The sequence below is a fragment of the Pedococcus bigeumensis genome, assembly GCF_039531795.1.
Classification (GTDB): Bacteria; Actinomycetota; Actinomycetes; order Actinomycetales; family Dermatophilaceae; genus Pedococcus; species Pedococcus bigeumensis.
The window spans coordinates 1-113,756 of sequence record NZ_BAAAQS010000005.1; the positions used below are offsets into that span (position 1 = coordinate 1).

Annotated in this window: 103 protein-coding genes and 1 riboswitch (1 of these 104 running past the window's edge); of the genes, 31 read left to right on the plus strand and 72 right to left on the minus strand. The window is 71.7% G+C overall.

Going from position 1 to position 113,756, the window contains the following annotated elements; translation table 11 throughout:
- Positions 1 to 228 precede the first annotated feature (228 nt).
- On the minus strand, positions 229 to 1,974 hold the full coding sequence (gene leuA / locus ABD262_RS15715) for a 2-isopropylmalate synthase (protein WP_344138307.1): 1,746 nt from the start codon (positions 1,972 to 1,974) through the stop codon (positions 229 to 231).
- A 222-nt stretch (positions 1,975 to 2,196) separates the two neighbouring features.
- Here leuA and ABD262_RS15720 point away from each other — a divergent pair, with 222 nt between their 5' ends.
- Positions 2,197 to 3,018: a hypothetical protein gene (locus ABD262_RS15720; protein ID WP_344138309.1), complete on the plus strand. Its 822-nt coding sequence runs from the start codon at positions 2,197 to 2,199 to the stop codon at positions 3,016 to 3,018.
- A gap of 21 nt (positions 3,019 to 3,039) precedes the next feature.
- Here the strand turns inward: ABD262_RS15720 and ABD262_RS15725 are convergent, their stop codons facing one another.
- The 4 genes from ABD262_RS15725 to ABD262_RS15740 form a co-directional block, all read right to left on the minus strand.
- Positions 3,040 to 4,059, minus strand: coding sequence for a 1-aminocyclopropane-1-carboxylate deaminase (locus tag ABD262_RS15725; protein WP_344138311.1), 1,020 nt, complete (start codon positions 4,057 to 4,059; stop codon positions 3,040 to 3,042).
- 146 nt (positions 4,060 to 4,205) lie between these two features.
- Positions 4,206 to 4,592 (minus strand): hypothetical protein, encoded by a 387-nt coding sequence (locus ABD262_RS15730; RefSeq protein ID WP_344138313.1) that lies wholly within the window; start codon positions 4,590 to 4,592, stop codon positions 4,206 to 4,208.
- A gap of 161 nt (positions 4,593 to 4,753) precedes the next feature.
- Positions 4,754 to 6,079 carry an MFS transporter gene (locus tag ABD262_RS15735; RefSeq protein ID WP_344138315.1) on the minus strand — a complete coding sequence of 442 codons (1,326 nt, stop codon included), beginning with the start codon at positions 6,077 to 6,079 and terminating at the stop codon, positions 4,754 to 4,756.
- Complete coding sequence (locus ABD262_RS15740; protein ID WP_344138317.1) at positions 6,076 to 6,687, minus strand: ArsR/SmtB family transcription factor; 612 nt, start codon at positions 6,685 to 6,687, stop codon at positions 6,076 to 6,078. Before ABD262_RS15740 ends, ABD262_RS15735 begins: the two co-directional genes overlap by 4 nt.
- A gap of 135 nt (positions 6,688 to 6,822) precedes the next feature.
- Between ABD262_RS15740 and ABD262_RS15745 the strand changes: the two genes are divergently transcribed.
- Positions 6,823 to 7,719, plus strand: a complete 897-nt coding sequence (locus ABD262_RS15745; RefSeq protein ID WP_344138319.1) for a GNAT family N-acetyltransferase — start codon at positions 6,823 to 6,825, stop codon at positions 7,717 to 7,719.
- Between the two features lie 68 nt (positions 7,720 to 7,787).
- The gene (locus ABD262_RS15750; protein ID WP_344138321.1) at positions 7,788 to 9,746 is read left to right on the plus strand and encodes an acyl-CoA dehydrogenase family protein; all 1,959 of its coding nucleotides are present in this window, start codon (positions 7,788 to 7,790) and stop codon (positions 9,744 to 9,746) included.
- A gap of 89 nt (positions 9,747 to 9,835) precedes the next feature.
- Here the strand turns inward: ABD262_RS15750 and ABD262_RS15755 are convergent, their stop codons facing one another.
- The 7 genes from ABD262_RS15755 to ABD262_RS15785 form a co-directional block, all read right to left on the minus strand.
- Positions 9,836 to 10,870: an aspartate-semialdehyde dehydrogenase gene (locus tag ABD262_RS15755; RefSeq protein ID WP_344138323.1), complete on the minus strand. Its 1,035-nt coding sequence runs from the start codon at positions 10,868 to 10,870 to the stop codon at positions 9,836 to 9,838.
- Between the two features lie 44 nt (positions 10,871 to 10,914).
- Entirely contained in the window at positions 10,915 to 12,654 is a 1,740-nt protein-coding gene (locus ABD262_RS15760; RefSeq protein WP_425564916.1) for a BCCT family transporter, read from the minus strand.
- A gap of 318 nt (positions 12,655 to 12,972) precedes the next feature.
- Positions 12,973 to 13,911, minus strand: coding sequence for a GTPase Era (gene era, locus ABD262_RS15765; RefSeq protein WP_344138325.1), 939 nt, complete (start codon positions 13,909 to 13,911; stop codon positions 12,973 to 12,975).
- On the minus strand, positions 13,908 to 15,242 hold the full coding sequence (locus ABD262_RS15770; protein ID WP_344138327.1) for a hemolysin family protein: 1,335 nt from the start codon (positions 15,240 to 15,242) through the stop codon (positions 13,908 to 13,910). Before ABD262_RS15770 ends, era begins: the two co-directional genes overlap by 4 nt.
- Before the next feature lie 10 nt (positions 15,243 to 15,252).
- Positions 15,253 to 15,720 carry an rRNA maturation RNase YbeY gene (gene ybeY / locus ABD262_RS15775; RefSeq protein WP_344138329.1) on the minus strand — a complete coding sequence of 156 codons (468 nt, stop codon included), beginning with the start codon at positions 15,718 to 15,720 and terminating at the stop codon, positions 15,253 to 15,255.
- Complete coding sequence (locus ABD262_RS15780; protein WP_344138331.1) at positions 15,698 to 16,786, minus strand: PhoH family protein; 1,089 nt, start codon at positions 16,784 to 16,786, stop codon at positions 15,698 to 15,700. Before ABD262_RS15780 ends, ybeY begins: the two co-directional genes overlap by 23 nt.
- A gap of 24 nt (positions 16,787 to 16,810) precedes the next feature.
- A complete protein-coding gene (locus ABD262_RS15785) occupies positions 16,811 to 17,302 on the minus strand; it encodes a histidine triad nucleotide-binding protein (protein WP_344138333.1) in 492 nt (163 codons plus the stop codon).
- A 71-nt stretch (positions 17,303 to 17,373) separates the two neighbouring features.
- Here ABD262_RS15785 and ABD262_RS15790 point away from each other — a divergent pair, with 71 nt between their 5' ends.
- Positions 17,374 to 17,925 (plus strand): SigE family RNA polymerase sigma factor, encoded by a 552-nt coding sequence (locus tag ABD262_RS15790; RefSeq protein ID WP_344138335.1) that lies wholly within the window; start codon positions 17,374 to 17,376, stop codon positions 17,923 to 17,925.
- A complete protein-coding gene (locus ABD262_RS15795) occupies positions 17,922 to 19,040 on the plus strand; it encodes a Gmad2 immunoglobulin-like domain-containing protein (RefSeq protein WP_344138337.1) in 1,119 nt (372 codons plus the stop codon). The genes ABD262_RS15790 and ABD262_RS15795 overlap by 4 nt, the downstream gene beginning before the upstream one ends.
- Before the next feature lie 7 nt (positions 19,041 to 19,047).
- Here ABD262_RS15795 and ABD262_RS15800 read toward each other — a convergent pair whose 3' ends face one another.
- From ABD262_RS15800 to hrcA, 3 genes are all read right to left on the minus strand, one after another.
- Positions 19,048 to 19,791, minus strand: coding sequence for a 16S rRNA (uracil(1498)-N(3))-methyltransferase (locus ABD262_RS15800; protein ID WP_344138339.1), 744 nt, complete (start codon positions 19,789 to 19,791; stop codon positions 19,048 to 19,050).
- A 12-nt stretch (positions 19,792 to 19,803) separates the two neighbouring features.
- Positions 19,804 to 20,928: a molecular chaperone DnaJ gene (gene dnaJ, locus ABD262_RS15805; RefSeq protein ID WP_344138341.1), complete on the minus strand. Its 1,125-nt coding sequence runs from the start codon at positions 20,926 to 20,928 to the stop codon at positions 19,804 to 19,806.
- A gap of 70 nt (positions 20,929 to 20,998) precedes the next feature.
- On the minus strand, positions 20,999 to 22,030 hold the full coding sequence (gene hrcA / locus ABD262_RS15810; protein WP_344138343.1) for a heat-inducible transcriptional repressor HrcA: 1,032 nt from the start codon (positions 22,028 to 22,030) through the stop codon (positions 20,999 to 21,001).
- A gap of 166 nt (positions 22,031 to 22,196) precedes the next feature.
- Between hrcA and ABD262_RS15815 the strand changes: the two genes are divergently transcribed.
- A complete protein-coding gene (locus tag ABD262_RS15815) occupies positions 22,197 to 23,072 on the plus strand; it encodes a DUF3097 domain-containing protein (RefSeq protein WP_344138345.1) in 876 nt (291 codons plus the stop codon).
- A gap of 141 nt (positions 23,073 to 23,213) precedes the next feature.
- Complete coding sequence (locus tag ABD262_RS15820) at positions 23,214 to 23,624, plus strand: DUF4870 domain-containing protein (RefSeq protein WP_344138347.1); 411 nt, start codon at positions 23,214 to 23,216, stop codon at positions 23,622 to 23,624.
- A gap of 12 nt (positions 23,625 to 23,636) precedes the next feature.
- Here ABD262_RS15820 and hemW read toward each other — a convergent pair whose 3' ends face one another.
- A complete protein-coding gene (gene hemW / locus ABD262_RS15825) occupies positions 23,637 to 24,863 on the minus strand; it encodes a radical SAM family heme chaperone HemW (RefSeq protein ID WP_344138349.1) in 1,227 nt (408 codons plus the stop codon).
- A gap of 292 nt (positions 24,864 to 25,155) precedes the next feature.
- Between hemW and ABD262_RS15830 the strand changes: the two genes are divergently transcribed.
- Positions 25,156 to 25,947: a tyrosine-protein phosphatase gene (locus tag ABD262_RS15830; protein WP_344138351.1), complete on the plus strand. Its 792-nt coding sequence runs from the start codon at positions 25,156 to 25,158 to the stop codon at positions 25,945 to 25,947.
- 44 nt (positions 25,948 to 25,991) lie between these two features.
- Here ABD262_RS15830 and ABD262_RS15835 read toward each other — a convergent pair whose 3' ends face one another.
- From ABD262_RS15835 to ABD262_RS15845, 3 genes are all read right to left on the minus strand, one after another.
- Positions 25,992 to 26,462 carry a hotdog fold domain-containing protein gene (locus tag ABD262_RS15835; RefSeq protein WP_344138353.1) on the minus strand — a complete coding sequence of 157 codons (471 nt, stop codon included), beginning with the start codon at positions 26,460 to 26,462 and terminating at the stop codon, positions 25,992 to 25,994.
- 43 nt (positions 26,463 to 26,505) lie between these two features.
- The gene (gene lepA / locus ABD262_RS15840) at positions 26,506 to 28,341 is read right to left on the minus strand and encodes a translation elongation factor 4 (protein WP_344139985.1); all 1,836 of its coding nucleotides are present in this window, start codon (positions 28,339 to 28,341) and stop codon (positions 26,506 to 26,508) included.
- Positions 28,342 to 28,674: 333 nt separating this feature from the next.
- Positions 28,675 to 29,916 (minus strand): MFS transporter, encoded by a 1,242-nt coding sequence (locus ABD262_RS15845; RefSeq protein WP_344138355.1) that lies wholly within the window; start codon positions 29,914 to 29,916, stop codon positions 28,675 to 28,677.
- A gap of 89 nt (positions 29,917 to 30,005) precedes the next feature.
- On the opposite strand from ABD262_RS15845, the gene ABD262_RS15850 reads away from it, so the two are divergent.
- The 5 genes from ABD262_RS15850 to ABD262_RS15870 all read left to right on the plus strand — a co-directional run bounded on the left by ABD262_RS15850 (position 30,006) and on the right by ABD262_RS15870 (position 33,526).
- Entirely contained in the window at positions 30,006 to 30,899 is an 894-nt protein-coding gene (locus ABD262_RS15850; RefSeq protein WP_344138357.1) for a M48 family metallopeptidase, read from the plus strand.
- The gene (locus tag ABD262_RS15855; RefSeq protein WP_344138359.1) at positions 30,896 to 31,879 is read left to right on the plus strand and encodes a phosphotransferase family protein; all 984 of its coding nucleotides are present in this window, start codon (positions 30,896 to 30,898) and stop codon (positions 31,877 to 31,879) included. Before ABD262_RS15850 ends, ABD262_RS15855 begins: the two co-directional genes overlap by 4 nt.
- Before the next feature lie 48 nt (positions 31,880 to 31,927).
- Positions 31,928 to 32,398, plus strand: coding sequence for a type II toxin-antitoxin system PemK/MazF family toxin (locus ABD262_RS15860; RefSeq protein WP_344138361.1), 471 nt, complete (start codon positions 31,928 to 31,930; stop codon positions 32,396 to 32,398).
- Positions 32,399 to 32,483: 85 nt separating this feature from the next.
- The gene (locus tag ABD262_RS15865; protein ID WP_344138363.1) at positions 32,484 to 32,888 is read left to right on the plus strand and encodes a VOC family protein; all 405 of its coding nucleotides are present in this window, start codon (positions 32,484 to 32,486) and stop codon (positions 32,886 to 32,888) included.
- Between the two features lie 113 nt (positions 32,889 to 33,001).
- Complete coding sequence (locus ABD262_RS15870) at positions 33,002 to 33,526, plus strand: type II toxin-antitoxin system PemK/MazF family toxin (RefSeq protein WP_344138365.1); 525 nt, start codon at positions 33,002 to 33,004, stop codon at positions 33,524 to 33,526.
- A 3-nt stretch (positions 33,527 to 33,529) separates the two neighbouring features.
- Here the strand turns inward: ABD262_RS15870 and ABD262_RS15875 are convergent, their stop codons facing one another.
- The 7 genes from ABD262_RS15875 to ABD262_RS15905 all read right to left on the minus strand — a co-directional run bounded on the left by ABD262_RS15875 (position 33,530) and on the right by ABD262_RS15905 (position 41,043).
- Complete coding sequence (locus ABD262_RS15875) at positions 33,530 to 34,885, minus strand: erythromycin esterase family protein (protein ID WP_344138367.1); 1,356 nt, start codon at positions 34,883 to 34,885, stop codon at positions 33,530 to 33,532.
- Positions 34,882 to 36,219 carry a phosphoribosyltransferase family protein gene (locus ABD262_RS15880; protein ID WP_344138369.1) on the minus strand — a complete coding sequence of 446 codons (1,338 nt, stop codon included), beginning with the start codon at positions 36,217 to 36,219 and terminating at the stop codon, positions 34,882 to 34,884. Before ABD262_RS15880 ends, ABD262_RS15875 begins: the two co-directional genes overlap by 4 nt.
- 176 nt (positions 36,220 to 36,395) lie before the next feature.
- A complete protein-coding gene (rpsT, locus tag ABD262_RS15885; RefSeq protein WP_344138371.1) occupies positions 36,396 to 36,656 on the minus strand; it encodes a 30S ribosomal protein S20 in 261 nt (86 codons plus the stop codon).
- Positions 36,657 to 36,854: 198 nt separating this feature from the next.
- Complete coding sequence (gene holA, locus ABD262_RS15890; protein WP_344138373.1) at positions 36,855 to 37,829, minus strand: DNA polymerase III subunit delta; 975 nt, start codon at positions 37,827 to 37,829, stop codon at positions 36,855 to 36,857.
- A 40-nt stretch (positions 37,830 to 37,869) separates the two neighbouring features.
- Positions 37,870 to 38,346 (minus strand): XdhC family protein, encoded by a 477-nt coding sequence (locus tag ABD262_RS15895; protein WP_344138375.1) that lies wholly within the window; start codon positions 38,344 to 38,346, stop codon positions 37,870 to 37,872.
- Positions 38,347 to 38,406: 60 nt separating this feature from the next.
- On the minus strand, positions 38,407 to 40,665 hold the full coding sequence (locus tag ABD262_RS15900; protein ID WP_344138377.1) for an ATP-dependent DNA helicase: 2,259 nt from the start codon (positions 40,663 to 40,665) through the stop codon (positions 38,407 to 38,409).
- Between the two features lie 117 nt (positions 40,666 to 40,782).
- Positions 40,783 to 41,043, minus strand: coding sequence for a hypothetical protein (locus ABD262_RS15905; RefSeq protein WP_344138379.1), 261 nt, complete (start codon positions 41,041 to 41,043; stop codon positions 40,783 to 40,785).
- 157 nt (positions 41,044 to 41,200) lie between these two features.
- Between ABD262_RS15905 and ABD262_RS15910 the strand changes: the two genes are divergently transcribed.
- Complete coding sequence (locus tag ABD262_RS15910; RefSeq protein ID WP_344138381.1) at positions 41,201 to 44,071, plus strand: helix-turn-helix transcriptional regulator; 2,871 nt, start codon at positions 41,201 to 41,203, stop codon at positions 44,069 to 44,071.
- A gap of 4 nt (positions 44,072 to 44,075) precedes the next feature.
- Here the strand turns inward: ABD262_RS15910 and ABD262_RS15915 are convergent, their stop codons facing one another.
- Positions 44,076 to 45,134 (minus strand): GNAT family N-acetyltransferase, encoded by a 1,059-nt coding sequence (locus ABD262_RS15915; protein WP_344138383.1) that lies wholly within the window; start codon positions 45,132 to 45,134, stop codon positions 44,076 to 44,078.
- Positions 45,135 to 45,207: 73 nt separating this feature from the next.
- On the opposite strand from ABD262_RS15915, the gene ABD262_RS15920 reads away from it, so the two are divergent.
- Positions 45,208 to 47,754, plus strand: a complete 2,547-nt coding sequence (locus ABD262_RS15920) for a DEAD/DEAH box helicase (RefSeq protein WP_344138385.1) — start codon at positions 45,208 to 45,210, stop codon at positions 47,752 to 47,754.
- 79 nt (positions 47,755 to 47,833) lie between these two features.
- Positions 47,834 to 48,565 carry a class I SAM-dependent methyltransferase gene (locus tag ABD262_RS15925; protein ID WP_344138387.1) on the plus strand — a complete coding sequence of 244 codons (732 nt, stop codon included), beginning with the start codon at positions 47,834 to 47,836 and terminating at the stop codon, positions 48,563 to 48,565.
- Here ABD262_RS15925 and ABD262_RS15930 read toward each other — a convergent pair.
- From ABD262_RS15930 to hflX, 3 genes are read right to left on the minus strand one after another with little or no spacing between them, the layout of a single operon-like run.
- On the minus strand, positions 48,547 to 49,401 hold the full coding sequence (locus ABD262_RS15930) for an SDR family oxidoreductase (RefSeq protein WP_344138389.1): 855 nt from the start codon (positions 49,399 to 49,401) through the stop codon (positions 48,547 to 48,549). The genes ABD262_RS15925 and ABD262_RS15930 overlap by 19 nt on opposite strands.
- Positions 49,398 to 49,919, minus strand: a complete 522-nt coding sequence (locus ABD262_RS15935) for a GNAT family N-acetyltransferase (protein ID WP_344138391.1) — start codon at positions 49,917 to 49,919, stop codon at positions 49,398 to 49,400. The genes ABD262_RS15930 and ABD262_RS15935 overlap by 4 nt, the downstream gene beginning before the upstream one ends.
- A gap of 14 nt (positions 49,920 to 49,933) precedes the next feature.
- The gene (gene hflX, locus ABD262_RS15940; RefSeq protein WP_344138393.1) at positions 49,934 to 51,385 is read right to left on the minus strand and encodes a GTPase HflX; all 1,452 of its coding nucleotides are present in this window, start codon (positions 51,383 to 51,385) and stop codon (positions 49,934 to 49,936) included.
- A gap of 73 nt (positions 51,386 to 51,458) precedes the next feature.
- Between hflX and ABD262_RS15945 the strand changes: the two genes are divergently transcribed.
- Positions 51,459 to 52,121 (plus strand): class I SAM-dependent methyltransferase, encoded by a 663-nt coding sequence (locus ABD262_RS15945; RefSeq protein ID WP_344138395.1) that lies wholly within the window; start codon positions 51,459 to 51,461, stop codon positions 52,119 to 52,121.
- Here ABD262_RS15945 and dapF read toward each other — a convergent pair.
- The 13 genes from dapF to ABD262_RS16010 all read right to left on the minus strand — a co-directional run bounded on the left by dapF (position 52,118) and on the right by ABD262_RS16010 (position 63,375).
- On the minus strand, positions 52,118 to 52,981 hold the full coding sequence (dapF, locus tag ABD262_RS15950) for a diaminopimelate epimerase (RefSeq protein ID WP_344138397.1): 864 nt from the start codon (positions 52,979 to 52,981) through the stop codon (positions 52,118 to 52,120). The two genes, ABD262_RS15945 and dapF, sit on opposite strands and share 4 nt — an antisense overlap.
- A complete protein-coding gene (gene miaA, locus ABD262_RS15955; protein ID WP_344138399.1) occupies positions 52,974 to 53,906 on the minus strand; it encodes a tRNA (adenosine(37)-N6)-dimethylallyltransferase MiaA in 933 nt (310 codons plus the stop codon). The genes dapF and miaA overlap by 8 nt, the downstream gene beginning before the upstream one ends.
- 18 nt (positions 53,907 to 53,924) lie before the next feature.
- Positions 53,925 to 54,527, minus strand: coding sequence for a peptide deformylase (gene def / locus ABD262_RS15960; protein WP_344138400.1), 603 nt, complete (start codon positions 54,525 to 54,527; stop codon positions 53,925 to 53,927).
- 18 nt (positions 54,528 to 54,545) lie between these two features.
- Positions 54,546 to 56,078: a tRNA (N6-isopentenyl adenosine(37)-C2)-methylthiotransferase MiaB gene (gene miaB / locus ABD262_RS15965; protein WP_344138402.1), complete on the minus strand. Its 1,533-nt coding sequence runs from the start codon at positions 56,076 to 56,078 to the stop codon at positions 54,546 to 54,548.
- Between the two features lie 81 nt (positions 56,079 to 56,159).
- The gene (locus ABD262_RS15970) at positions 56,160 to 56,942 is read right to left on the minus strand and encodes a YoaK family protein (RefSeq protein WP_344138404.1); all 783 of its coding nucleotides are present in this window, start codon (positions 56,940 to 56,942) and stop codon (positions 56,160 to 56,162) included.
- Between the two features lie 28 nt (positions 56,943 to 56,970).
- Positions 56,971 to 57,618 (minus strand): regulatory protein RecX, encoded by a 648-nt coding sequence (locus ABD262_RS15975; RefSeq protein ID WP_344138406.1) that lies wholly within the window; start codon positions 57,616 to 57,618, stop codon positions 56,971 to 56,973.
- A 32-nt stretch (positions 57,619 to 57,650) separates the two neighbouring features.
- On the minus strand, positions 57,651 to 58,715 hold the full coding sequence (gene recA / locus ABD262_RS15980) for a recombinase RecA (RefSeq protein WP_344138408.1): 1,065 nt from the start codon (positions 58,713 to 58,715) through the stop codon (positions 57,651 to 57,653).
- A gap of 229 nt (positions 58,716 to 58,944) precedes the next feature.
- The gene (locus ABD262_RS15985) at positions 58,945 to 59,412 is read right to left on the minus strand and encodes a GNAT family N-acetyltransferase (RefSeq protein ID WP_344138410.1); all 468 of its coding nucleotides are present in this window, start codon (positions 59,410 to 59,412) and stop codon (positions 58,945 to 58,947) included.
- Entirely contained in the window at positions 59,409 to 60,248 is an 840-nt protein-coding gene (locus ABD262_RS15990) for an ABC transporter permease (protein WP_344138412.1), read from the minus strand. Before ABD262_RS15990 ends, ABD262_RS15985 begins: the two co-directional genes overlap by 4 nt.
- Positions 60,245 to 61,087, minus strand: coding sequence for an ABC transporter permease (locus ABD262_RS15995; RefSeq protein ID WP_344138414.1), 843 nt, complete (start codon positions 61,085 to 61,087; stop codon positions 60,245 to 60,247). Before ABD262_RS15995 ends, ABD262_RS15990 begins: the two co-directional genes overlap by 4 nt.
- Positions 61,087 to 62,061, minus strand: coding sequence for an ABC transporter ATP-binding protein (locus ABD262_RS16000; protein WP_344139988.1), 975 nt, complete (start codon positions 62,059 to 62,061; stop codon positions 61,087 to 61,089). The genes ABD262_RS15995 and ABD262_RS16000 overlap by 1 nt, the downstream gene beginning before the upstream one ends.
- Before the next feature lie 70 nt (positions 62,062 to 62,131).
- On the minus strand, positions 62,132 to 63,157 hold the full coding sequence (locus tag ABD262_RS16005) for a nitronate monooxygenase (RefSeq protein WP_344138416.1): 1,026 nt from the start codon (positions 63,155 to 63,157) through the stop codon (positions 62,132 to 62,134).
- Positions 63,154 to 63,375 (minus strand): DUF3046 domain-containing protein, encoded by a 222-nt coding sequence (locus tag ABD262_RS16010; RefSeq protein WP_056923549.1) that lies wholly within the window; start codon positions 63,373 to 63,375, stop codon positions 63,154 to 63,156. The genes ABD262_RS16005 and ABD262_RS16010 overlap by 4 nt, the downstream gene beginning before the upstream one ends.
- A 71-nt stretch (positions 63,376 to 63,446) precedes the next feature.
- Here ABD262_RS16010 and ABD262_RS16015 point away from each other — a divergent pair, with 71 nt between their 5' ends.
- The gene (locus ABD262_RS16015) at positions 63,447 to 68,180 is read left to right on the plus strand and encodes an ATP-dependent helicase (protein WP_344138419.1); all 4,734 of its coding nucleotides are present in this window, start codon (positions 63,447 to 63,449) and stop codon (positions 68,178 to 68,180) included.
- A gap of 21 nt (positions 68,181 to 68,201) precedes the next feature.
- Positions 68,202 to 69,068, plus strand: a complete 867-nt coding sequence (locus ABD262_RS16020; RefSeq protein ID WP_344138422.1) for an Fpg/Nei family DNA glycosylase — start codon at positions 68,202 to 68,204, stop codon at positions 69,066 to 69,068.
- On the opposite strand, the gene ABD262_RS16025 is transcribed toward ABD262_RS16020, so the two are convergent.
- From ABD262_RS16025 to rimO, 5 genes are all read right to left on the minus strand, one after another.
- Complete coding sequence (locus tag ABD262_RS16025) at positions 69,053 to 69,673, minus strand: GrpB family protein (RefSeq protein WP_344139991.1); 621 nt, start codon at positions 69,671 to 69,673, stop codon at positions 69,053 to 69,055. The two genes, ABD262_RS16020 and ABD262_RS16025, sit on opposite strands and share 16 nt — an antisense overlap.
- Positions 69,615 to 69,914 carry a helix-turn-helix domain-containing protein gene (locus tag ABD262_RS16030; protein ID WP_056923552.1) on the minus strand — a complete coding sequence of 100 codons (300 nt, stop codon included), beginning with the start codon at positions 69,912 to 69,914 and terminating at the stop codon, positions 69,615 to 69,617. The genes ABD262_RS16025 and ABD262_RS16030 overlap by 59 nt, the downstream gene beginning before the upstream one ends.
- 136 nt (positions 69,915 to 70,050) lie before the next feature.
- Positions 70,051 to 70,584, minus strand: coding sequence for a CinA family protein (locus ABD262_RS16035; protein WP_344138425.1), 534 nt, complete (start codon positions 70,582 to 70,584; stop codon positions 70,051 to 70,053).
- Positions 70,581 to 71,246 (minus strand): CDP-alcohol phosphatidyltransferase family protein, encoded by a 666-nt coding sequence (locus tag ABD262_RS16040; protein WP_344138426.1) that lies wholly within the window; start codon positions 71,244 to 71,246, stop codon positions 70,581 to 70,583. The genes ABD262_RS16035 and ABD262_RS16040 overlap by 4 nt, the downstream gene beginning before the upstream one ends.
- Positions 71,240 to 72,784: a 30S ribosomal protein S12 methylthiotransferase RimO gene (gene rimO / locus ABD262_RS16045; protein WP_344138428.1), complete on the minus strand. Its 1,545-nt coding sequence runs from the start codon at positions 72,782 to 72,784 to the stop codon at positions 71,240 to 71,242. Before rimO ends, ABD262_RS16040 begins: the two co-directional genes overlap by 7 nt.
- Positions 72,785 to 72,816: 32 nt before the next feature.
- Between rimO and ABD262_RS16050 the strand changes: the two genes are divergently transcribed.
- Complete coding sequence (locus ABD262_RS16050) at positions 72,817 to 74,007, plus strand: dipeptidase (protein WP_344138430.1); 1,191 nt, start codon at positions 72,817 to 72,819, stop codon at positions 74,005 to 74,007.
- A gap of 21 nt (positions 74,008 to 74,028) precedes the next feature.
- Here ABD262_RS16050 and ABD262_RS16055 read toward each other — a convergent pair whose 3' ends face one another.
- From ABD262_RS16055 to ABD262_RS16065, 3 genes are all read right to left on the minus strand, one after another.
- Positions 74,029 to 74,691, minus strand: coding sequence for an ion channel (locus ABD262_RS16055; RefSeq protein ID WP_344138432.1), 663 nt, complete (start codon positions 74,689 to 74,691; stop codon positions 74,029 to 74,031).
- Between the two features lie 46 nt (positions 74,692 to 74,737).
- Positions 74,738 to 76,027 (minus strand): multidrug effflux MFS transporter, encoded by a 1,290-nt coding sequence (locus tag ABD262_RS16060; RefSeq protein WP_344138434.1) that lies wholly within the window; start codon positions 76,025 to 76,027, stop codon positions 74,738 to 74,740.
- Positions 76,028 to 76,129: 102 nt separating this feature from the next.
- Entirely contained in the window at positions 76,130 to 78,871 is a 2,742-nt protein-coding gene (locus ABD262_RS16065) for an FtsK/SpoIIIE family DNA translocase (protein WP_344138436.1), read from the minus strand.
- Between the two features lie 381 nt (positions 78,872 to 79,252).
- Positions 79,253 to 79,365: riboswitch (SAM riboswitch) on the plus strand.
- A gap of 42 nt (positions 79,366 to 79,407) precedes the next feature.
- On the opposite strand from ABD262_RS16065, the gene ABD262_RS16070 reads away from it, so the two are divergent.
- Entirely contained in the window at positions 79,408 to 80,820 is a 1,413-nt protein-coding gene (locus tag ABD262_RS16070; RefSeq protein ID WP_344138438.1) for an aminotransferase class V-fold PLP-dependent enzyme, read from the plus strand.
- Between the two features lie 148 nt (positions 80,821 to 80,968).
- Positions 80,969 to 81,970, plus strand: coding sequence for a type IV toxin-antitoxin system AbiEi family antitoxin domain-containing protein (locus ABD262_RS16075; RefSeq protein WP_344138440.1), 1,002 nt, complete (start codon positions 80,969 to 80,971; stop codon positions 81,968 to 81,970).
- A gap of 153 nt (positions 81,971 to 82,123) precedes the next feature.
- On the opposite strand, the gene ABD262_RS16080 is transcribed toward ABD262_RS16075, so the two are convergent.
- Both ABD262_RS16080 and dapA read right to left on the minus strand, forming a co-directional pair.
- Positions 82,124 to 83,809: a ribonuclease J gene (locus tag ABD262_RS16080; protein WP_344138442.1), complete on the minus strand. Its 1,686-nt coding sequence runs from the start codon at positions 83,807 to 83,809 to the stop codon at positions 82,124 to 82,126.
- Positions 83,806 to 84,696, minus strand: a complete 891-nt coding sequence (dapA, locus tag ABD262_RS16085; RefSeq protein ID WP_344138444.1) for a 4-hydroxy-tetrahydrodipicolinate synthase — start codon at positions 84,694 to 84,696, stop codon at positions 83,806 to 83,808. The genes ABD262_RS16080 and dapA overlap by 4 nt, the downstream gene beginning before the upstream one ends.
- A 140-nt stretch (positions 84,697 to 84,836) precedes the next feature.
- Between dapA and ABD262_RS16090 the strand changes: the two genes are divergently transcribed.
- From ABD262_RS16090 to ABD262_RS16110, 5 genes are all read left to right on the plus strand, one after another.
- Positions 84,837 to 85,628 carry a thymidylate synthase gene (locus ABD262_RS16090; protein WP_344138446.1) on the plus strand — a complete coding sequence of 264 codons (792 nt, stop codon included), beginning with the start codon at positions 84,837 to 84,839 and terminating at the stop codon, positions 85,626 to 85,628.
- A 38-nt stretch (positions 85,629 to 85,666) separates the two neighbouring features.
- Positions 85,667 to 86,134 (plus strand): dihydrofolate reductase, encoded by a 468-nt coding sequence (locus tag ABD262_RS16095; RefSeq protein ID WP_344138448.1) that lies wholly within the window; start codon positions 85,667 to 85,669, stop codon positions 86,132 to 86,134.
- Between the two features lie 94 nt (positions 86,135 to 86,228).
- The gene (locus tag ABD262_RS16100) at positions 86,229 to 86,813 is read left to right on the plus strand and encodes a GNAT family N-acetyltransferase (protein ID WP_344138450.1); all 585 of its coding nucleotides are present in this window, start codon (positions 86,229 to 86,231) and stop codon (positions 86,811 to 86,813) included.
- Positions 86,810 to 87,568, plus strand: coding sequence for an AzlC family ABC transporter permease (locus ABD262_RS16105; protein ID WP_344138452.1), 759 nt, complete (start codon positions 86,810 to 86,812; stop codon positions 87,566 to 87,568). Before ABD262_RS16100 ends, ABD262_RS16105 begins: the two co-directional genes overlap by 4 nt.
- A complete protein-coding gene (locus tag ABD262_RS16110) occupies positions 87,565 to 87,879 on the plus strand; it encodes an AzlD domain-containing protein (protein ID WP_344138454.1) in 315 nt (104 codons plus the stop codon). The genes ABD262_RS16105 and ABD262_RS16110 overlap by 4 nt, the downstream gene beginning before the upstream one ends.
- 88 nt (positions 87,880 to 87,967) lie before the next feature.
- Here the strand turns inward: ABD262_RS16110 and ABD262_RS16115 are convergent, their stop codons facing one another.
- The 7 genes from ABD262_RS16115 to rpsO all read right to left on the minus strand — a co-directional run bounded on the left by ABD262_RS16115 (position 87,968) and on the right by rpsO (position 96,524).
- Positions 87,968 to 88,336, minus strand: a complete 369-nt coding sequence (locus tag ABD262_RS16115) for a VOC family protein (RefSeq protein WP_344138456.1) — start codon at positions 88,334 to 88,336, stop codon at positions 87,968 to 87,970.
- Between the two features lie 40 nt (positions 88,337 to 88,376).
- Positions 88,377 to 88,727 (minus strand): hypothetical protein, encoded by a 351-nt coding sequence (locus tag ABD262_RS16120; protein ID WP_344138458.1) that lies wholly within the window; start codon positions 88,725 to 88,727, stop codon positions 88,377 to 88,379.
- Positions 88,728 to 89,495, minus strand: coding sequence for a 4-hydroxy-tetrahydrodipicolinate reductase (gene dapB, locus ABD262_RS16125; protein WP_425564888.1), 768 nt, complete (start codon positions 89,493 to 89,495; stop codon positions 88,728 to 88,730). It abuts the gene before it with no gap.
- An 82-nt stretch (positions 89,496 to 89,577) separates the two neighbouring features.
- Positions 89,578 to 92,136 (minus strand): ExeM/NucH family extracellular endonuclease, encoded by a 2,559-nt coding sequence (locus ABD262_RS16130; protein ID WP_344138460.1) that lies wholly within the window; start codon positions 92,134 to 92,136, stop codon positions 89,578 to 89,580.
- Between the two features lie 186 nt (positions 92,137 to 92,322).
- On the minus strand, positions 92,323 to 93,549 hold the full coding sequence (locus ABD262_RS16135) for an NAD(P)/FAD-dependent oxidoreductase (RefSeq protein ID WP_344138462.1): 1,227 nt from the start codon (positions 93,547 to 93,549) through the stop codon (positions 92,323 to 92,325).
- Positions 93,550 to 93,650: 101 nt separating this feature from the next.
- Positions 93,651 to 96,077, minus strand: coding sequence for a polyribonucleotide nucleotidyltransferase (locus tag ABD262_RS16140; RefSeq protein WP_344138464.1), 2,427 nt, complete (start codon positions 96,075 to 96,077; stop codon positions 93,651 to 93,653).
- 177 nt (positions 96,078 to 96,254) lie between these two features.
- Positions 96,255 to 96,524, minus strand: a complete 270-nt coding sequence (gene rpsO / locus ABD262_RS16145; protein WP_056923573.1) for a 30S ribosomal protein S15 — start codon at positions 96,522 to 96,524, stop codon at positions 96,255 to 96,257.
- 154 nt (positions 96,525 to 96,678) lie between these two features.
- Here rpsO and ABD262_RS16150 point away from each other — a divergent pair, with 154 nt between their 5' ends.
- Positions 96,679 to 98,139, plus strand: a complete 1,461-nt coding sequence (locus tag ABD262_RS16150; protein ID WP_344138467.1) for a M16 family metallopeptidase — start codon at positions 96,679 to 96,681, stop codon at positions 98,137 to 98,139.
- 123 nt (positions 98,140 to 98,262) lie between these two features.
- On the opposite strand, the gene ABD262_RS16155 is transcribed toward ABD262_RS16150, so the two are convergent.
- From ABD262_RS16155 to ABD262_RS16190, 8 genes are all read right to left on the minus strand, one after another.
- Positions 98,263 to 99,429, minus strand: a complete 1,167-nt coding sequence (locus ABD262_RS16155; RefSeq protein ID WP_344138469.1) for an acyltransferase family protein — start codon at positions 99,427 to 99,429, stop codon at positions 98,263 to 98,265.
- Complete coding sequence (locus ABD262_RS16160) at positions 99,405 to 99,974, minus strand: GNAT family N-acetyltransferase (protein ID WP_344138471.1); 570 nt, start codon at positions 99,972 to 99,974, stop codon at positions 99,405 to 99,407. Before ABD262_RS16160 ends, ABD262_RS16155 begins: the two co-directional genes overlap by 25 nt.
- Positions 99,975 to 100,037: 63 nt before the next feature.
- Positions 100,038 to 101,432: a dihydrolipoyl dehydrogenase gene (gene lpdA / locus ABD262_RS16165; protein ID WP_344138473.1), complete on the minus strand. Its 1,395-nt coding sequence runs from the start codon at positions 101,430 to 101,432 to the stop codon at positions 100,038 to 100,040.
- Between the two features lie 48 nt (positions 101,433 to 101,480).
- Positions 101,481 to 103,559: a penicillin-binding protein 2 gene (gene mrdA, locus ABD262_RS16170; protein ID WP_344138475.1), complete on the minus strand. Its 2,079-nt coding sequence runs from the start codon at positions 103,557 to 103,559 to the stop codon at positions 101,481 to 101,483.
- On the minus strand, positions 103,556 to 104,047 hold the full coding sequence (locus ABD262_RS16175; protein WP_344138477.1) for a rod shape-determining protein MreD: 492 nt from the start codon (positions 104,045 to 104,047) through the stop codon (positions 103,556 to 103,558). Before ABD262_RS16175 ends, mrdA begins: the two co-directional genes overlap by 4 nt.
- A gap of 4 nt (positions 104,048 to 104,051) precedes the next feature.
- Positions 104,052 to 104,870, minus strand: coding sequence for a rod shape-determining protein MreC (mreC, locus tag ABD262_RS16180; protein WP_344138479.1), 819 nt, complete (start codon positions 104,868 to 104,870; stop codon positions 104,052 to 104,054).
- 16 nt (positions 104,871 to 104,886) lie between these two features.
- Entirely contained in the window at positions 104,887 to 105,900 is a 1,014-nt protein-coding gene (gene mreB / locus ABD262_RS16185) for a rod shape-determining protein (protein WP_344139997.1), read from the minus strand.
- A 194-nt stretch (positions 105,901 to 106,094) separates the two neighbouring features.
- A complete protein-coding gene (locus ABD262_RS16190) occupies positions 106,095 to 107,354 on the minus strand; it encodes an MFS transporter (RefSeq protein WP_344138481.1) in 1,260 nt (419 codons plus the stop codon).
- A gap of 68 nt (positions 107,355 to 107,422) precedes the next feature.
- Between ABD262_RS16190 and ABD262_RS16195 the strand changes: the two genes are divergently transcribed.
- Positions 107,423 to 107,944 carry a MarR family winged helix-turn-helix transcriptional regulator gene (locus ABD262_RS16195; protein WP_344138483.1) on the plus strand — a complete coding sequence of 174 codons (522 nt, stop codon included), beginning with the start codon at positions 107,423 to 107,425 and terminating at the stop codon, positions 107,942 to 107,944.
- 33 nt (positions 107,945 to 107,977) lie between these two features.
- On the opposite strand, the gene ndk is transcribed toward ABD262_RS16195, so the two are convergent.
- Complete coding sequence (gene ndk, locus ABD262_RS16200) at positions 107,978 to 108,406, minus strand: nucleoside-diphosphate kinase (RefSeq protein ID WP_344138485.1); 429 nt, start codon at positions 108,404 to 108,406, stop codon at positions 107,978 to 107,980.
- Positions 108,407 to 108,448: 42 nt separating this feature from the next.
- On the opposite strand from ndk, the gene ABD262_RS16205 reads away from it, so the two are divergent.
- On the plus strand, positions 108,449 to 109,165 hold the full coding sequence (locus tag ABD262_RS16205; protein WP_344138487.1) for a DUF998 domain-containing protein: 717 nt from the start codon (positions 108,449 to 108,451) through the stop codon (positions 109,163 to 109,165).
- Here ABD262_RS16205 and ABD262_RS16210 read toward each other — a convergent pair.
- Positions 109,047 to 109,463, minus strand: coding sequence for a DUF4233 domain-containing protein (locus ABD262_RS16210; protein WP_344138489.1), 417 nt, complete (start codon positions 109,461 to 109,463; stop codon positions 109,047 to 109,049). The two genes, ABD262_RS16205 and ABD262_RS16210, sit on opposite strands and share 119 nt — an antisense overlap.
- A 191-nt stretch (positions 109,464 to 109,654) precedes the next feature.
- Here ABD262_RS16210 and ABD262_RS16215 point away from each other — a divergent pair, with 191 nt between their 5' ends.
- Positions 109,655 to 109,786: a hypothetical protein gene (locus ABD262_RS16215; RefSeq protein ID WP_255358323.1), complete on the plus strand. Its 132-nt coding sequence runs from the start codon at positions 109,655 to 109,657 to the stop codon at positions 109,784 to 109,786.
- 79 nt (positions 109,787 to 109,865) lie between these two features.
- On the opposite strand, the gene ABD262_RS16220 is transcribed toward ABD262_RS16215, so the two are convergent.
- Both ABD262_RS16220 and ileS read right to left on the minus strand, forming a co-directional pair.
- Positions 109,866 to 111,251 carry a bifunctional folylpolyglutamate synthase/dihydrofolate synthase gene (locus ABD262_RS16220; protein WP_344138492.1) on the minus strand — a complete coding sequence of 462 codons (1,386 nt, stop codon included), beginning with the start codon at positions 111,249 to 111,251 and terminating at the stop codon, positions 109,866 to 109,868.
- A gap of 89 nt (positions 111,252 to 111,340) precedes the next feature.
- A protein-coding gene (gene ileS / locus ABD262_RS16225; protein WP_344138494.1) for an isoleucine--tRNA ligase crosses the window boundary here: on the minus strand, positions 111,341 to 113,756 show its 3' portion. 932 nt of this gene lie beyond the right edge of the window; 2,416 of the gene's 3,348 nt are visible here — the last part of the coding sequence; its start codon lies beyond the right edge, outside the window — the gene reads right to left on this strand; the stop codon is at positions 111,341 to 111,343.

The following is a 113,756-nucleotide window of genomic DNA, read 5'->3' on the forward strand; positions in this document are numbered from 1 at the left end:
ACCTCGACCAGGCAGTTCCGTTGTGCGGGTTCCACCACCGGCGCATCCACCACCCGGGGTTCCACCACCGGATCACCCGGGAGGCCGGCGGACGCAAACGCGTCACCATCCAACGACGGACATAGACGCGCGGTGCTGCCAGATCGAGATCGACCCGCACACCAAGATCGCCCGACACACCAAGGCGAGGTGTTGCCGCGTGGTCGAGCCAACGCGGCACACCTCGGCTCACTCGGCCGGTGCCATCCGCTCCGCGCGGTTGACGGCGGACAGGACGGCCGTGAGGGACGCCTTGACGATCGAGGAGTGCAGCCCGACGCCCCACAGGACGCGGTCGCCCACGGCGCACTCGACGTAGGCCGCAGCCTTCGCGTCGCCGCCGGCGGACAGGGCGTGCTCGGCGTAGTCGAGGACCCGGACGTCCACCCCGAGGGTGGACATGGCGTCGATGAACGCCGCGATGGGTCCGTTGCCCGTGCCCTCGATGGTGACCTCGACGCCGCGGTCGAGCATCGTCGCGCTGATCCGGTCGACGCCGCCCTGCTCGCTGAGGAGCGAGTGGCTGATCGGCGTGAACCGGCCCCACGTGTTGACCGCACCGTCGACCGCCGGCAGGTACTCGTCCTGGAAGATCGACCACAGCTCGGCGGCGCTGACCTCGCCGCCCTCGCTGTCGGTCTTGGCCTGGACGACGCCGCTGAACTCGATCTGGAGCCGGCGCGGCAGGTCGAGCTGGTGCTCCGCCTTGAGCAGGTAGGCGACACCGCCCTTGCCGGACTGGCTGTTCACGCGCACCACGGCCTCGTAGGACCGGCCCACGTCGTGCGGGTCGATCGGGAGGTAGGGCACGCCCCAGACGAGCTGGTTGATGGACTTGCCGGTGGCGGCCACCTGCCGCTCCATGTCCTCGAAGCCCTTCTTGATCGCGTCCTGGTGCGAGCCGGAGAACGCGGTGAAGACGAGGTCGCCGCCCCACGGGTGGCGCTCCCCCACCGGGAGCTGGTTGCAGTGCTCGACCGTGCGCCGGATCTCGTCGAGGTCGGAGAAGTCGATCTGCGGGTCGATGCCCTGGCTGAAGAGGTTCATGCCGAGCGTGACCAGGTCGACGTTGCCGGTGCGCTCGCCGTTGCCGAACAGGCAGCCCTCGATGCGGTCGGCGCCGGCCAGGTAGCCCAGCTCCGCCGCCGCCACCCCGGTCCCCCGGTCGTTGTGCGGGTGCAGGCTCACGACGATCGACTCGCGCCGCTCGAGGTGCCTGACCATCCACTCGATCGAGTCGGCGTAGACGTTCGGGGTCGCCATCTCGACCGTGGCCGGCAGGTTGATGATCATCTTGTGGTCGGGGGTCGGGTCGATGACGTCGGCCACCTCGTTGCAGATCCGCACCGCGAACTCGAGCTCGGTGCCGGTGTACGACTCCGGGCTGTACTCGTAGTAGACGGTCGTGTCGGGGATGGTCTCCTCGAGCTTGCGGCACAGGCGGGCGGCCTGCAGGGCGATGTCGACGATGCCGTCCTGGTCGAGCCCGAAGACCACCCGGCGCTGCAGGATCGAGGTGGAGTTGTAGAAGTGCACGATGGCCTGCTTGGCGCCGCGGATCGAGTCGAAGGTGCGCTCGACGAGGTGGTCGCGACACTGGGTCAGCACCTGGATCGTGACGTCGTCGGGGATCATGTCGTCCTCGATGAGCATGCGCACGAAGTCGAAGTCGGTCTGGCTCGCCGACGGGAAGCCGACCTCGATCTCCTTGTAGCCCATCCGCACGAGGAGCTCGAACATCCGCTTCTTGCGGTCCGGGCTCATCGGGTCGATCAGCGCCTGGTTGCCGTCGCGGAGGTCGACGGCGCACCAGCGCGGCGCCTTGTCGATGACCCGGGTGGGCCAGGTGCGGTCGGGCAGTGCGAAGGGGATCTGGTCCTGGAAGGGGACGTACTTCTCGACCGGCATGCCCGACGGCTGCTGGGGGTGGATCATGTTCTCTCGCCTCACGATTCGCTGCAGTTGGCCGTACTCAGGGTCTCAGCCGGCAACGCGAACTCCGCGACGAGGGGCGGCTGATCGGTCAGGCCCCGCCGCGGCGGCGAAGGAGGAGGCGCAGTGAACGCACGAGTCGAGGGTATGCCGCGTGACCGGCATACGTCCAACGTCCCAACCCGGTCGCCCACCATCCGGACGGCGGGCAGGTAGGTTGCCGCCATGATGATCCGACCGGACACGCTCGCGGCCATCAAGGCGGGCGACGTCGACCTCGCCTTCCGCCGCTGGGACCGTCCACGGGTCGTCGTCGGCACCCGGCTGCGCACGAGGGTCGGGCTGCTGGAGGTGACGTCCGTCGACCAGGTGGCCCCCTCGCGCATCACCGCCGAGGAGGCCCGGCGAGCGGGCGCGAAGTCCGTCGCGGAGCTGCGCCGGATGCTGGAGGCCAAGGCCGACCGCCCGGTCTGGCGAGTGGGCCTGCGCCACGCTGGCGCCGACCCGAGGGAGGAGCTGCGCGCCACGGTCCCGGACGCCGACGAGGTGTCGACGATCCGCGAGCGCCTGGACCGGCTCGACCGCGCGTCGGCCATCGGGCCCTGGACGAGGGTGACCCTGGCGATCATCGACCGCTCTCCCACGGTGCGTGCCCCGGAGCTCGCCGCCGAGCTGGGCCGCGACACCCCCAGCTTCAAGCGCGACGTCCGCAAGCTCAAGGAGCTCGGGCTCACCGAGTCGCTCGACATCGGCTACCGGCTGTCCCCTCGCGGGGCCGCGGTCGTCGACGCCGAGTCGGGCGCTCCCCGGCAGGACCGCCCCCCGGCCCCCGCTGGCACGCCGCTGCCCCGCATCGGCGCCCCTGCGACACGAGCGTTGCGGGCCGAGGGGATCTGGACGCTCGAGCAGGTGCGGGACCGCAGCGAGGAAAGCCTGGCAGCCCTGCACGGGGTGGGTCCGATCGCCCTGCGCTTCCTGCGCGACGCCCTCACCGGGTGCGGGTGGGACTTCGCCACCCCGGGTCGTCTGCCCGGGGCGGGCCCCTGAGCGCGTCCCGGGCACCCGGCCTCAGTCGAAGATCCCCGAGTAGGCGTTGAGGGCGGGTTGGCCGCCGAGGTGGGCGTAGAGGACCGTCGAGTCCTTGGCGATCTCGCCGGAGGTCACCAGGTCGACGAGACCGGCCATCGACTTCCCCTCGTAGACGGGGTCGATGATCATGCCCTCGAGCCGGCCGCTCAGCCGGATCGCCTCGACGGTGGAGTCGCCGGGGATGCCGTAGAGGTCGCCGGCCCAGCCCTCCAGCACGGTGACCTCGTCGTCGCGCAGGGGTCGACCGAGCCCGATGAGGTCGGCCGTGTGCTGGGCGATCCGCCGGACCTGGTCGCGCGTCTTGTCGATGGTGGCCGAGGCGTCGATGCCGAGGACCCGTCGCGGGCGACCACCGGCGTCCTCGAGCGCCGCGAACCCGGCGACCATGCCGGCGTGCGTCGACCCGGTCACGGTGCACACCACGATCGTGTCGAAGAAGACGCCCAGCTCCTCCTCCTGCGCGGCGACCTCGTAGGCCCAGTTCGCGAACCCCAGCCCTCCCAGGCGGTGCTCTGAGGCGCCGGCCGGGATCCCGTAGGGCTTGCCGCCGGACTCCTCGACCTCACGCAGGGCGTCCTCCCAGGAGGAGCGGATGCCGATGTCGAAGCCGTGCGGGTCGAGCCGCGCATCTGCCCCCATGATGCGCGACAGCAGGATGTTGCCGACCCTGTCGTTGACCGGGTCGTCCCAGTCGACCCACTTCTCCTGCACCAGGCGGCACCTGAGGCCGAGGTGGGCGGCGACGGCTGCCACCTGCCGGGTGTGGTTGGACTGGTACCCGCCGATCGACACCAGGGTGTCGGCGCCCTGCGCGAGCACATCCGGGACGATGTACTCGAGCTTGCGGGTCTTGTTGCCACCAAAGGCCAGACCGCTGTTGCAGTCCTCGCGCTTGGCCCAGACCCGCGCGCCACCGAGGTGCTCGGTGAGCCGTCTCAGGCGGTGCACCGGGCTGGGGCCGAACGTGAGCGGGTAGCGCTCGAAGTCGTGGATCGACATGGGGACTCCTTGGCGTGCGTGCGAGGTGACGTGGCCGGCCGGCTGAAGCGGGGTCACCAGCGTCTCCCACCCGGCCACGGCGGGCGAGCCGATGTCCAGCCGCCGAGCCGTCGAGCCGTCGACGGCACCCGCCACCCGCACGTCGCTCAGCGCGCGCGGTCGCGCCTGAGCGCCAGCCGCACCACGGCGCTGACCATGCCGATGACCGAGCCGAACATCCCGATGCCGAGCACCCACCTGACCACGAGCGCCCAGTCGACACCGTCACCGTCGAAGGCGAAGGGAAACACCTGCCAGATCCGCACGAGCGCCGCGAGCCCGACCGCGTTCTGGGCGAGGTCGGTCAGCGCCCGGACCCGCGGGGCGTCCACCGCCGCCGCGCACAGCAGGCCGGACAGCAGGGCCACCACGAGGGTGGCGTTGACCAGCCCGAGGACGAGGGAGGTGTCGGCGGTGAGGAAGGGCACCGACTCCCACCCCGGTCGCACGTTGACCAGGAAGAGCAGCACGGCGTTGACCACGGACCCGATCACGAAGCCGGCACGTCGCGCGGCAGCGGACTGGCGGTCCGCACGCCGTCTGACCGGCCTCGCCAGCTGGGGGCCGGGACTCGGCGACCTCACCATCTGCGCACCTCCTCAACCATTCGCCCTGCCTCCTCCAGACAAGCGGCACGGGTGGAGCGCCGACAGGGTCAAAGGTCCGCTGCGGTGGGCTGGGTCGGCTCGTCAGGACCGAGCGCGCGCCGCCCGGGGTCGAGCTCCTCGATGGAGGCCGTCGTGAAGACCGGGGACCACAGGAGGAACAGCACCGACAGCGAGCCACCGATCGCGGCGACCACCATGGTCGGGGCCAGCCCGATCCACTCCCCGACCAGCCCGCCGAGCACCGCCCCGAGCGGACGGATGCCGTAGTTGACCGTCGAGAACGCCCCCGTCACACGACTTCGCACGCCGTCCGGCGTCACCGCGGTCATCAGGGCGTTGAGCGGGATGTCGAGGCACATGACGCCCAGCGCGGAGATGAACTCCACCAGGGCCAGCACCCCGGCCCTCGACCAGGTCGGACCGCCCGCCAGGGGCAGCAGCGCGAAGGGAGCCGAGAACACCACCGCGCCGACCGCGATGGTGCGACCGAGGCCGATGCGACGTGCCAGCGGGCCAGCCAGCACCGTGCCCAGCAGACCACCGGTCGCACCGATGCCGAGGGCGAGACCGATGACCCCGGCCGACAGGTCCAGCTCGCGGCTGGCGAAGAGGATGAGGAGCGCGCCGGCCATCAGGTTGAACAGGTTGATGGTCGTGGCGCACGCGAGCGAGGCCCGCAGGTAGCGGTCCCTCAGGACCAGGCCCATGCCGTCGCGCGCCCGCCGGAGCAGACCGGCCTCGTTCGAGGTGTCGATCGGCAGCTCGGGCACCCGCACCCGGGCGATGAGCAGCGCCGACACGGCGAAGGTGACCGCATCGACCAGCATGGCGACCGGGGCCGTCACCGCCTGGATCAGTCCACCGGCCACCGCCGGACCCGCCACGAACGAGGCCGACCGGGTGCCGCTGAGCAGGCTGTTGGCCTCGACGAACTGGTCGCGCCGGACCAGCGCGACGAAGAAGCTGGGGTACGACGTCTGGTAGAGCACCTGACCGGCTCCCGCGAGCAGCGCCACCACGAAGAGCTGACCCATCGTGATCGCCCCGAGGAGGTGGGCGACGGGCAGGGACAGCAGCACCACGCACCGCAGCAGGTCGGCCACGATGAGCAGCCGGCGCTTGCGCACCTGGTGGTCGACCCACGTGCCCACGAACAGCGACAACAGGTTCGGGGCCCACACCGCGGCCGTCAGCAGGCCCACCGTGGGGGCGCTGGCGTGCAGGGCGGTGACCGCGATCAGCGGCAGTGCCAGCTCGGTGATCCGGTCGCCGAACTGCGACACCCCCTGTCCCACCCAGTACGTGGCGAACCGTCGGTCCCGCCACAGGGGCGCCTTGGCCGGTGCAACGGCAGACGCCGCTGCCTCGCTCATGCCGGCACCTCTGCCTCGGGCAGCAGGTAGCGCAGCATCCGCACGTTGCGCGCGTCGGGCACGCTCTCGCGGTGCGCCTTGCGCAGGACGTAGGGGGCCAACACCTGCTCGATCGCCGCCTCGACCTCGGCGAGCTCGTCGGCGGTGACGACGAAGGTGGTGTTGGACAGGCCCGCGGACCGACGCCACTCGTCTTCGAGCAGCGGCTCGACGTCCCTCACCCAGCGGCCCGGCAGACCCTCGGCCTGCTCGAACATGACGCGGGACAGCAGCGTGCCGGCGTCGCGGCCGGCGTCGTCGGAGGTCGGGGTGAAGCGGAACCCGCGCCCGACCGCCTCCCACCACCGTTGCCGCCGGTCCGACTCGACCTCGGCGTCCCGCACCAACCCGTGCTCGGCCAGGTGACGCAGGTGCCAGCTCGTCACCGACGGCGTGGCGCCGACGTGGGGGGCGAGCGCGGTGGCCGTGCTGGGGCCATCGACCTGCAGACGGCTGAGGATCGCCAGCCGGACGGGGTGGGCCAGCGCCCGCATCCCCCGGGGGGTGAGCTCGACGTCGCCGTACGGGTTGCCACCGCGCTGCTCGTTGTCACCGCGCTGCTCGGACACGACCGCTCCAGACTGTGCTGACCATGGTGAGGCACCCACCGGTGAATATTGTGAGAGGACTCACTCACAATATTCACCCAGTGTCAGCCCGAAAACCGCGTGCGTCCACGCGCCGCCACGGGCACGCTTTCGCCCATGGATCTTCCCGCCGGGCTCGAGGCCCGTCCCCTGTCCCCGCCCGACGCGCAGGCCGTGTTCGAGATCGTCGCGGCCGCGGAGACCCACGACGTGGGCGAGGCCGCCATCGAGGTCGAGGACGTCGAAGGCGACTGGGCCCGCGGCAGCTTCGACCTGGCGACCGAGAGCATCGGCGTCTGGGACGGCGGCCGGCTGGTGGCCTCCGGCGAGGTCTTCAAGGGCCGGCGCGCCGACGCCTCGGTGCACCCCGACTACCGAGGACGCGGCATCGGCACCTGGCTCGCGGACTGGCTCGAGGACTGCGCCCGCCGGCGTGGCTCGAAGCTCGTCGGGCAGACCGTGCCGGGCGACACCGGCCCCGAGGCGTTCTTCCGGGCGCGGGGCTACCGCCCGGGGTGGACCTCGTGGGTGCTGCAGGTCCCGGCCGACCGGCCGATCGAGCCACAGCCGCTGCCCGAGGGCTACACGCTGCGCGAGTTCGCCGGTGCCGCCGACGGCCGGGTCGCCTTCCAGCTGATCGAGGACGCCTTCAACGAGTGGCCGGACCGCGACCCCTCGACCTTCGAGGACTGGGCACCCCGGGGTCCGCTGCGGCCCGGGTTCGAGCCGTGGCAGATCCGGTTCGTCGTCGACCCGCAGGGCACCGAGGTCGGGGTCTGCTACACGATCCTCGCCGGCACCACCGGCTACGTCGACGCCATCGCGGTGCGCAACGACCAGCGCGGGCTGGGACTGGCCAGGGCACTGCTGGTCGACGCCTTCGAGCGCGCGAAGGCCCACGGCGCCACGGTGAGCGAGCTCTCCACCGACTCCCGCACCGGCGCCCTCGGGCTCTACGAGCACGTCGGCATGCAGGTCACGCAGACCTGGCGGCACTGGATGACCGACCTCTGAGGCCTGCGGCCCCGAGCCGGTGGTCGCCCCGGCTACTCGGGCGTAGCGTGAGGTCAGGAGGCGGTGCCATGAGCAGTGACGTCGAGCAGGACCGACCGACCGTCGACGCGACCGAACGCGAGTCGCGAGCCGTCGCCGAGGCAGCCCGCGAGGCCGACTGGAGTCGTCCGAGCTTCGCCAAGGGGCTCTACCTGGGGCACTTCGACCTCGACCTCGTGCACCCACACCCCCGGGCCACGCCCGAGGACCAGGCCCGTGGGGAGGAGTTCCTCGTGCGGTTGCGCGAGGTGTGCGAGGGCATCGACGGCGCCCAGATCGAGCGGGACGCGCTGATCCCCGACGACGTGCTGGCGCGGCTCGCGGACATCGGTGCCTTCGGGATGAAGATCCCCCGCGAGTACGGCGGGCTCGGCCTCACGATGTCCGCCTACGGCCAGGCCCTGATGCTGGTGGGCTCGGCCCACCCGAGCCTCGGCGCCCTCCTGTCGGCACACCAGTCGATCGGCGTGCCCGAGCCGGTGAAGCTCGTCGGCACCGCGCAGCAGAAGCAGGCCTTCCTCCCCCGCTGCGCCGCCGGCGCGATCTCGGCGTTCCTCCTGACCGAGCCCGACGTCGGCTCGGACCCGGCCCGGATGGGCAGCACCGCGACCCCCACCGAGGACGGCACGGCATACCTGCTCGACGGGGTGAAGCTGTGGACCACCAACGGCGTGGTCGCCGAGCTGCTGGTGGTGATGGCCCGCGTGCCCGCGCACGACGGGCACGGTGACCACCCACAGAAGGGCGGGATCACCGCGTTCGTCGTGGAGGGCACGGCAGAGGGCATCACCGTCGAGCGACGCAACTCCTTCATGGGGCTGAAGGGGATCGAGAACGGCCTGACGCGGTTCCACCAGGTGCGGGTGCCGGCCGAGAACCGCCTCGGCAACGAGGGCGACGGGCTCAAGATCGCGCTGACCACCCTGAACGCCGGCCGGCTGTCCATCCCGGCCATGTGCGCCGCCGCCGGCAAGTGGGCCCTGAAGATCTCGCGCGAGTGGTCGGCCGAGCGCGTGCAGTGGGGTCGCCCGGTCGGCGAGCACGGCGCCGTGGCCGAGAAGCTCGCCTTCATCGCGGCGACGACCTACGGCCTGGAGTCGGTGCTCGAGCTGTCGGCCCAGCTCGCCGACGCCGGGAGCAAGGACATCCGGATCGAGGCGGCGCTGGCCAAGCTCTGGTCGTCGGAGATGGCGTGGCAGATCGCCGACGAGCTGGTCCAGGTGCGGGGCGGGCGCGGCTACGAGACGGCGGCGTCGCTCCGGGCGCGCGGCGAGCGCGCCGTCCCGGCCGAGCAGATGCTGCGCGACCTGCGGATCAACCGGATCTTCGAGGGCTCGACCGAGATCATGCACCTGCTGATCGCCCGCGAGGCGGTCGACGCCCACCTCAAGGCAGCGGGCGCCCTGGCGGAGAAGGACGCCTCGCTCGAGGACAAGGCGCGCGCCGCGGCCGGCGCCAGCGGCTTCTACGCCAAGTGGCTCCCCCAGCTCGTCGTCGGCAAGGGTGCCGCCCCGACCTCGTATGCCGAGTTCGGCGCCTTGGCCCCCCACCTGCGGTTCGTGGAGCGGTCCAGTCGCAAGCTCGCGCGGCAGACCTTCTACGGCATGTCGCGCTGGCAGGCGCGGATGGAGTACCGGCAGGCGTTCCTGGGGCGGGTCGTCGACATCGGCGCCGAGCTGTTCGCCATCGCCGCGGCCTGCAGCCGCGCCGAGATGCTCCGCACCGACGACGAGGCGCGCGGCCGCTCCGCCTACCAGCTCGCCGACGTGTTCTGCCGACAGAGCCGGCTGCGCGTGGAGCGGCTGTTCACCGACCTCTGGTCCAACAGCGACGATGCGGACCTGCGGCTCGCCAAGGGTGTGCTGGCCGGCGAGTACACCTGGCTGGAGGAAGGGGTCCTCGACCAGAGCGAGGGCACCGGGCCGTGGATCGCCCCGTGGTCCCCCGGCGCCAGCGAGTCCGAGTCGGTCTGGCGCGCGGTCCGCTGAGCCCGGCGGCTGGCCGGTCTTCGGGCAGCTCGCCGGTCTTCGGAGGATCCACCCGGTCCTGACCCGGTCGATCCTCCGAACAACGGTGCCTAGCGGCGCTTCAGCAGCTCCTCGGCGATCTGGACCGCGTTGAGCGCCGCACCCTTGCGCAGGTTGTCGCCCACCACGAAGAGCACCAGGCCCTTGCCCGCGGGGGCGGACTGGTCGACCCGCACCCGACCGACGTAGACCTCGTCGCGACCGGCGGCGTCGAGCGGGTTGGGCACCTCGGCCACCACGACCCCCGGCGCCTTGGCCAGCAGCTCGAGGGCGCGCTCCGGCGTGATGTCGTCGGCGAACTCGGCGTGGATGGCCAGCGAGTGACCCGTGAAGACCGGCACGCGGACGCAGGTGCCCGACACGAGCAGGTCGGGGATGTGCAGGATCTTGCGCGACTCGTTGCGGAGCTTCTGCTCCTCGTCGGTCTCGAGCGAGCCGTCGTCGACGATGGACCCCGCGAGCGGGATGACGTTGAAGCCCACCGGCACGGCGTAGACGGTGGGGGCCGGGATCTCGACCGCCCGCCCGTCGAGCGCGAGCTCGGCAGGCTCGCCCGCGGCATACCCACCGCGCAGCTGGCCGTCGAGCTCCTGGACGCCCTTGCCGCCTGAGCCGGACACCGCCTGGTAGGACGCGACCGTGAGGCGCACCAGCCCGGCCTCGTCGTGCAGCGGCTTCAGGACCGGCATCGCGGCCATGGTCGTGCAGTTGGGGTTGGCAACGATGCCCTTGGGGATGGTGTCGAGGTCGTCGGCGTTGACCTCGCTGACGACGAGCGGCACGTCGGGGTCCTTGCGCCACGCCGACGAGTTGTCCACGACGACCGCACCGGCGGCCGCGACCTTGGGAGCCAGCTCCTTCGACGCCGCTCCCCCGTTGGAGAACAGCGCGATGTCGAGGCCGGCGAAGTCAGCCGTGGCCGAGTCCTCGACGGTGACCTCGCCACCGGCCCACGGCAGCGTCGTGCCGGCGGACCGCGCCGACGCGAAGTAGCGGATCTCGTCGACCGGGAAGCCCCGCTCGGCGAGGAGTGCGCGCATGACCGAGCCGACCTGCCCGGTGGCCCCGAAGACACCAATTCTCATGGGACCAAGGATAGGTCGGCCCGGACGTGCGCCGGCTCAGCGGCTCACGATGTGGCGGAACCTGCGCGCTCAGGGGCAGGATCAGCGGGGGTCGCACCCACCAGTTCGCCCACGCCCTCGCCGGGAGCGGACTCCTCGAAGGTCAGCGTGAAGTCGTCGCCGTGCTCGGTCACACCCGCGACGACGGCCTGCTCGACGGCTGCCACGGCGTAGGCGCCACGGACGATCATCGGGTCGTTGCTGAGGTCCTTGACCAGCGCGATCGCGAGCCCGACCATCACGACGAGGAACGGCAGCGCCGCCACGATGGTGATGTTCTGCAGCCCTGACAGCGCGTCCTCACCGCCCACGAGGAGCATCACCGCGGCGACGGCACCCGTGGCCGCGCCCCAGAAGACGACGGTCTTGCGGCTCGGGGCGAGGGTCCCGCGCTCGGAGAGGGTGCCCATGACGATCGACGCGGCGTCGGCACCGGACACGAAGAAGATCGCGACCAGCAGCATCACCACGACAGAGGTGACGGTCGACAGCGGCATATGCGAGAGCATCGCGAAGAGGGTGCCCTCGGAGGACCCTGCGCCGGCGACGTCGGTGCCGGTGCGCTGCAGCTGGATGCCGGCCCCACCGAAGATGGCGAACCACACGAGGGACACGACGCTCGGCACCAGCAGCACCCCGGTGACGAACTGGCGGATGGTGCGACCACGGGAGATGCGGGCGATGAACATGCCGACGAACGGCGTCCAGCTGACCCACCAGGCCCAGTAGAAGATCGTCCAGCCGGACAGCCACTCCTTCATGGCGTCGCCACCTGCGGCGTCCGTGCGGGCCGACATCATCGCGAGGTCCTGGAAGTAGGAGCCCACGGCGGTCGGGACGAGGTTGAGGATGAACACGGTCGGGCCGACGACGAAGACGAAGACCGCCAGCGCGAGGGCCAGCACCATGTTGATGTTCGACAGCCACTGGATGCCCTTGGCGACCCCGGAGACGGCCGAGAGGATGAAGCAGACCGTCAGCACGGCGATGATCGCGACGAGCAGCATGTTGCCCGCCTTGCCGACGCCGGCGACGATCTCGAACCCGGAGCCGATCTGCAGCGCGCCGAGGCCGAGCGAGGCGGCCGACCCGAACAGGGTGGCGAAGATGGCGAGCATGTCGATGACGCGTCCGGCCGGCCCGGCGGCGCGCCGCTCACCGAGCAGCGGCGCGAAGGCCGAGCTGATGAGCAGGGAGCGGCCCTTGCGGAAGACGCCGTAGGCGATGGCCAGCCCGACGACCGCGTAGATCGCCCACGGGTGCAGGGTCCAGTGGAACAAGGTGGTGGCCATGGCGTTCTGGACGGCCTCCGGGTTGCCTGCCGCGCCGGTGCCGGGCGGCGGCGTCACGAAGTGCGAGAGCGGCTCGGAGACGCCGTAGAACATCAGGCCGATCCCCATGCCGGCCGAGAACATCATGGCGATCCAGGAGACCGTGTTGAACTCCGGCTGCTCGTCGTCACGGCCCAGCGGGATGCGTCCGTACTTGCCGGCCGCGAGCCAGATGACGAAGAACACGCAGCCCGACGCCACCAGGGAGAAGAGCCACCCCATGTTGTGCACCACCCAGCCGAGGCCGGCGCCCGACGCCGAGCTGAGGGTGTCGGTGCTGAGGAAGCCCCAGAGCACGAAGGCCACCGCGATGGCAGCGGTGACACCGAAGACGATGGTGTCGACCTTCTGCGGTTCGTCGGCCCGGTGTTCGACCACGACGGGGTCGAGCGCAGGGTGCTGGTTGTCGGGCAGGTGCTGGAGGGCGTCGTGCTCGCCCGAGGCCTCGGCGGGTGCCGTGGGGCCGGTGTTCGTCAGTGTGCTCACAGGGTGTGGTTGGCGCGTGCGGGCGCCGCTCCTTCGTTCTCGTCAGTTGCGTATCACGTCAGTGCAGGTCAAAACCGTTGCAGCTCAATACCTATACGGCCGACCGCCAACCCTGTCGAGAACGCGCCATGATCTCAAGTCGCGACGGAGCAGGTCGCGAACGAAGTCGCCAAATCCGTTGTCCCGCAACGGATCAAGGTATGCCGTGAGCCTCGCCACACAGGGCCGAGCCCAGCCGTCGAAGGGTCAGAATCCCAAGCGCTGGAGCTGCTTGGGGTCGCGTTGCCAGTCCTTCGCGATCTTCACGTGCAGGTCGAGGTAGACCTTCTGGCCGAGCAGCTTCTCGATGCCGATGCGGGCGTTCGTGCCGACCTCGCGGAGCCTCGACCCGCCGCGTCCGATGATGATCGCCTTCTGGGAGGAGCGCTCCACGAAGACGTTGACGCGGATGTCGAGCAGTGGCTTGTCCTCGGGACGATCGGGGCGCTGCACCATCTCCTCCACCACCACCGCGAGTGAGTGGGGCAGCTCGTCGCGCACCCCTTCGAGGGCTGCTTCGCGCACCAGCTCGGCGATCATGACGACATCGGGCTCGTCGGTCAGCTGTCCCTCGGGGTAGAGCGGCCCGGGTGACTTCGGGAGGTAGGTCGCCAGGACCTTGGCGACGTCCTGCACCTGGCGGCCGTCGACCGCCGAGCAGGGCACGATCGCGTCCCAGTTGCCGAGCTGGTCGATGGCGATCAGGTGCTCGGCCAGCCGTTGGCGGTCGACGGTGTCGATCTTGGTCGCGATCGCGACGACGGGTCGACGGCGGTCCTGCTGGATCTCCTTGAGCTCCCGCGCGATGAACCCGTCACCGGGACCGATCCGCTGGTCCGCCGGCAGGCAGAACCCGATGACGTCGACCTCGAGCAGCGTCTCGCGCACGACGTCGTTGAGCCGCTCACCGAGCAGGGTCCGTGGCTTGTGCAGCCCGGGAGTGTCGACGAGCACCAGCTGGGAGGTCGGCGTCGTGACGATGCCCCGGATGGTGTGCCGCGTGGTCTGCGGCTTCGAGGAGGTGATCGCGACCTTGTGCCCCACGAGGGCGTTGGTCAGCGTGGACTTCCCGGCGTTGGGCCGACCGACCAGGCAGGCGAAGCCGGCGACGTAGCCGTCGGACGGACCCGAACCACTCGTAGTCATGACACTCCCTCGCGCTCGGGCTCCACCGTAGTGCGCTCGAGGCCCTCGTCGGACACCGCGGGGCCGCCATCCGGGTGTGCTGCGGCGACGCGCTCGACGATGACGCTGGCGATGCGGTGGCGCCGCCCCGCCATCCGCTCGGCGGTCAGCGAGAGCCCCGCGACCTCGCACCTGGACCCGACGATGGGCACCCGGCCGATCGACTTGCCGATGAGTCCGCCGACGGTGTCGACCTCCTCCTCCTCGATGTCGACGTCGAACAGGTCGGCGAGGTCGTCGATGTCCATCGTCGCAGGGACGCGGTAGGTGCCGTCACCGAGGTCCTCGACCCCGGGCGCCTCGCGGTCGTACTCGTCGGCGATCTCGCCGACGATCTCCTCGATGATGTCCTCGATCGTCACCAGCCCGGCGGTGCCGCCGTACTCGTCGACGACCACGGCGAAGTGGCTCTGGTCGCGCTGCATCTCGCGCAGGAGGTCGTCGACCGGCTTGCTCTCCGGCACGTAGTGCATGGGGCGCATCTGCGCGGTGACCGGGAGCGTGCCTGCCTCGTGGTCGGCATTGACCCGCCGCACGACGTCCTTGAAGTAGAGCAGCCCCAGGATGTCGTCGGAGCCGTCACCGACCACCGGGATGCGGGAGAAGCCGGACCGCAGGAACAGCGACATCGCCGACCGCAGCGACTTCTCGCTGTCGATGGTCACCATGTCGGTGCGGGGCACCATCACCTCACGCGCCACGGTGTCACCGAGCTCGAAGACCGAGTGGATCATCTCGCGCTCGCCGGCCTCGATCACCGAGCTCTCGCCCGCGAGGTCGACCAGGTCACGCAGCTCTGACTCGCTCTGGAACGGGCCGTCGCGGTAGCCCCGGCCGGGGGTCACCGCGTTGCCGAGTGCGATCAGGACCCGGGCGACGGGGCCGAGGAAGGTGCGCAGCCCGACGATGAGCGGGGAGGCCAGGAGGGCGACGGAGTCGGAGTGCTGGCGGCCCAGGGTGCGCGGAGACACGCCCACGACGACGAAGGAGACGAGCGCCATCATGCCGATCGCGATCAGCAGGCGCTTCCAGAAGCCGTCGACCAGGTCGATGGTCCCGAGCGTGATCAGGACGGCGGTGGTCGACTCGGCGACGACGCGCAGGAACGCCGTCACCGACAGGTATGCCGCGCTGTCGGCGACGATCCGCGACAGCGCCTTCGCGCCGGGGCGCCGCTCCTCGAGCAGCTCCTGGGCGCGCACCCGCGACATCCGCCAGAGCGCGGCCTCGGCGGCGGAGAGCAGGAACGCGGTCCCGACACTGACGAGGGCGGCGAAGACGAGTCCGGTCATGACGACACCATCAGGTGGCGGGACGCCCGCGTCCCGCCAGGAAGGTCAGCAGCAGCTGACGCTGGAGCTCGAACATCTCGCGCTCCTCCTCGGGTTCCGCGTGGTCGTACCCGAGCAGGTGCAGGATCCCGTGCGTGGTCAGCAGCAGGAGCTCCTCCTCGGTCGCGTGACCGGCCTCGGAGGCCTGCCTGGCTGCCACGGAGGGGCACAGCACGATGTCGCCGAGGACGCCCTCCTCGGGCTCCTCGCCCTCGCGACCCGGCCGCAGCTCGTCCATCGGGAAGCTCATCACGTCGGTCGGGCCGGGCAGGTCCATCCACTGCACGTGGAGCACCTCCATGGCCGCCTCGTCGACCAGCCGCAGGCAGAGGTCCGCCCCGGGGTGGACCCGCATCTCGCCCATGACGTAGCGGCTCAGCGCCACCAGCTCGAGCTCGTCGAGCTGGTAGTCGGTCTCATTGAGAACGTCGACGCTCACGCGGCCCTCGTCCTTCCGCGCCGGAGACGTGCGGCCGCACCTGCGGACCGCCCGCCTGGTGGTCGTCCCAGCGGCCGTAGGCGTCGACGATCGCGCCCACGAGCCGGTGCCGGACGACGTCCTGCGGGGTCAGCACCGAGAAGTGGATGTCGTCGACGTCGGCGAGGATGTCGCGCACCACCCGCAGCCCCGACCTGGTGCCGTCCGGCAGGTCGACTTGGGTGATGTCGCCGGTGACGACCATCTTCGAGCCGAACCCGAGCCGGGTGAGGAACATCTTCATCTGCTCGGGCGAGGTGTTCTGGGCCTCGTCGAGGATGATGAACGCGTCGTTGAGGGAGCGGCCGCGCATGTAGGCCAGCGGCGCCACCTCGATGGTGCCGGCCGCCATCAGCCGCGGGATCGACTCGGGGTCGACCATGTCGTGCAGCGCGTCGTAGAGCGGCCGCAGGTAGGGGTCGATCTTGTCGTTGAGGGTGCCGGGCAGGAAGCCGAGCCGCTCCCCCGCCTCCACGGCCGGGCGGGTGAGGATGATCCGGTTGACCTGCTTGGCCTGCAGTGCGGCGACCGCCTTGGCCATCGCGAGGTAGGTCTTGCCGGTGCCGGCCGGGCCGATCCCGAAGACGATGGTGTGGTCGTCGATCGCGTCGACGTAGTGCTTCTGGTTGAGCGTCTTGGGCCGGATGGTGCGACCGCGGTTGCTCACGATGTTCATCGTCAGCACGTCGGCGGGACGTTCGGTCGTCTGCGCGCGCAGCATGCTGATCGAGCGCTCGACTGCGTCGCGGTTCAGCGGTTGGCCGCCGGCGATGACCAGCAGCAGCTCGTCGATCGTGCGCTCGGCCAGGGCCACCTCGGCGCTCGGGCCGGACAGGTGGAACTCGTTGCCGCGGACGTGGATCTCCAGCTGCGGGAAGGCTCGCTCCATGGTGCGGAGGAGCTCGTCGCGCGGCCCCAGGAGCGTCACCATCTGCACCTGCGGCGGGATCTCGACGGTGTGGATGGGCACCGGGAGAGCACCCTCGGGCGCGCCCCCCAGCGTGGTCGGATGTTCAGGATCTGGCATGGTCTGTCCAGTCTACGGTGCGCCTCAGCCGGGCGGCCACGTCATTGACCGGCCACCGAGCACGTGCACGTGCGCGTGGAACACCGTCTGGTGCGCCTCCGCACCGGTGTTGAAGACCGAGCGGTAGCCGCGGTCGGCCAGGCCCTCCTGCTCGGCTACGTCCCGCACCGCGTCCAGGAGGGCCACCGCGTCATCCGGCCGCTCGTGGGCGAGCCCCCCGACGTCGGCGACGTGGTGGCGCGGGATGACCAGCACGTGCGTCGGCGCCTGGGGCTCGAGGTCGCGGAACGCCACCGTCGCAGCGTCCTGCCGCACCACGTCGGCCGGGAGGTCACCGGACACGATCTTGCAGAACAGGCAGGCCGGGTCGACGGCCCGAGTCGTCGCGCCGCCCGGGGGCGTGCCGCTGGTGTCCGCGTCGCTGGTGCCCGCGTCGCTGGTGCCCGCGTCGCTGGTACCCGCGTCGCTGGTGCCCGCGTCGCCCGGGCCGGTGTCGTCCATGCCGGTGTCCGTCATGGAGAAAGAGGGTATCGGCGCGTCAACCGGCCGGTGAGGTTGCGCGTCTAGGTGGCGTGAGACTGTTGAGCGTGGCCGAGCGCGACCGGGGTGATGAGGTGCGGCCGAGTGCCGACGAGGCCATCACCGAGCTGTATGCCGCGCACTGGACGGGGCTGGTGCGACTGGCCTGGCTGCTCCTGCGTGACGACCTGGCTGCCGAGGAGGTCGTCCAGGACGCCTTCATCGCGGTGCACCGCCGCTGGGACACCCTCCGCGAGCACCAGGCTGCGGCCGCCTACCTGCGCCGTGCCGTGGTCAACGGGGCCCGCTCCGGCCTGCGCCACCGCGGCGTCGAAGAGCGCTACCTGACCCGCGAGCAGCAGGGCGGTCCCACGGCATACGCCCGGCACACCGAAGCCAGCGCCGAGGACCGCGCCCTCCAGTCCGAGACCACCACCACCATGATCGGCGCGCTGGGCCGACTACCCCAGCGCCAGAGAGAGGTCCTGACGATGCGCTACTACCTCGACCTGAGTGAGGCCGAGATCGCCGATGCCCTCGGCATCTCCCCGGGCTCGGTCAAGGCCCATGCGCATCGCGGTCTCGCGGCCCTGCGCGACCGGATGGAGGCCACGTCATGAGCGACCGCACCGACTTCCTGCACCCCGACTACGAGCCGGGCGAGTTCGACCAGGTCGAGCGACGGCTGCGTCAGGCGCTGGCGCGCGACGCCGAGCAGGTGCGGCCGTCCAACCGGCTCGACACGATCCTGCACGAGGCCCGCGAGGTCGGTCCGGTGACCGCCACGGGCGGCTCCGGCACCCGCCACTGGGTGCTGCCACTCGCCGCGGCAGCCGCCGTGGCCGCCATCATCGGCGGCGTCTGGTGGTCCGGCCAGGACGACGGGTCCACGGTCACGCCGCCCGCCACCCACGGCCCCTCCGTCTCGTCGTCGGCCCCCACCACGGGCTCGACCGGCTCGCCCACCACCAGTGCTCCCTCCGCGACCGAGGCGGTCTCGCTCCCGGTCTACTTCGTGGGACCAGTGGGGGGCGACACCACCAAGTACAGGCTGTTCCGCGAGTTCCTGCGCGGGACGATCCCGGTCGGCGGGGGTGCGGCCAACCGGGTCGAGGCAGCCCTCGGCCTGGCCATGAACGCCCAGCCGTTCAGCAACACCGACGGTTACCTCCAGCCCTGGAGCGGTACGCGGGTGACGACTGCCTCGGTCACACCCGAGGCCATCGAGGTGGAGCTCAGCGGGCCCGGCGCGGGCGGGTTCGACGCCGAGACCCAGCGGCTCGCGGTCCAGGAGATCGTGTGGACCGCACAGGCCGCATCCCAGACGAGCCTTCCCGTGCGGATCCGGGTCGCCGACGGGTCGACCACGCTGTTCGGGTCGATCTCGACGGACCAGGACTTCACCCGCCCACCGTCGGACCGTCTCTACGAGGACGTGGCGCCCATCTGGGTCACCGCCCCGACCCGCGACCAGGTCCTGCCGGCGGCCAAGCCGGTGGTGGTGAAGGGCCTGGCGATCGTCTTCGAGGCCACCGTGAACTGGCAGCTCGACCGCGGCACCACGCAGGTGTCGACCGGTCACGCCACGGCATCCATCGGAGCGCCCATGCAGGGCGCGTACTCCTTCTCGCTCGGCAGGCTCGCCGCCGGCGACTACACGATCCGGGTGCGCGAGCTGAGCGCCCAGGACGGCTCCGTGAGTGCGGAGAAGGCGGTGTCGTTCACGGTGCGCTGAGCGACGGTCAGCGCCAGCGGCCGGCCGCGCTCAGCACGGCGATGGCGGCCGGGCCGGCACTCGAGGACCGCAGCACGGTGTCGCCCAGCCGCACCGTCAGGGCGCCGGCCGCCTCGAACGCCGCGACCTCCTCGGGCGTGATCCCGCCCTCCGGGCCGACCACGACCAGGACGTCCCCCGTGGCCGGGAGCACCTGGGTGGCGAGGCTCCGGGTGGCGTCCTCGTGGAGCACGTATGCCGCCGCGGCGCCGGTGACGCGGGCCGCGAGCGCCTTGATGGTGACCAGGTCCGCGACGACCGGGACGCGCGCGCGCCGCGACTGCTTGGCGGCCGCCACCACGGTGGACTCCCACTTGCGGCGGGCCCTGTCGGCGCGCTCGCCGCGCCACTGGACGATGCTGCGGGACGCCTGCCACGGCACGACCTCGTCGACCCCGAACTCCGTCGCCGCCTCGATGGCCTGGTCATCCCGGTCGCCCTTCGCGAGCGCCTGCACGAGGACGAAGCGGGGCTGGGCCTCGGGCTCGTGGTCGACCTCGACCACGCTGAGCTCCAGCTCGGCCTTGCCGGAGGCGACCACCGCGCAGGTGAGCCGCAGCCCGGCTCCGTCGGCGAGCAGGACCTGCTCCCCGACGCCGATCCGCCGGACGGTCGCCGCGTGCCGCCCCTCCGGGCCGTCGAGCACGACCCGGCCGCCCACCGCGGCGCCGACGACGACGGTGGGGTCGACGAGGAACAGGGGCAGCGTCACGACGGTCGGCTGCTACTTGACCTTGAAGGCGTCGCGCAGCTTGCCGAACAGGCCCGGGTGGGCCGGGGACAGCCGACCCTCGGGTCGCTCCTCGCCGCGCAGGGCTGCGAGCTCGCGCAGCAGGGCCTCCTGCTGCTCGTCGAGGCGGGTCGGCGTCTGCACGTTGGCGTGGATGATGAGGTCGCCGCGGCCGGTGCCCCGCAGGTGCGTGACGCCGAGCCCGCGCAGGGTCATCGCGTCGCCGGCCTGGGTGCCCGACTTGATCTCCAGCTCGTTGGTGCCGTCGAAGGTCTCGAGCTTGACCGTCGTGCCCAGCGCTGCTGCCGTCATCGGGAGCTCGACCGTGCAGTGCAGGTCGTCACCGCGACGCTGGAAGGTCTGGTGGGGGCGGACCGCGACCTCGACGTAGAGGTCACCGGCCGGGCCGCCGCCCTGGCCGACCTCGCCCTCCCCGGCGAGCTGGATCCGGGTGCCGGTGTCGACGCCCGCGGGGACCTTGATGGTGAGGGTGCGCCGGGTCCGGACCCGGCCGTCACCGGAGCACTCGAAGCAGGGGCTGACCAGGACCTCGCCGTAGCCCTGGCAGGTGACGCAGGGACGGGTCGTCATGACCTGGCCGAGGAACGAGCGCTGCACCTGCTGGATCTCACCGCGGCCGCCGCAGACGTCGCAGGTGCGCCGGGAGGTGCCCGGCTGGGCCCCGTCGCCGTGGCACGTGGAGCAGACCACGGCGGTCTCGATCGCGAGCTCCTTCTCCGCACCGAACACCGCGTCCGCGAGGTCGATGTCGAGGCGGATCAGGGCGTCCTGGCCGCGGCGCTGGCGCGACCGGGGGCCGCGCTGCGCCTGGCCCGCACCGGCGCCGAAGAAGGCGTCCATGATGTCGCTGAACGAGAAGCCCTGGCCGAAGCCGGCCGCGCCACCGGCATACGGGTCGGATCCCATGTCGTAGGAGCGGCGCTTGTCGGCGTCCGAGAGCACGTCGTAGGCCTGCGAGACCTTCTTGAACTGCTCCTCGGCCTCGGGGCTGGGGTTGACGTCAGGGTGCAGCGTCCGCGCCTTCTTGCGGTAGGCCCGCTTGATGTCCTCGGGGCTGGCGTCCCGGGACACGCCCAGGTCCTGGTAGTAGTCGTTCAACGCGATGTCCTTGGTGTCACAGGGGGTGGAGTCAGGCAGGCTGACGTTCGGGGCAGCGGGTCGACGCGCGTCACTGCGCGAGGATCCGGGAGACGTACGTGGCCACGGCCCGCACCGACGCCATCGTCGTGGGGTAGTCCATGCGAGTGGGGCCGAGCACGCCCAGCCCGGCCACGAGCTCCGAGCCCGAGCCGTACTCCGTCGAGACGACGGACGTGGACTGGAGGCCGGCGAAGGGGTTCTCGTGGCCGATCCGCACCGAGACGGCGTCGGAGGTCTCCCGAGCCGTGCCGAGCAGCTTGAGCAGCACGACGTGCTCCTCCAGCGCCTCGAGCACGGGGCCGATGCTGAGCGGGAAGTCGGTGCCGACCCGCGCGAGGTTCGAGGTGCCCGCCAGCACCACCCGCTCTTCGCGCTCCTCGACGAGCGCGTCGTCGAGGGACTGCACGACCGAGCGCACCAGGTCACGGTCCGCGGGCTCGAACTCGTCGGCGAGGCTGGCCAGGGACGCGGCGGCCCCCACCAGGCGCTGCCCGACGGCCCTGGCGTTGACCTTGGCGCGGACCAGGCCGAGCAGCGCCTCGCCGTCGGCGTCGGACAGGTCGTGCGGGGTCTCGATGACGCGCTGCTCGACCCGGCCGGTGTTGACGATCAGCACGACCATGAGCCGGCTGGGACCCATCGGCACGAACTCGATGTGGCGCACCGTGGACCTGGTCAGCGAGGGGTACTGCATCACGGCGACCTGACGGGTCAGTGAGGCCAGCAGCCGCACGGTCCGGTCGACGACGTCGTCGAGGTCGACCGCCCCTTCCAGGAACTGCGCGATGGCGGCCCGCTCGGCGGCGGTCATCGGCTTGACCGAGCTGAGCCGGTCGACGAAGAGCCGGTAGCCGGCGTCCGTGGGCACGCGACCGGCACTGGTGTGGGGAGCGGCGATCAGCCCCTCCTCCTCCAGCGCGGCCATGTCGTTGCGCACGGTCGCGGCGGACACGCCAAGCTGGTGGCGGTCGAGCAGCGACTTCGACCCCACCGGCTCGGAGGTCTGGACATAGTCCTGCACGATCGCGCGCAACACTGCGAGACGACGTTCCTCACTCATCGAAGACCTCCTCGACCACTCAAGGTCCGACAACGGACACGGCGTTGGGCAGCTGGCACTGGCACTCAGGCTCAGCGAGTGCCAAGTCTACGTTGTTCCCGGGCCGGAACCAGCACGGGCGGCGCGCCCACGTCGCGAAGGCGCGGGCGCGGCATACCCTGCCTCGGTGTCCGACCGTTATGGCTCCGATGTCCTGTCCGGCGACTGGAAGGTCCCCCCGCGCGGGCGCTCCCGCGAGGTCGAGGCCGAGACCGGCCTGGTCGTCGAGGACGTCGAGACCGGCTGGTGCGGCGCGGTCGTCCGCGTGGAGAAGGCCGGCGGGATGCGCGTGGTCCACCTCGAGGACCGGCGCGGACGCACCAAGGGCTTCCCGATGGGGCCGGGGTTCCTCCTCGACGGCGCTCCGGTCGTGCTGACGCCACCGACGGCGGCCGCCCGCGCCCAGCTGGCCGAGGCCCGCGCCGCCGCCTCCCGCACCGCCTCCGGGTCGCGGACGGTCGCGGGTGCTCGCGCCAAGGTGGCGAGCGGGTCGCGGATCTTCGTCGAGGGCCGCCACGACGCCGAGCTCGTGGAGAAGGTCTGGGGCGCCGACCTCCGGGTCGAGGGGGTGGTCGTCGAGATGCTTGACGGCGTCGACGACCTCGTGGGTGCCATCGCCGAGTTCCAGCCCGGCCCGGGACGCCGGATGGGGGTGCTCGTCGACCACCTGCTGCCCGGCACCAAGGAGCACCGCGTCGTGCAGGCCGCCGCCGTCGGTCCGTATGCCGCGCACGTCCGCGTGCTCGGCCACCCCTACGTCGACGTGTGGCAGAGCGTGCGTCCCGAACGGCTGGGGCTGTCCGCCTGGCCGGTCATCCCGCGCGGCCAGTCGTGGAAGGACGGCATCTGCGACCACCTGGGGTGGCCGCACGACACCCAGGCCGACATCGCCCGGGCCTGGAAGCAGATCCTCGGCACGGTCCGCTCCTACGCCGACCTCGAGCCGACCCTGCTCGCCAGCGTCGAGGAGCTGATCGACTTCGTGACGGAGCCGGGGCACTGAGGCAGGCGGGGGGCGGGGCACGTCAGGGTCGGCCCTGACCTGCCCCTGACGGGACCCCCGGTCGGACCCCGAAAGACGTTCTCCCGGGGGCCCGGATGCGTTTCACTGGAGGCAGCACCCACGGAGACGACGGAGAGAGCAATGACCGACCAACCGCAGCAGCCGGAGCCGCAGCCGGGCTATGGCAGCCCCCAGCGGCCGATGTCCCCGCAGGACGAGAAGACCTGGGCCACCCTCGTGCACCTGTCACCCTTCGCGTCCGCCGTGGTCGGGATGCCCTTCCTGGGACCGCTGGTCATCTACCTGGTGCTGCGTGACAGGGGTCCGTTCATCAGGCACCACACGGCGCAGGCGCTGAACTTCCAGCTCGTCCTGCTGGTCGCCTACGTGGGCCTCGGTCTGCTGTCCCTGCCGATCGTGACGCTGATCATCACGGTGCCCCTCCTGATCGCCGTGGCTATCGCGTCCGTGGTCTTCCAGATCATCGCGGCGGTCAAGGCCAACAACGGTGAGTGGTACCGCTACCCGATGACCCCCGACTGGGTGAAGTGATCCGGGCGGGTCTCAGCGCAGGCCGAGGAGCCGTCGCACGACGGTGTCGGTGAGCAGCCGGCCCTGCCTCGTGAGCACCACCCGCTGACGACGCAGCGCCGCTGTCGGGTCCACGAGCCCCTCGGCGATCAGGCCGGCGACGGCCACTCGTCCGTCGTCGTGCAGGTCGTCGATCGGGAGCCCGTCGACCAGCCGCACGCCCAGCAGGACGCGCTCGTCGTGGCGCTGCTCGTCGGTGAGCGTCTCGCGGCCGTGCGCCGGGCTCAGCCCCTCGCCGACCCGCGCCGCGTACGCGTTGGGGTGCTTGACGTTCCACCACCGCACTCCCCCGACGTGACTGTGCGCTCCGGGGCCGATGCCCCACCAGTTGCCGTCGGCCCAGTAGCCCTCGTTGTGGCGGCAGCGGGCCTCGTCGCGCAGCGCCCAGTTGCTGACCTCGTACCAGCCGTAGCCGGCTGAGGTGAGGTGCTCGTCGGCGATCTCGTACTTGGCCGCCTCGTCGTCGTCCTGCGGCGCGGGCACCTGACCACGCCGCACCTGGGCGGCGAGCTTGGTGCCCTCCTCGACTACCAGCGCGTAGGCCGAGACGTGGTCGGGGGCCAGGGACGTGACGGCGTCGAGGCTGGTGCGCCAGTCGTCCAGCGACTCCCCCGGTGTGCCGTAGATGAGGTCGAGGCTGACCTGGAGGCCCGCGGCCCGCGCGGCCCGGACCGCTCGCTCGACGTTGGCCGGGTCGTGGGTGCGCTCCAGGGTGCGCAGCACGTGGGGCACCGCCGACTGCATGCCCAGCGACACCCTGGTGAAGCCGGCGGCGGCGAGCACCTCGAGCCCTTCGGGCGTCACCGAGTCGGGGTTGGCCTCGGTGGTCACCTCGGCGTCGGGAGCGAGCCCGAAGCCCGCGCGGATGCCGTCCAGCATCCGCGCCAGGTCGACGGCGGCCAGCATCGTGGGGGTGCCTCCGCCGACGAACACCGTGTCGACCGTGGGCGCTTCGCCCAGGACGGTCCGGGCCAGCGACAGCTCGCGCAGGGCCGCGTCCGCGAAGGTGGCCACGCTCGCACCGTCGACCCCCAGCTCGGTCAGGGTGTACGTGTTGAAGTCGCAGTAGCCACACCGCACCGAGCAGAACGGCACGTGCAGGTAGATGCCGAACGGGTGGTGCTCGAGGGACCCGAGTGACGCCTGCGGCAACCGTCCGTCGGACGGCGCCGGGTCACCGTCGGGGAGGGCGCTGGGCATGGCTCCATCCTCGCAGGCGACTGCCAGTGGCCCTGACCCGGCGTGTCTCGGCGACACGCCGCAGGCCGAGCAAATGGACCCGGAATCTCGGGGAAATCTGGGCCGAACCCCTTGTCGCGGACCGGTCCCTCGATTAGAAATATGCCTACGCACTCGCTTCGGCGAGAGCGTCGATCAGGACCTCGGTCCTGGTCGTAGAGGGCCTCGGAAACTCATACTTTCCGAGGCCCTCACCTATTGCCCCCGAAGGCCCCTCGCGGCTCGGTCCGCAGGCTCCCCGTAGGGTCGAGCCGTGACCACACCCCGCTGGATCGAGCTCGACGGCGTCGTCAACATGCGCGACGTCGGTGGCCTGCCGACCACTGACGGTGGAGTCGTGGCCACCGGCCGGCTGCTGCGCTCCGACAACCTCCAGGACCTCAGCGACGCCGACGTCGAGGCCCTCGAGCAGCTCGGGGTCACCGATGTCGTCGACCTGCGCAGCAACGTCGAGCTGACGCTCGAGGGTCCCGGGCCGCTGCGGGCCCGTGACCTGACGCACCACCACCACTCGCTGTTCCGCGACGACGTCCACGCGGTCAGCGCGCAGGAGGCGCTGGTGCTGCCCTGGTCGAAGCAGGACCAGCAGAAGGCCGACGCCCAGCCCCGCCTCGACGACGACTACTGGGCCAGCCACTACCTCGGCTACCTGACCCACCGGCCCGACTCGGTGAGTGCCGCCCTGGCCGTGGTCGCACGGAGCCGGGGGGCGACGATCGTGCACTGCGCCGCCGGCAAGGACCGCACCGGGACCGTCGTCGGCCTGGCCCTCTCGGTCGCCGGCGTGAGTGATGACGACGTCGTCGCCGACTACGTCGCGACGGGCGAGCGCATCGAGCGCATCATGGCCCGGCTGCTGGCTCGTCCCGCCTACAGCGAGGCACTCCAGGACCAGCCCGTGGACCACCACCGCCCGCGGCCGGAGACCATGCGACGGATCCTCGAGGTGCTGGCCGAGCGGCACGACGGAGCCGCCGGGTGGCTGCGCGCCCAGGGATGGTCGGCCGACGACGTCACCGAGCTGCGGACCAGCCTGCGCGGCTGAGCCAGCCCGCGCGGCATACCGGGTCGTCGCCGGGCGGCCACGGCTCAGCGCGAGGGCTTGTCCGTCACCCAGAGTCGGATGGTGCCCTGCACGACCGCTGTGCCGTCGTCGCGGACTCCCTTGACCCGCACCGGGATCTCGACGTCACCCTCGCGCGCCCAGTCGGCCGGGTCAGTCTCCGCGATGCAGGTGATGTCGCTCGTCGCCTTGGCGGTGTACTCGACCTCCATGCCCTTCGGGATCCACCGGCGGGTGCTCGGGATCGTCGCCTCGGCGAGGGCGCCCATCGCTGCCTCGAGCCCGTTGCAGATCGCGATGACGTGGACGGTGCCGATGTGGTTCTGCACCCGGCGACGCTTCCTGATGGTCAGCTCGGCGCGGTGGGGGCCGAGCTCGACGAACCGCGGCCGCGCGGTGCGGAAGTAGGGCGCCGCCTGTTCGAAGACGAGCGAGAACAGCAGCTTGCCCCGGGGGTATGCCGCGAGGCGCCGGTAGAGCGCGTAGGTGTCGACCATGCGGCAGACATTACCCGTCGGTAACCTCGTCGGCGCGGGTCCCCTACTTCTTGGTCGCGGCGTCGTTCGACAGTGCTGCGATGAAGGCCTCCGGGGGCACCTCGACGCTGCCGATGTTCTTCATCCGCTTCTTGCCGGCCTTCTGCTTCTCGAGCAGCTTGCGCTTGCGGCTGATGTCACCGCCGTAGCACTTCGCCAGGACGTCCTTGCGGATCGCCCGGATGTTCTCGCGGGCGATGATGCGCGAGCCGATGGCCGCCTGGATGGGCACCTCGAACTGCTGGCGCGGGATGAGGTCCTTGAGCTTGCCGGCCATCATCACGCCGTAGGCGTAGGCCTTGTCCTTGTGGACGATCGAGCTGAACGCGTCGACGGCCTCGCCCTGCAGCATGATGTCGACCTTGACGAGGTCGGCCTCCTGGTCGCCGTCGGGTTCATAGTCGAGCGAGGCGTAGCCGCGGGTGCGCGACTTGAGCTGGTCGAAGAAGTCGAAGACGATCTCGGCGAGCGGCAGCGTGTAGCGCATCTCCACGCGCTCCTCGGAGAGGTAGTCCATGCCGCGCAGGGTGCCGCGCTTCTGCTGGCAGAGCTCCATGATCGCGCCGATGAACTCGGTCGGCGCGAGGACCGTCGCCCGCACGACGGGCTCGGTCACCGAGGTGACCTTGCCGTAGGGGAACTCGCTGGGGTTGGTGACGGTGAGCTTCTTGCCGTCGTCCATCGTGACCTCGTAGACCACGTTGGGGAGCGTCGAGATGAGGTCGAGGTCGAACTCGCGCTCGAGCCGCTCGCGGACGATCTCGAGGTGGAGCATGCCGAGGAACCCGATGCGGAAGCCGAAGCCGAGCGCCGCCGAGGTCTCCGGCTCGTAGACCAGCGCCGCGTCGTTGAGCTTGAGCTTGTCGAGGGCGTCACGCAGGTCGGGGTAGTCCGAGCCGTCGATCGGGTAGAGACCCGAGAAGACCATCGGCTTGGGGTCGCGGTATCCCCCGAGGGCCTCCTTGGCGGGCTTGGCGGCGTTGGTGACGGTGTCGCCGACCTTGGACTGGCGCACGTCCTTCACCCCGGTGATGAGGTAACCCACCTCACCCACGCCCAGACCCTTGGCCGGGGTGGGCTCGGGCGAGCTGACCCCGATCTCGAGGAGCTCGTGGGTCGCCTTGGTCGACATCATCGCGATCTTCTCGCGGGGGTTGAGGTTGCCGTCGATGACACGGACGTAGGTGACGACACCGCGGTAGGTGTCGTAGACCGAGTCGAAGATCATCGCGCGGGCGGGCGCGTCGGCGTCGCCGGTCGGCGGAGGCAGCTGCTTGACGATCTCGTTGAGCAGTGGCTCGACGCCGACGCCGGTCTTGCCCGAGACGCGCAGGCAGTCCTCGGGCTCACAGCCGATCAAGCCGGCCAGTTCCTCGGCGAACTTCTCCGGCTGCGCTGCGGGCAGGTCGATCTTGTTGAGCACCGGGATGATCGCGAGGTCGTTCTCCATGGCGAGGTAGAGGTTCGCCAGGGTCTGCGCCTCGATGCCCTGCGCCGCGTCGACGAGCAGCACGGCGCCCTCGCAGGCGGCCAGCGACCGCGACACCTCGTAGGTGAAGTCGACGTGCCCGGGGGTGTCGATCATGTTGAGGGCGTAGGTCGTGCCGTCGAGCTCCCACGGCATGCGGACGGCCTGGCTCTTGATCGTGATGCCGCGCTCGCGCTCGATGTCCATCTTGTCGAGGTACTGGGCGCGCATGTCGCGGCCGTCGACGACGCCGGTGATCTGGAGCATCCGGTCGGCCAGCGTCGACTTGCCGTGGTCGATGTGGGCGATGATGCAGAAGTTCCGGATCAGGTCCGGCGGCGTTGCGTGCGGCTGCAGCGCGGTGCGGGCCATCGGGGACACGGGTGCTTCGAACCTCACGGGCGTCGGGGACTTACGGAACGGCCCATCCTCCCACGCGAGCGGGTGTGCCCGTGACGCAGCGTCAGCCCGACGACTCGCGCAGCCTCGCGAGGGCCACGTCCGGCGCCTCCTCGGCCGGCGCCTCGACGTCCGGGCGGATGCCGTGCCCCTCCCAGTTCCCCCGGTGAAAAGGCTCACCGAGCGGGCGATCGGCAGCGTCAGCTCGAGGTGGGGGTGGACGACGAGTCCGAGGCGGGGCCGCGCGAGCCTGACCACGGGGTGCTCGTGAGCGTCTTCCAGGCCCGGACGCCCTGACGGGGCAGGTCAGGCGGGCTGCGCCTGCTGGGTGCGGCGGGACGAGCGCTGCAGGAGCGCCGACCAGACCGCGATGCCGATCCCCGCGACGGCGAGGATGCCGCCGACCCGCGAGGGCCACTCGTAGCCGAGGCCGGCGGAGAGCACGATCGACCCGAGCCAGGCCCCGAGGGCATTGGCGATGTTGAGCGTGGAGTGGTTCAGCGCGGCCGCGAGCGCCTGTCCCTCGTGGGCCACGTCCATGAGACGCGTCTGCAGCATCGGGACGAGCACGCTCGGCAGGAGCCCCAGCAGGAAGACCGCTGCGAGCGCGGTGGCCATCGACGCCTTCACGGCGGGGCCGAACAGGAAGAGCATCACCGCGATCGTGACCAGCGACCCGTTGATGGCGCGCAGCAGGCCGATCCGCGACACCGGTCCGGAGAGGAGCGCCCCGACCGTCATGCCGACGCCGTAGAGGGCGAGGATCAGCGGGATCGTGGCCCGGCCGAACCCGCCGAGCTCGGTCATGGTCGGCGAGATGTAGGAGAACGTGGCGAACATCCCGCCGAAGCCGACCGTGCCGATGCCCAGGGCCAGCCAGACCTGCGGGCGCTTGAGCGCCGACAGCTCCGAGGCCATGGACACCCCGCCGTCAGGGGGGCAGAACGGCACCCAGCGCCATACCGCCAGGACGGTGAGCAGCGCGATCACGCCCACGGCGGCATACGGCCACTGCCACCCGTAGGCCTGGCCGATCCGGGTGGTGACGGGCACCCCGACGATGTTGGCCACGGTGAGGCCGGTGATCATCATCGAGACGGCCCAGGTGCGCCGGTGGGCGGGGACCAGCGAGGCCGCCACGAGGCTGCCCACGCCGAAGTAGGCGCCGTGCGGCAGGCCGGACAGGAAGCGCGCCGCCATGAGGAGGCCGTAGCTGTCGGCGAACGCGGACAGCACGTTGGCCACGGCGAAGGCGCCCATCAGCCAGAGGAGCAGGCGCTTGCGCGGCATCCTGGAGCCGAGGGTGGCCAGCACCGGGGCGCCGACGACGACCCCGGCCGCGTAGGCGGAGACCACGTGGCCGGCGGTCGGGATGTCGATGCCCACCCCTTCTGCCACCTCGGGGAGCAGGCCCATCGTCACGAACTCCGTGGTGCCGATCGCGAACCCCCCGACGGCCAGGGCCAGCAGGGCGAGGTTGACGTGCGTCGGGCGGACGACGGCGTCGACACCGAGGTCGCGGGACGGGTCGGCAATGGCGTCGGTCACGCGGGTGCAACGACGGGGCGCGCCCGGGACATTCCCGACCGGGCCCGGCCTTTAGAGTCGGACCCGACCGCCGACCGCACGAGGGGACCATGTCCGAACCCATCCAGTACGCCACACCGCCTGCGACCCCGTTCGCGCCCGCAGCCGGTGCGACCCAGCGCTACCGAAGGCAGGTGCGATCACACCTGCGGCACCCCCTGGAGAACCTCTGCCTCGTGGTCGTGATCCTCGGGTCGTTCCTCGTGTGGGCCGTCTCGACCTACGAGGTGGCCTCGGCGATCATCGACCGCCGGCAGCCCGACCCGTACGCCGTCCTCTTCCTGGCCGCGCCGGTCATCATCTACTTCGTCCGTGGCCAGCTGTACGCCCGGCTGCGGCTGTCCGGGGTGAAGATCTCCCCCACGCAGTACCCCGAGGCTCACCAGATGCTCCTCGACGCCTGTGCCCACTACGGCTTGCCCAAGGTTCCCGACGCCTACGTGGTCCTCGGCAACGGCATGATCAACGCGGCGGCGTCGGGTCACGGGTTCCGGCGGTTCATCTTCGTCTACAGCGACCTGTTCGAGATCGGTGGCCAGGCCCGCAACCCCGAGGCACTGCGCTTCATCCTCGGCCACGAGGTCGGCCACATCGCGGCCGGCCACACCAGCTACTGGCGGGTCCTGGCGATCAGCGGCGCCCAGTGGATCCCGTTCGTCGGGTCCACGCTCAGCCGCAGCCAGGAGTACACCGCCGACAACTTCGGTTACTCGCTCGTCCCCCACGGCAGCGCCGGGGCCATGTCGACGCTCGCAGCCGGCAAGTACCTCAACCGGACCGTCGACGTGAACGTCCTGGCCGACCGGGCCACCACCGAGAAGGGCTTCTTCGTCTGGGTCGTCAACGCCCTCGCCTCGCACCCCGTGCTGGTCTGGCGCTCCCACGCGCTGCGCGACCGACGTCGTCCGGGCCGCCTGCTGTGGAGGCCCAAGGACCGACCGTGACGCAGGAGCCCGACTACCGCAACACCGTCACCCGACCAGCGTTCGCCGAGCTGCCGGCCCCGGTGCGGGCCGGCATCGAGTCGGCCGCCGGGTCCGTCGTCGACGTCGCCTTCCCCTCGGTCACGACGGGGTTCACCGGCGCGTATGCCGGGTTGCTGGCGCTGGGGGACGGTCGCCGCGTGTTCGCCAAGGCGGCCGGCCCGCTGGCTCCCTTCGCGCTGGAGGCCATCCCGCGTGAGGCACGCATCCTCGGGCAGCTCGACGGGCGGGTCACCGCCCCCGCACTGGTCGGGGCGGCCGCCGTCGGGGACTGGCAGCTGCTGGTGCTCGAGGCCATCGAAGGGCGCCTGCCGGGCATGCCGTGGACGGCGGCCGACGCCGAGGCGGCGCACGGGGCCTGCCTCGAGCTCGCCGCGCTCGAGCCCACCGACGTGGCCGCCCTGACCGACTCCTCCCTGGCTGCCGACGTCGGGGCCGACCCGATGGCCCTGGCCTGCCTCGACGAGCTGGCGAGCGGCGCGCGGTCCTGGCCGGACGGCATACCCCCGCTGACGCCGGACCACGCGCGGGAGCTCGCGCGGCTCGGCGGGCTGGCCGGCCAGGCCCTGGCCGGGGAGCGCCTGGTCCACTGCGACCTGCGACCCGACAACATGCTGGTCACCCCGGCCGGGCGCGCACGGGTCGTCGACTGGAACTGGGTCACGCGCGGGCCGGTGTGGTGCGACTGGGTCGGCCTGCTGCCGTTGATGGCGCACCACGGGCTGGACGTCGAGCGGATGGCGGCGCGGTCGCCGCTGCTGGAGGGGGTCGACGCGGAGGCGGTGGATGCGTTCCTCGCGATCCTCGTGGGATACCTCGTCGATGCCTGCGTGCAGCCGACGGTGCCGGGCTCGCGGAGTGCGGTGCGCGCTCACCAGCGACACATGGCGCGCACCTTCACGGCGCTGGTGGCCAGCCGCCGCGGCTGGGCGCAGGTCTGACGGCCGAACGCCCCCCAGCATCCGCACCACGCCAGTAGCGTGGCCGACATGGGGGACGCGACGCGCACGATGGTCAGGCAGGACGGCTGGCTGCGGCGGTTCGTCAGGTGGCTGACCGACGCCTACCCGGGTGACTTCGTGGGGCTGCCCGAGATGGAGTACTCCCCCGTCCCCGACGGAAGGCCCGACCCCGGAGAGGTGGTCTGGACCTGGGTGCCGTTCGAGGACGACCACCGCAAGGGCAAGGACCGCCCCGTGCTCCTCATCGGGCGCGACGGTCGCTGGCTGCTCGGTGTCATGCTCACCACCAAGCTGCGGGTGGGCACGGACGAGCGGCGACGGCAGCCGTCCGGCCGGGTCCCCGTCGGCGTCGGGGCCTGGGACCGGCAGCGACGACCGAGCGAGGCCAGGGTCGACCGCATCATCCGGGTGAAGCGCAGCAAGATCCGGCGGGAGGGCGCGGCCATCGACGCGGAGCGCTTCGCCGCGGTGGCCGCCGGCGTGCGCCGCAACGCCTGAGTCGCCGCGGTCGCCCGTCAGGACCAAGGGCCCTGCCCGCCGGGTCGCCACCGGTGGTGGGGTGGGTGGGTCAAGGAGGTTGACCATGGCCCACCCGGTGATCCACTTCGAGCTCGGCGCCCCCGACGGCGCGGACTTGGCACGCTTCTACGAGAAGCTCTTCGGCTGGGAGGTCACACCCAGTGGTCCCGAGTACTGGCTGCTCGTGCCCGGAGGAGGTGGCATCGGCGGCGGCGTCATGCAGACGTCCGGCGGCATGCCGCCCTACCTCACGATCTACATCGCCGTCGACGACCTGGAGCAGGCGCTGCGGGACGCGCAGGCCCTCGGCGCGTCGAGCGCAGTGCCACCCATGGAGGTCCCCGGCGTCGGACGCTTCGCGCTCGTGAACGACCCGGCAGGGCACCTGATCGGGCTCATGGAGCAGGTGGCTGCACCTCCGGAGCAGGTGGCTGCACCTTCGGGGCAGGTGGCTACAGCTCCGGAGTAGACGCCCCTCAGCTGCCCGCTGTTCCGGCGGGACGGACGTGGGCGAGACCGCCGGCAGGGCGGCGTCCCTGCCGGGCGAGCCGTCCCACACCCGTGCGGCTAGCGTGTCGGGCCATGGCTTCCCTTCGCTCACGACTGTCCCGGCTCTGGCGCCAACCCGACGCACCGGCCAGCCGGTCCACGGGGAAGACCACGGGCACGACCACTGGCCGACGCGCAGCACCCACGACCCCCGGCAGCTACCCCGGCGACTTCACCGGGGTTCCCGACCTGACCTACGCGCCCCACCCGGACGGGCAGCCTGACCCCGGCGAGATCGTGTGGACCTGGGTCCCCTACGAGGAGGACCACCGCCAGGGCAAGGACCGCCCGGTCCTGCTGGTGGGACGAGACGGTGCGTGGTTGCTGGCCCTGATGCTGACCAGCAAGGACCACGACCGCGACCACGACCAGGAAGCCCGCCAGGGCCGGCACTGGCAGGACATCGGGTCCGGCGCCTGGGACAGCAAGGGCCGACCCAGCGAGGTGCGGGTCGACCGCGTCCTGCGGGTGGATCCGCTGGCGGTCCGGCGCGAGGGCGCCGTCCTCGACCGCGCCACGTTCGCACAGGTGGCGGACGCAGTGCGTGCGGTGCACTGACCGCTAGAAGCCCGTCGGCTCGGTCTCCAGCTCTGGCTCGCGAGGGCGGGCCTCGTGGTGCAACGGCCGCAGACCGGTCGTCTCCTCGAGCCAGACCAGGGCGTCGTACCGGCCACCCATCACCGTCGGGACGTAGTTGCCCGCCTCGCGAGCCGGGTGGTAGACCACCCCGACCGCTCGATGACCCAGCCGCGACGACAGCCACGGCCCCGACCGGTCGTCGCCGAACACGAGCACCGCGTCGTGGTCGAGCGCACGGTGGAGCAGGTCCTCGTGGCTCCCGTGACGGGCCACCGGCAGCGGCAGGAGCTGCTCGGGGTCACCCCACCCCGCCGCGGCGATGACCGACCCACGGTGTGAGGCAAACCCCACCAACGCCACGCCCTCCCCGGCATGCCGCTCCCGGACCAGCTGCCCGACCGTGACCAGACCCGCGGAAGCCATGTCGGTCGCCCGGGCGTCCCCGACATGGGTGTTGTGCTCCCACACCAGGCCCTTGGAGCCCGGGCCCAGGTGCTCGGCCAGCCGGTCGATCGTGTCGGCCATGTGGACGTCGCGGATGTTCCACGACTGCCGGTCGCCCCGCACCATGATGCGGTAGTAGTGCTCCGCGTCGGTCACCACCTCCGCGTTCTGGGCGGCGTCGAAGGCGCTCTCGTCCGAGGTGCGGTCCCGGGTGGGGTCGCCGGTTGTGCCGCGGGTGAGGTCGCGGGCCCGGCGACGGGTCTCGGTGAGCAGGGCGACCACGTCGGACTCGCACGAGGTCGGGACCAGCCTGGTGCTCCACGCGTACTGGTGGGGATCCTCGCCATAGGGAAGGAAGCACTGCCACGCCCGCATCGCCGTGGGGAGCGCATCCGGCGCGTGGGTCTCGAGCCAGGCCATCGTCGCGCGCAGGGAGTCCCACAACGAGTACACGTCCAGGCCGTAGAAGCCGACCCGCTCCGGCTCCGGCCGGGACCGGTTCCACTCGTGCAGCCAGTCGAGGAAGTCGGCGACCTCGTGGTTCGCCCACATCCACGTGGGCCACCGCTCGAACCCGGCGAGCAGGTGGCGCGCATCCAGGTCCTGGTGCTCCTGTCCGCGCACCCACCGGTTGATCCGCCAGCAGTCCGGCCAGTCGCCCTCCACCCCGATCCAGGTGAACCCGTGCTCCTGGATCAGCCGACGACTCAGCTCGGCCCGCCACCGGTAGTACTCGTGGGTGCCGTGCGACGCCTCACCGAGGCACGCGAACCGCGCGGACCCCACCCGCTCGACCAGCGCATCCAGGTGGCTGGCCGAGGACAGTGGTCGGGCGAGCGCCCGGATCTGCGCGATGACGTCCGACTCGAGCACGACCGCTCGCTGGTCGTTCATCGCGGGAGCCCCACGGCGGGAGCGTCGTGCGGGACGACGAGGTGCTGGAGGAACCAGTCGCGGGCCAGGATGGCGGCCTCGGCCAGCGTGCCGGGTTCCTCGAACAGGTGCGTGGCGCCCTCCACGACCGAGAGCCGGCTGGGGCACCGCAGCCTGGCCAGGGCTTGTCGGTTCAGGTCGAGCACCACCTCGTCGTCGCCCCCGACGACCAGCAGGGTCGGGGCCCTGACGTCACCCAACCGGGCCCCGGCCAGGTCCGGCCGCCCACCGCGCGAGACGACCGCGGCGATACCGGCGGCGGGTGCCGCGGCCGCCACGAGGGCCGCTGCTGCCCCGGTGCTCGCGCCGAACAGCCCGATCGACGTGGTCCTCGCGACCTCGGGGCGGTTCCGCAGCCAGGCCGTGGCCGCGACGAGGCGGTCGGCGAGCAGGTCGATGTCGAAGACGAACTGGCGGTCGCGCTCCTCGTCGGGCGTCAGCAGGTCCATGAGCAGCGTGCCCATCCCCGCCTCGAACAGGACCGACGCCACGAACCGGTTGCGTGGACTGTGTCGGCTGCTGCCGCTCCCGTGCGCGAACAGCACGACCCCGGCCGGCTGCTCTGGCAGGTGCAGGTGGCCCCTGAGGACGACACCGTCGACCGGGACCTCGACCTCCTCGTCGCAGTCAGGCGCCTCGCCGGCCGCCCTCCCCTGCCGCCGTCGTCGTTCGGCCGCGTCCAGCAGGACCACCACCTCGTCGTCGGTCGTGGGCGAGAAGTCGCGGTAGTGCCGTCCGACCGCAAGGAACGGCCGCGGCGTGGACACACACACGACGTCGTCGAACCCGTCGAACCCGTCGAGGAGGGCGACCGGCCCCACCGGGACCCCGAGCACCACCTTCCTCGCCCCGAGGTGACGGGCCACCTGACCCGCCACCCGCGCGGTCGACCCCGTCGCGACGCCGTCGTCGACGATGACTGCGGTGCGACCGTTGAGGTCCACCCGCTCCCGGCCGCGCCGGAACCGGGCGACGCGCGCCTCGAGGGTCTTGCGCTCGCGGCGCTCGACGGCATCGACGTCCTGCGACGTGACCCCGGCGCGGCGCACCAGGTCGGTGTCGACGACGCGGAACCCGCCCTCGCCGATCGCCCCCATGGCCAGCTCCGGCTGGAACGGGACGCCGAGCTTGCGCACCACGATGACGTCCAACGGCAGGTCCAGCGCGGTCGCCACCTCGAACGCCACGGGCACCCCGCCACGGGGCAGCCCGAGCACGACCGCATCCTGACCGAGCAGGGGCTTCAGCTGTCGGGCCAGTCGCCGCCCGGCATCCACCCTGTTGACGAACTCCACCGGCACCACCCTCGTCCGAGCCAGGATCCTGACCCGATGATCGCCGCAGGGCTCGCGTCCGGGCAGTGCCGTTGGTCCCTACCCGCCGTCGTGGGCCGGAGCCGGAGGGCGGGAACGCGAAAGGGCCGGTCACCCCGTGGGGTGACCGGCCCTTGCTGCCGTGGAGGCGACTCGCGTCAGAGCGAGGCGGCCTTCTTCGCCATGGCCGACTTCTTGTTGGCGGCCTGGTTGGCGTGGATGACGCCCTTGCCAGCGGCCTTGTCGAGCTTCTTGCTGGCGGTCGCGAGGGCTTCCTTCGCCGCCGCTGCATCGCCGGCGTCGACGGCCTTCTGGAACTTGCGGATCCAGGTCTTGAGCTCGCTCTTGACGGCCTTGTTGCGCTCGGTCGCCGTGCGGTTCGTCTTGATCCGCTTGAGCTGGGACTTGATGTTTGCCACAGGTGTGTCTCTCTTGGTTGGTCGGTGGTTGCCGTTAGAGGGCGGCAGAAGCCTCTCGGGACCAGGCGTGGGGCACCTGTGGTTGAGGGGCTCTGGATGAAGCTGCATGCGCGCACGACCATGCGCGCACGCGACGGGTAAATCTACCAGCGAGGAGCCCACTCCCCCAAAACGTCACCGCGGACGTCACGGCGGACGTCATCGACCGGTGCGGGCCCGGGTGATCGTGAGCACGGCTCGCTCGACGGCGTAGACCGGGTCGCGGCCGCCACCCTTGACCTCGAAGTCGGCGTGGGCCACCGCCTGGATCGCCTCGGCGAGCCCCTCGGGGCCCCAGCCGGCGAGCCCACGACGGGCCTTGTCGACCTGCCACGGCGCCATGCCCAGGTCGCGAGCCACCTCGGCGGACCGACCGCGCCCCGCCGCGCCGACCTTGACCAGCTGACGCAGCTGCTGGGCGAGCACCGCCACGATGGGCACCGGGTCGACGCCAGTGGCGATCGCGTGCCGCAGCAGGCGCAGCGCCTCGCCGGCGTTGCCGGACACCGCCGCATCGGCCACCTTGAAGCCGGTCGCCTCGACCTTGCCCCCGTGGTACTTGGCCACGAGCTCCTCGTCGATCGTGCCGGTGGTGTCGGCCACGAGCTGCTGGCAGGCGGCAGCGAGCTCACGGACGTCCTTGCCGACCGCCTCGATGAGCGCACGGACGGCGTCCGGGGTGGCTCGGCGTCCCGCCGCCCGGAACTCGTGCATGGCGAAGTCGGTCTTGTCACGGTCGGACTTGATGGCCGGGGCCTCGAGCACCCGCGCCTGGGACTTCTTGAGGGTGTCGAGCACCTTCTTGCCGCGCTGGCCCGACTTGTGGGTGACGACCAGGGTGACGTCCGGCTCGGGCGCGGCGAGGAAGGCCAGCAGGTCTTCCTGCAGCTCGTCGGGAGCCTCGTCGAGGTCGGCGACAACGATGCACTTCGCGCCCCCGAACAGCGACGGGCTCGCGTGCATGCCCAGCGCGCCGGCCTCGTAGGTCTCGGCGGCGAGCCGGATCACCTCGATCTCGGGGTCGGTGGACCGCAGGTCGTCGAGGGTGGCGCCCAGCGCCCGGTCGGCGATGACGGCCTCGGGGCCCGAGATCAGCACGAGGGGCGGGACGCTGCGCGTCGCGGTGGCGGTCACGGGGCACAGCCTCCCATGACCGACCGACAGGTCCGCTCGGTCACCCGCCGGGGCAGTACGCGTCGCCGGCGGGCAGGTCCGGGTGGATCGGTCCCTCCCTGTCACCGACCGATCCCGCGGCGGTGCGGCCGGCGCGGACGGCGATCACCTCGGCCAGGATCGCCACGGCGATCTCGCCCGGCGCGTTCGCGCCGATGTCGAGCCCGATCGGCGCGTGCACCGTGGCGAGCGCGTCCTCGGTCACCCCGTGGTCCAGCAACCAGGTCCGCCGCCGGTCCTGGGTGCGACGGGACCCCATCCCCCCGACGTATGCCGTGCCAGCCTCCAGTCCCGCTCGGATCGCCGGGCCGTCCACCCCGTCGTGGTGGCTCGTCACCACCAGCGCGTCGACACCTGAAGGGAGCTCGGGGTCGTCCGTGGAGGTCGTGACCAGCCACCCGAGCGGGCCCGCCAGGGAGACCAGCGCCTCGGCCACCGGACCGTCACCGACGACGTGCAGTGCACAGGGACCAGTCATGCCGTCAGTATCGCTCACCGCGCACGCGGACAGGGTCCGGATGGAACCGCCCAGGACCGGCTACTCGAACGAGAGCGTGGCCGCCCCGGACGCCTCGAGGCCGAGACCCTTGAGCCGGGCGGCCACCACGTCGGCGGGCAGCTCGAGGCTCTCGGCGAGCTCGTCGACCGACAGGCCCAGCTCCACCCCGTCGCGCAGCTCCTCGTCGGACTCGGCCGTCCAGGCGTGGCCGGACGTGACCGCGGTCCGGGCCGACTCGGCCGGCGGCGGCGCATCGGCGACCGGTCGCGGGTGCTCGGTGGCGTCCTCGCCCGTCCCACCCATCGTCGTCCCGACCAGGGCACCGGTGATGCCACGCAGCGCCGGCTCGTGCACCTCCACCGGCGGGGCGGCGGTCTCGTCCAGCCGGCGCAGGGCGGCGAGCACCCGCTCGCGGTCGGTGGTGGGCCAGAACGGGGGCAGCGAACGCTGGAGGAACCCGGCATACCTCGCGGTCACCATGCGGGAGTCGAGGAAGGCGACCACGCCGCGGTCGTCCGCGCGGCGGATCAGCCGCCCGGCGCCCTGGGACAGGCGTAGCGCGGCGTGAGTGGCGGAGACGGCCATGAAGCCGTTGCCACCCATCCGGGCGATCGCCTGCGAGCGCGCCGACGACAGCGGGTCGTCGGGTCGCGGGAAGGGGATCCGGTCGATGATCACGAGCTGGCACGCCGTGCCGGGGACGTCGACGCCCTGCCACAGGGTCAGCGTGCCGAAGAGGCAGGTGCGGGGGTCGCGGGCGAACTGCCGCACCAGGGTGGTGATCTGGTCCTCGCCCTGGCAGAGGAAGCCGATGTCGCCGTCGAACCTCTCGCGCATCGCCTCGGTCGCCTCCTTGGCCGCCCGCATGGAGGAGAACAACCCGAGGGTGCGTCCGCCCGCCGCCCGCACGAGCGCCTCGATCTCGTCGAGCGTCTGCTCGCTCAGGCCGTCGCGGCCGGGCGCAGGAAGGTGCTGGGCGACGTAGGCGATCGCCTGCTGGGGGTAGTCGAACGGGCTGCCCACGTCGAGCCCGCGCCACTGCGGGGCCCCCTCGCCGCGCAGCCCCATCGTGCCGGCCACGGCGTCGAAGGTGCCGCCGAGCTCGAGGGTGGCCGAGGTCATGACCACGGTGCGGTCACCGAAGACCTTGTCGCGCAACAACATCGCGACGCTCATCGGCGCGACGCGCAACACCGATCCGCGTCGCTGGTCGCGGCTGACCCAGACGACGTCGAGGTCGCGTTGCTCCAGGATGCGGGACGAGTTCTCGAACATCTCGTCGATGGCGGCCTGGGCCACCTTGCGGGCGCCGTCGGGCTCGACCCCCTTCTCGGGCTTGAGCTCCGACTGCACCTGCCGCGTCGTGTCCCGCACCCGGGCGAGGGCCAGGGACAGCGCATCGGGTATGCCGTTGAGCTTGCCCTCGGGGAGCTCGTCGAGGACGGACTGGAGGAAGACCGAGGCGTCGTCGACGGCCTCGGTGGACTCGGCCATCCGGCCGGCCCGCTTGGCTGCCGCCGCCACCATCGAGGGGGTGATCTCGTCGGTGATGGTGGAGGTCACCCGGTCGACCAGCTCGTGCGCCTCGTCGACGACGAGCAGGTCGTGCTCGGGCAGCATCTGCCGACCCTCGAACGAGTCGATCGCCATGAACGAGTGGTTGGTGACGATGACGTCGCAGTCCTTGGCGGCCTCCCGCGAGCGCTCGACGTAGCAGTCGGCGAACGCGGGGCACTTGCTCCCCATGCACTCGTGGGCACTGACCGACACCTGGCGCCAGGCCCGCTCGCTCACCCCGGGCACCAGCTCGTCGCGGTCGCCGGACTCGGTGGTCTCGGCCCACTCGCGCAGGCGGACCACCTCCTGGCCGAGCCGGGACGCCGCGCGGTCCACCTCGCCGACCTCGAACAGCCCGTCCTCGTCGTCGGGGAAGCCGCCCTCGAGCTTGTGGGCGCACAGGTAGTTGCGCCGTCCCTTGACCAAGCCGTAGGTGGGTCGCTTCCCGAGCAGTGGCGCGACCGACTCGGCCAGCCGAGGCATGTCGCGGTCGACGATCTGGGCCTGCAGGGCCAGGGTCGCGGTCGCGACGACCGCCGGCTTGCCCGTCTTCTGGGCGTGCATGACGGCCGGGATCAGGTAGGCCAGTGACTTGCCGGTGCCGGTGCCCGCCTGCACCAGCAGGTGCTCGTCCCTCGCCACGGCGTCCTCGACGGCGTGGGCCATCTCGACCTGGCCCGGTCGCTCGACTCCTCCGACTCCCTGGACGGCGGCGTGCAACAGGTCGTCGAGTGAAGCCATTGGGTCAGCGTATGCCGTGGCGTGGGGTGAGTTGGTCGACCGTCCCCACCGGGCCCCGAAACGAGCGTGGCCCCGGCGCCACGAAGAGCGCCGGGGCCACTGTGGGGCCGTGTCGTGTCACCTCTCGGGCACCCACGCCGGGACCGGGACCCCGTTCCCGGTCAGGTTGTCGCAGGCGACGAACTGGGTCCCCACGCGCTCCGGCGAACAGAAGTAGATGGCGGTCGTCGGCGGCGCCGGGGTGTCGATCCGACCGGGGTCCTGCCGTGCTGCGGCCGGCAGCGCGCCCAGGGCGACGGCGACCGTGGTGGCGACGAGGATGCGCCGGGCGCGGCGGCTGCGTCGGCCCGAGGTGACGGTGGTCTGGCTGGCGTTCATGGTGTGCTCCTGGTGTGCTGAGAGGTGATCCCTGCCGACACCTCCACGGTCCGGCGAAGGACACCTCAGCCACATCGGGTGCACCCCCTGAGAAGCCGGCCCCGACCCCCTCAAAAGAAGGTGCCGTGATCCCCGACGTGAGGCCACACTGGGTGTCGTGGGACCGTCGGACACCCCTGCGGGGGACGTCTTCGTCGGCAGGGTGGACGAGCTGGGCGAGCTGGGCTCAGCCCTTGACTCAGCGCGGGCCGGCAGCGGCCGAGCGGTGCTGGTCACGGGGGACGCTGGCATCGGCAAGACGCGACTGGTCCAGCGAGCCACGACACTGGCCGAGGACCTCGTCGTCCTCACCGGCACCTGCCTGCCGCTCTCCACGCTGAACGTGCCGCTCCTCCCACTCCGCATGGTGGTGGGTGGTCCCCTCGGCGGCGACCCGGCCGAGGAGTTCGACCACTGGCTGGGGGCACGGTGCGCAGAGCAACCGGTGGCCCTCGTCCTCGACGACCTCCAGTGGGCCGACCAGGCCACGCTCGACGTCCTCATGTGGGTGGTGGCCGGACTGCGCGCCCGCCGGCTCGCCCTCCTCATGACCGTGCGACGGGGCGAGGTCGGTCCGGACCATCCCTTGGCCAGATGGCTCTCGGACGTGCGCCGCCTGCCCGGTTTCGGCGAGCTGCCCCTGGGTCCACTCGATGTCGAGGAGACGCGGGCCCAGCTCCGGGGGCTGCTCGGCGACGAGCCCCACGACACCCTCATCCGCGAGGTCCACGCTCGCACCGGCGGCAACGCCTACCTCAACGAGCTGCTCGTGGCGGGGCTACCTGCCACCGCCACCGGACTCGGAGACGGTGCCCTCCCTGGTGACCTCGTGTCGGCCGTGCTGCGACCATGGCACCGGCTCTCGCCACCGGCCAGGGAGCTGTCCCGGGTGATGGCCTTGGGCGGCGGGGTCACCCGAGGCCAGGCGCTCGAGGACGCATCCCGGTTGGCCGGCGTCGACAACCCCGGCCCCCTGCTCCGTGAGTGCGTCGAGGCTGGGCTGCTGGACGTGGCGGAGGGCGACGGCTACTGGTTCCACCACCCGTTGCAGGCCGAGTCCCTGGAGGCCAGCCTGTCGCCCCTCGAGCGCCGAAGGCTGCACGCGTCGTACGCGCAGGTCCTCGAGACCCGGCTGTCCTCCACCGGGCCCGGCCTCGACTCGCTCGTGTTGATCGCGGACCACCGGTACCGCGCCGACGACGTCGAGGGCGCCTACGGCGGGGCCGGTCGCGCGGCGGCCGCCGCCGAGCACGAGCAGGCGTGGGGGCAGGCGGTCCGGATGCTGCGCCGGATGATCGAGGTCGGGCCGCGGGTGCACCACCCCTCCGCCACCCCCACGGAGCTGTGGTCGCGGCTGCGCGCTGCGGCCGAGCGCGACGGCGACCTCGACAGCGAGCTCGACGCGACGGAGTCACTCCTGGACCACGGGCGGCTGGACCCTCTCGACGAGGCCGAGCTCGTGGTCCGCCGCCAACACCTGCGCTTCATGAAGGGTCTCGGCTTCTTCGACCGTGGCGAGCTGGCGCGCGCCACCCAGCTCTCGGCCGTGGAACCGGCTTCGTGGCAGCACGCCTTCGCCCTGGCCGAGTCGGGCCACGCTGCGCTGTGGGCCGACGACCCCGGGGCTCCCGCCCTTGCCGCCGAGGCCCTGACCCGAGCCCGGGCAGTGGGTCACCCTCGGGCGCTGGCCTATGCGTTGACCGCCAACGCGATGCATGCCGTCTACCTCAGCCACGTGGACGAGGCCGGAGCTTGGGGAGCGGAGGCCGTGGCGTGCGCTGCGCGGTCAGGCGACGGGTTCGCCTTCGGTCACGCCGCGATGTGGGAGGCGAACTCCATCGGCGGCAACGCCGATCCCCGCTGGACCGCGCGCCTCGCCGGCCGCCGGCAGGAGCTCGTCGAGCTGGGGCTGCCGCACCCGTACGTCGCCTGGTTGGCCACCGGTGAGGCCCAGGGGCAGCTCCAACGTGGCGAGTGGCGCGAGTGCCAGCGCCTGTTGCGCTACGCCCTCGGTCGCACCCCGGGAGCCCTCGTGGACGTCGGAGCCCGGTTGCAGGCCGCCCAGCTGGCCGCCTTCCAGGGCCGGGTGCACGAGGCCGAGGGGCACCTGGCCCGTGCCGACGAGCTGTTCGGGGAGACCTCGACGTTCCTTCCCTTCGAGTTCGACGCGACTCGCGCCATGGTCCGGATCGCGGCAGGCGACCCCCGAGGCTGCGTCACCGCCGCCCTCGTCGGCGCGTCGACCGCTGGGGTGCCGCCGACCCAGAGCGAGTGGCTGATGCCCCTGGCAGCGAGGGGCCTCGCCGACCTGGTCGAGGCCTGCCGTGACGCCCTCGGCGACCCCCGGCCACTCTTGGACGAGCTCGACGAGCTCGAGCGCCGGTTTCCGCAGGCGATCCGCGACGCCGGCGGCGACGAGTTCTACGACCGCGAGATGGCCGGGTTCGACGCCCTCTACGCCGCGGAGCGGGCCCGCGCGCGACGTGCCCGGGAGCGCGCCGACGCCTGGCTGCAGGCCGCCGACCGGCTGCGCGACGTGCTGCCCTGGGAAGAGTGCTACGCACGCTGGCGGCTCGCTGAGGCGCTCTTCGACGAGGGCGGGGCCCGTCGCCCCGAGGCGGTCGCCGCGCTGCGGCGGGCCCACGAGCTCGGCAGGACGCTCGGGGCCGAGCCGGTCCTCGAGCAGGTCGCCGCGCTGGCCAGGACCGCCCGGATCCCGCTGGCCGACCCGCTCCTGCCACTGGGGGCCCCGACGGCATCGGAGCGGGACGGCGGCGCCGGCGCTGCCCACCTGACGGCGCGTGAGACGGAGATCCTCGGACACATCGTGGCGGGTCGCACCTACGGCGAGATCGCGCGCGAGCTGGTGCTCAGCGAGAAGACGGTCAGCTCGCACGTCAGCCACCTCCTGGCCAAGACGGGATGCGCGAACCGCGTCGACCTCGCGCGCTGGGCCACTCGTCGCCACCGCTCTACTGACGCCGGCTGACCCCTCACGACCCGCCGTGCGGCCGCAGTGGCCCGCCGTCGACCCGACGAGCCATGGTGACGTCGTCCCGGTCGTCACCCGGGCCGACCCGGATCGCTCCCGGGATGCGGCCCACCTCGACGTAGCCGCACCGCGCATAGAACTGACTGGCCCCCGAGCCACTGCGAACGCTGAGCTGGAGCAGCTCGACGCCGTCCTCGCGGGCCAGGCGGTGCATCCCGGCCATGAGCACGAGCCCGAGACCGCTCCCCTGCCGGGCCGGGTCGACCATCACCCGGTAGAGCCAGCGGCCGTGGTGGAGCAAGGGGTTGGTCGAGCGCACCCACCAGGCCCAGCCCACCAGGGTCGCGTCGGGCAGGCGCAGCGCTCCGGCGACGGCGTCGCCCGAGGCCATCTGCTCCTCGTGCACGGCCAGGGCCGCCGAGACACGCTCGACCGACGCCCCCGGCAGGAACCCGACCGCGCCACCCGAGTCGTTGACGCTGCGCCAGAGGTCGAGCAGGTCCTGGCGGGTCGTGTCGTCGATCACCTCCACCCGCTCCAGCGTGGGCGCCTCGAAGACCGAGGACGGCGACTCGTCGGGCCGGTCGTCGGCCAGCGCCAGCTGCTCGCCGGTGCGGACCAGACCGGCCGCCTCGGCGGTGCGGACCGAGGCGGTGTTGTGGTCCTTGACCAGGGCGCGCACCGGACGGTCGGGACACCACTCGGCGGCCATCAGCACCGCCGCCCGGGCTGCCTCCCTGGCCAGCCCCTGACCCTGCGCCTCGGTGACGAACCGGTAGTAGAGGTTGAGGTACCCGTCGCGCTGCTGCACGCCCACCCAGCCCCGCGGCATACCCGACTCGAGGTCGCGCGCCACCCAGTAGCCGAAGCCATGGGTCGCCCAGTGGTCGAGGATCGCCGCGAAGAACTGGGCATTCGTCTCCGGGGTGCCGAGCACGTGGGGCGCGTGGGTGTAGAGGCGCGGGTCGCTGTGCACCGCCGTGTGGAAGGCGCGGTCGTGCTCGGTGGGGCGAGCCAGCAGCAGGCGGGCGGTGCGGAGGGCGCTGTGGTCCGGGGTCACGGGGAGGACGCTACCGAGGGCCACCGACCACGGCGGCTCACCAGCGTGCGCCGGGGTGGGAGGATGGCCGGCGATGCCTTCCGCCCCGCCGCTGACCCTCGACGCCCTGCTGCCCGAGGGGGCCGGACCCGACGACGTGTATGCCGCGTTCGAGGGTTGGGCGAGTGAGCAGGGCACACCCCTGTACCCCCACCAGGAGGAGGCGCTGATCTCGCTGCTGGCCGGGGAGAACGTCGTCCTCTCGACGCCCACGGGCTCCGGCAAGTCGCTGGTCGCCACCGGTGCCCACCTCGCGGCGCTGGCCAGCGACCGCGTCAGCTTCTACACCGCCCCGATCAAGGCCCTGGTGAGCGAGAAGTTCTTCGCCCTGTGCGAGGTCTTCGGCGCGTCCGAGGTCGGCATGCTCACCGGCGACGCCTCGGTGAACCCCGACGCCCCGATCATCTGCTGCACCGCGGAGATCCTGGCCAACATCGCGCTCCGCGAGGGTGCCGACGCCGACGTGGGCCTGGTGATCATGGACGAGTTCCACTTCTACGCCGAGCCCGACCGCGGCTGGGCCTGGCAGGTCCCGCTGCTCGAGCTGCCCCAAGCCCAGTTCATCCTCATGTCGGCCACGCTCGGCGACCTGACCGAGCTGTCGGAGGACCTGAGCCGGCGGACCGGCCGCCGCACGGCCCTGGTGACCGGCACCGAGCGACCGGTGCCGCTGAGCTTCAGCTGGGCGCTCACGCCGCTGCCGGAGACCATCGAGGAGCTGCTGACGACCCACCAGTCCCCGGTCTACGTCGTGCACTTCACCCAGGCGGCCGCGCTCGAACAGGCCCAGGCGCTGCTGTCGCTCAAGGGCACCGTCAAGGCCGACCGGGCAGCCATCGCCGAACGCATCGGCGGCTTCCGGTTCACCGCCGGCTTCGGGCGCACCCTGTCCACCCTGGTCCGCTCCGGCATCGGGGTGCACCACGCTGGCATGCTCCCCCGATACCGCAGGCTGGTCGAGCAGCTGGCCCAGGACGGGCTGCTCAAGGTCATCTGCGGCACCGACACCCTCGGCGTCGGCATCAACGTGCCGATCCGCACCGTCCTGTTCACCGGCCTGGTGAAGTTCGACGGGTCACGACAGCGGATCCTCAAGGCCCGTGAGTTCCACCAGATCGCCGGGCGCGCGGGCCGAGCCGGGTTCGACACCAGCGGCTCGGTGGTCGTCCAGGCCCCCGAGCACGTCATCGACAACGCCCGCGCGATCGCCAAGGCGGGTGACGACCCGAAGAAGCTGAAGAAGGTCCAGCGCCGCAAGCCCGCCGACGGCGAGGTCTCCTGGACCGAGCAGACCTACGACAAGCTGGTCGCGGCCGAGCCCGAGCCACTGGTGTCGAGGATGCGCGTCGACCACTCGATGATCCTCAACGTCGTGCAGCGACCGGGCGACCCGGTGCGCGCCCTGAGCCACCTGCTGCGCGACAACCACGAGACTCCCCGCAACCAGGCCCGGCTGTGCCGTCGGGCCATCACGCTCGGCAGGAGCATGCTGGAAACCGGTGTCCTGCAGAGGATCTCACCGCCAGCGCCCGACGGCCGCACCATCGAGGTGCGCGGTGGGCTGCAGCAGGACTTCGCCCTCAACCAGCCGCTCGCACCGCTCGCCCTTGCAGCCTTCGACGTCCTCGACCCCGAGTCACCGACCCACGCACTCGACGTGGTCTCGGTCGTCGAGGCGATCCTCGACGACCCGCGCCAGGTCCTCATGGCCCAGCAGTTCAAGGCCAAGGGCGAGGCCGTCGCCGAGATGAAGGCCGACGGGGTCGAGTACGAGGAGCGGATGGCGCTGCTCGAGGACGTGACCTGGCCGCGCCCGCTGGCCGACCTGCTGGAGGCGACCTTCGAGATCTTCCGGCAGAGCCACCCCTGGGTGTCGGAGTCGGCGCTCTCCCCCAAGTCGGTGGTCCGCGACATGTACGAGCGGGCCATGACCTTCACCGAGTTCGTCTCCACCTACCAGCTCGCCCGGTCGGAGGGGCTGGTGCTGCGCTACCTCACCGACGCCTACCGGACCCTGCGCCAGACCGTGCCGGCCGCGCACCACAGCGAGCAGTTCGACGACCTCTTCGAATGGCTCGGTGAGACCGTCCGCCAGACCGACTCCTCCCTGCTCGACGAGTGGGAGGCCCTGTCGGACCCCGACGCGAACGAGCGGCTCGAGGAGCTCGAGGGACTGGCCGCGCACGGTGGCACCCGTCCGACCCGCCCGATCACGGCCAACGAGCGCGCCTTCCGGGTGATGGTCCGCAACGCGATGTTCCGGCGGGTGGAGCTCGCGAGCCGAGACAGGTTCGAGGAGCTGGCCGCGCTCGACGACGGGGACATGGACGAGGCTACGTGGGACGAGGCCCTGGGCGCCTACTACGCCGACCACGACAGCATCGCCACCGACTCCGACGCCCGAGGACCCCAGCTGCTGTCCGTCACGACCGTCCCCGACGAACGTCGCTGGGAGGTCCGGCAGACGTTGCACGACCCCGCTGGCGACCACGACTGGGTGATCGAGGCGGTCGTCGACCTCGACGCCTCCGACGAGGCCGGTGAGCCGGTCGTGGCGACCGTGGCCATGCGTCGCCTCTGATCCGGCGTCCCGTGCGCCCCTGACCGGGCGCCGTAAAAACCGGTGGACCGGTCCGGCCGCCTGCTGCCACGGTCGGACCATGGAACAGGACGAGATCTGGGACGCGACTGCCGCGGCGGAGTACGACACTCCGGGCGAGGGCATGTTCGCGCCCGAGGTGCTGGGGCCCACCGTCGACCTCCTCGCCGAGCTGGCGGGTGACGGCGCCGCGCTGGAGCTCGCCGCAGGCACCGGCCGGGTGAGCATCCCCCTCGCCGAGCGGGGCGTGCCGGTCAGTGGGATCGAGCTCTCCAGGCCGATGCTCGAGCGGCTGCGGGAGAAGGCACCCACGCTCCCTGTCGTCGAGGGCGACATGACCACGACCCGGGTGCCCGGCGAGTTCTCCGTCGTGTTCCTCGTGTTCAACACGATCTCCAACGTCCTGGACCAGGCGGGGCAGGTCCGGTGCTTCCGCAACGCGGCCCGCCACCTGCGGCCCGGGGGGAGGTTCGTCGTGGAGCTGTGGGTGCCCCAGCTGCGGTCCCTGCCGCCGGGGTCACCGGCCGTGGTGTTCGCCAGTCGCGACGGCTACCTCGGCCTCGACACCTACGACGTGCTGCACCAGCAGGTCGTGTCGCACCACGTCCGTTTCGGCCGGGGTCGCGAGGCCACCCACGGGATCAGCCCGCATCGCTACATCTGGCCGGCCGAGCTCGACCTGATGGCCCAGCTCGCGGGCCTCACCCTCGAGAGCCGGTATGCCGACTGGAACCGTGCCCCGTTCACCGCGGACTCCCCGTCACACGTCTCTGTCTACCGGTTGCCGGGCTGACCTGGCTGCGCCCCGGTGAGCAGGTCGCGCAGGCTGGTGGCCGGCCGGCCGGTGAGCCGCGGCACGGCGTCCGAGACGGTCGCGACCTCGCCGGCCGCGATCGCCGTGTAGGTGGACACCCAGGCCTCGACCTGCCAGTCCGGCGCTGCGTAGGACGCGCGGGACGCGTAGGCCTCCGGCAGCGTCTCGTCGACGAAGCGGGTCGGGCGGCCGGTGACCTCCTCGATCGTGGCTGCTGCCTCGCTCAGCGTGAGTGCCTCCGGGCCGGTGAGGTCGTAGGTGGCGCCAGCATGCGAGCGTGGATCGGCCAGCACGACCGCAGCCACGGCTGCGACGTCCTCACGGGCCACGGCTGCCACCCGTCCGTTGCCGGCAGGTCCCCGGATCACGCCGTCCTGGGCCATCAGGGGCAGGAAGTCGGCGTAGAAGCTGTCACGCAGGAAGGTGAAGGCCATGCCCGACTCGCGGATGGCCTGCTCGGTCGCCCAGTGGTCGCGCCCGAGCGTGAAGGTGCAGAGCAGCGCCGCCCCCTGGAACGACGTGTAGACGACGTGCCGGACTCCCGCGTCCGCGGCGGCGCGGACGAAGGCCCGGTGCTGGTCGAGGCGGTCGGCGGCCTCGGCGGCGGAGACCATGAGGAGCGTCTCGACCCCGCTCAGAGCCCGGGTCGCACCCTCGAGGTCGGCGAAGTCGCAGGCGCGCACCTCGTCCCGGGGACCCGCCGTCACCTTGGCCGGAGTGCGGGCCAACAACACGAGCGGCTGTCCGGTGTCGGGGAGCAGCTCGCGGACCCGGCTGCCCAGGTGGCCCGTCACCCCGCTGAGTCCGATCGTCATGGCGCGAGTGCCTGGGTCTTGGACACCGGCGTCTCGGACACCGGGGTCTCGGACAGCGGAGTGTCGAGCACCAGGGTCATGAAGACGCTGAACTCGTCATCGACGTAGGGACCGAACGGGCCGCACGGCGTGAACCCGTACGCGGCATACATCGTGCGGGCGGGCGCGAACTCGGCCGGAGCGCCGGTCTCGAGGCTCAGCCGCGTGTAGCCGCGGCGGCGCCCCTCGGCCACGACGTGGTCGAGGAGTGCGGCGGCGACCCCGCGCCGACGGTGGGCGGGGGCGGTGCGCATCGACTTGAGCTCACCGTGGGTGGGGTCGAGCTCCCGCAGGGCGGCACAGCCGAGCACCTCAGCACCCTCCCAGGCGCTCCAGAACGTCAGGTCGGGCGTCCGCAGCCGGTCGCGGTCGAGGGCGGGGACGCTCTCGGGCGGGGAGTAGCGCCGCATGTCCTCGACGTGTTCGGCGAGCAGGGCCCCGACCTGCGCCGTCTCGAGCCCACCCAGCCTGATGTCCACGGTGCGTGAGGCGATCAGGCCGCGAAGGCGGCGAGCTCACCGGCCAGGTCGGGGTGCACCCTGGCCTTGACCAGCGTGCCGGTGCCGGTGTGCTCGCTCGAGAGCACCTCGGCCTCCTGGTGCAGCCGGCTGACCAGGTCTCCACGGTCATACGGCACCAGCACCTCGACATCGATGGTGGGTCGGGGCAGCTCCTCGGCGATGAGCGCACGCAGCTCGTCCAGCCCGGCGCCGGTGCGGGCCGAGACCACGATCGAGTGCTTCTCGTGCCGCCGGATCCGGTCGAGCACCTCGGGGTCGGCGGCGTCGGCCTTGTTGACGACGATGACCTCGCGCACCGAGGCGGCGTCGACGTCGGCGAGCACCGCACGCACGGCGCTGATCTGCCCCTCGGGGTCGGGGTGCGAGCCATCGACGACGTGGAGCAGCAGGTCGGCGTCGCCCACCTCCTCCAGCGTCGAGCGGAAGGCCTCGACGAGCTGGGTCGGCAGCTGGCGCACGAACCCGACGGTGTCGGCCAGCGTGTAGAGGCGGCCGTCCTCGGTCTCCGCCCGGCGGACGGTCGGGTCGAGGGTCGCGAACAGCTGGTTCTCGACGAGCACGCCGGCGCCGGTGAGCCGGTTGAGCAGCGACGACTTGCCGGCGTTGGTGTAGCCGGCGATCGCGACGCTCGGCACCTCGTTGGTCTTGCGCGAGAGCCGACGGGTGTCGCGGCTGGTCTTCATCTCCTTGATCTCGCGCCGGAGCTTGGCCATGCGGATGTTGATCCGCCGACGGTCCAGCTCGATCTTGGTCTCACCCGGACCACGCGAACCCATGCCCTGACCGCCTGCGGCCTGGCCACCGGCCTGCCGGGACATCGACTCACCCCAGCCACGCAGGCGCGGGAGGAGGTACTGCAGCTGGGCCAGCTCGACCTGGGCCTTGCCCTCCTTGGACTTCGCGTGCTGGGCGAAGATGTCGAGGATCAGGGCGGTGCGGTCGATGACCTTGACCTTGACGACGTCCTCGAGCGCGCGGCGCTGGCTGGGAGTCAGCTCGGTGTCGCAGATCACGGTGTCGGCGCCCTCCGCGATGACGATGTCACGCAGCTCGATCGCCTTGCCGGAGCCGAGGTAGGTGCCGGTGTCGGGCTTGGCCCGCCGTTGCACCAGCCCGGCGAGCACGGTGGAACCCGCGGTCTCGGCCAGTGCGGCGAGCTCGCGCATCGAGTTGTCGGCGTCCTCCGCCGTGCCCTCGGTCCAGACCGCGGCGAGCACCACGCGCTCCAGGCGCAGCTGGCGGTACTCGACCTCGGTGATGTCCTCCAGCTCGGTGGACAGCCCCGCGACACGACGCAGGGCAGCGCGGTCCTCGCGGTCGTACTGGTTGCCGTCGTAGCCGGCCCCGTCACCGGGAAGGAGCTCGTCCTCGCTCGCCAGTGCGGTGGCCTTCAGGTCAAAGATGTCTGATCGCTTCAGTGTCATGTCCCCTCAAGAATCTCACCCTTTCAACGACCGCGGCGACTCGTTTATGTCCTTCCGTCTACCGTTGGCCCCGATGAGCACGCAGGATCACTACTTCACGGCCGAGCCGGCCAGCGCCGCCCAGCAGCGCACCATCACCGTGCGGCTCGCCGGACGCACCGTCGAGGTGCGCTCGGCAGCCGGCATCTTCAGCCCCGGCGGGGTCGACCAGGGCACCGCCGTGCTGCTGCGGCACGCCCCGGCGCCACCCACCCGGGGCACCCTCCTCGACCTCGGCTGCGGCTGGGGCCCGATCGCCCTCACCCTCGCCCTCCGGTCGCCGGAGGCGACCGTGTATGCCGTGGACGTGAACGAGCGGGCCCTCGACCTGCTCCGCGCCACCGCGGCGTCCCTGGGCCTCGACCGGCTGCACGCGAGCCAGCCCGACGGCATACCCGATGGTCTCCAGTTCGACGCGATCTGGTCGAACCCGCCGATCCGGGTCGGCAAGGCCGCACTGCACGAGCTGATGCTCACCTGGCTCCCGCGGCTGGCACCGGGAGGGGTGGCCCACCTCGTGGTGCAGAAGAACCTCGGCTCCGACTCGTTGCAGCGCTGGCTGACCGAGCAGCTCGACCCGCAGGTGTATGCCGTGTCGCGGTTCACCTCTGACAAGGGCTTCCGGATCCTCGAGGTCCGCCGTGGGCCCGCGAGCGGCGAGGGCCAGCTGGACGAGGTCGCGCCGAGCGCTGGCTAGACGAGGTCGGTGGTGCCGTCGGCGACGAGCACCGCCGGGCCGGCCAGCTCGACCTCCTGGCCGGGCAGTGCACGCACCCGCAGCCGGCCGCCGGGCACGTCGACGGTCCACGTGTCCGTGACGTCGCCGGCCCAGAAGCGGGTGGCGAGCGCGGCAGCGGCCGCCCCGGTGCCGCACGACCGGGTCTCCCCCACGCCACGCTCGTGCACCCGCATGCGCAGGTGGCCGGCACCCATCGGCCGGACGAACTCGACGTTCGTGCCGTACTCGGGCAGCGGGTTCACCACCGGCGGCAGGTGCAGGTCGAGGGAGTCGAGGTCGAGGGTCTCGGGCAGGGCCACCACGGTGTGCGGGTTGCCGAGGTCGAGCGTCAACGCCGAGAGCGGCTCGTGGTGCTCGAGGTGAACCAGCGCGTCGAACCCCTCCTCGTCGGCGATGGCCGGCTGGGCCAGGCGCCACCGGCCGAGGTTGACCGCGATCAGGTCGGGCGACTCGAAGCGCACCACCTTGGTGCCCGCCCGCGTGGCGATCGCGAACTCGTCGGCGGTCTCCAGCCCCTCGCGCCGCAGGTAGGTCGCGAAGACCCGCGTGCCGTTGCCACACATCTCGGCGACGCTGCCGTCGGCGTTGCGGTAGTCCATGAACCAGCGCGCCCCGGCGGCCTGGGCGAGCACGCCGGGCTCGGTGGCCAAGGCGGTCGGGACGACGCGGATGACACCGTCGCCGCCGATGCCCGCCCGACGGTCGGCCAGCCGGGCCGCCTGCTGCGCGGAGAGGTCACGGACACCCTCGAGGTCCGGCACGAGCACGAAGTCGTTCTCGGTGCCGTGGCCTTTGGTGAAGGCGGTCTGGTCAGCCATGGGCACCATTGTCGCTGATGGCGGCCCGCACGATCTCCACCGCCCGGTCGCCCAGGTGCGGGTCCAGGGCGTCGAGCCACCTGATGCGGGGGTCGGGGTTGAACCACGACTCCTGACGCCGGACCAGGCGGCGCGTCATCGCGGCGGTCTCCTCCTGCGCCTGCTGGGTCGTCATCGTGCCGTCGAGCTCGGCGAGTGCCTGCGCGTAGCCGAGCGCCCTGGAGGCGGTCCGGCCGGCGCGCAGGCCCAGCGTCTCCAGGTGGCGCACCTCGTCGAGCAGCCCCTGCTGCCACATGCGACGCACTCGCGTGGCCACCCGGTCGTCGAGGAGGTCGCGCGGCATCCGCAGGCCCAGCACCACGGTCGGCTGCAGGTAGGTGCGCGTCGGCATGGTGGCCGAGAAGGGCCGCCCGGTCAGCTCGATGACCTCCAGCGCGCGGACGATGCGGCGGGTGTTGCCGGGCTCGATCGCCCCTGCCGCGGCGGGGTCGAGCTGCTGCAGCCGCGCATACGTCGCCGGGGTGCCCTCGGCCGCTGCCTGCTCGGCCAGCCTCGCCCGCACCCCGGGATCGGTCGGTGGGATCTCGAGCACGTCGAGGGCAGCCCGGACGTAGAGCCCCGAGCCGCCGGCCAGCACCGGGTGGCGCCCCCGGCGCTGGATCGCCACGATGTCCTCGCGTGCCGCCACCTGGTAAGCGGCGACGCTGGCCTCCTCCACCACGTCGAGCACGTCCAGCTGGTGGTGCGGTATGCCGCGTCGCTGGGCGGGCGGCACCTTGGCGGTGCCGATGTCCATGCCGCGGTAGAGCTGGCTGGCGTCGGCTCCGACGACCTCGCCGCCCAGCGCCTCGGCGAGGTCGAGGGCGAGGTCGGACTTGCCGGTCGCGGTCGGTCCGACGACGCCGACCACGAGTGGCGTCGTCATGGGGTGGCTGTCACCGGCTCACAGGTCGTGCTCGTGGTCGTGGTCCTCGTCGTGGCCGAACGGGTCGGGGTCGACCCCGGGGTGCCACACGAACCCCGGCTTGCCCCAGCCCTGCTTCCTGACCGCCTTGCGGGCCTTCTTGCCCCATCGGTCGTTCAGCCGGTCGACGTAGAGGAAGCCGTTGAGGTGGTCGTACTCGTGCTGCATGCACCGGGCGAACCAGCCCGTCGCCTCGAACGACAGCTCGGCACCCTCGGCGTCGAAGCCCGTCACGGTGGCCCGGTCGCCCCGCTTGAGCGGGAAGCTCTCCCCGGGCACCGACAGGCAGCCCTCAGCCTCGTCGTGCGGGTCGGGCTCGTCGACCGACGGCTTGGTCGCCGTGACGTAGGGGTTGACGACGACCCCGCGGGCGGGCACGCCGTCGTCGTTGTCCATCTGCCAGGTGAAGATGCGCAGCCCCACCCCGATCTGGGGGGCGGCCAGCCCGACGCCGTGCGCTGCGTCCATCGTCTCGAACATGTCCGCGACCAGGGCGCGCAGGTCGTCGTCGAACTTCTCCACGGGGTCGGCGCGACGGTGGAGCACGGGCTCCCCGGTGATGACGATGGGGCGAACTGTCATGCGCGGGAGTCTTCCAGATCAGCCACAGGACGGAGCTGGCGGTGCCGTCGGTCGCCCCACGCCCGGCATACCCAGGGAGACGCCGGGCTTGCCGGGGACGGGCGCGTCCTGCAGCGCCGCCCACGCGTCGCCACCCGCGGTGCGTCGCACCGCGTAGCTGCCGCCGCTGAGGGCCGCATCGGCCACGAGGTGGTGCGGCGCGCCGTAGGTCACGCCGACCGTCACCATGTCACCAGGTCGCGGGCGCTCGGCCCCGTCGGGCACCGCGAAGTGGACCAGCCGGTTGTCGCGCGCACGTCCCGACAGGCGCTGGGTCTCGGTGTCCTTGCGACCCTCACCCGTGGCCACCAGCACCTCCACGTCACGACCCTCGACGGCCCGGTTCTCGGCCCAGGAGATCTCCTCCTGCACGACGAGCAGGCGCTCGTAGCGCTCCTGGACGACAGCCTTGGGCAGCTGGTCGGGCATCGTCGCCGCGGGCGTGCCGGGGCGGATGGAGTACTGGAAGGTGAAGGCGCTCGCGAAGCGCGACTCGCGGACCACCCGCAGGGTCTCCTCGAAGTCCGCCTCGGTCTCTCCCGGGAAGCCGACGATGATGTCGGTCGTGATCGCGGCGTCCGGGATCTGCGCACGGACGCGGTCGATGATCCCGAGGAACTTGTCGCTGCGGTAGGACCGCCGCATGGCCTTGAGCACCCGGTCGGAGCCCGACTGCAACGGCATGTGCAGGCTCGGCATGACGTTGGGGGTCTCCGCCATGGCGGTGATCACGTCGTCGGTGAAGGCGGCGGGATGCGGGCTGGTGAAGCGCACCCGCTCCAGCCCGGCGATGTCGCCACAGGCCCGCAGCAGCTTGCCGAACGCCAGGCGGTCGCCGAACTCGACGCCGTAGGTGTTGACGTTCTGCCCGAGCAGGGTCACCTCGACGACGCCCTGCTGGACCAGCGCCTCGACCTCCGCCAGCACGTCACCGGGGCGACGGTCGGCCTCCTTGCCGCGCAGGCTCGGGACGATGCAGAAGGTGCAGGTGTTGTTGCACCCCACCGAGATCGACACCCAGCCGGCATAGGCGGAGTCGCGCCGGGTCGGCAGGGTGCTCGGGAAGACCTCGAGGCTCTCGAGGATCTCGACCTCGGCGCGCTTGTTGTGGCGGGCGCGGTCGAGCAGGGCCGGCAGGCTGCCGATGTTGTTGGTGCCGAAGACGACGTCGACCCACGGCGCCCGCTGGACGATGGTCGCGCGGTCCTTCTGGGCCATGCAGCCACCCACGGCGATCTGCATGTCGGGGTTCCTCGTCTTGGCCGGCCGCAGCTGGCCGAGGTTGCCGTAGAGCTTGTTGTCGGCGTTCTCACGGACCGCGCAGGTGTTGAAGACCACGACGTCGGCCGCCTCCGGGCGAGCACCCGAGGGCAGGCTGTTGACGTCGACGTACCCGGCGGTCTCGAGCAGGCCGGCGAGTCGCTCGGAGTCGTGCACGTTCATCTGGCACCCGTGGGTGCGGACGTCGTAGGTCTTGGCAGCGCTCTGGGGCGCGGTGGCGTGCGTCGTCATGGCATCGACAAGGGTACGTGGTGCGGGGACGGGTTCAGTCGTGTTGGTGCTGTGCGGTGTCAGCGTTGGTGCTGTGCGGTGTCAGCTGGCTCTGCGCAGGTGGAGGTCGGCCAGCAGAGGTGGCGACGCGACGAGGAGCAACACGAGCGCCGGCGCGACCAGGATCGGGAAGCCGATGGCCAGGTAGCCTGCCGCGCCGAGCATCCCCCCGACGAAGAAGAGTCCGACCAGCGCGGCGAGCATGCCGAGCTTGCCGAGGTCGGCACGCACCGGCGGCTCACCTGCCCTGCGACTCCGGTAGGCGAGCTTGCCCAGCTCGATCCCGATGTCCGTGATCATCCCGGTGACGTGGGTCGTGCGGATCTGGGCTGCCGAGATCTTGGTGATGATGGCGTTCTGCAGACCCATGGTGAAGCAGAGCACGGCAACGAAGACGTGGTCGCGGTGCGCCCACACCAGCCGGTCGGCCAGTGCACCGAAGGCCAGGATGAGTAGCGCCTCGACGACGAGCACGTTCGCGTAACGACCCTGCAGGCCACAACGCCGCCCCCAGTTGAACAGCAGCGCACACGCCATGGCCCCCAGCACGAACGCCCCGATGGCCTCGAGGCCGACCCAGACGAGCGAGAGCGACCCGAGAACGAGATGGTCCGCGACCGATGCGGTCAGGCCGGTCATGTGCGAGGTGTAGACCGACACTGCGACGAACCCGACCGAGTTGAGGGTCCCGGCGATGAGGGCGAGCAGGGCTGCGAGGTACTGGTTCCGGCGGGGGCTGCGGTCGGCGCCCGCCAGGAAGCGCACCCGCCGGGCGACCACCGATCCCCGTCCGAGCCTGGCTGCGGGCACCTCCGGAACGATCACAGCCGGAGAGTACGCCCGGCCTGAGGGGTCAGTCGCGCTGGTGCTCGGGAGCGGCTGCGACGGCCTCCCGGATCACCGCCATCGCCAGCTCCGCCGGGTAGCCCTTGCGGGCGAGCATGCCGGCCAGCCGCCGCTTCTGCACGAGCGGCTCGAGCCCGTGCATGGACCGGAGCTTCTTGGCGACGAGCTGGGCGGCTCGGTCGCGCTCGGCCTCCGGGTCGATCTGGTCGAGGGTCGCCTTGGCCGTCTCGTCGTCCACGCCCTTGGTGCGCAGCTCCCGCGCCAACGCCCGTCTGGCCAGCCCTCGCCCGGCCTGTTGCGACCGGACGAGCATCCCGGCGTAGGCCTCGTCGTCGATCAGGCCCACGTCGGTCATCCGGTCGAGCACGGCCTCGGCGACGTCGTCGGGACAGTTGCGGGTGCGCAGCTTGTCGCGCAGCTGCTGGCGGCTCTTGGGCGACATGGCCAGCTGGCGCAGCACGATCTGGCGGGCCACGTCGTAGGCGTCCGGCTCCCCGTCGCGGGTCTGCAGGTCGGCCTCGGGGTCGCCGGGGATCGGCTGCCACGCCCGGGGTCGCCGGCTCGCCGGCTCACCCGTGGCCGGTGGCGAGGGTTCACGCGTCGCGGCCAGGGCCGCCTCGAAGGCTGCCCTGGCCGCGTCGTGTCGATCAGTCATGTCAATCCGGGTGATGGTTCAGAGCTCAGAACTCAGAACTCGACCGGCACCTCAGGCACCGCTGCGTCAGCCGGCTTGTCGACCTGGGGGCCGATGCCGAGCTTCTCCTTGATCTTCTTCTCGATCTCGTTGCCGAGGTCGGGGTTGTCCTTGAGGAACTGCCGGGCGTTCTCCTTGCCCTGCCCGAGCTGGTCGCCCTCGTAGGTGTACCAGGCACCGGCCTTGCGGACGAAGCCCTGCTCGACCCCCATGTCGATCAGGCCTCCCTCGCGGGAGATGCCCTGTCCGTAGAGGATGTCGAACTCCGCCTGCTTGAACGGCGGGGCCACCTTGTTCTTGACGACCTTGACCCTGGTGCGGTTGCCGACCGGGTCGCTGCCGTCCTTGAGGGTCTCGATCCGACGCACGTCCAGGCGGACCGAGGCGTAGAACTTCAGCGCCTTGCCACCCGTGGTGGTCTCCGGCGAGCCGAACATGACGCCGATCTTCTCGCGGAGCTGGTTGATGAAGATGGCCGTCGTGCCGGTGTTGTTGAGGGCACCGGTGAGCTTGCGCAGCGCCTGCGACATGAGGCGGGCCTGCAGACCCACGTGGCTGTCGCCCATCTCGCCCTCGATCTCGGCGCGCGGCACGAGGGCGGCCACCGAGTCGATGACGATGATGTCGATGGCGCCGGACCGGATCAGCATGTCGGCGATCTCGAGCGCCTGCTCCCCCGTGTCGGGCTGGCTGACCAGCAGGGCGTCGGTGTCGACGCCCAGCTTCTTGGCATAGTCGGGGTCGAGGGCGTGCTCGGCGTCGATGAACGCCGCGATGCCACCGGCGCGCTGGGCGCTGGCCACGGCATGGAGCGCCACCGTCGTCTTGCCCGAGGACTCCGGGCCGTAGATCTCGACCACACGGCCGCGCGGGAGGCCGCCGATGCCGAGCGCGACGTCGAGCGCGATCGACCCGGTGGGGATCACGTCGATCGGGGGGCGGACGTCGTCGCCGAGGCGCATGACCGCGCCCTTGCCGAACGACTTCTCGATCTGTCCCATGACGCTGTCGAGGGACTTTGCCTTCTGGTCCACCGTTGCGGAGTTCGCTCCAGCCATTCTGGCCACCATTCCTTCTTTCGCTTCGAGTCGGGCGCGCCTGCCTTCGACCCTCGGGCAGCTGCTCTGCTTCGGGTCAGACGCTAGGTGTCGGCACCGACAGCCGTCCGGGTCGCACTCACGACCTGTGGACGGTGGCTCTGTGGCAGTTCCACCTGGGGACGAACTTACCGAACACCTGTTCGAAATGCGGCACCCGACACGCGACACGCCGGGAAGGCCGATCGGCTCAGGAGGCTCGGCCCGGCCGGAGCATCGGCGTGTGGGGGATGCCGTCCTCGACGAACCCCCGACCGCTGGGAGCGAAGCCGAACGCGGCATACCAGTCCACGAGGTGCGACTGTGCGTCGAGCACCACGGCCCGCTCCCCTGCCAGGTCCAGCGCGACCTGCACGAGGGCGGCGGCGAGCCCCTGCCTCCGGGCCGGGGCCACCGTGGCGACCCGCCCGATGCGCAGCGCCTCGCCGTCGTCGAGCAGGCGCAGGGTCGCGACCGGCCGGCCGTCGTCCTCGACCCAGAGGTGCCGCGTCAGCGGCTCGAGGTCGCGGCCGTCGAGGTCGAGGTAGGGGCAGTCCTGCTCCACCACGAAGACCTCCGACCGCAGCGCCCACAGCCGGTAGGCCGTCTCCGCGTCGAGGTCGGCGAACCCCGCCACCCGCACCTGGGGCTCGGGCCGCACCTCGGACGAGCGGGTCATGAGAGCAGCAGCTTCTCGAGCCGACGGGCCGTGCCCACGACCCCGACCGCGCCCAGCACCACGAGGTAGGCGACGTGCGCCAGGACACCCCATCCCACCTCGCCCAGCATGAGCGCTCGCTCGAGGGCGACCCCGTGGTAGAGCGGCGTCACGCGCACCACCCACTGCAGCACCGCGGGGTAGGTCGAGAGCGGGAAGAACGTCGCCGAGAACAGGAACATCGGCTGGATGGCGAGGGTGATGTAGTCGAAGTGCACCCAGGACCTCATGAACGTCGTGGCGAACATCCCGAGGGCGGCGAACGCGAAGCCGATGAACACCGCGGCCGGCAGGGCCAGGACCGCCCACCACGAGCCCACCGCCCCGGCCAGCACCGCGACGACGAGGAAGGCCGCGGAGTAGAGCCCGCCCCGGATCAGCGACCAGGCGATCTCGCCGACCGCGATGTCGCGCGGGCCCATCGGCGTGGCCAGCACCGCGTCGTAGAGCTTGGCGTAGCGGAGCTTGAAGAAGACGTTGAAGGTCGAGTCGAAGACGGCACCGTTCATCGCCGAGGCCGCCAGCAGGGCCGGGGCGACGAACTGGGGGTACGTGACCTCGGCGCCCGAGTCGGTCGTGACGGTCTGCACGAGTGCGCCGATGCCGATGCCCAGGGAGAACAGGTAGAACACCGGCTCGGCGAACCCCGTGACCAGCGCGATCCACCCGTGGCGGAACGAGGTGATGTTGCGCTCGACGAGCATGCGGGCCAGACCCGCCCCGGCGGGCATCGGCACCAGGCCGCTCAACCTCGTCGCGGCCGGTCGGCTCGGGCGCGGGGTGGTCTGGGTGCTCACGGGACCAACCTCTTGGCGAAGGAGCGCTCGGCGAGCCACCAGCCGACGGCGACGTAGGTCGCGAGGACCAGCAGGTGGGCCACGAACGGCCCGGCGGTCACCGAGCCCGTGGCCACGTCGCGGCAGGCCTCGACGCCGTGCCACAGCGGCGTGACCCAGGCGATGGGCTGCATCCAGCCGGGCAGCTGCTCGATCGGGAAGAAGGTGCCGGAGAACAGCATCAACGGTGTGACCACCCAGCGGAACAGGATGTTGAAGCCGCTGTCACCCTCCTGACGCGCGGTGAAGGCGAAGATCGGGGTGGTGAAGGCCAGGCCCGTGAGGATGGCGATCGGCAGGCAGAAGACCGCCGAGACCGACCGGAACCCGCCGAAGAGGGCGGCGACCCCCATGAAGATCGTCGTGGCGGTGGTCAGGTGGGCCGCCACCGCGAGGAAGTGGCCGCGCAGCACGTCGCGTACAGACATCGGCGAGGCGAGCATGGCGTGGTAGCCCATGTTCCACTTGATGTAGCCGAGCACCTGGTAGGTCGACTCCCCCATCGCCACCCACATCGTCTGGGTCGCGACGATCGCCGGCACGACGAACTGCAGGTAGGGCAGCCCGTCGACGCCACCCACGCGCTCGTTGACCAGCGACCCCAGCCCGACGCCCATCGCCAGCAGGAAGAACAACGGCGAGAGGAACCGGCCGATGATGCTGCCCCGCCAGGTGCGCCGGTAGACGGTGAGGAAGTAGGAGAACACCGCGAGCACCCGCTCGCCGGCCGACAGGGGCGGTCGCGGGCCGTGCGCCGCCCGGCTCAGCGCGTCGGTGTGGAGGGGCGTGGCAGCCGACATCAGTCGACCAGGGTCCGGCCGGTCAGGTGGAGGAACACGTCCTCGAGGGTGGCCCGTCGCACCAGGGACGACAGCGGCTCGATACCGCGCGAGTGCACGACCGCGGCGGCCTGGTCGCCGTCGTCGGCGTAGACGAGCAGCCGGTCGGGCAGCACCTCGACCCGCTCGCCGATCCCGGTGACCTGGTCCGCGAGGTCCTGGTGGTCCTCGGCGTCGAACCGCAGCTCGAGCACCTCGCGCGTGGAGTACTCGTCGATGAGCGACCGGGGCGACCCCTGCGCGACGATCCGCCCGTGGTCCATGACGACCAGCCGGTCGCAGAGCTGCTCGGCCTCGTCCATGTAGTGGGTGGTGAGGACGAGCGTCACCCCCGACCGCTTGAGCCGGAAGAGCCTGTCCCACAACACGTGTCGGGCCTGTGGGTCGAGCCCGGTCGTCGGCTCGTCGAGGAGCAGGATCTCCGGCGAGTTGATGAGGGACCGCGCGATCGTGAGCCGGCGCTTCATGCCGCCGGACAGGGGCTCGACCTTGTCGCCGGCCCGGTCGGTCAGCTGGGCGAAGTCGAGCAGCTCGGTGGCACGGGCCCGGACCTCCTTGCGGGACAGGCCGAAGTAGCGGCCGTAGACCCAGAGGTTCTCCTCGACCGTGAGCTCCTCGTCGAGGGTGTCGCGTTGGGGGCAGCTGCCGAGCCGGGCCCGGATCGCGGGGCCGTCGGTGGCCGGGTCGAGGCCGAACAGCCGGAGCTCCCCGCTGGTCACCGGTGACACGCAGCCGACCATCCTCATCGTGGACGACTTGCCAGCCCCGTTGGGACCGAGGAACCCGAAGCACTCCCCCTTGCGCACTGCGAAGTCGATGCCGTCGACGGCGGTGAAGTCGCCGAACGTCTTGGTCAGCCCGGTGGCGCTCAGCAGGATCTCGTCGCGCGTCACCGGCTCGGCTGCGGGACTCGGGGTCGCTCTCTGGTCGCGGATCACCGTCGTCACGCTACCGAGGACCGGTGACGCCGCTCATCCCCTTTTGCCGGCCGGGGACGTCGCCCCGTCATCGCGCCTCGGCGAGCTCGCCGACCAGGAGACGGGCCAGCTCCGCGGCGGGGAGGGAACGCAGGCGCTCGTGGCCGGTGCCGGCCCACAGGTTCACGAGCTCCGCCTCGCCGGTGGCCCGGCCGTGCGCCCGCAGCGGGGCGGTGAGGTGGTGCACGTGGGGGTATGCCGCGGGAGCGGCTTCGGTGAAGAGCTCGGTCCACGTCGTGGTCAGGGCACGGGCGCTGCGGCCGGTGAACGCGCGGGTCACGGTGGTGCCGGTGCGATGCGTCAGCGCGTGACGGTGCACGGGGGCCGTCCCCGCCTCGGGACAGCCGAGGAAGGCGGTGCCCAGCGCGACCGCGGTGGCACCCACCCCCAGCACGTCGGCCGCCTCGGCCCCGGTCATCACGCCGCCGGCGGCCATGATCGGCAGGTCGGTGCGACGGGCCACCTCGGGGACCAGCGCACGCACCTCGAGCTGGGTGTCGCCGGTGTCCACCGGACCACCTCGGTGACCGCCGGCCTCCCACCCCTGGACGACCAGGCCGTCGACCCCGAGGGCCTGCGCCCACTCGACCTCTGGCGGCTCGTTGACCGTGACCCAGACCTCGGTCCCCACCTGCTGCAGCCGGCCGACCACATCCGCCGGCGGCCACGCGAACGCGAAGCTCACGAGGGCTGGAGCCGCCTCGACCAGGAGGTCGACCTTGGCGGCGAAGAAGTCGTCGTCGTATCGGGGCGTGCCCAGCTCGACCCCTGCCGCAGCCGCCCACGGAGCCAGCGACGCGGCATACGTCAGGGCGTCCTGCTCCATCGTCGGCAGGTCCGGCGACGGCGCGAACACGTTGACCCCGAAGGGTGCCGACGTGAGGGACCGCAGCTCGGCGAGCTCGGCGCGCAGCCGGTCGGGGGTGAGGTAGGCGCCGGCGAGGAACGGGACCAACCCGCCGTGCGCGGCGGCCGCGGCCAGCGCGACAGTCGACGGGCCGCCTGCCATGGGAGCGAGCACCAGGGGTTGGGCGGACCAGTCGACCGGGGTCACCGGGCCGGCCGTCGCTCGATCCCGAGCCGACGCGACTCGGGCACGTCCATGGCGTCACAGAGCGCCAGCCAGACCCGCCGCGGGCTCTCACCCGCGTCGAGCGCCTGGGCCACCGTGCGGTCACCGAGGACGCCCAGCACGTGGTGCTGGGCGAGCGAGCTGGCGTAGGTCTCGCCGAACTCGTCGTTCATCAGGTTCCAGAAGTGACTCAACCGCACGGCAGGAGTCTAGGCCGGGACCGGGATCGGACCGCACGGGTGTCGGTGCCGGGTGAGAGGCTGTGACCCTCATGGCGACAGACGTGCTCGACAGGTTCTCCCCAGCCACGGCGGAGTGGTTCCGGGGCTCCTTCAGCGAGCCCACGGCAGCGCAGGCGGGCGCGTGGGAGGCGATCTCCTCCGGGCAGCACGCCCTCGTCGTCGCCCCCACCGGCTCCGGCAAGACCCTGTCCGCCTTCCTGTGGGCGCTCGACCGGCTCGCCGCAGAGCCACCCCCGGCCGAGAAGCTCAAGCGGTGCCGGGTCCTCTACGTGTCGCCCATGAAGGCGCTGGCCGTCGACGTCGAGCGCAACCTGCGCTCACCCCTGGTGGGCATCGGTCACGCCGCCACGAGGCTCGGGCTGACGCCACCCGACATCACCGTGTCGGTCCGGTCGGGCGACACCCCGGCGGGTGAGCGGCGGGCGTTCGCGCGCACCCCCACCGACGTGCTCATCACGACGCCGGAGTCGCTCTTCCTCATCCTCACCTCGCAGGCGCGCGAGGCGCTGGCCGGGGTGGAGACCGTCATCCTCGACGAGGTGCACGCCGTCGCAGGCACCAAGCGCGGCGCCCACCTCGCCCTCACCCTCGAGCGCCTCGACGCGCTGCTCGACAAGCCGGCCCAGCGGATCGGCCTGTCCGCCACCGTCGAGCCGGTGTCGGAGGTCGCCCGCTACCTCGCCGGTGGTCGGCCCGTCGAGATCGTCCGCCCGCCGTCGACGAAGGAGTGGGACCTCGACGTCGTCGTGCCCATCCCGGACATGTCGGCCCTCGGCGAGGTCGTCGAGGACGACCTGTCCGGGCCTGCGTCGGGAGCCGAGCGCCGCGCCTCCATCTGGCCCCACGTCGAGGAGCGGATCGTCGACCTCGTGTCGTCGCACCGCTCGACGCTGGTCTTCGCCAACTCCCGGCGCCTCGCCGAACGGCTCACCGCGCGGCTCAACGAGATCTGGGACGAGCGGCTCGAGACCATGCGCGAGGCACAGGGTGACGAGCCGGCGGCCCCGCCCCCGAGGCACACCGGCGCGCGCACCCCGGCCCAGCTGATGGCGCAGTCCGGAGCGTCGTCCGGCGCACCTGCGGTGCTGGCCCGCGCCCACCACGGCTCGGTCAGCAAGGAGCACCGCCAGCTCATCGAGGAAGACCTCAAGGCCGGCCGCCTGCCCGCGGTGGTGGCCACCAGCTCGCTGGAGCTCGGCATCGACATGGGCGCCGTCGACCTCGTCATCCAGGTCGAGTCGCCGCCGTCGGTGGCCTCGGGCCTGCAACGGGTCGGCCGTGCGGGCCACCAGGTCGGGGCGGTGTCACGGGGCGTGTTGTTCCCGAAGTTCCGCGGCGACCTGGTGCAGACCGCCGTGGTGGTCGAGCGGATGCGGGCCGGCGCCATCGAGTCGCTGCGGGTGCCGGCCAACCCCGTCGACGTCCTCGCCCAGCAGATCGTGGCCATGTGCGCCCTCGACGGGTGGACGGTCGACGACCTCGAGACCGTGGTCCGCAAGGCGACACCGTTCGCCGCGCTGCCGCGGTCGATCCTCGAGTCGGTGCTCGACATGCTGTCGGGGCGCTACCCGAGCGACGAGTTCGCCGAGCTCCGCCCCCGCATCGTCTGGGACCGCGTCACCGGCGTGCTCACCGGGCGACCGGGCGCCCAGCGCCTCGCCGTGACGTCCGGCGGCACCATCCCCGACCGTGGCCTGTATGCCGTCTTCCTGGCCTCCAGCGAGGGCGCCGGTCGCCGCGTGGGCGAGCTCGACGAGGAGATGGTCTACGAGTCGCGGGTCGGTGACGTCTTCACCCTCGGCACCTCGACCTGGCGGATCGAGGACATCACCCACGACCGCGTCCTGGTGACACCTGCCCCTGGCCTGCCGGGGCGGTTGCCGTTCTGGAAGGGCGACCAGCAGGGCCGGCCGGCCGAGCTGGGGCGGGCCGTGGGGGCCTTCGTCCGCGAGGTCGTGGGGCTCTCGCCGGCCAAGGCCCGAGCCAGGGTCGAAGCCGCCGGGCTCGACGAGTGGGCCGCCGACAACCTCCTCGGCTACCTCGAGGAGCAGCAGGAGGCCACCCGTCACGTGCCCGACGACCGCACGATCCTCGTGGAGCGGTTCCGCGACGAGATCGGCGACTGGCGGGTCGCGGTGCACTCCCCGTTCGGGGGGCAGGTCCATGCACCGTGGGCCCTGTGCGTCTCGGCGCGGATGCGCGAGCGCTACGGCGTGGACGTCCAGGCGATGCACGGCGACGACGGCATCGTGTTCCGGCTGCCCGACCTCGAGTTCGAGGACGACGGCGGATCCGGGCGCGGGGTGGGCGCCGAGCTGCTCGAGCTGGTGCGGCTCGACGCCGACGACGTGCACGACCTCGTCACCTCCGAGATCGGGGGGTCCCCCCTGTTCGCGGCCCGCTTCCGGGAGTGCGCGTCGCGGGCGCTGCTGCTCCCCCGCCGCCGTCCCGATCGTCGGCAACCCCTGTGGCAGCAACGCCAACGGGCCGCCCAGCTGCTCGAGGTCGCCAGCCAGTACGCCTCGTTCCCGATCGTCCTCGAGACCGTCCGCGAGTGCGTCCAGGACGTGTTCGACGTGCCCGGGCTGACGGCCTTGATGCGCTCGATCGAGTCGCGCGAGGTCACGCTCGTCGATGTCGAGTCGTCCCAGCCGTCGCCGTTCGCCCGCTCGCTGATGTTCGGTTACGTCGCGCAGTTCCTCTACGAGGGCGACTCGCCCCTGGCCGAGAAGCGCGCCGCCGCGCTCGCGCTCGACCCGACGCTCCTCGCCGAGCTGCTCGGTCGCGGTGAGGGGCTCTCGCTGCGCGACCTGCTCGACCCGGCCGAGGTGACCCGCACCGAGTCCGAGCTCCAGAGGCTCGTGGCTGAGCGCGCCTGCCGTGACGCCGAGGACGTCGCCGACCTGCTGCGGGTGCTCGGCCCCCTGCCGCTCGACGCGATCCAGGCGCGGTCGAAGGACACGCTGACCCACCAGGAGATCGGTGGTTGGCTCGTCGAGCTGGAGGGCGCCCGTCGAGTCATCCGGGTGCGCGTCGCGGGTCAGGAGCGGTGGGCGGCGATCGAGGATGCCGGTCGCCTCCGCGACGCCCTCGGCTGCTCGCTGCCGGTGGGCATCCCCCAGACCTTCCTCGAGTCGGTGCCCGACCCCCTCGGCGACCTCGTCCGCCGCTACGCCCGCACGCACGGCCCCTTCCCCGCCGCCTCGGTCGCCGCCTGGTGGGGGGTCGGGCCGGCTGTGGCCCTCGATGCCCTGCGTCGCCTCGTCTCGTCCGGGCGGGTGGTCGAGGGCGAGCTCCTCCCGACCGAGAACGGCGGCGGGATCCACGGCCTCGACTACTGCGACGCCGAGGTCCTGAGGCTGCTGCGCCGTCGTTCGCTGGCTGCCCTGCGAGCCGAGGTGGAGCCGGTCCCCGCCGTGGAGCTGGCGCGCTTCCTGCCCCAGTGGCAGTCCGTCGGAGGTGGCCTGCGTGGTCGCGAGGGGCTGGTGCGCGCCATCGAGCAGCTCGCCGGGGCGGTGCTACCGGCCAGCGCACTGGAGAGCCTCGTCCTGCCGTCGCGGGTCGTCGACTACTCCCCTGCCCTGCTCGACGACCTCACCAGCAGTGGCGAGGTGCTGTGGCGCGGCCACGGTTCGCTGCCCGGTGACGACGGTTGGGTGTCGCTGCACCTGGCCGACACGGCCCACCTCACGCTCGCACCGCTCGCCGACCGCGCGCTCGGCGACACCGAGCAGGCCGTGGTCGACGCCCTCGCCGGCGGCGGCGCCTACTTCTTCCGCACCCTCGCCGACGCCGTGGGCAGCACCGACGACGAGCAGCTCCTGACCGACCTGTGGGCCCTCGCGTGGGATGGCCGGGTCAGCAACGACACCCTCACGCCGCTGCGCGCCCTCCTCTCCGGTGGCCGCACCACCCACCAGCGCAGCCGCTCCGGTCCCCGCACGACGCGGTATGCCGGTCGGCGCGGCTCCCTGGGCACCCTGTCCGGTCAGCGCGGGCTGGGCCGACCGTCGCTGCCGACCCGGAGCGGGCCTGCGGCGGGTGCGGGCCGCTGGTCGCTGCTCCCCGAGGGTGAGCAGGACGCGACCATCCGGGCCTATGCCACGGCCGAGGTCCTGCTCGACCGCTACGGCGTCGTGACCCGGGGGTCGGTCGTGGCCGAGGAGGTGCCGGGCGGTTTTGCCGGCGTCTACCGCGTGCTGGCCGCCGCCGAGGAGTCCGGTCGGGTGCGCCGCGGCTACTTCGTGGAGTCGCTCGGTGCCTCGCAGTTCTCCACGACCGGTGCTGTCGACCGGCTCCGGGCGGGTGCCCGGCCGGTCGGCGACGAAGCCGACCGGAGCGTGCCCGCCATGGTCCTGGCGGCGACCGACCCGGCCAACGCCTACGGTGCCGCCCTCCCCTGGCCCGACCGGGCGATCGAGCCCGAGGGCCCGGACGACGGCGCCGACAAGGGCCCCGCCACCGGCAAACGCGGTCACCAGCCCGCGCGCAAGGCCGGCGCGCTGGTCGTCCTCGTCGACGGCGAGCTCGTCCTCTACGTCGAGCGTGGCGGCAAGACCCTGCTCTCCTGGACCGACGACGTCCAGTCCCTCCAGGGCGCCGCCGATGCCCTGGCTCTCGCGGTTCGCGAGGGCGCCCTCGGACGGCTCACGGTGGAGAAGGCCGACGGCGGCTCGGTCCTCGGCTCCGACCACCCCCTCGCGGCGGCGCTGGCCAATGCCGGGTTCCACGCGACGCCGCGCGGCCTGCGGCTTCGCCGATGACTGCGAAGGGCCTGACCCGCGGTGCCTGAGGGCGACACCGTCTGGCGCACTGCCCACCGGCTCCACCGGGCGCTGTCCGGAGCCGAGGTCGTCCTGTGCGACCTGCGCTTCCCCAGCCTGGCGACGCTCGACCTGCGCGGCGCCCACACCCTCGAGGTCGTCAGCCGTGGGAAGCACCTGCTCCACCGGTTCGACAGCGGGGTCACCCTGCACTCGCACCTCAAGATGGAGGGTCAGTGGCGCGTCGAGGCACCGATCGACACCCCCCGCTGGCTGCGCCGCGACGACCTGCGGGCGGCGGTCGGCACCACCTCGTGGAGCGCGCTCGGGCTGCGCCTCGGCCAGCTCGACGCGGTGCCGACCAGCGCGGAAGGCACTCTCGTGGGGCACCTCGGTCCCGACCTGTTGGGCCCCGACTGGGACCTGCCGGTGGCACTGGCCAACCTCCGGGGCTCGGCCACCACGATCGGGGCTGCGCTGCTCGACCAGCGCAACCTGGCCGGGATCGGCACGCTCTGGGCGAGCGAGTCGCTGTTCCTGTCGCGCATCGGACCCTGGACTCCGGCCGCCGACCTCGACGACGCCGACCTCGAGCGCGTGGTCACCCGGGCGCACACGCTGCTCGACCAGTCCCGCCACCACGCGGTGCAGTCCAGCACCGGCAGCCGGAGGAAGGGCGAGGAGCACTACGTCCACGCCCGGTCGGGTCGCCCTTGCCGACGGTGCGGCACGACCATCCGGGTCGCGATGATCGGACCGGCCGGTCGCGAGCGCACGATGTTCTACTGCCCCGGCTGCCAGCAGGGCCTGGGCCCGACCGACGACGGCCGCCCCCAGCGCCCCCTCGGTTCCTCGTCAGGACGCGGCTCGTCCTACCGGCGCCCCTGAGCGGCCCGGGCGAGGATCTCCTCCACCACCTCTGACTTGGCGTCGGCGTAGTCCTGGACGTAGCGCCAGCGCCGGGTCGCCCGCTCCTGCTTCACGGCGGCGTAGCGGTCGCGGTCGTCGTCGTGGCTGCGCAGCCAGTCTCGGAAACCGAGCATGCGCGCGATCTCGCCGGCCCCGTGGCGCGGCGACAGCACGTGCACGTTGACGCTGTGCGGGTCGCCGTCCGCGACTCGTCGGGACAGCACCCGGTGCTCCAGCCAGTGCGGCTCCCGCACCCGCACGCGGTAGCCGAGGCCGAGCATCGGGGGCACGTACGAGGGCTCGTCGGCCGAGTCGGGGACCTGGAGCAGGATGTCGAGGATGGGTTTGGCGGGCAGACCCGGCACCGACGTCGAGCCCACGTGGTCGACGGCGAGGACCGAGTCGCCCAGGACCGCCTCGATGGCACGCCGGTCCGACTCGAAGTCGAGGGCCCATTGAGGGTCGTGGTCCAGCAGGACGACCTGCTCGGCATACGGCTGCCGGGGAGGGACGACCGCGCGCTCGTCAGGCAGCGGAGGCGGAGACCATGGCCGAGGCGGGCAGCGGCAGCGAGACGGGGGCAGTCAGCGCCTCGGTCTCCGCGACGCGCTCGGACACCTGGCCGAGCACCTCGGACAACGGCAGGTGCAGGGCCCCGCAGATGGAGGCCAGCAGCTCGGAGGACGCTTCCTTCTCGCCACGCTCGACCTCGCTGAGGTAGCCGAGGGAGACGGAGGCGGCGGCAGACACCTCGCGCAGGGTGCGCCCCTGGGTCTGGCGTTGCTCGCGGAGCACGTCACCAAGTTCACGACGAAGCAGAATCATGACGCCTCCTTCACTGCTCGTGCGGCGGTCTTCGATGGTCGCAGCGGTGGCTGCGGCGCTGACCGTGGACACCAACGTTACCCCGAGGCCCTGACGCTTCGCGCGCAGGATTCGCAGAACACGCGGTACGAGGAGGTCAACCGTCCGCGGGCTGAGAATCTTCCGCCCCACTCACCCCACCCGCCACGCCACCGGCCACCCCACCCATCTCCAAGGCCTCCAGGAGGAGGCCCAGCGCCGCGTCGACGGTGCGGGCGCGGATGGTCGCCCGGTCACCGGCCAGGGCCAGCTCACGCACGAGGACCTGCCCCTGCGCGGCGACCGCGACGAACACGGTGCCCACCGCCCGGCCGTCCTGCGGGTCCGGCCCGGCGACGCCGGTGGTGGCGACGCCGACCTCGGCGTCCAGCACCCGGCACACGCCGGTCGCCATCTGGCGCGCCACCTCGGCCTGCACAGCACCACCGGTGGCGAGCAGGTCGGGGTCGACCCCGAGCACCTGGGCCTTGAGCCCGGTCGCATAGGCGACCACGGCACCCCTGACCACCGCCGAGGCACCCGGCACGTCGGTCAGCGCCGCGCAGACCAGGCCGCCGGTCAGGGACTCCGCGGTCGCCACCGTGCGTCCCGCCCCGACCAGGGCGGCCACCACCTGCGACGGCGTCGTCATCCCTGCCGGGCCGCCCGGCGGGCTCGCTTCATCGCCGAGCGCTCGCTGGTCTGGCGCAGCCGTAGGCCCTTGGCGGCGATGTCCACGCCGGTCACGACGGTCACCGTCACGGCCAGGCCCACAATGACGTCGGCCACGGTCGTCCACGTGCCAGCGCCGGAGAACGACGCCAGCGGCAGCGTGAAGAGCAGGAGGCCGAAGAACTGCAGCGTCGTCTTGACCTTGCCACCCCGGCCGGCCGGCATCACGCCGTGGCGGATGACGAAGAACCGCAGGACCGTGACTCCCCACTCACGCACGAGCACCAGGACGGTGACCCACCACGGGAGCTCACCGAGGATCGACAGCCCCACGAAGGCCATGCCCATCAGGGTCTTGTCGGCGATGGGGTCGGCGATCTTGCCGAAGTTGGTGATCAGCCCCCTGCGCCGGGCGAGGTCGCCGTCGACGCGGTCGGTGAGGGTGGCCACGACGAAGACGCCCGCAGCAGCCCAGCGCATGCCCGGCCGACCTCCCCCGTCGAACAGCAACAGCCAGCCGTACACGGGCACGAGGAGGATCCGGGTCACGGTGAGGGCGTTGGCGATGTTCCAGGAGCTCGGCGGCGGCACCGCCACGGGGGCCGCGGCCGGGTCGGGGGCCGGGGCGGACTCGCTCAGCATGGCGCGGCCAGCAGGTCGATCCCCTCGGTGCCGGTGACCACCGCTCGCACGATGTCGCCGACCGCGACGTCGGGGAACTCGGTGGGGTCGAGCAGGGTGACGCCGTCGACGTCGGGCCCCTGGTGGGCGGCCCGGCCGACCACCGAGGTCTCGTCGTCGTCCGCCCCATCGGTCGGGACCGCCTCGACGAGCACGTCCACGTGCTCCCCGATCCGCTCCTCGGCCCGCTGCACGTTGAGCTCCTCGATCAGGGCGGTGAAGCGCGAAACCCGTTCTGCCACCACGTCTGCCGACAGCTTGTCGCCGTAGGACTCGGCCTCCGTGCCGTCCTCGTCGGAGTAGCCGAAGACGCCCACCACGTCGAGGCGGGCGGCCACCAGGAACGCCTCGAGCTCGGCCAGGTCGTCCTCGGTCTCACCCGGGAAGCCGACGATGACGTTGCTCCGGATGCCGGCCAGCGGCACCCGGGCACGGACCTCGTCGAGCAGCCCCAGGAACGCCTCGCGTCCCCCGAACCGCCGCATCGAGCGCAGCAACGGCGCGGAGGCGTGCTGGAAGGAGATGTCGAAGTAGGGGACGACGCCGGGCACCGACGCCATGGCGTCGAGCAGACCGGGTCGGATCTCGGCCGGCTGCAGGTAGCTGACGCGGACCCGCTCGATCCCGGGGACGGCGGCGAGGTCGGGCAGGATCTTCTCGAGCAGCCCGAGGTCGCCGAGGTCCTTGCCGTAGGACGTCGAGTTCTCGCTGACGAGGAAGAGCTCCTTGACGCCCCGCTCCCCCAGCCAGCGCGCCTCGGCGATGATGTCGTGGGGCCGGCGCGACACGAAGGCGCCACGGAACATGGGGATGGCGCAGAAGGCGCAGCGCCGGTCGCACCCGCTGGCGATCTTCAGCGGCGCCCAGGGGCGCCCGTCGAGTCGGGCCCGGATCACCCGGGGGCCGGACGCGGGCACCGGGCCCTCGATGGTGACGTCCACGGGCTCCGTCGACAGCGGCTCGGACGGTGTCGGGTCAGTGGTGTCACCGTGCCCGGGCAGGGCCACACCGGCCGAGCCGTCCTGGCGCTGCACCGGCGAGAGCGGCAGCAGCTGGCGGCGGTCCGACGGCACGTGGGAGGCGGGCGCGTGCCCGTCGAGGATGGCGCGCAGGTGTGAGGACATGTCGACGTAGGAGTCGAAGCCCAGCACCGCGTCGGCCTCGGGGAGCTCGTCGGCGAGCTGCTGTCCGTACCGCTCGGCAAGGCACCCGACGGCCACGACCTTCTGCGTCCGGGAGTGACCCTTGCGGGCCGAGGCCTCGAGCAGCACGTCGATCGAGTCCTTCTTGGCCTGCTCGACGAACCCGCAGGTGTTGACCACCGCCACGTCGGCGTCGTCGGCGTCGTCGACCAGCAGCCAGCCCTCCGCCGCCAGCCGACCGGCGAGCTCCTCGGAGTCGACCTCGTTGCGGGTGCACCCCAGGGTGACCAGGGCGACGCTGCGCTGAGCGGTGGGGGTGCCCAGAGCTCCTGGACTGCTCTGTGCTGTCGAACTCATCTCCCCACTCTAGAGGTGGGTAGCGTGGCGCCATGACCGCCACCGCCGATGCGACCAGTGCCCGGATCCGCGCCCTCCTCGCCCGTCACCCCGTGGTCGACGGGCACAACGACCTCCTGTGGGAGGCGCGTGAGCAGGTCGGCTACGACTTCGACCGGCTCGACCTCGAGGCCGGCGGCACCCCGACCCACACCGACCTCCCCCGCCTGCGCGAGGGCGGGGTGGGTGGACAGTTCTGGTCGGTCTTCGTGCCGGCGTCCCTCAGCGGGGACGACGCGGTGAGCGCCACGCTGGAGCAGGTCGACGCGGGCCACCAGATGGTGGCGAGGTATGCCGACCGGCTGGCCTTCGCGCGCACCGCCGACGACATCGTGGCGGCCTGGGAGTCCGGCCGGATCGCCTCCCTGCTCGGGGCCGAGGGCGGCCACTCGATCAACAACTCGCTCGCGACCCTGCGGATGCTGCACGTGCTGGGGGTGCGCTACCTGACCCTCACCCACAACAGCAACGTCGACTGGGCCGACTCGGCGACCGACGAGCCCGTCCACGGCGGCCTGTCGGCCTTCGGGGTCGAGGTGGTGCGGGAGATGAACCGGATCGGCATGCTCGTCGACCTCAGCCACGTGTCGGCCGACACCATGCGCGACGCGCTGCGGGTCGCCGAGGTGCCGGCGATCTTCAGCCACTCCTCCGCGAGGGCGGTGTGTGACAGCCCGCGCAACGCGCCGGACGACGTCCTGGAGTCGTTGCGTGCCAACCGCGGCGTCTGCATGGTGACGTTCGTCCCGACCTTCGTGAGCCCCCAGGCCGCGGCGTGGCGACAGGAGCTGAACGAGGTCGCCACGGGTCAGGGCATCAGGCCCGCCGACGCGGCATACACGGGGTTCTACGACGACTACGCGGCCGCGCACCCGACCCCCAGGGCCACGTTGGCCGACGTCGTGCGGCACGTCGAACACGTGCGCGAGGTGGCGGGGGTGGACCACGTGGGGCTCGGCGGCGACTACGACGGGGTCGCCACGCTGCCCGAGGGCCTCGAGGACGTCACCGGCTACCCCCGGCTGCTCGCCGCCCTCGCCGACCGGGGCTGGTCGGACGACGACCTGGGCAAGCTCACCAGCGGCAACATCCTGCGGGTCCTGCGCGACGCCGAGGCGGGCGCGCGAGCACTGCAGGAGCAGCGCGGCCCGAGCCTTGCCACCATCGCCGAGCTCGACTCCTAGCTCGACGCCTGGCTCCCCGGCTCAGTTGCGCCAGCGGGTGATCGTCAGCCCGACCACCCGGGCGATGATCAACGCGACGTACATGACTCCCGCAACCTGCTCGATGATGACGACCGACCGGGCCAGCGGCAGCACCGCCGTCACGTCGGAGAGGCCGACGCTCGTGAGGTTGGCGAACGACAGGTAGAGCAGCTCGAGGAAGGTCCGGTGGCCCTCGCCCTGGTAGGCGGTGAACGACCCGGGGTGGACCACCTGCACCGCCATGAAGAGGTGCGCGAACATCCACGAGACCACCGTGAAGTTGGCGCCCACCGCGAAGATCTCGTCGCGGGTGACCCACGAGTCGTCGAAGAGGTAGCGGATCAGCCCGTAGCCCGTGTAGCCGTAGAACGCCGCGTGCAGCAGGGCCGACCAGAAGACCACGGGCTGGTTCGTGGGCGCGAACCCCTCGGCGATGGTGAGGGCGACGACCGGGATCCCGAGCACGACCGCCACCCAGGTCAGCGCCGGCGTCGCACGCACAGCGTAGACGGCGATCGACAGCACGATGACCCCGAACACCCCGATCACGGTGCGCCCCAACGGGGTGTCGCCCGCGAAGGGGTATGCGAGCACCTCGAGCAGCTGGGCTGCGAGCAGCACCCCGCTCGGGTGTCCCTTGACGGCGCCGAACCATTCACGCATGGCGACCACCCTAGGTGGCCGCCACCGTGACGGATCACGAGCAGGGTCAGGCGGTGACGACCTGGACGCGCAGCGTGCGCGCCGCGACGACGGCCGCCAGGGTGGCGGTGGTCGCCATGACCAGTGCCATGGGGACGGCCGAGCCGGATCCCATCAGCCCGATCAGCGGGGCGGCCGCTCCACCGATGACGAACTGCGACGCGCCGAGCAGCGCGGCGGCGGTGCCGGCGGCCTCGCCGTGCCGCGTCAGCGCCAGCGCCGGGGTGTTGGGCAGCGTCAGGCCACAGGCGAAGAGCAGGAACCACAGCGGCACGAGGATCAGCGCGAGGCCGCCGATGCCGGTCGCGGCCGAGGCCAGCAGCAGGAGGGCCGCCGTGGCACCGATCGACACCCCGGCGCGGACCAGCTGACGCGGAGCGAACCGCTTCAGCAGGAACGGGTTCAGCTGCGAGCCGGTGAGGAAACCGAGGGAGTTGATGCCGAACGCGAGCCCGAACTGGGCCACGCTCAGGCCGTAGATGTCCTGCAGCACGAACGAGGAGCCGCCGATGTAGGAGAACAGGGTGGCGAACATCAGCCCGCTGATGAGGACGAGCCCGACGAAGGTCCGGTCACGCAACAGCGCGGCGTAGGTGGCGAGCACCGGGCGGAGGGCGAGCGGGCGACGCCGCTCGACGGGCAGGGTCTCGCGGAGCGCGAGGCTCGCGAGCGTCACCATCAGCACACCGGCGACGGCCAGGATGACGAACACCCCGCGCCACGACGTGAGCTGGAGGATGAACCCTCCGAGCGTCGGAGCGAGGACCGGGGCCAACCCCATGACGAGCATGAGGCGGGAGAGCATGGTCGCTGCGGCGGAACCGGCGAAGAGGTCACGGACCATCGCCATCGAGACCACCGCGACGGCGGCGTTGCCGACCCCCTGGATGGCCCGACCGACCGTGAGCAGCTCGATGGACGGCGCGAACGCGCAGAACACCGACGCGGCGATGTGCAGCGCCAGCCCGGCGATCAGCGGGCGGCGGCGGCCCACGGCGTCGGCGAGCGGACCGACGAGCAGCTGGCCGAGGCCCATGCCGAGCAGGATGCCGGTGAGGGTGCCCTGGACGGCCGACTCCGACGCGGCGAGGTCACGCGTGATGGAAGGCAGTGCTGGCAGGTAGGTGTCGATCGTCAGTGGGCCGATGGCGATGAGCGCACCGAGGACGAGGACGAACCGCACGTAGGAGCGACCGGTCGGAGCGGGCAGCGCGGCAGGCGTCGTGGCAGGGCTCGGGGTCGGAGCGCTCGGAGCGGGCGGGTGCGGGGCAGAGATCGTCTCGGGGGCGGCAGTCACCCTTGCGCAACGACACGGGGCACGGGATCCATTCCGTCCCGTGCCCCCTGTCTCGCAGTGTGTGCTGTCTCACTGCGCCCGCCCTCGCGGCGTCGGCGCGGCTCAGTCCCGGCCGGTCAGCTCCCAGGCGTCCGTGGACGCCTCCACCTCGTCGAGCCCGTCGTAGGCCCGCGCGACCGGGTCGTCGGCGTAGCGCGGGTCCGGCGCTGCGGCATACCCGGCGCGCACCTCGTCGGTGCGGTCGACGGACTCGTGCGTCGCAGCGGGTGACCCGGAGAGCGCGTCGACGTCGAACGCCGGCTCGGGCTCGGCGATCTCGTCGCCGCGCATCAGCGCGAGCGTCATCGGCAGGTCGTCGGGCTTGACCAGCACGTCACGGGCCTTCGAGCCCTCGGACGGGCCCACCACGCCACGGGACTCGAGCAGGTCCATGAGCCGGCCCGCCTTCGCGAAGCCGACGCGCAGCTTGCGCTGCAGCATCGACGTCGAGCCGAACTGCGTCGTGACGACGAGCTCGGTGGCCTGCAGCAGCAGCTCGAGGTCGTCGCCGATGTCGTCGTCCACCTGCTTCTTGGCTGCGACCACGGTGACGTCGTCGCGGTAGTCGGGCTTGAGCTGGCCGGTGACGTGCTTGACCACCTGCTGGATCTCCGACTCGGTGACCCACGCGCCCTGGACCCGCATCGTCTTGGACGCACCCATCGGCAGGAAGAGCGCGTCACCCTGGCCGATCAGCTTCTCGGCACCGGGCTGGTCGAGGACGACCCGGCTGTCGGCGAGCGAGGAGGTGGCGAACGCCATCCGCGACGGCACGTTGGCCTTGATGAGGCCGGTGACGACGTCGACCGAGGGTCGCTGCGTGGCCAGCACCAGGTGGATGCCGGCGGCGCGGGCGAGCTGGGTGATGCGGACGATCGACTCCTCGACGTCACGAGGCGCGACCATCATGAGGTCGGCGAGCTCGTCGACGATGACCAGCAGGTAGGGGTACGGGTGGATGGTCCGCTCCGACCCGGGCAGCGGCTTGACCTTGCCGGCCTTGACCGCCTTGTTGAAGTCGTCGATGTGCTTGAACCCGAACTGCGCGAGGTCGTCGTACCGGGTGTCCATCTCGCGGACGACCCAGGCGAGCGCCTCGGCGGCCTTCTTGGGGTTCGTGATGATCGGGGTGATGAGGTGCGGGATCCCCTCGTAGGCCGTGAGCTCCACCCGCTTGGGGTCCACCAGGACCATGCGCACCTCGTCGGGTGTAGCTCGCATGAGGATCGAGGTGATCATCGAGTTCACGAAGCTCGACTTGCCCGCGCCGGTCGCTCCGGCGACGAGCAGGTGGGGCATCTTGGCGAGGTTGGCGATGACGTAGCCGCCCTCGACGTCCTTGCCGACCCCCATCACCATCGGGTGCTCGTTGCCGCGCGCGGCCTGGCTGCGCAGGACGTCGCCGAGGCTGACCTTCTCGCGGTCGGCGTTGGGGATCTCGATGCCGATCGCGGACTTGCCGGGGATCGGCGACAGGATGCGCACGTCGGCCGACGCGACGGCATACGCGATGTTCTTGGACAGGGCGGTGACCCGCTCCACCTTGGTGCCGCGGCCGAGCTCGACCTCGTAGCGGGTCACGGTCGGGCCGCGGCTGAACCCGGTGACCTGCGCGTCGATGTCGAACTGCTCGAGCACCTGGGTGAGCGACTCGACGACGCGGTCGTTGGCGGCGCTGCGGGTCTTGTGGGGTGAGCCGGGCTCGAGGATCGCGTTGTCGGGCAACGTGTACGTGATGTCTCCGGCGAGCGCCAGCTGCTCCACGCGCTGCGGCAGGGGCGTCGTGGGCGGCGCCTCGAGCGCGGCCCTGACCTCGATCACGGGGCTCTTGGTCGCCGCGCTCGGGTCGCCGGACCCGGTCCCGGACGGGGCGAGGACACCCGGCGACGTCGGGCGCTTCTCGCCGGGTCGGAACCGGCGGCCGTCGGGGGCCACCAGGGCGGCCTGCTCGAACGCCTCGTCGCCCTCGAGCGGTCCCTCCGGGTCGATCACCCGACGGCGGCGCTTGGGCCTCTCGTCGGCGTCCTGCACGGGAGCCGGGGCTGCGTCGTCGAGGTGGTCGCGGTGCAGGAGGTGGTCGCGCAGCTCGGTGAGCCGTGTCGGGATCATGTGGACCGGCGTCGCGGTCATCACCAGCAGGCCGAAGAAGCCCAGCATCAGCAGGATCGGCACGGTGCCGTAGACCGACACCGCCGCCTCGAGCGGGCTGGAGGCCAGGAACCCGATGATGCCGCCACCGTCCCGCATCCCGTCGGCGCCCTGGGGCGGGGTGGGGATGTCGGCGGCGACGTGGGCGAGCCCGGAGGCGGCGAAGGCGAGGGCGCCCAGGCCGACCCCGATGCGGGAGTTGGCCGAGTCCTCCTGCGGCGCGCGCAGGAAGCGGATGCCCAGGAAGAGCAGGGCGAGCGGCACGGCGTAGGCGACCCGCCCGAAGGTGCCTGCGACGACGGCGTGCACGACGTCGCCGAGGGCGCCCTCGAAGGCCCACCACTCCCGGGCAGCGACGAGGATCGACAGCCCGATCAGGAAGAAGCCGAGCCCGTCACGACGGTGCTCGGGCTCGAGCTCACGGGCGCTGGTGCCGACCCGGCGCACCGCGCCGCCGGCCACGTGTGCCATGCCCATCCAGGTGCCGCGGACCGCGCGCAGGGGCAGCGGCAGGCCGCCCCCCTTGGTCTTGCCACGGGCGGGGGCCTTGCGGGGTGTGCTGCTCTTGCGGTTGGCGGGGCGTGTCGCGGTGCCCCGGCTCCCGGATGAGCGCGACCCTGCGGTGGATCGTGCTGGTGTGGACGGACGTGTCGCCATGCTCCGCAGGCTACGCGAAGGTCACACCGGAAACACGCGCCACACGCGTATCAGCGCCGCGCAATCTCCCCGTCGGGCACCTCAGCCGAACGGACGACATCTGGCCCCGATCGGGCCGCGGGGACCCGAGACCCCTTACCAAGAGGTGACCGCGGGTGACACGCTCAGGACTGCGTCTGGCGGGGCCTGCGCCGATGACCCGCGATGGTCATCGGTGCAGGCGCGCATCGAGGGGGAACCGGTCGCGGGAACCGGCCATGCCGACCCCCCGCCAGGCGACCTCACCGACCGTCGAGCCCCCTCCGGTCCACGTCTCAGATGACGGGAAGCTGCGTCCGCAGGCTGGCTCCCCCGGCGGCGCACGCCCTACCCTCGACCCCAGGTCATGAGTGTCAGCGCGAAGCCCCGGCTTGCTGACCAGCAACCCTCCTCCGCGGTGGGGTGCTCCGGGTGACGACCGGGCCGTCTGCACCCGCAGCCGGCAAGCGCGGACCCGTGAGCACGCTCGGGTCCCACCCGGACCAGGAGCACCTCTCATGTCGATCGCGAGCACCCCGCCACCCGTCTTCCGCCGGAGCGCACCCCTCGCCCACGCCCGCACCCACCTGCGCCCCGTGCCGGACGCGCGCTCGTGGGGCGAGGTGGGTTCGCTCCCCGCGGTGGTGTCGGAGGCGTTGCCGGTGCCGACCCTCGACGGCACCGTGGACTACGCCAACTTCGACCACGCCGCCTCCACGCCCGCGCTGGTGAGCGTCAAGGCCGCCGTCGACAGCGCCCTGCGGACCTACTCGTCGGTCCACCGCGGCAACGGCTGGGCCTCCCGGGTGACCTCCTCCTGGTACGAGCAGGCCCGCGCCGAGGTGCGCGCCTTCGTCGGGGCACGCGAGGGCGACGAGGTCGTCTTCACCCGCAACAGCACCGACTCGTTCAACCTGCTGGCCCGCTGCCTGCCCCGCGACACCCACGTGTTCGTCTTCGAGACCGAGCACCACGCGGCCCTCCTGCCGTGGGCGGCCCGCCGGACCCATCGCCTCCCGGTGCCGGGAAGCGTCGCCGACGCCGCCGTGCTGCTGCGGGCGGCGCTGCGCGAGAACCCCGCACGCCACCAGCTGGTCGTCCTGGCCGGCGCGTCCAACGTCACCGGTGAGATCTGGCCCATCCGGGAGCTGGCCGCGATCGCGCGGCGCGCCGGCGCCAGGGTCGTCCTCGACGCCGCGCAGTACGCGCCGCACCGCCCCGTCGACCTCGTCGACCTCGTCGACCTCGGGGTCGACTACGTGGTGCTGTCGGGTCACAAGCTCTACGCGCCGTTCGGCGCCGGGGTGCTGGCCGGTCGGGCCGACTGGCTCGACGCGGCTGCGCCCTACCTGGCCGGAGGCGGGGCCACCAAGGCAGTGACCACGCGCGGGGTCGTGTGGCAGGACGGAGCGGCCCGCCACGAGGCGGGCAGCCCCAACGTCATCGGTGCGGTGGCCCTGGCCGCGGCCTGTCACAGCCTGCGTTCGCACGCCGAGGCGATCGAGGCCCACGAGGCCGCCCTCGGCCGCCGGCTCCTCGACGGCCTCGCCGCGATCGACGGGGTCGAGACCTACTCCCTGTTCGGCCCCGACCACGAGCGGGTCGCCGTCGCGACCTTCACGGTCGACGGGGTGGAGTCCTCACTCGTCTCCGCGGCGCTGTCGGCAGAGCACGGGATCGGCGTCCGGGACGGCAAGTTCTGCGCGCACCTGTGCGTCGACGCCCTGCTCGACGACCCGTATGCCGCGGGCTCCACGACCGCTGTCCGCGCCAGTGTCGGCCTGGCCACGACCGCCGAGCACGTCGACCGGCTGCTGGCCGCCGTGGCCGAGCTGGCCGAGCAGGGCCCGCGGGCCGAGTACGTCGAGGGACCGCAGGGCTGGGCGCCGGTCAACGACCCGCGCGCCCTGGACGTCGCCCGCCCCTGGTAGCCAAGGAACCTTTGCTAGCAAAGGAAACTCGTTGGTGGACAGGTTGCACCGTGTCCACCAACGAGGGCCCTGTGCTGAGACCGGGTCCCACCCGGGGTTGTCCACAGGGGCACCAAGCAGGTGCATCGATCTCTGGCACTCTCGCCGCATGGAGCTCTACGACCTCGCTGACCACGACCTGGTGTCCACGGCCGCCGCCGCGTCCATCGGCGTGGATTCCACCGGCCTGCACCGCTTGGTGAAGGCCGGCACCATCCGACGCGTCATCCGAGGCTGGTATGCCGTGCGGGCACCCGGTCGGGAACGGGCGCCTTGGGAGGGGGGCGACTCCTTCCAGACGACGCGGCTGCAGCACCGCCTGCTGACCCTCGCCCTGCTCAAGTCCTTCGAGGGCCGGGTGGTCGCCAGCCACCAGTCGGCGCTCGTCCTTCACGGAGCGCCCCTTTGGCAGGCCGACCTCGACACGGCTCACGTATGCCGGACGAGCACCAACCACACGCGGCACCGCCCGTCGGCGGTCATCCACCCACCGGTGTCGGACTCGCCGGTGGAGACGGCGGAGGGGTTCCGCACGGTCCCCGTGGCCCATGCCGTCATCCAGGTCGGCCTGTATCCGGCTGACGACGCGGGCCGTCGGGCCCCGATGGACAGCCTCATCGCCGCGGACCACGCCCTCCACCAGGAGCTGATCACCGCAGACGACCTGGACGCGGCGCTCAGGCAACACGCCCACCATCCCGGGATCCCGGCGGTCAGGGCACTGCTGGAGCATGCGGACGGGCGCCACGAGTCGCCCGGCGAGTCACGACTGGCCCACGGGATGCGCATGCTCGGCTACCGGTTCACGCCGCAGGCCCCCCTGCCCGGAGGCCACGGGTACCGCGGGGACTTCCTGCTGGACGAAGATCCCGTGGTCGTGGAGTTCGACGGACTGGCCAAGTACGCGCTGGCCACCACGACCGCAGCGGCGGGCAGTGCCGCCGCCCAGCGTCAGAACCTCGCTGCCGAGAAGCGACGCGAGGAGGACGTCCTACGCAGGTCAGCGCACGAGTTCGTCCGGTTCACCTGGCACGAGGTCGGCAACCTCGGGCTGGTGCGGGACCGCATCGACGCAGCCATCGCACGCGCGAGGCTGCGCCGACCTGCCTGACGCGCCGTGGCGGCATACCTCAGGTGCAAGGCCGTCGTCCCAGCACAGCTCACTCGCTGGTGGACAGGTTGCAACCTCTCCACCAGCGCGCAACCTTTGCTAGCAAAGGTTGCGCGTGGAGGTTGCGCGTGGAGGTTGCGCGTGGAGGGACGCTCAGGCCTGGATGACGACCGGGATGATCATCGGGCGGCGGCGGATCTTGCCGCCCACCCAGCCGCCGATCGCGCGCCGCATGACCTGCTCGAGCTGGTGGGAGTCGGTGACCCCGTTGCCGGTGGCCTCGGCCAGCGCCTGCTCGATCTTGGGCCGCACCTGGCTGAAGATCTCGTCGTCCTCGGCGAAGCCGCGGGCCTGGATCTCGGGGCCGGCCGCGATCTTGCCGGTCGCGGCGTCGATCACGACGATGACGGAGATGAAGCCCTCGTCACGCAGGATGCGGCGGTCCTTGAGCAGCGCCTCGTCGAACTCGCCGACCGACGAGCCGTCGACGTAGACGTAGCCGCACGGCACGGCGCCGACGATGCGGGCCACACCGTCGACCAGGTCGACGACCACGCCGTCCTCGGCCAGCACGACCTGCTCCCGCGGCACGCCGGTCTGGACGGCGAGCTCGGCGTTCGCGACCAGGTGCCGCCACTCGCCGTGCACCGGCATGACGTTGCGGGGCTTGACGATGTTGTAGCAGTAGAGCAGCTCACCGGCGCTGGCGTGACCCGAGACGTGCACCTTGGCGTTGCCCTTGTGCACGACGTTGACGCCGAGCCGCATGAGCCCGTTGATGATCCGGTAGACGGCGTTCTCGTTCCCCGGGATCAGGGACGAGGCCATCAGGACGGTGTCGCCCTGGCCCACGTCGATGCGGTGGTCGCGGTTGGCCATGCGGGACAGGGCCGCCATCGGCTCACCCTGCGAACCGGTGCAGATGAGCACCACCTGGTCGTCGGGGAAGTTGTCGAGCTTCTTGACGTCGACGAGCACGCCGTCGGGCACATGGAGGTAGCCCAGCTCGGCCGCGATCCCCATGTTGCGCACCATCGAGCGGCCGACCATGGCGACCTTGCGGCCGGCCTGCTCGGCGGCGTTCAGCACCTGCTGGACCCGGTGCACGTGCGAGGAGAAGCAGGCCACGATGATCCGGCGCTCGGCATCACGGAAGACCTTGTCGATGGCCGGCGCGATGTCCTTCTCGGGCGTCGTGAACCCGGGGACCTCGGCGTTGGTCGAGTCCGTCATGAAGAGGTCGACGCCCTCCTCCCCCAGCCGGGCGAAGGCGCGCAGGTCGGTGAGCCGGTTGTCCAGCGGCAGCTGGTCCATCTTGAAGTCGCCGGTGTGCAGGATCGTGCCGCCGGGCGTCCGCACGAACACCGCGAGCGCGTCGGGGATCGAGTGGTTGACCGCCACGAACTCGCAGTCGAAGACGCCGAGCTTCTCGCGCATCCCCTCCTTGACCCCGAGCGTGTAGGGGGTGATCCGGTGCTCCTTGAGCTTGGCCTCGATGAGGGCCAGGGTCAGCATGGAACCGACGATCGGGATGTCGCGCTTCAGCTTGAGCAGGTAGGGCACCGCCCCGATGTGGTCCTCGTGACCATGCGTCAGCACGATCGCCTGGATGTCGTCCAGCCGGTCCTCGAGGTACTCGAAGTCGGGCAGGATCAGGTCGACGCCGGGGTGGTGGTCCTCGGGGAACAGCACGCCGCAGTCGATGACGAGCAGCTGCCCGTCGTGCTCGATGACCGCCATGTTGCGGCCGACCTCGCCGAGCCCACCGAGCGCGATGATGCGCACGCCGTTCTTGGGCAGTGGCCGGGGCAGGTTGAGCTCGGGGTGGGGATGACTCACAGCAGGCCAGACTCCTTGAGACCGGCGCGCAGGATGTCCAGGTGCTCCGGTGGTGACTCGACGAGCGGCAACCGCACCGTCGCGTGGTCGATGACGCCGAGCTCGACGAGCGCGGCCTTGGCCATGATCGCACCCTGGGAGGTGCTCATGATGGCGTCGACGGCGGGGACCAGCCGTCGGTGGATGTCGCGGGCACTCGCGAGGTCGCCGCGGTCGACGGCGGCGACCATCGCGGCATACTCCCGGCCGGCCACGTGGCCGACGACGCTGACGACGCCGGTGGCGCCCAGGGCGAGCCAGGGCAGGTTGGCGGCGTCGTCGCCGGAGAAGTAGAGCAGGTCGGTCGCGGCCATCACCTTGGTCGAGGCCCAGCCGTCACCCTTGGCGTCCTTGACGGCCACGATCCGGTCGTGGGCGGCCAGCTCGACGAGCGTGGCGGTCTCGAACGGGATGGCGGTGCGGGCCGGGATGTCGTAGAGCATGATCGGCAGCTCGGTGGTGTCGGCCACCGCGTGGCAGTGCGCGACCAGCCCGGGCTGGGTCGGCTTGTTGTAGTAGGGCGACACGAGCAGCAGCCCGGTCGCGCCGGCGTCCCTGGCGCGGGCGGCCATCTCGACGCTGTGTGCGGTCGCGTTGGAGCCGACCCCGGCCACGACCGCGGCGCGGCCGGCGACGGCCTCGACGACCAGCCGCACCATCTCGATCGACTCGTCGTCGCTGAGGGTGGCGGACTCGCCGGTCGTGCCGTTGACGACGATGCCGTCGTGGCCGGTGTCGAGCAGGTGGGCGACCAGTCGGCGGGCGCCCTCGAGGTCGAGGCTTCCGTCGGCCTGCATCGGACTGACCATGGCGGTCAGGACGCGGCCGAACGGGGACGAGGTGCTCATGCCTGCAGGCTATCGCCCCGCCGAGCACGCGCCGTGCGCCGGACACCGACCGGGACGCAATTTGGCGGGAAGGCGACGCCGGACTGGCGGCATCGACGCGCCGCCGGGGGTCTGTCGTCGGCCCGGGTTACGCTGCCTCCGTGCAGCAGTACCTCGATCTCCTCGACCACGTCATGACGACCGGCACCGACAAGTCCGACCGCACCGGCACGGGCACCCGTTCGGTGTTCGGCTACCAGATGCGCTTCGACCTCTCCGAGGGCTTCCCGGTGCTCACCACCAAGAAGCTGCACCTCAAGTCGATCATCGGCGAGCTGCTGTGGTTCCTGCGCGGCGACTCCAACGTCAAGTGGCTGCAGGACCGCGGCATCACCATCTGGGACGAGTGGGCCGACGAGAACGGCGACCTCGGCCCGGTCTACGGCTACCAGTGGCGCTCCTGGCCGACTCCGGACGGCCGCCACATCGACCAGATCGCCACGGTGATCGAGTCGATCCGCACCAACCCCGACAGCCGGCGCCACATCGTGTCCGCCTGGAACGTCGCCGACGTCGACTCGATGGCGCTGCCGCCGTGCCACACGATGTTCCAGTTCTACGTCGCGAACGGTCGGCTCTCGTGCCAGCTCTACCAGCGCTCGGCCGACATCTTCCTGGGCGTGCCGTTCAACATCGCCTCCTACGCCCTGCTGACGATGATGGTGGCGCAGGTCTGCGACCTCGAGCCGGGTGACTTCGTCCACACCCTCGGCGACGCCCACCTCTACTCCAACCACGTCGAGCAGGCGAAGCTCCAGCTGACCCGCGAGCCGCGCCCGCTGCCGACCATGCGGATCACCCCCGGCAAGGACATCGACCAGTTCGACCTCGACGACTTCGAGCTCGTGGGCTACGACCCCTACCCGTCGATCAAGGCCCCGATCGCGGTCTGACCCGGCGAGCCCCGTCGGGCTGTCGCTAGCCTGTGCCCATGACGAACGTGACGCTCATTGCCGCGGTCGGCCGCAACGGCGTCATCGGGGCCGACAACGACATGCCGTGGCACCTGCCCGAGGACTTCGCGTTCTTCAAGCGCACCACCATGGGCCATCCGATGGTGATGGGGCGCAAGACGTTCGACTCGATCGGCCGGGTGCTCCCGGGCCGTCGCACGATCGTCGTGACCCGTCAGGCCGACTGGAGCCACGCCGACGTCGAGACCGCCCACTCCCTGAGCGAGGCGCTGTCGCTGGCCGGACCGGCCGACGAGGTCTTCGTGTGCGGCGGTGGCCAGGTCTACGCCGAGGCGATGCCCTGGGCCCGCCGCCTGTTGATCACCGAGGTCGACCAGTCCCCCGAGGGTGACGTGCGCTTCCCCGAGATCGACCCGGGCCAGTGGCGGGAAGTCTCCCGCGAGGCCCGCGACGGCTTCAGCTGGGTCACCTACGAGCGCACCTGACCGAGCTCGACCGAGCTCGACCGAGCACGACCGGGCCAGGAAGGGTCGTGACCGGGCACCGGCGCCTCGCGCCGTCGATGGCAGGATGCAGGTCATGGCTCACCAGCACGACCACTCCGCCCACTCGCCCGGCCCCCTCGCGGACGCCAGCGTGCGGGTGGCCCGCGAGACCGACGCGCCCGCCGTGGGCCTGGTCCAGGCGGTGGTGTGGCGCGAGGCGTATGCCGCGGCGCTCCCCGAGGAGGTCCTCGCCACCTTCGAGCCGCAGGCCTTCGCCTCGGTCTGGCGGCAGTCCCTGGCATCCCCTCCCCAGGGCGTCTACCGGCTGCTGGCGGCGTGTGCCGGCGACCAGGTGGTCGGGTTCGCCTCGATCGGGCCGAGCCAGGACCCCGACGCCTCGCCGGAGACCGGTGAGCTGTCTGCGCTCGGCGTGCACCCCGACGCCCGCCGGGTCGGCCACGGCTCCCGCCTGCTGAACGCCGTCGTCGACACCCTGCGTGGAGCCGGGGCCACCCGGATGCACACCTGGGTGCTGGCCTCCGACGAGGCGACCCGTGGCTTCCTGATGGCCGGCGGGCTCGGCCCCGACGGCGCCTTCCGCGACCGGGTGGTCTCCCCCGACGGCGACACGGCCCGCGAGGTGCGGCTCGTCGCCGACCTGGAGCTCACTGCTCCGTGAGCGCGGTCCCGGCCGCCCCCACGGGGACGCTGGACCCGGACGAACGTCGCCGGGTCGTGCGGAAGTCGGTCTCGGTCGCGTTGGCGACCGGCACCTACGGCCTCAGCTTCGGGGCCCTGTCGGTCGCCGCCGGCCTGTCCGTGGTCCAGACGCAGGCGCTGTCGCTGCTGCTCTTCTCCGGGGGGTCGCAGTTCGCGTTCGTGGGCCTGCTGGCCGCCGGGCCGGCGGGAGCGGGGGCCGCCATCGCGACCTCGACCCTCCTCGGCGTGCGCAACGCCCTCTACGGTCTCCAGGTCTCCCGCATGCTGGGGGCCCGCGGGCTGCGGCGGGCGGCCGCCGCCCAGCTCACCATCGACGAGTCGACCGCCGTGGCCGTGGCACAGCCCGGCCGGGCGGCTGCCCGGGTCGGGTTCTGGACGACCGGTGTGGGCATCTACCTGCTGTGGAACCTGATGACCCTCGTCGGCGCCCTCGTCGGCCACACCATGGGCGACCCGCGTCGCTACGGCCTCGACGCCGCCGCGGCGGCCGCCTTCTGCGCGCTCCTGTGGCCCCGGCTGAAGTCGGCCGACGCGTTCGCGATCGCGGCGGTGGCCGCCCTGACGGCAGTGCTCATCGCGCCGCACGCCCCCGCCGGCGTGCCCGTCCTCGTGGCGGCGGGCACCGCCCTGCTGGCCGGCCTGTCCCGGCGCACGCACCACGACCCCACGCCGCCGCACCACTGGTCCGACCCTGCGGACGGAGGCACCCGATGAGCACCTGGACCGCTGTGCTGGTCGCCTCGGCGCTGGCGTTCGTCCTCAAGCTGCTGGGGCATCTCGTGCCGGAGACGTGGCTGGACGGTGACCGGACGACCCGCGTCACGTCGGCTCTCCCGATCGCCCTCCTGGCTGCGCTGGTGGGGGTGCAGACCCTGACCACCACGAGCGGCTCCATCGTCCTCGACTCGAGGGCGGCCGCCGTGGGGGCGGCCATCGTGGCCCTGCTGCTGCGGGCGCCGTTCCTGGTCGTCGTCGTGCTCGCCGCGGCGGTGGCGGCGGGCCTGCGACTGCTCGGGCTGCCCTAGCCCGGGAGCCGGGGAGCCCTAGCCCGGGAGCCGGGGAGCCCTAGCCCGGGACCGGGGAGCCCTGGAGCGCGGGAAAGGGTTGCAGCGGTCACGGCCACTCGCGGGCATCCTCCTCGAACCGGTCTCCGGTCTGGATGCCGACCACGCAGAACACCACGCCTCCGGGGTCGGCCATGATCACGTAGCCGTCGCGGCGCTCCACGACGGTGCCACCCAGTGCCTCGAGGCGAGCCACCTCGGCAGGGATGTCGTCACTCTCGATGTCGAGGTGGACCCTCGGCGGCCCCTCCTCGAGGCGCTGGACCTCGAGGTTGAGCGAGCCGATCTCCCCGACGCTGGCGTACGGCCCGTCCGGGAGGGGCCGCACGCCCTGGACCCCGGCCCAGAAGGCCAGCGCCGCGTCGTGGTGCTCGCCGGGGTGGTCGACCAGGACGATGCCGATGCGCGAACGGTGCATGACCCCACGGTATGCCGCCGGGCCGCCGCCGGCGCGCCCGTCAGCCGACTCGGCTGGTGCGCCAGGCGCGGACCGCAGCTCGGTAGTGCCGCTGCTCCGCCGCCCGGTCACCGGCCACCCGGCTCGCCTCGGCCTGCTCGAGCTCGGCCCCCCACTCGCCCTCGGCGCCGTGCTGCCGGGCGTGCGCCATCATCGCCGAGCCGTCCCTGGCCAGCCGCACGAGCGGCACCATGGCCAGCAGGGCCACGACCGGGATGAGGATGACGGCCACCCCGAGGAGCACCGGGACCGGCCGTCCGTCACGGACCAGCTCGACCCCGCGCCACCCGATCGTGGCGGAGTAGAAGCCCAGGACCACGAGCAGGACGAGGGCGGTGACCTTCTCGCGCACTCAGTCGTCCAGGCCGAGGTAGTGCTCGAGCCCGACGGTGAGGCCGGGGTGTGCACCGACGTGGCGCACCCCCTCGAGGACCCCCGGCATGAACGAGGTGCGGTCGAAGGAGTCGTGCCGCAGCGTGAGCATCTCGCCCTCCCCACCGAGCAGGACCTCCTGGTGGGCGACCAGGCCCCGCAGCCGCACCGAGTGCACGGGGATGCCGTCGACCCGGCCGCCCCTGGTGCCCTCGGGGTCCTGGGTGGTGGCGTCGGGCACGGCACCGAGACCGGCTGCGGACCTGGCCGCCGCGATGAGGTGGGCGGTGCGGGCCGCGGTGCCCGAGGGGGCGTCCACCTTGTTGGGGTGGTGCAGCTCGATGACCTCGACCGACTCGTAGAAGCGGGCGGCCTGCTCGGCGAAGCGCATCATGAGGATAGCGCCGATGGCGAAGTTGGGCGCGATGAGGACCCCGACCTCCGGGTGGGCCGCGAGTGGCTCCTGCAGGGAGGCGAGCTTCTCGTCGTCCCAGCCGGTCGTGCCGACGACCACGTGCACCCCTCGCTCGACGCAGTGCGCCACGTTGCCCGGGGAGGCCGCGGGGACCGAGAACTCGACCACGACGTCGGCCCCGCCGAGGTCGCCGAGGTCGTCGCCCTGGTCGTAGGTCGCCACGAGGGTGAGGTCGGCCGCTGCGGTGACCGCCCGGCATACCTCGGTGCCCATCCGCCCTGCCGCGCCGATCACGGCCACCCTGGTCGGCTCCACGTTGGTCGTCTCGCTCACGGGGCCAGCGTAGCGACAGCCCGGCCCACGACAGCGGGCCCGGTGCCAGTGGCACCGGACCCGCCTGAGCCGCGTGGGTTCGTTACTGCACGAAGGCCTTCAGGCCGAGGACCACCGGGTCGTGGTCGGACGACCGGTACGGACCTGACTGGTGGAAGTCGGTCGAGTGGTAGTTGTACCGGCTGTACTCCATCGCCACCGACTCACCGGAGTTGATGTTCCAGTGGTCGGCGCCCGTCGACATCCGCAGGGCGTGGGCGTTGACGAGGATGTGGTCGAGGGAGCCCGACAGGCCACTGAAGGAGTACGAGTAGCTCGACGGGTCGAACATGCTGCCCACGTCGGTGTAGCCGGCCTTGTAGAGCACGTCGAGCGGGTCCTCCCTGGTGTAGGAGTTGTAGTCGCCCGCCATGACGATGCCCTTCGCGCCGTACTCGGCCGCCACCCCGGGCACCCAGTCGCGCAGGGCCTGGGCCTGCAGGATGCGGCTGGTCACCGAGGCGCCCTGGCCGTCACCGGTGTCCTCGTCACCGGGGAACGGACCAGCCGAGCCCTTGGACTTGAAGTGGTTGACGACGAACAGGAACTTGTCGCCCTTGCCGGTCTTCTTCTTGAAGGTCTGGGCGATCGGCTCACGGGCGTTGCCGAAGGCCTGCGTCGGGCCGCTCTGGTCACCCAGGGCACGCGAGCGGTCCACCCGCATCACCTTGGCCGGCTGGTAGATCATCGCGCTGGTGATGAAGTCCTGGTCGGCGACCGGCGGCAGGTCCGTCGAGGACGGGACGAACGCCCAGGTGCCCGCGCCGGCCTTGGCGTTGAGGGCTGCCACGAGGGCGGCGAGCGCGGTGTCGCGCGGGTGGCCGAACTTGGCGGAGTTCTCGATCTCCATCAGCCCGACGACGTCGGCGTCCAGCGCGGTGATCGCCGACACCTCCTTCTCGGTCTGGCGGGCCAGGTCGCCGGCATCCCAGGCACCACGGCGGTCGCAGCCGTCGCGCACCGTGACGCCGTTGTCGTCGCGGTCGTAGTAGGCCAGGCAGGTGGGGTCCTGGTCACCGAGGTCGGTGAAGTAGTTGAGGACGTTGAACGAGGCGACCTTCAGGTCGGCCGTGCCGAGCTGGTTGATGTCGCCGTCGTCCGGTGCCGCGGTGCGGGTGTTCTCGAAGCTCACCGGCGAGGTGGCGTTGTCGGGACCGACGACCTGGGCCGTCGGCTGGAAGCGCCACAGGTTGAAGCGGTAGTCGACGACGACGGGCGCGTTGAAGGTCGCTGCCTCGCCGACCCGGACCGGCTTGGTGTTGGACACGTAGGCCGGGGTGAGGTCACCGTTGAGCAGGCACGGGATCGGTCGGGCGCCGCACGTCCCCGTGCTGAAGCTGCTCGCCGTGAAGTTGCTCGACGCGCCGTCGTCCAGGGTGACCGCACGCTTGGCGTTGTCGGCCACGACCGCGGCGGCCTCGGGGCTGCCCGGGGCGCCGACCTCGGTGTTCTGGAGGAGCGGGTGGTCACCCACGGCCAGACCGACCTCACCGAACTGGTTGGTGCCGAAGGTGTTGGTGACGGTGTAGTCGCCGGTCGGCTGGAACAGCATGCCCTCGAGAGACTCACGACCGGCGTTTGTCGTGGGCCACGGGACGGTCAGCGGCTGCACCGGGCTGAAGGCCTCGCCCGCGTCGACGATGTCCGCCCCTGCGGCGGTCACCTCGGTCAGCCCGCTGAACTCGCTGACCTTGCCGGTGACCTCGACGTAGTTGCCGACCACGGCGTCGGCGTCCAACGGCGTGGACGAGCCGGACTGGAACACGAAGACGCCGTCGGAGGCACCCGAGGCGCTCGGCTCGGGGCCGGTCCCCTGGGTCTGCAGGTAGAAGCCGTGGAAGCCACCGGTCGGGTAGGCGGCGGTGACGACGCCCTTGATGATGACGTTCTCGCCGACCAGCGGCGAGCTCGAGCCGGTGCCCTGGACCTCGGCGATGGTCTTGGCGACCGGGGTGCCGGGGGGCGGCGGGGTGCCGGCCCCGGGCGTGGGGGCACCGGCGATGAAGTCGGCTGCGTTGTTCGCGGTGTTGGTGCTGGTGCTGTTGCGCGACACCGAGGTGGCGTTCGACGTGCCGGGGGCTGCGGCCGCTCCGGCCCAGTCGTTGGCGGTGCCGTAGCCGACGAAGTCGACGACCTGGGGCAGGTCGGAGCAGGCGTCGGTGCAGGTGGTGCCGGGCAGGGCGGTCTGGGTGTTGACGAGCGCGACCTTGCCGGCGCTGCCGCTGAGGTTGATGCCGCCGTCGAGGTCCGCCGTGAACGAGGCGCCGTTGGCGCCGCCGGCGCCACCGACGACGAACCGCCCACCGGCCGGGATGGTGCCGGTCAGGTTGGTCTTGGTCGTCCAGCTCGTGCCGGCCGCCGAGGCGTACTGCACGGACCAGCCGGCGAGGTCGACCGTGGCGGTGGTCTTGTTGACCAGCTCGATGAAGTCGCGGTTGAAGGCGGCGCCGGAGTTGCCTCCCCCGCCGTAGACCTCGTTGATCACCACGGGGGCCCCCGCGGACGGTGCGCCCAGCGCACTCGTCGGGGCCACACCCACAACTCCAGCAGTGAGGGCGATCGCGCCCACCGCTCCCATCACGTGCTTGCGGGGTACGCGCACAGCAGTCCTCCAACAACGAGCTCAGGATCGGCGGCTCCAGGACGGTGGTCCGGGCCGTCAGGAATCACATCACGCGCAGGAGGAATGCGGAATGTCTGGAATGGGTCAGGAAGGTAAAGTTCAGGTCAGATTCTGTGAGTGGTAGCGGGGTGAGCCCTGACGCGAGCGGACTCGTCGCAGGAGGCCTCACCGGGCGATCGACTCGAGGTCCACTGCCGGATCGGCGAGCCGGTCCCGGTCGACGACCTGGCGGGACCGGATCAGCGCCTTGATGCCGTCGCCGACGTCCCACACGTTGACGTTCATGCCGGCCACCACGCGGCCCTCACGCAGCCAGAAGGCGACGAACTCCCGGTCGGCGAGACTTCCCCGGACCACCACCTCGTCGTCGGGTCCACCCATCCCGTGGTACTCCATGCCGAGGTCGTACTGGTCGGTGAAGAAGTACGGCAGCTCGGGCTCGGGGCCGTCCTGGTCCAGCATCGCGGCGGCCACGAGGTCGGGCTGGTTGAGTGCGTTCGCCCAGTGCTCCACCCGCACGCGACGCCCCAGGAAGGGGTGCTCGACGTTCGCGAGGTCACCCGCGACGAAGATGTCCGGGTCGCTGGTGCGCCCGACCGCGTCCGCGGTCACCCCGTTGTCGACCGCGAGACCCGCGGCCTCGGCCAGCGCGACGTTGGGAGCAGCCCCGATGCCGACGACGACCGCATCGGCGGGCACCACGTCGCCGTCGGACAGCCGCACCCCGCTCGCCGCGCCGTTCGACCCCTCGATGGCCTCGATCGTCACGGAGGTGCGCAGGTCGACACCGTGCTGGCGGTGCAGGTCGGCGAAGACCTGGGCGACCTGGGCGCCGAGCACCCGCACGAGCGGCAGCTCGAGGGTCTCCAGCACCACGACCTCGGCCCCGGCCTCCCGCGCTGCGGACGCCACCTCGAGCCCGATCCAGCCACCCCCGACGAACACCAGCTTCGCGTCCGGCTGCATCAGCGCGCGGATCCGGTCGCTGTCCTCGATGGTCCGCAGCGACAGCACGCCACCGAAGTCGTGGCCGGGAAGGGTGAGCCTGCGCGGCGAGCTGCCCGTGGCCAGCAGCAACCGGTCGTATGCCGTGCGCTCGCCGTCGGCGGTGACCACCTTCCGGGCGTCGCGGTCGATCGCCGCGACGGTGCTGCCGGTACGCACCTCGATGTCGTGCGCGGCATACCACTGCGCGTCGTGGACGAAGGCGTCGTCGAGGCCCTCACCGGTCTTGAGGTAGCCCTTGGACAACGGCGGTCGCTCGTAGGGCAGGTGCTCCTCGGACCCGAACAGCACGATCGACCCCTCGAAGCCGCGCTCCCGCAACGCCTCCGCGCCCTTTGCTCCGGCGAGCCCGCCACCGACGATCACGAACCTGCGCTGGTCAGCCATGTGCCTCAGCATTGGTCTGCGGTGCCCACAAAGCAAGCGGGCCGGCCCACCTCTCGGTGGACCGGCCCGCTCGTCAGGCTGTCAGGCGCTGCAGGCGTGGATCAACCTGCGGCGTCCTCGGACGTGGCCGGGGCCGCGCTCTCCGGGGCGTCGCCGCCACGGTCGTCGCCACCACGGTCGTCGCCACCACGGTCGTCGCCACCACGGCCGCCACGACGGCGGTTGCGGCTGCGACCACCCTCGCGACGCTCGCCACGGTCCTCGCGGTCCGCACGGGGGGCGTCGGTCTCGGCGTCGGCGTGCTCGGCCGGGGCCTCGTCAGCCTCGGCGTCGTCGCCACCCTCACCCTCGGCCAGGACGGCCGCCAGCGAGAGCTTGCCGCGCGGGTCGATCTCCTTGAGCTCGACCTGGACCTTCTGGCCGACGGCCAGGACGTCCTCGACGGCCTCGATCCGCTTGCCACCGACGAGCTTGCGCACCTCGGAGATGTGCAGCAGGCCGTCCTTGCCCGGCAGGAGGGAGATGAACGCACCGAACGTCGTGGTCTTCACCACGGTGCCCAGGAAGCGCTCGCCGATCTCCGGCATCTGCGGGTTCGCGATGGCGTTGATCTGCGCACGGGCAGCCTCGGCCGAGGGGCCGTCGGTCGCACCGATGTAGATCGTACCGTCGTCCTCGATCGAGATCTGGGCGCCGGTCTCGTCCTGGATCTGGTTGATCATCTTGCCCTTCGGCCCGATGACCTCGCCGATCTTGTCGATCGGGACCTGCACCGAGATGACGCGAGGAGCGAACGGGCTCATCTCGTCGGGTGCGTCGATGGCCTCGTTCATGACGTCGAGGATGTGCAGGCGCGCGTCGCGGGCCTGGGTCAGCGCGCTACCGAGCACCGAGGCGGGGATGCCGTCGAGCTTGGTGTCGAGCTGGATGGCCGTGACGAACTCGCGGGTGCCGGCGACCTTGAAGTCCATGTCACCGAAGGCGTCCTCGGCACCGAGGATGTCGGTCAGCGCGGCGTACTGCGTCTCACCGTCGACCTCCTCGGAGATGAGGCCCATCGCGATGCCGGCGACCGGGGCGCGCAGCGGCACACCGGCGTTGAGCATCGAGAGGGTGGACGCGCAGACCGAGCCCATCGACGTCGAGCCGTTGGAGCCGAGGGCCTCGGACACCTGACGGATCGCGTAGGGGAACTCCTCGCGGGTCGGGAGCACCGGCATAAGCGCGCGCTCGGCGAGCGCTCCGTGGCCGATCTCGCGACGCTTCGGCGAACCCACCCGACCGGTCTCACCGGTGGAGTAGGGCGGGAAGTTGTAGTTGTGCATGTAGCGCTTGCGCGTCACCGGCGACAACGTGTCGAGCTGCTGCTCCATGCGGAGCATGTTCAGCGTGGTGACACCCATGATCTGGGTCTCGCCGCGCTCGAAGATGGCCGAGCCGTGCACGCGCGGCAGGACCTCGACCTCGGCGCCCAGGGCGCGGATGTCGGCGAGGCCACGGCCGTCGATGCGGACCTTGTCGCGCAGGATGCGCTGACGGATCAGCTTCTTCTGCACGGACCGGTAGGCCGCGGACAGCTCCTTCTCGCGACCCTCGAACTCCGCCGCGAGCTTCTCCTTCATGGAGTCCTTCAGCTCGTCGATGCGCTCCTCGCGCTCCTGCTTGCCGGCGATGGTGAGCGCCTGCGCCAGGTCGGCCGACGTCGCAGCCTCGACAGCGGCATACGCGTCGTCCTGGTAGTCGAGGAAGATCGGGAACTCCTGGACGGGCTTGGCGGACTTGCTCGCCAGCTCGGCCTGGGCCTCGCAGAGGACCTTGATGAACTTCTTGGAGGCCTCGAGGCCCTCGGCGACGACCTCTTCGGTCGGGGCCTGCTTGCCCTCGTTCTTGACCAGGTCCCAGGTGGACTCGGTGGACTCCGCCTCGACCATCATGATGGCGACGTCGTCACCCGCGATGCGGCCGGCGACGACCATGTCGAAGGTCGAGCGCTCGATGTCGGAGAAGTTCGGGAAAGCGACCCACTGGCCGTCGATCAGGGAGACGCGGACGCCACCGATCGGGCCGGAGAAGGGCAGACCCGAGATCTGCGTGGAGGCGCTGGCCGCGTTGATGGCGAGCACGTCGTACTGGTGGTCGGGGTTGAGCGCGAGCACCGTGATGACGACCTGGACCTCGTTGCGCAGACCCTTGGTGAAGGTCGGGCGCAGCGGGCGGTCGATCAGGCGGCAGGTGAGGATCGCGTCGGTCGACGGACGACCCTCGCGACGGAAGAACGAGCCGGGGATCTTGCCCGCGGCGTACATCCGCTCCTCGACGTCGACCGTCAGGGGGAAGAAGTCAAAACCCTCGCGCGGGGACTTCCCGGCGGTGGTGGTGGAGAGGAGCATCGTGTCCTCGTCCAGGTAGGCGGCGACTGCGCCACCGGCCTGCTTGGCCAGGCGTCCGGTCTCGAACCGGACCGTGCGGGTGCCGAACGAACCATTGTCGATGGTCGCTTCGGCGAACTGGATCTCTGGACCCTCCATGGGCCCTCCTTCTCTTCTGTTGAGAGTGCTGTCTCTCAAATGACCCTGTGCATCGTCGTTGTGCACGGGTTCTGCTTCATACGCTGTTGCAGCGCGGGTGGTGCTGCGGGCGGCATCGAGTGCCACCCTCATGCGAGAGGGACGGTCCTCGTGGTGAGGACCGTCCCTGTCGAATGCTTAGCGGCGCAGACCGAGGCGCTTGATCAGCGAGCGGTAACGCTCGACGTCGACGCTCTCGAGGTAGCGCAGCAGCCGGCGACGCTGGCCGACCAGGAGGAGCAGGCCGCGGCGGCTGTGGTGGTCGTGCTTGTGCTGGCGGCTGTGCTCGGTGAGGTCGAGGATGCGCTGCGTGAGCATCGCCACCTGGACCTCGGGGGAGCCGGTGTCGCCCTCGTGCGTGGCGTACTCGGACATGATCTTCTGCTTGACGTCTGCGCTCAACGGCATGGGTCGGCACTGCTCCTTCGTGGAATCGTTGCGCGGTGCGCCAGGGCTGGTTCACCTGGGCTCTCTCAATCCGCGGCCGGTCTACGGCGAGCACAAGGTTACCAGCGGCGTGCTGCACCCCCCTAATCGCCGTCGGCACCTACCGTGTGCCCTCGTGCAGCAGACCACGATCGACGGTGTCACGACGTTCTGGGAGCAGGGGCCCGACCCCCTGACGGCAGCCCTGGTGTTCCGGGTTGGCGCCCGCCACGAGTCCTTCCGGACCGTCCAGGTCAGCCACCTCGTCGAGCACCTCGTCATGGGCACACTGCCCAAGTCGCACCTCGACTGCAATGCGCAGGTCGACGTCGACACCACGACCTTCGTGGCGACCGGCAAACCGCACGAGGTCTCCGACTTCCTCCGGCGCGTGTGCGACGCCCTCGGCGACCTGCCGCTGGGCCGCCTGGAGCGCGAGCAGGGTGTGCTGGCTGCTGAGGACGCGACGTCCGCGCACCCTGCCCTGTGTTGGGCGGCCGGCATCCGGTTCGGCCTCACGGGCGTGGGCCTGCTCAACGCGTCGGGAGCGGGGGTGAAGCGGGTCACGTCGGAGCAGGTGCGCTCGTTCGCCGCCGAGCACTTCGTGCGTGAGAACGCTGTCCTGGTGCTGACCGGGCCACCACCCGGCGGGCTCACCCTTCCCTTGTCCAGCGGGCCACGACCGAAGGAGGTGGCGCCCCGCCTCACCGGGATACCGACACCGGGGGTGATGCGTGTCGCTCCCCATCCGGTGCTGTCTGCAGTGCTGCCCCGCACGCAGTGGGCATCAACGGTCGTGCGGGTCCTGGTTGACCGACTCACCGACGACGTCCGACACGACCGCGGACTGGCCTACGACATCAACTTCGATGCCCTTCGCGTGGACCGGGACCGAACCCTCTTCGCCGTTTTCACCGACGGCCAGGAGGAGCACGCAGACGCCATCGTTGAGACCTTGTGGGGCACGTTGGCGTCGCTGGCTGTGGACGGACCCACACAGGCCGAGCTCGATCACCATCTCGCTGGCTTCGTCGCCTATGCGGAGGACCCTCGCGCGAGCGTGGACTGGATGCAGGGGGTGGCGCACGGTCACCTCCACGACGAACCGCACCAGGACCGGGCCGAGGCGATCGCCTCGCTCTCCGCAGTGACGGTCGAGGACGTCCGCGCGTGGGCCAGCTGGGCCCGGGATTCGGCGATCCTGGGCTGCCTGCCTGCAGGCAGGGCGGGCGACCGGCCCCTTGCCGGTCTCCCCGACCTGACCGAGTGGGTCCCGCATGCACCGTCCCCGGTTCGGGAGGTGGAGCGGTTCGGGCGCAAGGTGGTCAGCCTGGCCCCGCGCGACCTGTCTGTGTCCGTCGGCTCCGATGGGGTGGGCCTGACCGTCCAGGGAACGACTCTCGCCGGCCGGTGGGAGGACGTGGTCGCCGTGGCCAGGACCGAGGACGTCCAACTCCTGCACCTGGCCAACGGGACCTCGCTCCTGCTCTCGGCGCGGCACCACCGCAACGGAGGCAGCCTCATCCAGCTCGTCGACCACAAGGTGGGTCACCTGGCCTTCGACTCGACCGAGGAGGAAATGTTCGCCGACGACTAGCTGGTCGCCGGGTGCATTCGTGGCCTCAGAGGCAGGAATCGACGTCCGTCAGCCATGGCAGGGTCGATCGGTGCCGCGGCCGTCACGAGTCGACCCGGGGCATGGCCCCGCGCAGTGCGGCGCTCAGCTGCGCGCGACTGCTGGTGCCTGCTCCGGTTCGGGGCTCGGGCGGGTCGCCCGGGCATGGAGGAACTGACGAGCGGGGCGCTCGACCAGCACGTGCATCAGCCAGGCGGCGGCACCCAGCGCCAGCACCAGGGCGACCACCGCCAAACCCGCCGACCACCAGGCGTCGTCACCCCACTCGCGCAGCCAGGTCACCACCGGACGCATCAGGTAGTGCGTCATGTAGAGGCAGTAGGACGCTTCCCCTGCCGCGACCATGAGCGAGGTCGACAGCCAGGACCCGACCCACCCCCCGGTCGAGGCCACGACCGCCACCACCAGCCCCATCACCGGAGCCATCCAGTAGTCGCCCGACGAGAGGGCCGGCACCAGGGCGACCGCCACGACCACGAGCGGCAGCAGGGGTGCGAGGCGACCCAGGGCGAGACCACCGCGCACCCAGGCCAGGCACAGGAACATCCCGGCGAGGAACTCCCCCATGATCCGCACGTAGAACATGTGCTCGAGGTTGCCGTTGGGCAGGGCGAACACCGCGAAGACGGTGAGCATCGCGGCATACGAGAGGACGGCGAGCAGCACCGAGGTGCGGGCCCGCGCCACCCGCGCGACGAGCACGAACAGCGCCGGTGCGAGCAGGTAGGCGAACCACTCCGACGCGATCGACCAGGCCGGGCCGTTGAAGCTCGGGCGGTCGTTGAACCAGTTGTGCACCATCAGCACGTTCTGCCCGTATGCCGCGGGCGTGCGCCGGTGCCCTCCCTCACCGACCCCGAGGGTCCCCATCGCCACGGCCATGGCCAGGTCGATGTTCAGCGCGACGAAGTGCACGGGCCACACCCGGGCGAACCGGTTGCGCACGAACGACGAGGCCGACCCCCACGAGTAGGTGCGCATCGCGTCGGCGTAGTTGTAGGCGAGGATGAAGCCACTGAGTGGGAAGAAGAGGTCGACGCCGAGGTAGCCGGCCCGCATGAAGGTGTCGGCGGGCACGGTCCACGGCGCGAGCGCCTCGATGTCGGGGCGGTAGTGGAACAGGACCACCCACGCGGCGGCGAGCACCCGCAGTCCGGTCAGCGTCGGCAGGGGGGGACGACGCCCCGAGTGCCCCCGCGTCGTGGCTCCCGTCGCCGTGGCGGAGGTCAGGACCTGTCCCCGGACGCCCACTCGTCTGCGCGGATCGCGTAGATGGCCAGGTCGGTCCAGCGTCCCTTGAACCAGGACCCCTTCTCGAAGTAGGCCTCGCGCCGCATCCCGAGCCGCTCGCAGATCCGCGAGGAGGCGGTGTTCTCCGGCTCGAGCTGCGCCCACACGCGGTGGGCGCCCACCTCGGCGAACGCGACCTCGGCGAGCGCTCGCGCCGCCTCGGTGGCATACCCCTGGCCCTGCACGTCGGGATGGAACACCCAACCCAGCTCCACCTGCTTGCCGTCGGCGCCGTCGAGGCCGTTGAGCGCGAGCATGACGTCACCGACGACGCGACCGTCGAGGTCGACGGCGAGGGTGACGTGCGTGTGCTTGTCGTCGAGCAGGCCGGCCGTGGTCGAGTGCGCGACGAGGTCGGCGACCTGCTCGCGGTCCCTGGGCTCCCCGGGGATGTAGCGGACCACGTCGGCCTGGGAGCGGTAGGCGTGCACGTCATCGACGTCGCGCGGCAGGAAGCTGCGCAGGACGAGCCGCTCGGTCGTGATCGGCAGGCTGACGCGCGGCATACCGGTGCTCCGAACTGTCCGCATGCGGACGAGAGGTGGGGTCAGAGGTGGGTCAGGGAATGATCAGAGGTTGATCATGTGGCCGGCGATGCCCTCGACGGCTTCCTTGACGGCTTCCGACAGGGTCGGGTGGGCGAAGACGTTGCGGGCGACCTCGTCGGCGGTGAGGTCCCACTTCTGGGCGAGGGTCAGGGCCGGCAGCAGCTCGGTGACGTCGGGACCGATGAGGTGGGCTCCGATGATCTCGTTGTGCGTGGCGTCGGCGACGACCTTGACGAAGCCGACCGCGTCTCCCAGCCCCATCGCCTTGCCGTTGGCGGAGAACGGGAACTTCGCCACCTTGACGTCGAAACCCTTCTCCCTGGCCTGGGCCTCGGTGTAGCCGAAGGACGCGATCTGCGGCTGGCAGTAGGTCGCCCGCGGGATGAAGTCGTACTCGACCGGCATGGTCTCGGCGCCGGCCATCGTCTCCGCGGCGACGACACCCTGGGCCTCGGCGGTGTGGGCCAGCATGAGCTTCCCGGTCACGTCACCGATGGCGTAGACGTTGTCGACGTTGGTGCGGCAGTGGTCGTCGATGACGATGGCGCCGCGCTCGGTGGCCACGCCGAGGGCCTCGAGGCCGTAGCCCTCGAGCCGTGGCGCGAAGCCGATCGCCTGGAGCACCTTGTCGGTCTCGATGACCTGCGAGTCGCCCCCGGCCGCCGGGGAGACGGTGACCTTGACCTTCTCGCCGCTGTCGTCGATCGACTCGACCTTGGTCGACAGCAGGACCGTGATCCCGAGCTTCTTGTAGTGCTTGAGCAGCTCCTTGGACACCTCGGCGTCCTCGGTCGGCACCATCCGGTCGAGGAACTCGACGATGGTGACGTCGACACCGAAGTTCTTCATGACGTAGGCGAACTCGACCCCGATCGCACCCGAGCCGGCGATGACGATCGAGCCGGGCAGCTGGTCGGTGAGGATCTGCTCCTCGTAGGTCACGACGCGGTCGGACAGCGAGGTGCCGGGGACCAGGCGGGTGGTCGCGCCGGTGGCGATGATGAGCTTGTCGAAGGTGACCGTCTGCTTCTCACCGGAGCTGAGCGCGACGTCCATCGAGGTCGGGCTGGTCAGGGTGCCCCAGCCGTCGATCTCGGTGATCTTGTTCTTCTTCATCAGGAAGTGCACGCCCTTGACGATGCCCGCCGACACGGCGCGCGACCGGGCGTGCGTCGGGCCGAACGCCATCGTGGCGTCGCCCTCGATCCCGAACTTGTCCTTCTCGTGGGTCAGGATGTGGCTCAGCTCGGCGTTGCGCAGCAACGCCTTCGACGGGATGCAGCCCACGTTGAGGCAGACACCGCCCCAGTACTTCGCCTCGACCACCGCGGCCCGCAGGCCGAGCTGGGAGGCGCGGATCGCCGCGACGTAACCGCCAGGACCAGCACCGAGAACTACGACGTCGAAGTCAGCCATGCGCGCCAGCCTACTGACTCGTCCGGCTGCGCCCCACTTCGCCCGTCCCTACCGCAGGGTCCGCAGGACGTCGTGAATCGCCCTGGCCGCGGGCGCGGCGGCCTGCGCCCCGGTGCCGCCCTGGGAGACCACGACCGCGACGGCATACCTCGGCCTCGTGGTCGGCGCGTAGGACACGAACCACGAGGTGTCCTGCTTGCCGAAGGCCTCGGCAGTGCCCGTCTTGCCCGCCACCGGCCACTGGCCGAGGGGGAAGCCGGCGAAGGCGCCGCGCGCCGTGCCCTTCGTGACCACCCCGCCGAGCGCGCCGTGCAGGAAGGCCAGCGTGCCGGCCGGGAACGCCACGGTGCCGGCCTTCACCGGCGCCACGGGGTGCGTCGCGCCACCCGGGGTGACGAAAGCCCGCGCGACCTGCGGCGTCCAGAGCGTGCCGCCGTTGGCGATCGCCGCATACACCTGTGCCATCTGGAGCGGGGTCACGGTGATGTCGCCCTGCCCGATCGCGAAGTTGGCCGCGTCACCCGCGCGGAACTGGAAGCCGGTCCGGCAGTTCTCGACGGCCAGCTCCTTGAGGTATGCCGCGCGGCTGGGGTCCGTGGCAGCCACCTCCGGGTAGCCGGACCGGGCCCGCTTGCAGGTCTCGACCCTGGTCTGCTCCCACTGGTCCTGCTTCCACCGGCGGTCGGGGATGCGACCGGCCTGCTCCCCCGGGAGGTCGATGCCGGTGCGACGGCCGAGGCCGAACCGGTCGGCCATCTCGACGAACGGGTCGCGGGTGTCGGACGTGGCCCCGAGCCCGCCCTGGGCGAGCCAGGAGCGGTAGGCGAAGTCGTAGAAGATCGTGTCGCAGGAGACCTCGATGGCCTGGCGCAGCGAGATCGGCCCGTAGGCCCGGGACTCGAAGTTGGCGAACCTGCGGTTGCCGATCGTGTAGCTGGACGTGCAGTTGTACGTGCCGCCCAGGGAGTTCCCGGCCGCGACGGCGGCGGGGAGGCTGACCACCTTGAAGGTCGAGGCCGGCGAGAAGGCCGCCGAGGTCACCCGAGAGACGAGCGGGGTGCCCGCCCGGGGGTCGGTGAGCCGGGCGAGCTCGCGGACCCCGACACCCCCGGTCCACACCTGCGGGTCGTAGGAGGGGTAGCTCGCCGCGGCCACCACTGCGCCGTTGGTGACGTCGAGGACCACCGCCGCGGCGGAGTCGGCGCGCTCGCCGCGCCGTCGGGCGCCGGCCACCGCGGTGGCCAGGGCCTTCTCGGCAGCCGACTGGACCCGGGCGTCCAGGTTGGTGACGAGGTCCTCTCCGGGCACCGGGTCGGAGTGCTCGAGCTCGCCGGTGACGATCCCGCGCGGGTCGACGGCGACGATGGTCGTGCCCGGCGCGCCCCGCAGCTGCCGGTCGTACTGCTGCTCCAGACCGGACCGGCCGACGAGGTCGAGGTCACCGATGGCGCCCCTGGACGTCCGCACGTCGTCGGCGTCCGAGCGCCCGAGGTACCCGAGGAGGTGGGCGGCGTTGACCGTCCGCTCGGCCGGGTAGTCCCGCACGGGCAGCGCCGACACACCGACGCCCGGGTAGAGGTCCGGGCGCTCGAGGAGGCTGAGGGCCTTGCGGGGGTCCACGCCGCTGACCAGCGGGATGGGCACGTAGGCCGAGCCGGCCCAGCAGACCGGCGCCGGCGGGGCACCCGCGACCCCGCACAGCTGGGTGCGGCCCCAGAGCTGGTCGAACGGGGCGGCCACCACCTGCGCCACCCGCTTGACCAGGTCGCGTCCGCCGTCGGCGGAGTCCGCGAGCACCGCCCGGTCGACCGTGACGACGGTCTCGGTCGTGTTGTCCACCAACGGGGTGTGGTTGCGGTCGAGGATCCTGCCCCGCACCGCTGCTTCGGTGACCGTGCGCGTGTTGACCGTGGCCGCGGCGGCCCGGTAGTCGGCGTGGCCGGCGATCTGCACCTGTCCGAGCCGCCCGAGCAGCGCCCCCACGAAGCACAGCACGACCAGCGCGAGCACCCACACCCGCGGCGAGTGGTCGCGAACCGTGGGGCGACGTCCCCACGGCGCGGACCGCTGCGGGATCGGACCTCGCGTGGTCCGGCGGCGTGGTCTGCGCCTCGTGGCCGCCCTCATCCCGCGCTCCTGGCCAGCCGCTGCTCGCACCGCACGAGCACCGGGACGAGGACCGCGCACAGGACCACGGTCAGCAGCAGCTCCGTGCCCACGACCGGCCACCGGACCGGCGCACCCGTGAGGGCCGCGACGACCAGCCGTCCCGTCGTGACCACCACCGCTGCCGCCGCGCCGACGGTGGCGATCCAGCCGAACGGTGTCTGTCCCTCGCGGCGACCCGCGCCCGCGACCAGGCCGGCCGCGGCATACAGGAGGGCCGCGGTGCCGAGCACCGCCGAGCCCGGGGGCATGAGGTCGACCAACCAGCCACCGGCGAGTCCGAGGATGGCTCCGCGTGACGGTCCGACCCACAGGGCGCCGGCGACGACCGCCGGGAGCACGAGGTCGGGCAGCGCGAGCTGCGTGCGCGCCGAGAGGACGACCGAGGTGACGGCCGCGAGCAGCAGGACGAGGCCTCGGAAGGTCAGGGTCAGCGAAGGCAGCGGCACGGCCTCACCCCGTGGCCGTGCTGGGGGTGCGTGGCGTGGTGCGTGGTCCGGTGAGGAGGACGGCCACGACGTCGAGCGTCGTCAGGTCGACCGACGGTCGCACGGATGCCGTCGGTGTGAGGTCGCCGGGCACCTCGTCGACGTCCTGCACCGTGCCGATCCGCAGACCGGCGGGGAAGGGTGCGCCGCCCACGCTGCCCAGGGTGGTGACGGCGTCACCGGCCCGGATCGCCCCGCGCTCCACGACGGTGAGGTTCAGCTGTCCTGCCGCGCGGTGCTGGGGTCCGCGAGCGCCGCTGCCCACCGAGCCGAGCGTGCCCGCCGCCCCGACGCGGACGCCGACGACCAGGTCGGCGCTGCCGACGAGCAGCACGTCGCAGGTCCAGGGCGACACCGCCACGACCCGGCCGACCAGCCCGTCGGCGGCGACGACCGAGAGCTCGGGCCGCACCCCGTCGCGGGCCCCGAGGTCGAGGGTGACCCGCTGGGGGCCGGCGGCGCCCTGGCGCCCGACACCGACCACACGGGCGGGCAGGAACCTGCTGCCGGCCAGGTCGGGCGCCCCGGACAGGGCGGCGAGCTCGCGTGCCTCCCGGGTCTGCGAGACGAGCTGGTCGCGCAGCACCCCCTCCCGGGCGCGGGCCGCGGCTGCCCCTGCGGCGTCGGCACCCGGTGACAGGAGGCGCTCGATCGGCCCGAACGCCGCACCGCCGGCGGCCCGCAGCCGGCCGGCCCCCGGCCCTCCGGCGACGTCCACCCCGAGGACGACGACGGTCAGGACCAGCAGCACCACGAGGAGCCGGCGTCGGGAGGTGTCACGCATCGGTCACCTGCGCCAGTCAGAAGCGGCGGGTGTCGATGAGGACCCGCTCCAGCGTCGAGAACTCCTCCACGCACCGCCCGGAGCCGCGCACCACGGCCCGCAACGGGTCGTCTGCCACGCGGACCGGCACGCCGAGCTCGTGGCGCAGCCGCTCGTCCAGACCCCGGAGCAGCGCTCCCCCGCCGGTGAGCGTGACGCCGTTGTCGAGGATGTCGCCGGCGAGCTCGGGCGGGCACACGTCGAGGGTGGCCCGCACCACGTCGACGATCTGGAGCACCGGCCCCTCGATGGCCCGACGGACCTCCTGGCTGGTGATGGTCACGGTCTTCGGGAGCCCGGTCACGAGGTCGCGACCCCGCACGCGGGTACTGGTCTCCGCACTGAGCGGGAACGCGGAGCCGGCCGCCACCTTGATGTCCTCGGCGCTGCGTTCGCCCAGCAGCAGCGAGTACTCGCTCTTGACGTGGGCGATCACCGCCTCGTCGATCTCGTCGCCGCCGACCCGCACCGACCTGGCCGTCACGATCCCCCCGAGGCTGATCACCGCGACGTCGGTCGTGCCGCCCCCGATGTCGACCACCATCGAGGCGGAGGTCTCGTTGACCGGGAGCCCGGCCCCGATCGCCGCCGCCATCGGCTCCTCGATCACGTAGACCCGTCGGGCCCCCGACCGGACCGCGGCGTCCTCGAGCGCCCGCCGCTCGACCCCGGTGACCTCGCTGGGGACGCACACGACCATGCGGGGGCGGACCAGCCGCGAGGGACGCACCTGGTCGACGAAGTAGCGCAGCATCTGCTCGGTGACGTCGGCGTCCGAGATGACGCCGTCGGCCAGCGGCCGGACCGCCCGGACGTGCCCGGGAGTGCGCCCGAGCATCTCCTTGGCGCGGGTGCCTGCGGCGATCAGCCGACCGGTGCCGGCCTCGACCGCCACGACCGAGGGCTCGTCGAGGACGACGCCCCGCCCGCGTTCGTAGACCAGGGTGTTGGCGGTGCCGAGGTCGATGGCCAGGTCCCTGCCCATCGTCATCCAGCCGCGCGCACCGCTCGTCACGCCGCGATGCTAGGTCGGCGGCTCCCCCCGATCGGGGAGCCGCGCCCGAGCCGTCGCGAGGATGGTGCGGATGTGACTGGTGTGACCTGGGTGTGGCCGTCCCGGGGCGTTCCGACGGAGCCCGAGCCCGCCGGATCGCGCCGTGCCCGCTGTCGACGTATGCCGCGTGGTCAGGCCACCAGGGCGGCCGCACGGACCGGCTCGGCGACCTCGCGCGGCCGGCGCATGGCGGCCCGGAGGCGCCACGCTGCGAACACGGCCAGCAGGCTGATCGCCACGTGCAGCCCGATGAACAGGCTGCCGAGCCCCGCACCGAGGATGACCCCGGCGACCAGCGGACCGACCGCCGAGAACCCGGTCTGCAGCGCGGTGAACATGCCCAGCGTCGTGCCGACCAGCCCGGAGGGCGCAAGACCGGCGGTGAGCGGGTTGAGCACCGGCGCGTACATCGTCTCGCCGACGGCGAAGATCCCGAAGGTGGTGACGAACAGCGCAGCCGAGAGCTCGGGGTTCAGCGAGGCGGCGGCGAGCACCAGCCACGAGAGTGTCCAGATCACCCCGACACCCATGAGCAGGGTGGCGCCGCTGCGCCGGGCGGTGAGCCGGACGACGAGCATCTGGAGGGCGATGATGACGACGCAGTTCACGGCGGCCGCCAGCCCGATGGTGGTCTCCTCGACGTGCAGGACCGTCAGGGCGTAGGCGGGCAGGCCCGACTCGAACTGGGCGTAGAAGCCCAGCGCCAGGGTAACGGTGATGAGCGCGGTCCAGCGCAGCGCCGGGATCGCCCAGATGGCGCGCAGGGCCTCGCGGGGGCTGGTGGACCCGACACCCTGGGAGGTGAGGCCGGGCTCGTCGACCGAGCCGACCGGCATACCCCACCGGCGGGCACCGGCCGCCACGAGGAGGACACCGGACACCAGGAAGCCGACGGCGGCGGTGGCGAAGGCCGGCCACATGCCGGTGGCGCGGTCGAGGTCGACGACGTAGCCCGCGGCGAACGCGCCGACGGCCATGCCGAGGGCCTGCCCGGTGAACTGCCACGCGAAGACCTTGCGGCGGTCTGCCCCGCCGACCCAGCGCAGCACCAGGACCGACTGGGCCGGACCCGCCGCGGTGATGCCGAGGCCGAAGACGAACATGCCGACGAGGAAGGAGATGGGACCGTCCGCCCAGATCAGCGACGCTGCGCCCGACGCCGCGATGACCTTCGCGGCGACGGCGACCGTCACCGGCGACATGCGGTCGGCCAGCCGCCCGCCGATGGGGGCGGCGAGCAGCGCACCCACCGAGAACAGGCTCGAGGCGGCAGCCGCCACGAGGGAGCCCCAGCCACGCGTGGTGGCCGCGTAGGCGTACTGGTAGGGCAGGACGGTGCCCCAGCCGAGCATGGCAACGGCGGAGGCGAGGATCAGGAGGCGGGCGCGCATGGGGTGGTCAACAGTTCTTCGAGGGTGAATATTTCGACATCGAAATCTTAGCATGCGAACATAGAGTCATGCCTCCCCGCGGAAAGCGCCCCCTCAACGCCCAGGAGCAGTACCAGGAAGCCGTCGCGACCTATGTCGCGGCCGGCGGCGACGAGTCGGTGCAGCGGGTCATCACCGCGGTGAACTCGGTCAGCCAGAAGCTCGAGCAGTGGTACACGCGCCAGCTCGCCGACCTCGACCTGTCGCACGGCGAGTGGTCGGTGGTGGCGCAGCTCGCCACCGCCGACGGCACCCCCATGACGCCCAGCCGCCTCGCCGACGCCTGCACCGTGGCCGCGTCGTCGATGACGCACCGGCTCGACAAGATGACCGAACGCGGCCTGGTGCGCCGCTCCCCCGACCCCGACAACCGCACCCGGGTGCTCGTCGAGCTCACCGACCAGGGGTGGGAGCTGTTCGGTGCCGCGGTGCGCGAGGCGAACGTCGTCGAGTCCGACGTCCTCGCGGGCCTGACCCGCAAGGAGCGCGACCAGCTGGCCGCGCTCCTCGAAGTGGTGATCAGCAGGCTCGACGACCTGAAGACGCCGTAGCTGAGGACGCTGTAGCTGAAGACGCCGAAGCGGTCAGAGCTTCGGGAACCAGATCGCGATCTCACGCGCCGCCGACTCCGGGGAGTCGGAGCCGTGGACGATGTTCTCCTGGACCTTCTTGCCCCAGTCGCGACCGAGGTCGCCGCGGATCGTGCCGGGCAGCGCGGCAGTCGGGTCGGTCGCCCCGGCCAGCGCCCGGAAGCCCTCGATGCAGCGGTTGCCCTCGATGACGATCGCCGTGACCGGGCCGCTGGACATGAACTCGACCAGCGGCTCGTAGAACGGCTTGCCCTCGTGCTCGGCGTAGTGCTCGGCCAGCTGCTCACGGGTCGGCGTGGTCACCGCGAGCGCGGCCAGCGTGTAGCCCTTCGCCTCGATGCGGCGCAGGACCTCGCCGGAGAGGCCGCGGGAGAACCCGTCGGGCTTGACCAGGACAAGGGAACGTTCGGTCTGAGTCGTCACGGACGGCAGCCTACCGAGGGCGGCAGGGACTAGCGTCACGGTGTGCGACGGGCCGGGTGGAGCAGTGCGGCACCGGCCCGCGCCGCGTGGCTGGTCCAGCCGCTCTACCTCGTCGCAGAGGTGGGCCTGGCCGTCCTCACCGGGGTCGCGTACTCGGTGCGGGACGACACGATCAGCGCCCTCGGCACGGCCTGTGACCCCGGCGGTGCCGGGTGCTCCTCGGCACCCCAGGCCATGAACGTCGCCTTCGTCGGGTTCGGTCTGCTCCAGGCGCTCGGCGCGCTCCCCCTGCTCGCGGGCCAGGGGCGCAGCGGCCGCAGGACCGTCGTCGGCTGGCTCTGGGTGGTCGCCGGCCTGGGCTCCGTCGGGGTCGGGCTCCTGCCGGTCGACACGCACCCGACCGCCCACTCGCTGGTCGCGTTTCCCGTCTTCGCCGCCCAACCGGTGGCGCTGCTGCTCCACGCGCTGCTCCTTCGCCCAGGAGCAGCGCGACGAGCGGGCCTGGGCCTCGCGGCGGTCGCCCTCGTCGGGGTCGCCTGCTTCGTCGTGCTGCTGGGCCACGACGAGTGGGTCGGGCTGGCCGAGCGGGCAGCGGTCTGGCCGGCGAAGCTCTGGCTCCCCCTCGCGGCCCTCGCGACCGCTACTGCGTCGCCGGGTCCTGCTGCTGCGTCGCCGCGTCCGAGGCCAGCCGGGCCGCCACCTGGTCCTCGACCCGACGGCACAGGACCAGTGACCCCACCCACAGCACGAGGAAGATGACCCCGACGCCGATCATGGCCGGGACCACCACGGCGCTCGCGAAGGTCAGCACCTGGATCAGCCAACCCAGCGTGACGCCCCACGGGCGACGCATCAGGCCTGCGGCGAGGAAGCACAGCAGGGCCAGCCCGACCCCCGTCCAGAGCCAGGCGTGGCTGCGGTCGTCACCCTCGGCGCTGGCCAGGCCGCGCGCGACCAGGGCCCCGAGGAACACGACGACGCCTTGGCTGCCCAGCACGGTGGCGAGCATCCGCCAGGTGAACTTGCCGAGCGAGCCGTAGAAGACGATTCCCCTCATCGACCGCCCCGGCCGTTGTCACGGAACCTCGTGACCAGCCAGAACACGACGGCCACCACGATGACGAGCACCACGAACTTCCCGATCATGCCTCGAGGGTATGCCGTGTGGTCACGGCCTCGTGCAGGCGCCGGACGGCGTACTGTCAGAACACGGAGTCATTCAGGCTTCCTAGCGCTGGGAGCACAGCCATGGCCGACAAGTCACCTCGACAACACCTGGCCAAGAAGGCGGGCAAGTCTATCAAGGAGAAGCGCGCCGAGAAGCACGCCAAGGCCGACGCGAAGACCCATCTCGACGTGGGTCAGATCGGCAAGAAGTAACAGACCGGACCGGCACGACGGCCCACCCGGCCAAGGTCGGCTTCACCCCGGGACGTTTCCGGGGTNGAGGGTCTGCTGGTCAGACGTCGGTGGCGCCGAGGAGCATGCGCACCTCGGCCGCGGTGGTCACCGAGCCAGTGGCGAGCACGCCCCCGCCGACACCGCCCTCGTCGGCCAGGCCGGCTGCCGTGTCGAGCGCGTCGGGCAGGTCCTGCACGACCGTGACCCGGTCCTCGCCGAAGATCTCGACCGCCAGCTGGCCGAGCTCGTCGGGGCGCATCGCTCGCGGCGAGGTGGTGCGTGACACGACCACGTGGTCGAGCACCGGCTCGAGGATCTCGAGCATCTCGGTCGCGTCCTTGTCCTTGAGGATGGCCACCACCCCGATGATCCGCGCGAAGTTGAACGAGTCCTCGAGGGCGGCGCGCAGCGCGAGCGCGCCGGCCGGGTTGTGCGCCGCGTCGACGAGGACGGTGGGCGACCGTCGCACGATCTCCAAACGCCCGGGCGAGGCGACGGCCGCGATCCCGGCCCGGACGATGTCGGGGTCGAGACGCTGCTCGCCCCCGCCGAGGAACGCCTCGACCGCCGCGATGGCGAGCACCGTGTTGTGGGCCTGGTGCGCACCGTGCAGGGGAAGCAGCAGGTCCTCGTAGTCGCCGCCGAGGCCGCGGACCGAGATCTGCTGACCACCGACCGCCACCTCGCGGGTGAGCAGGCCGAAGTCGTTGCCCTCCATCGCGATCCGCGCGCCGACGGACTCAGCTCGCTGCGCCATGATCTCGGTGACCTCGGGCTCCTGCACCCCGATCACGGCCACGGCGTCGGCCTTGATGATCCCCGACTTCTCGTCGGCGATCTGCTCCACCGTGTCGCCGAGCATGCGGGTGTGGTCGAGGCTGACCGGCGTCACCACGGCCACCTGGCCGTCGGCGACGTTGGTCGCGTCCCACGCTCCGCCGAGCCCGACCTCCACGATGGCGACGTCGACCGGCGCGTCCGCGAACGCGGCATACGCAACCGCCACGAGGATCTGGAAGTAGTTCATCCGGGGGCGCCCGGCCTCCGCGGACTGGGCGTCCACGATCTCGACGAACGGCAGCACCTCGTCGTAGGCGGCGATGAACTTCTCCGGGCTGATCGGCACTCCGGACAGGGCGATCCGCTCGCGCATCGAGTGCAGGTGCGGCGAGGTGAACCGCCCCGTCTTCAGCCCCATCTCGCGCAGCATCGAGTCGATGATCCGCGTCGTCGACGTCTTGCCGTTGGTGCCGGTCAGGTGGATGACCGGGTAGCTGCGCTGGGGGTCGCCCAGGAGGTCCATGACCGCACGGATCTGGTCGAGGGACGGCTCGATGTCACTCTCCGGCGCCCGACCGTCGATGGCCTGCTCGACCTCACGGAGCCGTTTCATGACCTCGAGGTTGTGCGCGGCCTCGCGCTGGGCGGCATCAGGAGCAGGCATGCGCCCATCCTCCCGCAGCGACCACCCCCGACGCGAAACGGGGGCAGCGGTCTCGAAGGACCGCTGCCCGTTTCGTCCCGCCCGTCAGCTCAGAGCTTCATGACCTTGATGCGCACCGGCTCACCGTCACCGACCGTGGCGCCGACGACGTCGGCGCGCTCGGGCAGGGCGTCGAGCTGCGGCGCAGACCCGAACTGGCTGGCCAGCGTCTCCTCGACGATCAGCGCCTGGTGGGCGACCGTGGCCTCCCAGACCGCCTGCGAACCCGTGACGGTCAACGAGATCCGGTCGGACACGTCGAGCCCGCCGTCGCGCCGGGCCTGCTGGACGGCCCGGACGATGTCGCGAGCCAGCCCTTCCTGCGCGAGCTCGGGCGTGACGAGCGTGTCCAGGACGACGACGCCACCGCCGTTGGGCAGCAGGGCCCGGCTGTGCCGCTCGTCCTTCTCCCCGAGGAAGGCCTGCTCCAGGGTGAACTCCCCTTCGAGCAGCTCCACCCCGCCGGCCACGACGGAGCCGTGGTCGTCCACCGACCAGTCGCCCGCCTTGGAGGCCTGGATGACCTTCTGCACCTCGCGGCCGAGTCGCGGTCCGGCCACCCGTGCGTGCACGGTGAGCCGCTGGTCGACCTCGAAGGCGGCCGCGGCCGCGTCACCCTCGTCGATGAGGGTGACCTGCTTGACGTTGACCTCGTCGGCGATGATCGGCGCGTAGGCCTTGAGTGCGGCGGCGTCGGCCACGACGACCGTGAGGTCGCCGAGCGGCAGGCGGGTGCGCAGGCCGTCGGCCTTGCGCAGGGACGACGCCACGGAGCAGACGTCCCGCACCCGGTCCATCGCCGCCACGAGGGCATCGTCGGCGGGCAGGTCGGAGGCCTCGGGCCAGTCCGTGAGGTGCACGGACCGACCACCGGTCAGGCCGCGCCAGATCTCCTCGGTCACCAGCGGGAGCAGCGGCGCGGTCACGCGACACAGCACCTCGAGTGCCGTGTAGAGGGTGTCGAAGGCCTGCCCGGCCCCGCCGCCGGCTCCCCCGCCCGTCGTGCTGCCGGTGTCCCAGAAGCGCTCGCGCGAACGACGCACGTACCAGTTGGTGAGCACGTCGAGGAAGCCACGGGTCGTCTCGCAGGCCGACGCCACCTCGTACCCGTCGAGCTGGGTGGTCATCGTCTCGACGAACTGGCGCAGCTTGGCCAGCAGGTAGCGGTCGAGCGGGTCGGTCGACGCGGTCGACCACTTCGCCTCGTAGCCCTGGGCCCCGTCGGCGGCGCTGCCACCACCGTGCACAAAAGCGTTGGCGTACAACGAGAAGAAGTACCAGGTGTTCCAGAGCGGGATGATCACCTGCCGCACACCGTCGCGGATGCCCTGCTCGGTGACGATGAGGTTGCCACCACGCAGGATCGGGCTGCCCATGAGGAACCAGCGCATCGCGTCGGCGCCGTCACGGTCGAACACCTCGCGCACGTCGGGGTAGTTGCGCAGCGACTTCGACATCTTCTGTCCGTCGGAGCCGAGCACGATGCCGTGGCAGATCACCGAGCTGAAGGCAGGGCGGTCGAACAGCGACGTCGAGAGGATGTGCAGCATGTAGAACCAGCCGCGGGTCTGCCCGATGTACTCGACGATGAAGTCGGCCGGGAAGTGGTGCTCGAACCACTCGGCGTTCTCGAACGGGTAGTGCACCTGGGCATAGCTCATCGAGCCGGAGTCGAACCACACGTCGAGGACGTCCTCGACGCGGCGCATCGTCGACTGCCCCGTGGGGTCGTCGGGGTTGGGCCGGGTGAGCTCGTCGACGAAGGGACGGTGCAGGTCGACCTGCCCGTCGGAGCTGCGGGGCAGCCGTCCGAAGTCGCGCTCGATCTCCTCGAAGGAGCCGTACACGTCGATCCGCGGGTACTGCGGGTCGTCCGACCGCCACACCGGGACGGGGCTGCCCCAGAAGCGGTTGCGGGTGATCGACCAGTCACGGGCGTTCTCGAGCCACTTGCCGAACTGGCCGTTCTTGATGTGGTCAGGGGTCCAGGCGATCTGCTCGTTGAGCTCGAGCATCCGGTCCTTGAACTTGGTGACCTCGACGAACCAGCTCGACACGGCCATGTAGATCAGTGGCATGCGGCAGCGCCAGCAGTGGGGGTAGGAGTGGTCGTAGGTCTCGCGACGCAGCAGGACGGTGCCCTCGGTGACCGCACCCGTCTCGCCCTCGCCACGGGTGCGCGCCTTGAGGTGCTCGATGATCAACGCGTTGGCGTCGAAGACCTGGACGCCCTCGTAGTCGGTCACCGGGAAGATGAACCGCCCGTCGGCGCCGACCGGCACGACCGGCTCGATGCCCTCGCGGTCGGTCGTGACCTTGTCCTCCTCACCGAACGCCCCCGCGTTGTGGACCAGGCCCGTGCCGTCGGTCGTCGTCACGTAGTCGTCTGCGACGACCCGGTGCGCGCCCTCGTGGCCCTGGTAGTAGGAGAACGGCGGCGTGTAGGAGCGCCCGACGAGGTCGGAG

What these genes read in the sequence shown, in the direction of transcription:
- ABD262_RS15725 (WP_344138311.1), bottom strand. Translation starts at nt 4,059, where the DNA reads ATGTCGATCCACGACTTCGAGCGCTACCCGCTCACGTTCGGCCCCAGC.
- mrdA (WP_344138475.1), bottom strand. Translation starts at nt 103,559, where the DNA reads ATGAGGGCGGCCACGAGGCGCAGACCACGCCGCCGGACCACGCGAGGT.
- ABD262_RS16160 (WP_344138471.1), bottom strand. Translation starts at nt 99,974, where the DNA reads ATGCCGCGCGTCAGCCTGCCGATCACGACCGAGCGGCTCGTCCTGCGC.
- ABD262_RS15905 (WP_344138379.1), bottom strand. Translation starts at nt 41,043, where the DNA reads ATGAACGCCAGCCAGACCACCGTCACCTCGGGCCGACGCAGCCGCCGC.
- ABD262_RS16055 (WP_344138432.1), bottom strand. Translation starts at nt 74,691, where the DNA reads ATGCGTGAATGGTTCGGCGCCGTCAAGGGACACCCGAGCGGGGTGCTG.
- ABD262_RS15860 (WP_344138361.1), top strand. Translation starts at nt 31,928, where the DNA reads ATGGGGGACGCGACGCGCACGATGGTCAGGCAGGACGGCTGGCTGCGG.
- ABD262_RS15895 (WP_344138375.1), bottom strand. Translation starts at nt 38,346, where the DNA reads ATGACTGGTCCCTGTGCACTGCACGTCGTCGGTGACGGTCCGGTGGCC.
- ABD262_RS16220 (WP_344138492.1), bottom strand. Translation starts at nt 111,251, where the DNA reads ATGCCTGCTCCTGATGCCGCCCAGCGCGAGGCCGCGCACAACCTCGAG.
- dapF (WP_344138397.1), bottom strand. Translation starts at nt 52,981, where the DNA reads ATGGCTGACCAGACCGCCTTCACCAAAGGCCACGGCACCGAGAACGAC.
- ABD262_RS16030 (WP_056923552.1), bottom strand. Translation starts at nt 69,914, where the DNA reads ATGATTCTGCTTCGTCGTGAACTTGGTGACGTGCTCCGCGAGCAACGC.
- ABD262_RS16040 (WP_344138426.1), bottom strand. Translation starts at nt 71,246, where the DNA reads ATGCTGAGCGAGTCCGCCCCGGCCCCCGACCCGGCCGCGGCCCCCGTG.
- rimO (WP_344138428.1), bottom strand. Translation starts at nt 72,784, where the DNA reads ATGAGTTCGACAGCACAGAGCAGTCCAGGAGCTCTGGGCACCCCCACC.
- mreC (WP_344138479.1), bottom strand. Translation starts at nt 104,870, where the DNA reads ATGCGTGACACCTCCCGACGCCGGCTCCTCGTGGTGCTGCTGGTCCTG.
- ABD262_RS16015 (WP_344138419.1), top strand. Translation starts at nt 63,447, where the DNA reads ATGGCGACAGACGTGCTCGACAGGTTCTCCCCAGCCACGGCGGAGTGG.
- ABD262_RS16110 (WP_344138454.1), top strand. Translation starts at nt 87,565, where the DNA reads ATGAGCACCTGGACCGCTGTGCTGGTCGCCTCGGCGCTGGCGTTCGTC.
- era (WP_344138325.1), bottom strand. Translation starts at nt 13,911, where the DNA reads ATGACTACGAGTGGTTCGGGTCCGTCCGACGGCTACGTCGCCGGCTTC.
- lepA (WP_344139985.1), bottom strand. Translation starts at nt 28,341, where the DNA reads ATGGCCCGCACCGCGCTGCAGCCGCACGCAACGCCGCCGGACCTGATC.
- ABD262_RS15995 (WP_344138414.1), bottom strand. Translation starts at nt 61,087, where the DNA reads ATGTCGGCTGCCACGCCCCTCCACACCGACGCGCTGAGCCGGGCGGCG.
- ABD262_RS15750 (WP_344138321.1), top strand. Translation starts at nt 7,788, where the DNA reads ATGAGCAGTGACGTCGAGCAGGACCGACCGACCGTCGACGCGACCGAA.
- ABD262_RS16050 (WP_344138430.1), top strand. Translation starts at nt 72,817, where the DNA reads ATGACCGCCACCGCCGATGCGACCAGTGCCCGGATCCGCGCCCTCCTC.
- ABD262_RS15770 (WP_344138327.1), bottom strand. Translation starts at nt 15,242, where the DNA reads ATGACCGGACTCGTCTTCGCCGCCCTCGTCAGTGTCGGGACCGCGTTC.
- ABD262_RS15755 (WP_344138323.1), bottom strand. Translation starts at nt 10,870, where the DNA reads ATGAGAATTGGTGTCTTCGGGGCCACCGGGCAGGTCGGCTCGGTCATG.
- rpsO (WP_056923573.1), bottom strand. Translation starts at nt 96,524, where the DNA reads ATGCCGTTGAGCGCAGACGTCAAGCAGAAGATCATGTCCGAGTACGCC.
- ABD262_RS16035 (WP_344138425.1), bottom strand. Translation starts at nt 70,584, where the DNA reads ATGACGACGCCGTCGCAGGTGGTGGCCGCCCTGGTCGGGGCGGGACGC.
- mreB (WP_344139997.1), bottom strand. Translation starts at nt 105,900, where the DNA reads ATGACGATGGGCAGGGACCTGGCCATCGACCTCGGCACCGCCAACACC.
- ABD262_RS15945 (WP_344138395.1), top strand. Translation starts at nt 51,459, where the DNA reads ATGAGCACGCAGGATCACTACTTCACGGCCGAGCCGGCCAGCGCCGCC.
- ABD262_RS15795 (WP_344138337.1), top strand. Translation starts at nt 17,922, where the DNA reads ATGAGCGACCGCACCGACTTCCTGCACCCCGACTACGAGCCGGGCGAG.
- recA (WP_344138408.1), bottom strand. Translation starts at nt 58,715, where the DNA reads ATGGCTGGAGCGAACTCCGCAACGGTGGACCAGAAGGCAAAGTCCCTC.
- ABD262_RS15920 (WP_344138385.1), top strand. Translation starts at nt 45,208, where the DNA reads ATGCCTTCCGCCCCGCCGCTGACCCTCGACGCCCTGCTGCCCGAGGGG.
- ABD262_RS15900 (WP_344138377.1), bottom strand. Translation starts at nt 40,665, where the DNA reads ATGGCTTCACTCGACGACCTGTTGCACGCCGCCGTCCAGGGAGTCGGA.
- ABD262_RS15780 (WP_344138331.1), bottom strand. Translation starts at nt 16,786, where the DNA reads ATGCCAGATCCTGAACATCCGACCACGCTGGGGGGCGCGCCCGAGGGT.
- ABD262_RS16070 (WP_344138438.1), top strand. Translation starts at nt 79,408, where the DNA reads ATGTCGATCGCGAGCACCCCGCCACCCGTCTTCCGCCGGAGCGCACCC.
- leuA (WP_344138307.1), bottom strand. Translation starts at nt 1,974, where the DNA reads ATGATCCACCCCCAGCAGCCGTCGGGCATGCCGGTCGAGAAGTACGTC.
- ABD262_RS15735 (WP_344138315.1), bottom strand. Translation starts at nt 6,079, where the DNA reads ATGAGCGAGGCAGCGGCGTCTGCCGTTGCACCGGCCAAGGCGCCCCTG.
- ABD262_RS15785 (WP_344138333.1), bottom strand. Translation starts at nt 17,302, where the DNA reads ATGACGGACACCGGCATGGACGACACCGGCCCGGGCGACGCGGGCACC.
- ABD262_RS15865 (WP_344138363.1), top strand. Translation starts at nt 32,484, where the DNA reads ATGGCCCACCCGGTGATCCACTTCGAGCTCGGCGCCCCCGACGGCGCG.
- ABD262_RS16095 (WP_344138448.1), top strand. Translation starts at nt 85,667, where the DNA reads ATGACGAACGTGACGCTCATTGCCGCGGTCGGCCGCAACGGCGTCATC.
- miaA (WP_344138399.1), bottom strand. Translation starts at nt 53,906, where the DNA reads ATGACGACGCCACTCGTGGTCGGCGTCGTCGGACCGACCGCGACCGGC.
- ABD262_RS15745 (WP_344138319.1), top strand. Translation starts at nt 6,823, where the DNA reads ATGGATCTTCCCGCCGGGCTCGAGGCCCGTCCCCTGTCCCCGCCCGAC.
- ABD262_RS15875 (WP_344138367.1), bottom strand. Translation starts at nt 34,885, where the DNA reads ATGAACGACCAGCGAGCGGTCGTGCTCGAGTCGGACGTCATCGCGCAG.
- hemW (WP_344138349.1), bottom strand. Translation starts at nt 24,863, where the DNA reads ATGCCCAGCGCCCTCCCCGACGGTGACCCGGCGCCGTCCGACGGACGG.
- ABD262_RS16140 (WP_344138464.1), bottom strand. Translation starts at nt 96,077, where the DNA reads ATGGAGGGTCCAGAGATCCAGTTCGCCGAAGCGACCATCGACAATGGT.
- ABD262_RS15925 (WP_344138387.1), top strand. Translation starts at nt 47,834, where the DNA reads ATGGAACAGGACGAGATCTGGGACGCGACTGCCGCGGCGGAGTACGAC.
- ABD262_RS16100 (WP_344138450.1), top strand. Translation starts at nt 86,229, where the DNA reads ATGGCTCACCAGCACGACCACTCCGCCCACTCGCCCGGCCCCCTCGCG.
- ABD262_RS15870 (WP_344138365.1), top strand. Translation starts at nt 33,002, where the DNA reads ATGGCTTCCCTTCGCTCACGACTGTCCCGGCTCTGGCGCCAACCCGAC.
- ABD262_RS16190 (WP_344138481.1), bottom strand. Translation starts at nt 107,354, where the DNA reads ATGCGCGCCCGCCTCCTGATCCTCGCCTCCGCCGTTGCCATGCTCGGC.
- lpdA (WP_344138473.1), bottom strand. Translation starts at nt 101,432, where the DNA reads ATGGCTGACTTCGACGTCGTAGTTCTCGGTGCTGGTCCTGGCGGTTAC.
- ABD262_RS16195 (WP_344138483.1), top strand. Translation starts at nt 107,423, where the DNA reads ATGCCTCCCCGCGGAAAGCGCCCCCTCAACGCCCAGGAGCAGTACCAG.
- ABD262_RS15720 (WP_344138309.1), top strand. Translation starts at nt 2,197, where the DNA reads ATGATGATCCGACCGGACACGCTCGCGGCCATCAAGGCGGGCGACGTC.
- ABD262_RS15930 (WP_344138389.1), bottom strand. Translation starts at nt 49,401, where the DNA reads ATGACGATCGGACTCAGCGGGGTGACGGGCCACCTGGGCAGCCGGGTC.
- ABD262_RS16115 (WP_344138456.1), bottom strand. Translation starts at nt 88,336, where the DNA reads ATGCACCGTTCGCGCATCGGCATCGTCCTGGTCGACCACCCCGGCGAG.
- ABD262_RS15820 (WP_344138347.1), top strand. Translation starts at nt 23,214, where the DNA reads ATGACCGACCAACCGCAGCAGCCGGAGCCGCAGCCGGGCTATGGCAGC.
- ABD262_RS15835 (WP_344138353.1), bottom strand. Translation starts at nt 26,462, where the DNA reads ATGGTCGACACCTACGCGCTCTACCGGCGCCTCGCGGCATACCCCCGG.
- dapA (WP_344138444.1), bottom strand. Translation starts at nt 84,696, where the DNA reads ATGAGCACCTCGTCCCCGTTCGGCCGCGTCCTGACCGCCATGGTCAGT.
- hrcA (WP_344138343.1), bottom strand. Translation starts at nt 22,030, where the DNA reads ATGAGTGAGGAACGTCGTCTCGCAGTGTTGCGCGCGATCGTGCAGGAC.
- ABD262_RS15975 (WP_344138406.1), bottom strand. Translation starts at nt 57,618, where the DNA reads ATGACTGATCGACACGACGCGGCCAGGGCAGCCTTCGAGGCGGCCCTG.
- ABD262_RS16215 (WP_255358323.1), top strand. Translation starts at nt 109,655, where the DNA reads ATGGCCGACAAGTCACCTCGACAACACCTGGCCAAGAAGGCGGGCAAG.
- ABD262_RS16210 (WP_344138489.1), bottom strand. Translation starts at nt 109,463, where the DNA reads ATGAGGGGAATCGTCTTCTACGGCTCGCTCGGCAAGTTCACCTGGCGG.
- ABD262_RS15850 (WP_344138357.1), top strand. Translation starts at nt 30,006, where the DNA reads ATGTCCGAACCCATCCAGTACGCCACACCGCCTGCGACCCCGTTCGCG.
- ABD262_RS16135 (WP_344138462.1), bottom strand. Translation starts at nt 93,549, where the DNA reads ATGGCTGACCAGCGCAGGTTCGTGATCGTCGGTGGCGGGCTCGCCGGA.
- miaB (WP_344138402.1), bottom strand. Translation starts at nt 56,078, where the DNA reads ATGACGACGCACGCCACCGCGCCCCAGAGCGCTGCCAAGACCTACGAC.
- hflX (WP_344138393.1), bottom strand. Translation starts at nt 51,385, where the DNA reads ATGACACTGAAGCGATCAGACATCTTTGACCTGAAGGCCACCGCACTG.
- ABD262_RS16075 (WP_344138440.1), top strand. Translation starts at nt 80,969, where the DNA reads ATGGAGCTCTACGACCTCGCTGACCACGACCTGGTGTCCACGGCCGCC.
- ABD262_RS16065 (WP_344138436.1), bottom strand. Translation starts at nt 78,871, where the DNA reads ATGGCGACACGTCCGTCCACACCAGCACGATCCACCGCAGGGTCGCGC.
- ABD262_RS15985 (WP_344138410.1), bottom strand. Translation starts at nt 59,412, where the DNA reads ATGACCCGCTCGTCCGAGGTGCGGCCCGAGCCCCAGGTGCGGGTGGCG.
- def (WP_344138400.1), bottom strand. Translation starts at nt 54,527, where the DNA reads ATGACAGTTCGCCCCATCGTCATCACCGGGGAGCCCGTGCTCCACCGT.